Raw genomic sequence first — 112,245 nt, forward strand, 5'->3', positions numbered from 1 at the left:
GCGATGCGTGCCGCGCTCGAAAAGGCTGGCGTGGAGTTTATCCCCGCAGGTGCCGCGATTCGCGATAGCGGGGGTGCGGGCGGACCCGGCGTTCGCCTTCGAGGCTGATCCTCAGGCTGCGCTCATTGCTGGTCAGCGGGTGGCTCCGGCCGTCGCCACGGATTCGCGACATACCGCCGACCATCCATAACTCCGAACATCACCGGCACATTCAACAGGACGGCCCAAAAGATGAAGGTGCCTCCACGTTCGTCCTTGCTCACCTCGCGACCGTCGTCGGCGTATTGTTCGCAACCGCCGCGGAGCGGATCACTCTCCTCGCATGAAGGCCGGCCCGCCATCACCGCCGCGAATAACGCAATACCCAGCGACCATAGCATGCCATTTCTGAGCGCAATCCAACGTCCGCTTTTTTCAGCCGCTTCCCGCGCGGTTTTCCAAGCGAAAAGGACGACGCCCGCCAGGAGCAATATGCGCAATGCCTCGAATAGCTGATGCGAGTATGTCTCAGGCATCCCGGCCCCCTTTCATGAGCAGGATATTGCGGATGAGTGGTTAGCGATCGGTGATTGGCATTACCGTCGATCGATTATGGGGCGCAGGTACCGCATAGCTTCGTATCGGCCCTGCCCAACTTCTCCGCAACGGCCACGGCTGCCTGACGGTCGTCATAGGGGCCGTGCCATTGTCCATTCCGTCCAGAGTCCCCCGCCTGCGTGCCGCGGCCATCGTTGCAGTAGCCGCACGACCCGACATGCACCCGCGCGCGATCATGGGTCCAATTCTCATAGACGTAGAACGCCATTCCTCTCTCCCTTTGCACGTACCCGAGAGACTAGCCCTCCTTTCGGCAGCGCGCCATTCATCGCGAAGGCTGCTCGGATCCTAGCGCCGCGCAGATAACGCGCTCGCGCGCGAGGCAGCCTCCTGGGCCCATTGCTTGCCTGCCGTGAAAGCCCAGAAAACTGCGCTTTCCCCATCGCCGACACGCCTTATCGCTATGCGCGCCGGCGGCTCTATGGTATTCAGATACCCGTTCTATCCGTGGCGGAGGACTGACATTGGAACAGGTGCCGAGCGTATCCACGAATAATCACGACTCCGCATCCGAGCGGCGCGCGGTCCTGGCCTCCCTGTGCGACGAATTGATGGAAGCGGGCGCCTCTGGCAGTTTTCCGCAAGACGAGGCGATTTTCGCAGCCGTCGCATATGCCCGGTTGCTCGCATCGATCGGCGGGCCTGCCGAACGTTGCCGCCTGGGAAGCTATCATCTCCTTGTGGCTAATCGCCATGATACGCTGGGCAATCGTTCCCGCGCTGCCTTCGCGCGGGTCGAAGCGGCACAGGCGTTCCAGCTCGCCGCCGACAATGGCGACGCCAACGCCGTCGCGACCCTGAATGCGCTGGGTATGACCGTCCGCGAATCCCCCTCGGCGGAATTCGAGAGCCACGCGCGAGACTATGACGCTATGTGCCGAGACGCCGCGTTGGGCGACGTGAGCACGCTGATCGGCATGATCGAAGGCTCGTTGCTCGGCGATCAACATGCCGCGCAATATGAGGGGCTAGTGGTCGCGGAATGGTTAGCGCGGCTGGTCGTTCCGGTGAGTGCGCCTGAAACGTTGCCAAGGTTGGCGAGCATCTTGGCCGGGGTTCTGCTCGTCAGGATGGATTGGGAATTGCGCGAGGGCAGCGAGGTGATCGCCTGGCAAAAGCTCGAGCAAGCGTTTTCGATGCTCGCCGCGCTGAATCGCGCCGGCGAGCCAAGCGCGGCCGGTGCTCTTCACGGACTGATGAACGACACGGCTTTGCTGAGCCGCGCAGGTCTTAAGGCAGTCATCCAATCATTCCCCGATCTTCTCGCATTCGTCACGCCCGCAGGCATCGCGTGACGGTTCCTGCCTCATTCCAGAAAAGGTGCATTTAATGGCGGCTACCCTCTCCGCGCCGCGGGGCATGTTCGGTGCTCCGATGCTTTCCGACATGCGCCAACCGCCCTTTGTTCCGCTGAGTTTCAGCCAGCAACTTCTTGGCGCTCAATCTCCCGACCCTATGTCGGCGCCGCCCGTGCCACCGCAATCAGCGCTCTTGCCCTCCCCACAAGATACAGGGACCCAGCCGGACGAAGGGCCGCGCTCGGGTATGCCTTCGACTGCCCAGCGCCCGATCTTCGGGGCAGAAATGCTACGCGGGCCGAACGTGGATCAGATGACGGCGGCGCCAGATTCGCTGACTACGCCCAAGTTGCAGCCGGGCATGTTCGGCGCGTCATTTGACGTGAACAAGATTCCTATCCGCAAACCTAGCTTCTTCCAGAGCGGCGGCTTGGGCGAAAAGATTCTCGGTGGCATCGGTGAATTTGCGTTGCGGTATTCAGCCAGCCAGGGCGACCCATATGCGATGGCTGTCATCAACAGCCGACTCGCTCGACAGCGGGACAAACTCGAATGGCAGCGTGACCAGATGAAGCTGATGCAGCAGCATCAGTGGCATTTGGACGACCGCGACTTCGAGGCGAACAAGCCAGTGATCCGCAATACCTCGAACGAGATTGTAAGGGTCGACCCGCGCACGGGCTCTGCGCAGATGCTCTACAAGGGTTCGCTGCCAGCTGAAGATTATGCGCAGGGGCTAGGGTTCGAGGCGGGGTCGCCTGAGTATAATTCCGCGATGCAGGATTATGTGCTGCGCGCAAACGGCCCCACTGCCTTTCAGAACAATACCGACCTTGAAGGCGTCAAGCAGGATAACCGCGTGTCGCTGGAGAATACCCGCCAAGGCAACCGCGTTTCGTTAGAGGGGGTGCGGCAGCAAAATCGCATCGGCCTGCGCGGCGTTCCCACCTACGCGGACACCCATCCTCGACCAGGGGCAGGCGGCAACCCAACCTTGGGCGGAGTCGTTGCCCCGATCCTGGCGAAGATTAGGGATGGCAAGCCGCTAAGCCCCAGCGAGCAGTTGGCGTGGAATTCCTACAAATCGGGGCGTAGCCATCGAGGCGGCCTATCGATGCCGAACAATCCGCCGAGCATGGTCCCCGGCACGCCCCAACTGCCGGTCACCGTGGCAACGCCCGAACAGGCGCGAATGCTCCCTAAGGGAACTTATTTCAAAACCCCCGATGGTCAGGTGAAGGTGCGCTGATGGCCGATCCGTGGTCCGAATTTCACGATGCACCGACACCCCAGGGCGCGAGGCCAGCCGACAAATGGGCTGAGTTTAATGACGCGCCCGTCCGCCCTACCCCAGCTCCGGCTCCCAATTTGCACCCCACCGGATTGGCGCATGATGGCGACACCTTCCGTCTTAACGACGGGCGCAATGCGCGTCTGTTCGGTGTCGACGCTTTCGAGCTAAATCAGAACGGCTTCAGCCCGAACGGGGCGACGGTGCCTCTGGGGCAACAGGCGCGGTCGGCGCTGCTGCCCTATGCCACCCCCAATGCCTCGGTGTCGTTGACCGGTGACGTCACATATGGGCGTCCCGTAGCCTCGCTTAACAACGGAGGCGATGCTGGCGCGCAGCTCTTGCACGATGGCCTCGCGATCACGATCCCGAACTATCTGCGTTCCGACCCGCAGCGCTTTGTGGATTACACTCAGACGGAACGCCTTGCTCGTCTCAATCGCCGTGGCGCCTTCGGTCTTACCTATCAAACGCCCGCCTCCTTCCGTCACGGCGAGCCGCTGACCCGCGATACCAACGACGCGATCTTCTGGGATGAACCGACCCCATTCGCGGGCCTGCCGAAGCCGATCGAGCAGGGCTACATCTCGATCTGGATGGACCCAAAATCCAAGCCGGAGGATCTGATCGCATACGCGAACACCAACGGTTTCAAAGTCGACCCTGATCAGGTGCGCGAAAGGTATCGCCAGCGCGCCATTACCAAGCGGCCTGATCCCGCGATGAATTATGTACGGCCGCCGCGCGTACTCACCAATCTCGGCGATGGTGCTTTCGGCGCTGGCCTTCGCGGGTTCGCCGATCCGTTCAATTTGCTGGACGAGGCCGGCGCGGTGGCCGACACCTTGGTCCCCGGCAGGGAACGGGAGAACCTGTGGAATAGCAGCCGGCGTTTCGGTGACATCTACGGTAACAATCTTGAGCAAAATCGGGCGATCCTGGACTACGATGAGGAAAATCATCCGTGGGCGCGGTTCGGTGGGCAGCTTGCCGGCGGTCTTGTCGTGCCCGGCATGTCGATCGAGGGCGTGGGCGCCGCGGCTGCTCGGAAAGCCCTGGAAGCTGGGGCAACTCGGTTCGCCGCGGAGCAGGCCGCGCGCAATGCCGTGGTGTCCCGCCTCGGCTTGGCCGGTGCGATCGAAGGCGGCGTGGCCGGGGCTGGTCAAGGCGAAGATCTGCAGAGCCGGGCGACCGGGCTAGCGATCGGCATCCCCGTCGGGACCGCGTTGGGAATCGGAACGGGTATTGCCGCGCCGAAGGTCGCACAGATTTTTGGGGTGCCCTTCTCACGTCTCGTTGGTCGTGACGGTGAGCGTGCAGCGGAGGGATTCACGGATGGCGCGCTCGATACCGCACGCGCCAGCACCGAGAACAAATATGCAGGGCCGCAGCGGCCGACGCCGGTAATGGAACCGCGAGCGCCCGGCGGCGACTCTTCGCCCTCCCCTTCTCCCTGGGATGAGTTCGCGGACGCGCCTATGCCCATGCGCGCGGATCTGGATCCTCCGGCCATGTTCGGACCGGAGATGGCCGGCGCGCGAATCCCCGATCGCATTGACGTGAATGGCCGCCCTCGCCCGCTTCTCGATCCAGCGACTCACTCCGAGCGGATGGCCGCTGCGCAGCGGCTAGAACCGCGAGACATCATGCCTTTGCCGTCGAACGCGGTGGACGGGCTGCCCGAGGCGGATCGTATTACCGCTGGACGATATGAGCACGTGCGCGCGCCCAAAGAACGCGATACGCTCGATCCTCGCTCGGTTGCGAATGCGAACACGGGTGCGCCGATCGCCGCACGCGGCCCGCTGGACCTGGTATCATGGCTCCGTTCACAAGGCGGTATTCGCGCCGAAGGTGGTGAGCTGGAACATGCGGGCATCGGGAACGCGCCACGCGCAGGAATAGACTTCGCGGGTGGCGAGAACCGATACGGGCCACTCATCTCGAATTCGGGCATGAGCTATGACGATGCGGCATTCCGAGCGTGGGAAGCTGGATACTTCCCGAGCCATGCTGAGCGGCCGACCCCGACCGAATTTCTGCAGGCGCTGACCGATACGCATAGCGGTCGCAACCGTGCATTCCATCCAGACGATCTCCCGGAAGTCGACGCGTTCAACGCTGCCCGCCAGCAGCGCTGGGACGTGGAGGCCGCGCGCGAAGCCGGGGCGCCACTGTCTATCGATCGTGGTGCCCCGGCTGATCTCGCTGACCTTGATCGGAACGCAGCCCCTATCGAGGCCTATCAAGAGTGGGGCGAAAACGCGCCAAATCTTGCGGGCAATATCCGGCTCGACAAGCTAGACAGCCCGCAGGCGATCAAGCGGGCGCTATCGCAGGTCGATCGCATCTCAGGTGGCTTCGATGCTGCGCGGCGGGGCAGGATTACGCAGGCGGAAACTGAACGGCTCGCTGCGGAACTCAATATGTCGCCAGGCGACCTTCTGAAGCGTCGCGGCGGCCAAGCGTTCAACGCCGAGGAAGCCCTAGCCTCACGCCAAATCCTGGCGAAGTCGGGCAACGAGCTAGTCAACATGGCGAAGACGCTTCAACGCGGCGACGCCAGCGAAACCGACATGGTTCGTTTCCGCGAGGCGATCGTGCGCCACGCTGCTATCCAGGAGCAGGTATCGGGCGCCGCGGCAGAGGCTGGTCGCGCACTTCAGCAATATCGGATGGTCGCTAGTAGCCGGGCCGTCCGAGGCGACGTGCTGCGCCATTTGATCGATGAAGGTGGTGGGATCGATGGCCTTCGCGACGCCGCCGAGATGATCGTGGATCAGGCGGAAAACCCGGCCAAGCTCAACCGCATCGTAAAGCAGATGGCCACGCCAACATGGAAGGATAAGGCGCAGGAGGTCTGGTACAATACGATCCTATCGGGACCGAAAACCCACGCCGCCAATATCCTCTCCAACCTCTACACGACGGTAAGCCAGATTCCCGAATATGGCGTCGCGTCCGCAATTGGCCGCACGCGCACCGCTTTCTCGGGATCTGCGGAACGCATCACTGCGACGGAAGTCGGCGCCCGCGCGATCGGGCTTGTGGCTGGGGTCCGCGAGGCTGTGCCGGAGATGGCTCGAACAATGCGCACCGGCCTTACCCGAGATATGCGCAATGGAGTTGAAGCGCCCCGTCACGCGATTGGCGGCCGGCTCGGCACGGTGATTCGCACCCCCACTCGCGCGTTGGAAGCGGAGGACGAGTTCTTCAAGGCGCTGGCGCGCAAACAGGAACTCTATGGGCAGGCGGTGCGCCAAGCGGACGCGGAAGGCCTGAAGGGTAAGGCGGCGGTGGAACGAGCAACCGCCCTCGCGCAAAATCCCACCGATGACATGCTTCGGAAGGCCCGGGACTACGCGCTCTATCTGACCTTTCAGGAGCCGCTTCGGCAAAAGACGCTGCCGTCCAATATTTCGAAGCTGACCAACGATTCGCCCGCACTCAAGGCACTGATCCCCTTTGTCCGGACGCCTTGGAATATCCTGCGCTACGCGGTCGAGCGCACTCCGCTCGCGCCGGCATCGTCGCGCTGGCGGGCTGACTTTGCGGCCGGCGGCATCCGCCGCGATCTTGCGGTGGCCAAGGTATCGATCGGCACCGGCATTGGCGCATGGGCGCTAACCCAGGCGCTGGATGGCAAGGTAACAGGAGCCGGCCCCAGCGACCGCCGACAGCGGGATATGCTAATCGCGCAGGGGTGGCAGCCTTACTCACTCAAGATCGGCAATCGGTATTACAGCTATGCTCGTCTCGATCCGTTCGCGACCATCTTCGGTGGGGCGGCTGATATGGCGCAAGCGGCGAAGGATGGGCAAACAGGCGGCCTTCCCGATCAGGCGGCAAAGGTCGCGCTGTCGGCTGCCCACAACCTCGGCAATAAGACCTTCCTGCCGTCAATCGGCGCGCTCATGGATGCATTCGATAACCCCGATCGCGCCGGTGAGGCCTTTATTGGTCGTATGCTGGGTAGCGCCGTGCCATCCGTAGTCGCTCAGGGAACCCAAATAACCGACCCCTATCAACGGGACGCCGAATCCCTATCCGAGAGAATGACCGCACGCGTACCCGGATTATCGGATAGCCTTCCTGCCCGCGTCGATGTTCTCGGTCGGCCGATGGTACGCGACGGAGCTTTTGGGCCAGATTGGCTATCGCCGGTCGCTACGCGCGATGCCCGACCGGACCCAACCCTGGCCGCGCTATCCGACGCCGGGATCACCATTGGCCGCCCCGCGCGCAGTATCAGGATGCCCGGCGACTCGAAAAATACCAAGCTGCCCCGGGCAGAATACAACCACTATCAAACGGCGGTGGGCCAGCTTGCCAAGCCGGAACTTGATACGCTGGTGCGAGCAAACGACTGGATCCGCATGAGCCAGGAAGATCAGAAAGGCGCCGTTGACGACATCCTCCGCGGCGCTCGGAAAGATGCCCGCGACATGCTGTTCCCGAAAGGACTGCCCACTGCCCGGCAATCGATCAAGATGCCCGGCGGAATGTTCGGCAACCGTATGAACAAACCAAAGGCTGATTGGAGCGAATTTCGTGATGCCCGGTAATCGCTAGCGGTAATTTGCTAGGGCGCCCGCCCGCCGCAGGCAGACGGGCGCCTTCATTACGCCGCTATCCGCTGCATCGTAGCTGGGTCGTTATAGGCTTCGAGAATCGCCAATCGCATGGCCTGAGCGCGCACGTCTCCGCCTTTCACTCCTTGCACAAAGCTGCCCCAGCCCCTCATGTCGAACGCAGCGAGAGACCGAAGCAGGCGCTTCCGATCTAGGCCCTCTGGGGGCGAGGCCATGATCCGTGTCAGACCAAGGAAGACGGACGCGCCGTTGGTCAGGACCTGACCTTGGAACGCCTCCGCTATTGCCGACAATGCATCAATAACCAGTTCCTCGCCATTACGTCCCATCACTGCTGCGACACTGCTCGTGAACGCCACCTCACCCGGGCGCCACGCTTGCGATCCAGTCTGGCGAGCAACCCGCAACCCTGCAGTCTCGACAACACGATTGATCTCCAACGCGTCCTCATCGCCAGCGACCAATGCGGCGTGGAAGTCGTCCAACCGGTTGATTGCCCGCCGCGCGCGGTTTGCCGCGACGAACATGGCGGCCTCATCAGCCACCCCATCGTAGGTGCCGATCGAGCACGGGAGATGGATGATGTCCTTCCTCATCCTCGCGGCCGCAAGGCGGTGCTGACCGTCGATCACATACCGGCCATCCACCCGCCTCGACACTGCCAATGGCATGCAGAGTCGCCAGTCCCAATGAGCGGCGATCGAAGCCACCAGCCGGCGAGAGGGCTCGTTCTCGATCGAACGTTGATAGTCACCGTCGACCCGCAAGTCATCGACCGACACCCATTCGATGCTAGGCGGCACGCCGCGGACAGGGGGATAGGTTCGAGCTCGTTTGGTTTCCTGTTTTCCGCGTTGCCGCTTCCGGCTCGGAATCGCAGTCTTCAGGCTTTTGCCTGGTCCAACCATGTTCACGGGCTTCGACGCGGCGATCGACCGCTCTTTCATCTCAGCTACGCGCTCGTCGACCTCTTCTGCCGGCCACGCGTACACATCCCCGCACTGCTCCACGACCACATAACCGCGATGGACCCGCTGATGCCCCAACGGTGAAGCGATCAGAAAGGTACCGTTGGCTTCGATGCTGCCGAGAACCATCGGTCGGAGCCAATCGGGCAGTGACCCGCCATCATTCCTCCAGAGCTGAGTGCCGAGGGTGCTTGCGGCGGCGTTTTGCTGAGACATATTTTCCTCCAATCGAACCAGCCGGAGAATCGGCTGGCGATGGAAGGTCTCATCCCGCGGGCGGGCAATCTTCATGGTGGCGGTGGACCGTTACCGCGAAGACGCGAAGCGCCTAGATCGGCATCAGCGTTGCCCTCTCGAAGGGGCGCGAGAGAATCGGATCGCGAAGCGCCGTCCACCGTTGTTCAACGACGTATATAACCGGAATATTACCGAAGTTCCGCCTCCGCGACGCGTTGCACGCATCTAACCCATTGAAAAACAATGGTGACCCCTACGGGAATCGAACCCGTGTTTCAGCCGTGAAAGGGCCGCGTCCTAACCGCTAGACGAAGGGGCCGTTGGGCGAGAGGGCGGTTAGGCGAGCCGGGCCGCGCGGTCAAGGCGGCAAAGCAACAATCGTTCAATCATTCGCTCAATCGGCCCAGGCCGCATCGTCGAGATGGAGCTCGGCGGCGGGGCGCTGGCCCCAATCGTCGAGCTTCGCGCGCCCGGCGAGCCACAGCCGGCGGTGGGTCCCCGCGCCGAGCAGTGCCTGCCCCAGCGCATTATCCGCCGCGCGGAACGCCATCGCCTTGAAACTGCGCCCGTCGTCGCCGGCGACGATCGCGCGGACATGGCCGTTGCCGACGATATCGACACGCACCGGGCGCACCCGCCCCACCGCGACGCGCGGCGACGGCCAGCCGGTGCCATAAGGCCCGCCCGCTTCGAGCGCATTGACCAGCTCCGGGGTCACCCCGCCCGCCGCATGAATCGAATCGACCAGCAATGCACGGTCCGCCGCGGCGATCGCGACCTTTCCGGCGAGCTTGTCCTCAAGGAAATCGCCGAACGCCCCGACGTTTTCGGCGTCGATCGTCAACCCCGCGGCCATCGCATGTCCGCCGCCGGCGACGAGCAGTCCCGCCTCTTTCGCGGCGAGCACCGCCTGCCCCAGATCGACCCCGGTGATCGAACGCCCCGATCCCTTGCCGACCCCGGCTTCGTCGAGCGCGATGACGATCGCCGGGCGGCCGAGCTTTTCCTTGAGCCGCCCCGCGACGATCCCGATCACCCCGGGATGCCAGCCGGCCCCCGCCACCACGGTCACCGCGCGGTCGCTGCGCAGGATCGCCTCGGCGGCCTCCTGCACCGCGGCCTCGATCGCGCGGCGCTCCTCGTTGAGCCGGTCGAGCTCGGTCGCGATCGTGCGCGCTTCGGCCGCGTCGCGCGTGGTGAGCAAGCGCACGCCGAGGTCGGCGCGCCCTACCCGCCCGCCCGCGTTGATTCGCGGGCCCAGTGCGAAGCCGAGATCGCTCGCGGTCGGTGCGCGGGTCAGCCGCGCCGCATCCATCAGCGCGGCGAGCCCGACATTCTTCCGCCCCGCCATCACCTTCAGCCCCTGCGCGACGAAGGCGCGGTTGAGCCCGCGCAATTGCGCGACATCGGCGACGGTGCCGAGCGCGACGATATCGAGCAGGTCGATCAGCCGCGGCTCGACACGGTTCGCGAACCAGCCGCGCGCGCGCAATTCGCGCAGCAGCGCCGCGCCGAGCAGGAACGCCACCCCCACCGCGGCGAGATGGCCGTGCGCCCGCCCCTCGGTCTCATCGAGCCGGTTGGGATTGACCAGCGAATGCGCCACGGGGAGCGCGCTGGCGCATTGGTGATGATCGACGACGATCACATCGACCGGCGCCTCGCGCGCCGCGGCGAGCGCATCGAATGCCTGCGCGCCGCAATCGACGGTGACGATCAGCGTCGCCCCCTCCTGCGCCAAGCGCACCAGCGCCGGCCCCGACGGGCCATAGCCCTCCATCAGCCGATCGGGGATATACGGCCGCGCCTCGAGCCCGAGATCGCGCAGCAACAGGATCATCAGCGCGGCGGAGGTCGCGCCGTCAACATCGTAATCACCGAAGATCGCGACCTGCTCGCCCTGTGTCACCGCATCGGCGAGACGCGCCGCGGCGCGATCCATATCGTTGAAGATCGAGGGATCGGGCATGAAGCCGCGGATCGTCGGCACACGATGCAGGTCGAGCGCCTCGCGCGGGCAGCCGCGCGCCAGCAGGATCTGGGTAATGAGATCGTCGGGCGCGAAATCGTCGCGCTGGTCGGCAGCCAAGGCGCGCCAGCGCCACGGCTGGCCAAGGATCGAGCGTTCTACGCCAAGCACCGCGTTGGGAGTCATCGCCCCCTATTGCCACGTTTTGCGCAGATAGCGACAGCCCGGTCAGCGCTGGAGGCGCCGCCGGGCTGTCGGCTGAATAGTGCGGTAGAACGCGATCCCCCTCCATCGTTCGCCCTGAGCCTGTCGAAGGGCTTCTTGTCCCATCGAGGCGGGGACGCCCTTCGACAGGCTCAGGGCGAACGAATTAAAGGTTCGCGTTGGGCTCGATCAACGCGCGCTGGCGAGAACCGCCCGCGACGGCACCGCCGCCAGCAATGCCGCCCGCTGCGTATTGGCCGCGGCGAGCGTTTCGACACGGCAGCGCTGGACATTGGTCTGGCCCTCCGGATCGGCGCTCGACGCGGTCCCGCACACGCCGGTCACGGCATGGACGATACGGTAATCGAGCCGCTTCACGTCGCGCGGGTTCGACAGGTCGAGGTCGGCGTGGCGCACGCTGACCGAAGGAAGGGGGGCATCGCTCTGGGCAAACGCAGGCGCGCCGACGACAGCCGCGGCAAGCGCCGCGAGCGACAGGATCGTTTTCATCGATAGTCTCCGGGGTGAAGGTCAGTCGCGTCGGCGCCAACGCTTGCCTTCATATAGGCGCACCCGACCGCAAATGACGAACAACGATGTTGCCGACTCGTTCTGCAAAAGTGCAGAATAGCGACATGACGCCGGACTGGGACGACGTTCGCCATTTCCTTGCGGTTGCGGAAACGGGCAGCACGCTCGCCGCCGGGCGCGCACTGCGCGTCAGCCAGACCACCGCCGCGCGACGCGTCGCCGCGCTGGAGGAGGCGCTGGGGGTGATCCTGTTCGATCGCCGACAGGCGGGCTATCTGCTCACCCCGGCGGGCGAAGCGTTACTGACCCACGCGCGGAGCGCGCAGGACGCGCTACGCCGGCTGACCGACGAAGCCTCGCTGCTCGGGCGCAGCGCCGAGGGCGTGGTGCGCCTCACGCTGTCGCCGATCTTCGCCTTTACCTTCATGATGCCGATCATCGGCGATCTGCGCATCGCCCAGCCCTCGATCCATATCGAGATCGACACCACCGAGGACGTTCGCGATCTCGCCGGGGGCGAGGCGGATATCGCGCTGCGCGTCAGCAAGGAACGGCGCGGCGCCGGGCTCGTCTGGCGCCTGCTGACCGCCGATCCCTGGACGGTCTATTGCAGCCGCGCTTATGCCGAGCGACACGGCGTGCCGCGCCATATGTCCGAGCTGGTGAACCACCCTTTCATCGGCGGCGGCGAGCCTGGGGTGTGGGCGCATTATCAGGCGTGGCTGGCGGCGAGCGGGCTGGAGGAGAAGGTGATCATGCACCATAATTCCTCCACCGGGCTGCTCGCGGCGGTGCGCGCCGGCACCGGGCTCGCCGCGCTGCCGTGCCTCGCGGCGGACACCGACCCCGATCTGATCCGCTGCGTCCCGCCGCTCAAGAAAGTAATAACCCATTTGTGGCTGGTCTATCCCGAGCGGCTGCGCCACGAACCGCGGATCCGCGCGGTGCTCGATTTCCTGATCGCGCGGGTGCCGCGGTTTACGGGGTGAGAAGCCGGCAATGACGAGCGACCTGACGATCTGGACCTATGATTGGGTGCCGCAAGGCCCGCGCGGTTTCGTGCGCGATCTGCGGCTGAGATGGGCATGCGAGGAAGCCGGCCTCGACTATGAAATGCGGACGGTCGCCTTCGACGGCCGCGAGACGAACCACCTCGCGCAACAGCCGTTCGGCCAGGTGCCGTTCCTGCGTGACGGCGACCTCGAACTGTTCGAAAGCGGCGCGATGCTGCTGCATCTCGCGCGGAAGAGCGAGCGGCTGATGCCAAGCGATCCGGCCGGACAGGCGCAGGTGATGCAATGGACGATCGCCGCGCTCAATTCGATCGAGATGGTCTCGGTCCCGTGGTGGTTCCTCAATGTCTCCGGCGATGTCGACAACCAGCTGACCGGATGGTTGAGCGCACGGCTGGGCCAGCTCGAAAGGATATTCGGCGAGCGCGAATGGCTGGTCGCCGATCGCTTCACCGTCGCCGATCTGCTGATGGCGGACGTATTGCGGGTGGCGCTGGTGCGCGCGTTCGGCGACCGGCCGGCGACCGAAGCCTATATCGCCCGCACGATCGACCGGCCGGCGTTCAGGAAAGCCCAAGCCGATCAGATCGCTTTCTTCGCAGCGGCTGACAAGAAACGCTGATTTACCCCGCCGCCACCCAGGGCGCCTCGCGGAACCATTTGGTGACGATATACTTCACCCCCTCGGTTACCGCCGACCCCTCGTGGAGCGTCGCCGGATTGGGGCTGCCGTCCGCCGCCATATTGTTCCACGCGAGCAGCAATCCGCGCTGTGGTGCGACGCGCAGGCCCGCCTGCGGAAACCAGGTCGCCCCGCCCTCCCCGACATCGTTGAGGTAGATCATCGCGGTCCACGTCCGCTGCCCGCCGCTGGCCTTCATCACCGGCCAATAGCTTTCGTTCTCGTGGAAATAATCGTGATGCGGGCGGAAATGCTGGCCGACGGCGTAACGCTGGCCCTGCATCGTCTCGGCATTTTCTGGCGCGATGCCGAGCAGGCCGGCAATCCCCTCGTCGATCGCGCGCACCGCCGGCGCCCAGCGGTCCATGTCGCAGCTCTCGCTGGTGCGGAAGGCGGTATCGCCGCGATCGGACAGCAAGGTGGAGGGCCGGCGATCGGCATCGATCATCGCAACCAATTGCTTGCATTGCGCGGCATCGAGATAGTTGCGGCAGCGATAGACCACCGCGAGATCGGTCGGCAGCCGCTCCATCCGCGGATCGGCATCGAGCCGCGCCTGCACTTGCTCTCCGATAAAGCGCCGTACCGGCGAAGGATGGCCGGGAGGTCCGATTCTCGTCGTCATGGCGCCGCCAATTCGCGCGCCCGAAGCGCGAAGGCAAGCGGGCGCCGCACGAAACGACGCCCGCCTGCGCTGATTTACCAGAAGATGTCGTAGATCACATCGACCACTTCGCCGCTGTCGACGTCGACCAGCAAGGCGTCGTTGTAATAGCGCACCCAGCGATACGGGCCGTAGACTTCCGGCAGGCGATAGGTCCACGGATCGTCGATCCAATAATCCTCGACGAACAGCGGCGCCGACAGCATCACCCCGACCGAGAAACGGCGATAGCCGTAATCCCAGCCATAGGGCGCATAATAGCGCGGCAGGTGGAACACCGAGCGGTTGCGGTAGCGGTAATTGCTCCAATTGTACCGCGTGTCGCGCCGCCAGTCGCGGTTCCACGCGCGGCGGTCGTCATGGCCATAGCGATCGCGCACGAAATCCCGGCGGTCGTTCCAGCCCGAGCGGACATCGCGATTGTCGCGCCCGCGATTCTGCCAGCGCGCGCGATCGTCGTTCGACGGGCGGCCCTGCCACCCGCCGGGTTGACCCGGCTGGCGCTGACCGTCCCAACGACCGGGCTGCCCGGGCTGTCCCGGTTGACCCCGACCGTCCCAACGGCCCGGCTGCCCAGGCTGACCCTGACCGTCCCAACGACCCGGCTGTCCCGGTTGTCCCGGCTGGCGCTGGCCATCCCAACGGCCCGGCTGCCCGGGCTGGCGCTGGCCATCCCAGCGACCCGGCTGCCCGGGTTGCCCCGGCTGGCGCTGGCCATCCCAACGGCCCGACTGCCCGGGTTGCCCCGGCTGGCGCTGGCCATCCCAACGGCCCGACTGCCCGGGTTGCCCCGGCTGGCGCTGGCCATCCCAGCCACCCGGCTGCCGCTGGCCGTCCCAACGACCGGGCTGGGCCTGATCGCCGCGCGGCTGCCATTGCGGGCGCTGCGCCTGATCCCAGCGCTGTTGGGGCTGAGCCTGCGGTTGCGGCTGCGGGCGGGGCGCCTGTTGCTGCGGAGCTGCCTGGCGCGGCGCACCGCGATCGCCGCGATCGCCACGCTGCCAGCCCTCCTGTGCCGACGCGGCGAGCGGCAGCAGCGAGGCTGCTGCGGCCAGCGCGGCCAATATCTTCTTCGTCATTCCCGGACACTCCATCGCCGGCGCACGAGCCGGCCCCGATGATATTGCCGGTTATCGCCGAGTCGCAGCGAATGCGGGCTGAACCATGCTGTCAGCCGATTGAAAGATTCAAAAGTCTCAACGTCGTGCTGCGAGCGGGGCGTCTTCGTCCTCCGGCGCCTCGCCGGCGGGGACGCGGGTGCGCACCGCCTGGTAGCCGAGCGAGGCGCGTGCGCGCACCGGCCCGGCGATATCCGCGACGAGATAGAGCGGCCGCCGCTTCGATTCGATATAGAGCCGCCCGAGATATTCGCCGATCATCCCCAGCACGAACATCTGCACCGCGCTCAGCACCGTCACGACGAGCATCGTCGAGGTCCAGCCCTGCACCGGGCTGCCGCGGAAATAGCCCCAGGCGATGTAGAAGAGCAGCAGCAGCGATGCCCCCGCCAGCGCGACCGAGGCATGGCTGGCGAAACGCAGCGGCGCGGTGGAAAAGCCGGTTACGGCGTCGAACGCGAGCCGCAGCATTTTCGACAGCGGATAATTGGTCTCGCCGGCGTGACGCTCGGCGCGGTCATAAGGGAACGGGACCTGCCGGAACCCGACCCACGCCACCATCCCGCGGATGAACCGCGCCTGCTCGGGGAGCGAGAGGAAGGCATCGAGCGCGCGGCGCGTCATCAGCCGGAAATCGCCGGTATCGAGCGGGATCGGCGTATCGGTCACGCGATCGAGCACGCGGTAGAAGGCCGAGGCGGTGGCCTTTTTGAACAAGGTCTCGCCCTCGCGCTTGCGGCGCACGGCATAGACGACATCGGCCTCCTCGCGCGCCATCACCTCGCGCATCTCGCCGAGCAATTCGGGCGGGTCCTGCAGATCGGCATCGAGGATCAATATCTGCTCGCCGCAGCACAGATCGAGCCCCGCGGTCAGCGCGAGCTGGTGGCCGTGGTTGCGCGACAGGTTGATCGCCACCACGCGCGGGTCCGCCGCGGCGAGCTGTTGCATGATCCGCCAGCTGTCGTCGCGCGAGCCGTCGTTGATCAGCACGATCTCATGATCGTCGCCCACCACCGCATGCGCCGTGGCGGAGACGCGCTGGTGCAGCAGCGGCAGCGTTTCTGCCTCATTGTAACACGGCACGACGATCGAAAGCTGAAGACGATGCATGATCAGCCGCACTTATCGGCTGGATGGGGGAAAATCACGCAAATGTTGCGGTAGAGCCCCGTGCCACGAACCTCCCCCGTTCGACCTGAGCTTGTCGAACGGGGAGAGGTGGTCGTGGTTGACGCGAAGCGCGTTATGCCGCGGCGCGGGCGCGTTCCTCGACCATCCGTTCGAGGATCGTCAGCGGCATCGCGCCAGCGCCCAGGATGTCGTGGAAATTCTTCTCGTCGAATTTCGCGCCGAGGATCGCCTTCGCTTTCTCCCGCGCACGCACCCAGGCGGCATGGCCGACCTTGTAGCTGCACGCCTGCCCCGCCTGGGTGCAGTAACGCTCGATCTCGCGCTGCGAGCGCGGACGCGCGAAGCCGACGGTCTGCACCATATAATCGGTCGCTTTCTCGCGGCCCCAGCGCTTGGAATGGATCCCGGTGTCGATCACCAGCCGCGCCGCGCGGAACAGATAGCTCTGCAGGAAACCGGCGCGCTCCAGCGGCGAGGCATAGCCGCCCACCTCGTCCGCCAGCCCCTCGGCATAGAGCGCCCAGCCTTCCGAATAAGCACTGAAGAACGAAAGCTTGCGGAGCAGCGGCGTCTTGGCCTGCTGCGCGATGGTCAGCTGCAGATGATGCCCCGGCACGCCCTCGTGATAGGTGAGCGCAGGGAGCGAATATTTCGGCCAGTCGCCGACGCTCTTGAGGTTGATCCAGTAGATCGCCGGGCGCGAACCGTCGAGCGCGGCGAGGTAATAATAGCCGTTCGAGGCGCCATCCTGGATCTCCACCGGCACGCGGCGAATCTCGAGTGGGGCGTTGGGCCAGTGATTGACCAGCCGGTCGAGCTTGGCAGTCATCGCCGCGACCCCCGCATTGAGGTCGCGGATCAGTTGCTCGCGTCCCGCAGCGGTATCGGGATAGAGCTGGTCGGCACGCACGTTGAGCGCGTTGAGCCGCTCGGCAACGCTGCCCTGGGTCAGCCCCTGCCCCTTGAGGATCGTATCGAGCTCGGCGGTGATCGACGCGACCTGCTCCAGCCCCATGCGATGCACTTCGTCGGGGCTGAAATTGGTCGTCGTCGCCTCGGCGAGCGCGGCGGCGTAGATCTCGTCGCCCTTCGGCACCGCCCACAGCCCGTCGTCGGTGCGACCGTTCGCGCGCAGTTGCTTGACCAACGCGATCTGCCGGTCGAGCGCCGGATAGACCTGCTTCTCGACGATCGCGGACGCCTTGGCCTGCCAGTCGCCGGCGATATTGGCCTTGGCTGCGCGGGTCGCGAGCGACTGGGTAAGGCCGCTCTGCGCCGCTGCCGGCGATCGCAGCTTGGCCATCTGCGCCAGCGCGAGATCGAGCGACCAGCCCGGCGCGACATAGCCGCGCACCGCCTGTTCCTTCTGCTCGGCGGTTTCATTGTCGAGCGAGGTCGCCATCGCCGCAAGTCGATCGAGATAGGCGGCGCAATCCTCCGCGTTGACGATCGTATGCGAGGAATTGAGGAAATCGGGCGTCTCGAAATAGACGCCGGCCTGCTGGGTGATCAGATAGGGGCGCTGGACCGAATCGAGCCCGAACCGGTCGTTCGGCAGCGCCTGCGAATTGAGCGAATAGAGCACCACCTCGCGATCGAGCTTCGCCGCGGGCGACAGGCTGTCGGGGGAGATGGCGGTGATATCGGCAATCGCGCGCTTCAGCATGCGCTGCCCCTTGGCGCGCCCGGCAGCGGAATTATCCTCCAGCCGATGCTTGAGCGGGGCATTCGCCCCCTTGTCCATCCCGAGCACCGTCGCGAGCGTCGGCATCTCCGGAAGGATATCGGTCATGATCCGGTCGAAAGTGGCATTGAGCTTCGCATCGCCCGCTGCGGCGGCTTGTGCGCGCAGCGCGGCAGGCATCAGCGCGAGCGCCGACGCGGCGCCCGACGATGCCAGGAAAGAACGACGATCCATTTTTGGAAACCCCTTTTAATTTGGGAATGGTGCCAGCGTAACGCCGTGCGCAGGTGTGGCAACCCCATAATACACCCACTCAACCGTCATGCCGGACTTGATCCGGCATGACGACAAAAGACCCGACCTTATCTCGCCGCAGCCGACCCGCCCGTCGCCAGCGCACGATCGTACCAGGCGGAAAGGTCGCGCTTCATCGCGTGGAGCGCGTCGGGGTTGAGATAAGTCATGTGCCCCGCGGGATAATAAGTGAAGCTCAGGTTCTTCGCCTGCGCTGGCTCCAGCATCATATGGCCGAGATCATATTCGGTGCCGAAGAACGGCGTCGCCATATCGTACCAGCCGTTCATCGACAGCACCTGGAGATAGGGATTGTCGCGCATCGCCGCCGCGAGATCGACCGCGGTATTGGGGTTGTTCTGCTGCGTGCCGAACCCCGAGCCAGGCGCCTTGTGCTTCCAGTTCCAGTCGAACCCCGCCCCGTCGCGCGCCGACAGGCGATACGGCATGTCGGTCTTATACCCCAAGGTGTTCGAGACATAATCGTGGAAGGTGCCGATGAACGCACCCGAAATCGCCTCCGACGAGGCATCGGTTTCAGGGCGATCACCCGCCGCGTCGCTATCGACCCCGGTGTAGCGGGCGTCGAACCGGCCGATCGTTCGCCGCTGATCGCGCAGCAATTCCTTCTGGAAACGCGGCAGATCGATCCGCAGGTTGGCGCGCTTGATGAACTCGGGCGAGAGACCGATCAGCTGGCTCAACTGCGTCGCGATCTGGTCGCGCTCGGCGTCGCCTATCGACTGGCCCTTGGCCAGCGCCGAGGCATAGGGGCCAACCGCGAAGGCGCGCGCCTGTTCGACGATCGTCGCGACGTCCGCCGGGCGGTTGGGGATGCGGTTATGATACCAGGCGGTCGCGGCGAAGCTCGGCAGATAGTTGAGATAGACCTGATCGAGCCCCGGCTGGCGATAGCCGTAGTTCATGATCGAGGAAAGCAGCACGACGCCGTTCAACGCCATCCCGCGATCCTGTAGCTGATAGGCCAGCGCGCCCGAGCGCGTCGTGCCATAGCTTTCGCCGAAGATGAACTTGGGGCTGTTCCACCGCCCGTTCTTGGTCACGTAACGGATGATCGCGCGCGCGAAGGCGTCGACATCGCCATCGACGCTGTAGAACTGGCTGGGCTTCGTATCGCCCAGCGCACGCGAATAGCCCGCGCCCATCGCATCGAGGAACACGAGGTCCGTCTTGTCGAGCAGCGTATCGGGATTCGGCCCGAAATCATAAGGCGCGGGGCGGATCGATTCGGGATTGCCGGTGCGCAGCCGGACCGGGGCGAACGATCCCATATGCAGCCAGAAGGTCGGGCTGCCCGGGCCGCCGTTGTAGAAGAAGGTGATCGGGCGCTTTGTCCCGGGCCGCGTGCCATCCAGCGTATAGGCGGTGTAGAACATCGACCCGGTCGGCTTGCCCTCGGTATCGCGGATCGTCAGCGTGCCGGCGGTGGCGGTATAGCCAAGCGTGCGGCCGGCGACGGCGACGCTGCCCTTCGACTTCTCCTCGCGCTCCTGCACCGGGGCATTGGCATAGGCCGCCTCGGCCTCCTGCTTCATCAGTTCGGCATTGTTTTGCGGGGCGCCCTTCCCGCCCTTCTCCGCCGGCTTGGCTTCCTGCGCGGCGACAACCGCCGAGGTGGACAAGAGCAAAATAGCGATGGCGCGGGCGAACATGCGGAAGACTCTCCCTTTTTTACGATACGTAATATCGTTCCAATTGCGCGTTCATGCGCGCGGCGCAACACCCCATCGTCATTCCCGCGCAGGCGGGAATCCATTGCCGGCGTCGTCGCAACTCTATCGGCTAGGCCTGCGTGAATGGATTCCCGCCTGCGCGGGAATGACGGTGACTGAGGTCAAATTGCTCCACCCCGGCGCAGGATGGGGCCCAGCATCGAGCCGTTCGTAACTGGGGTCCGGCCTGCGCTGGGGTGGTAAAAGGGGTTCAACTCACACCCGCTCCGCCCCCGCCACCGCATCGGCGGCGCGCAGCGCGGCGAGCAGCCGCATCAGCTGGTGCGCATCATGCACCTCGACGTCGATCGTGTTGGTGTGGATGCCGGTATCGCGGCTGTCGAGGCGGAGGTTGATGATGTTCGCCTTATGCTGGCCGATGATCGTCGCGATCACCCCCAGCGCGCCGGGCTCGTTCTTTACCTCGACCGAGATGCGCGCGACCGCGCCCATCGTCTTGTCGCCCCATTGCACGTCGATCCAGTCGGTTTCCTCGTCGGACCGTTCGGCGAGATCGGCGAGCGTGCGGCAATCAATCGAGTGCACCTCGATCGACGCATCGGGCCGGCGCAGCCCGACGATGCGGTCGCCCGGCACCGGATGACAACAGGTCGCCAACTCATAGGCGACGCCCGGCGCGAGCCCCTCGATCGAGATCGCGCTGGATTGCGGCATATTATGCGCGACATCGGCGCCAGCCGACCCCGGCATCAACGCCTCCATCACCTGCGCGTCGGTCAGCGTGCGGCGCGCGATCGCGGTCATCAGCTGCACCTCATCGGCGAGCTTGAGGCGCTTGATCCCCTGTTCCAGCGCATCCGCCGCGAGCGGCGCGGGCAGACGCGTGACGATATCGTCGTAGAGCTTGCGCCCCAGCGCGACGGTCTGCTCGCGCTCGACCAGCCGCAAATGGCGGCGGATCGCGGCGAGCGCCTTGCCGGTGATCGCGAAGCTCAGCCAGCTCGGCTGCGGGGTCTGCGCCTTAGAGCGCAGCACCTGCACCTGATCGCCGTTGTGGATTTCGGTCCGCAGCGGCACGACGCGGCCGTTGATCTTCGCCCCCACCGCCTGATCGCCGAGATCGGTGTGGACCGCATAAGCGAAATCGATCGGGGTCGCGCCCTTGGGGAGCTGGATCAGCTCGCCCTTCGGGGTGAAGGCGAAGATGCGATCCTGATACATCGCCATCCGCGTATGCTCGAGCAGTTCCTCGGGCGTCGCGGCATTGTCGAGGATTTCGACCAGATCGGCGATCCAGTCCTGCTGCGTCTCGGGCCGGACCTTCATGTCCTGCTTGTACGCCCAATGCGCGGCGAGCCCGTATTCGGCCTCGGCGTGCATTTCCTCGGTACGGATCTGGATTTCGACGCGCTGGTTTTCCGCGTGCATGATCGTGGTGTGCAGCGAGCGATAGCCGTTGCGCTTGGGCGTCGAGATATAATCCTTGAACCGCCCCGGCACCGCGGGCCAGCGGCGGTGGATGTGCCCGAGCGCGGCGTAGCAATCCTCCACCGCCGGCACGATCGCGCGGAACGCCATGATGTCGGAAAGCTGCTCGAAGCTGATATGGCGCTCCTGCATCTTGCGCCAGATCGAATAGGGATGCTTCTCGCGCCCCGAAATATCCGCCTGGACGCCATGACGCGAGAGCAGCAATTTCAGCCCCGAGCCGATCTTGGCGATCTTGTCCCCGCCGCCCGACTTAAGCTGTTCGAGCCGCCGCGTGATCGATTCATACGCCTCGGGCTCGAGCTGCTGAAAGGCGAGCGTCTGCATCTCCTTCATGAACTCGTACATGCCGATCCGCTCGGCGAGCGGGGCGTAGATATCCATCGTCTCGCGGGCGATGCGGCGGCGCTTGTCGGGGTTCGCGATGTAATGCAGCGTGCGCATATTGTGCAGCCGGTCGGCCAGCTTGACCAGCAGCACGCGGATATCGCCCGACATGGCGAGCAGGAATTTGCGCAGGTTTTCCGCGGCGCGCTCGTTCTCGGTCTGCGCTTCGATCTTCGACAGCTTGGTCACGCCGTCGACCAGCCGCGCGACATTGTCGCCGAACAATTGCCCGATCTGTTCGGGGGTAGCGACGGTATCTTCCACCGTATCGTGGAGGATCGCGGTGGCGATCGTCTCGTCGTCGAGGTGCAACTCGGTCAGGATGCCGGCGACCTCGATCGGGTGGCTGAAATAAGGATCGCCCGACGCGCGCTTCTGGGTGCCGTGGGCATTGACCGAAAAGACATAGGCGCGGTTGAGCAGCGCCTCGTCGGCATCCGGGTCATAAGCGAGGACCCGATCGATCAACTCATATTGTCTCAGCACAAAGGCACGATGGCGCTTTCGCCTATTGCTTTGCAACAGAAATGGTCCGCCGGCCGCATACGGCGACCGGCGGACCCGATTTCATGCCTTGGGATAAGGCGGATCAGTTCGCGGGGGTCGGCGCCGGATCGGCCTTCGCAACCGCGACATGGCCGCCCTTCGCCTTGGTGTTGCACTCGCCGAGCGCGGCGGCGTCGAACGCCTTGCCGCCCGCGCTGAACGACGAGATCTCGCCGACGCCGCGTGCGATCAGCTGGCACGCGACCATATCGCGCACCGGCGCCTTGGCGGTGACATAGGCGCCGTCGCGCAGCGACCACGGCGTGTCACGCGTCATCACCGCGTCCTTGGTCGCCGGGGCGGCCGGGACGGCGACGAAATAGCCCGCCGGGGTCTGCGCGGACGCACCCGCCGAAGCGAGCAAAGCGGTGGAGGTGAGAACGGCTGCGATGAGGGAGCGAATCATTGTTGCCTCGCACAATAAGTTGCTAAATAATACCTACATATTGCATATGCGAGTTGCAAGAGAAAACCAATATTTTTGTTCGAAGCCGGCGCGGGGTCGGTTAGGATAGGCTTGAAAACAAAGGAGCTTTCGGTTGGGGAAATTACGCGAACCGCTCAACGAATGCAGTCTTCCGGCAGCGCTGGAGGCGATGGGCGAGCGGTGGGCGTTCCTGATTTTACGCGCCGCCTTCAATGGCTTGCACCATTTCGAGGAATTCCAGTCGGAACTCGGGATCGCGCGTAACATCCTCGCCAACCGGCTCGCGCGCTTCGTCGAGCACGGGATCATGGAGCGCCAGTCGCTGCCCGAGGATCGTCGCAAGATTCAATATTGCCTGACCGAGAAGGGCCACGCGCTGCTCCCGACGATGGTTGCACTGCGGCAATGGGGCGAGCGCTGGGAGACCGGGGTGCCGGCTTTTCCGATCCTCGTCGACTCGCGCGATCACCGCCCGATCCAGCCGATCGCGGTGCTCAGCCACGACGGCCGCGTGCTGACCAAGGGCGATCTGCACTGGGCGCTGCCCGGCGACGTGGCCGACGCAACCGACATCGCCAACGCGGCGGAATAGCCCCTCCCCCGTTCGGGCTCAGGGCGAACGGGTTAGATGCTTATTTCTTGATCAGCCCGATCTCGACCAGCCGCTCGTGCAGATAGTCATGCGCGGTGATCGGGGTCGGATAACGGTTGGGGTTTTCCGCGCTGATGCAGCCGGGCAAGGTCTCGATCAGGAAATCGGGCGCGGGGTGCAGGAAGAACGGCATCGAGTAACGCGAATGCCCGCGCCGCTCGGGCGGCGGATTGACGACGCGGTGCGTGGTCGATGGCAGGACATGATTGGTCAGCCGCTGCAGCATATCGCCGACATTGACGACCATCGCCCCCTCGGGCGGCTTGATCGCCAGCCAGCGCCCCGAATCGCGGTCGCGCAATTCGAGCCCGGCTTCCTCGGCGCCGAGCAGCAGGGTGATGAGGTTGATATCCTCATGCGCCCCCGCGCGGACCCCTTCGGCATCGGCCGGGATCGGCGGATAGTGGAGCAGCCGCAGCACGCTGTTGCCGTCAGTCACCGCGCGGTCGAACCAGTCCGGCACGAGCTTCAGGTGCCGCGCGATCGCCGACAGCAGCCGGTCGCCCGCACGATCGAAAGCAGTGAACAATTCGAGGAAGGTATCGCGGAACCCCTCGGGTCGCGCCGGCCAGATGTTGGGCGCCATATGGTCCGCGAAGCGATGCCCCTCGGGCAGATCGCGGCCGATATGCCAGAATTCCTTGAGATCGACGTGCTTCGCGTCCTTGGCGATCTCGGTCTTGAACGGCGTATAGCCGCGCGCGCCGCCGCCGCCGGCGACGAAATAGCCGCGCTTCTCGTCGTCGGGCAGCGCGAACAGCGCCGCGGTCTCGCGCCACGCGCGGTCGATCAGATCGTGGGGAATCCCGTGATCGGCGACGATCGCGAAGCCGAACCGCTCGAACGACCCGCCGAGCGCGGCGGCAAAGGCCACCGGATCGGCGTCCTGATCGTTGAGGCTGAGCGTCGGCACCTGCGCCAGCGGGGTATCAAGCATGATGATGAGGGGTCCATGAGGGGTAAACGGCGGTCATACGCCCTTCCCTGCCGGTCTGCTAGCCGGACGCCGCTCACCCCGCCGCGTCGTCACCCCGGCGAAAGCCGCGGTCTCGTGCTGCGAGGGCGACGCCTGCCGCCCGCGATCCCGGCTTTCGCTGGGATGACGGATCGGCTCAGAACGGCAGCTTGAACCCCGGCGGCAGCGGCAGGCCGCTGGTCATCTTCGCCATCTCCGCCGACGACGCCGCATCGGCCTTCGCCCGCGCATCGTTGAGCGCCGCGGCGACCAGATCCTCGACCATCTGCTTCTCGCTCGGCTGAAGCAACGACTCGTCGATCGTCACCGCAACGATCCGTCCCTTGGCCGATGCGCGCACCTTGACCAGACCGCCGGCGGCGGCGCCCTCCACCTCGATCGTGTCGAGGTTTTCCTGCGCCTTGCTCAGCTCGTTCTGCACGTTCTGCGCCATGGCAAGAATGTCGTTCAAATCCTTCACGATACGCTCCGTTTGGGCCAGTCTATCAATTCAGCGTCGGGGAAAGCGGCACGCGCCGCCGCGACGATCGGAGTGCCGAGGATCGCCTGACGCGCTGCCTCGTCGGCGGCATCGGCGGCTTCCTTCAGCGTCGGTTCGCCGGGCGCGTCGACCATTGCGATCTTCCACGCGCGCCCGGTTTCCGCCTTGAGCACCTGCGCGAGCTCGGTCAGCACATCGGCGGCGATCGGGCGCGAGCCGCTGAACGAGAGCTCGCCCGGCGCCGCGCTGACCAGCCGCGCATTGCTGTGCAGCCGGAAATAGAGCGCATGATGTCCGCGCTCCTCGAGCAAGGCCATCACCGCGGCGAATTCGTTGCTGCGCTGCGCGGGAGCGGGGGCCGCCGTCGACGGGCCGGAAACCGAGATCGACCCGTTCGCGATCTGCCGCGCCAACTCGCCCGGATCGGGCAGGGTCGAGGCGTGGACGATGCGCAGCAGCGCCATTTCCGCCGCCTCGATCGGCAGCGCGGCGCGCACCACTTCGTCATGTCCCTTGAGCAGGAGCTGCCACAGCCGGTGGAGCATCGCGAACGACAATTTGGCCGACCAGTCGCGGAAGGCGTCGCGCTCCTCCGCCGCCTGCGCTGCGTCCTCGGGCGCGCCGACCTTGACCAGGGTCACGCCGTGGACCGCTTCGAGCAACGCGCGGAACACCGCCTGCGGATCGACCCCGAGATCATATTGCCGGCGCAGCGCCGCCAGCGCCCCCGGCGCATCCGCCGCGAGCAGCAACGCGAGCAGATCGCGCACCGCGCCGCGATCCGAGAGGCCGAGCATCTCGCGCACCGCCGCCGCGCGCACCCCGCCGCCTTCGAGATCGGCGTGGGCGATCGCCTGATCCAGGATCGACAGCCCGTCGCGCGCCGAGCCCTCCGCCGCGCGCGCGATCAGCGCCAGCGCCTCGGTTTCGACCTCGACCTGCTCCTCGGCGCTGACCCAGGCGAAATGCTCGGCGAGCTTGTCCGCCGGGATGCGCCTGAGGTCGAACCGCTGGCAGCGCGACAGGACGGTGACGGGGACCTTGTTCACCTCGGTGGTGGCGAACAGGAATTTAACATGCGCCGGCGGCTCCTCCAGCGTCTTGAGCAGCCCGTTGAACGCCGCCTTGGACAGCATATGGACTTCGTCGATGATGTAGATCTTGTAGCGCGCCGAGACCGCGGCATAGCGCGAGGCCTCGATGATCTCGCGGATGTCGTCGATCCCGGTATGGCTCGCGGCATCCATCTCGATCACGTCGATATGGCGCCCCTCGGCGATCGCGCGGCACGGTTCGCATTGCCCGCACGGATCGATCGTCGGCCCGCCCTGCCCGTCGGGGCCGACGCAATTCAACGCCTTGGCGATCAGCCGCGCGGTGGAGGTCTTGCCCACCCCGCGCACCCCGGTGAGCAGAAAGGCGTGCGCGATGCGATCGCGGCGGATCGCATTCTCCAGCGTGCGCACCATCGCCTCCTGCCCGATCAGCGCGGCGAAGGTCTGCGGGCGATATTTGCGCGCGAGCACGCGATAGGCGTCGCCGCCGGCGCGATGCGGCTGGGGCGGTTCGTCGAGGCCGAGAGAATCGCTCATCGGCGCGCGAGGGAGAGGAATTGTGTCACGCCGAGCTAGATAGGCGCTGTGAGCGCGTTCGTCAGCGGGAAAGATTTGGATGGGGGCAGCGCCGCGGCGAAGCCGCGGCGTCGGACGGCGCTTCTGCGCTGCCGCCCGCGCTTGCCGATGTGGCACGATGCGATCGCGCGCTCATCGGCTGCGCGGGTGGGAGCCGGAACGACCCGTGGCGAAATCGTTGTGGCTGCTTCCGTCAGGATCTGACCAGGTTGGCGACGACCACGTCCGCCCGACTCCCGCGCGCCATATGGCGGAGCCGGGCGGAAGGTTCAAGGTGCCTGATGATCAGCCCCGCACGCGATAGCAGCGGCGCACCTTGCCGTAGTGCCCGTGGTGCCAGCGACACACCTGCCGCCAGCGCGGCCCGTGGTGCCAGCGCTGCGGATGATGATAGCGGTTGTCATGCCAGCGGCGCCCGTCGTCGCGACGATCCGCCGCGGCCGGCACGGGGGCGAGCGCGCTCGCCGCGACAACGCCGGCGAGGGTCAATGCGATCAGCTTCATCTCGCTTCTCCAACGACTTAGAGATTACCAGCCACGCACGCGGTAGCAGACCTGACGCGGGTTATAATAGCCGCGCCACTCGCACACGCGGCGCCAGCCGCGGCCACGATCCCAGCGCACGTCGCGATCCCAGCCGCGGTGCCAGCCACGGTCGCCGCGCCAGTCGCGACCCCGATCCCAGCCGCGATCCCAGCCGCGGTGGTGGCCCCGATCGTGACGATAATAGCCATCGTCCCACGGGCGCGCCTGCGCCGCGGCGGGAATGAAAAGCGTCGCCGCCATCAAGCCGGCGAATCCCAGACTCATGCGATTCATGTGGAATACTCCTTACTCATCTCCCCAGATGAGCCGAAGATTAGGTCATCGCCCCTGCATGTTCCGTGAACCCGTCGGTAATCTTACAGTCAGGCCGTCGAGCGCGTCGCTCAGCACGATCTGGCACGACAGCCGGCTGGTGCGCGTCACCGCATAAGCCAGATCGAGCATATCCTCCTCGTCGTCGCTCGCCGGGGGGAGCCGGTCGAAATCATCCGGCTCGACGATGACGTGGCAGGTGGCGCAGGCCATCTGGCCCTCGCACGTCCCCTCCAGCGGCTGCCCCTCGCGCTGGCCGACCTCGAGCAACGTCTCGCCCGGCGTCGCTTCGGCTTCCCGCACCGAGCCGTCGGTGGCGATGAAACGCACCTTCATGCCGCGATCCTCTGCGCATCGGCGGCGGCGGCGATTCGGGTAAGCGCGGTCGCCAATTCCACCTCGGTCGTATAGCGGCCGAAGCCGAGCCGGATCGAGCTGCGCGCCTGCCGGTCGTCGAGCCCGATCGCCTTGAGCACATGGCTCGGCCGCCCCGATCCGCTGGCGCAGGCCGATCCGGCCGAAAAGGCGATGTCGCGGCAATCGGACATCAACCGGTTCACGTCGAGCCCCTCGCGCCGCAGGTTGAGATTGCCGCGATAGCGCTGCGTCGTCGATCCGTTCACCGTCCAGCCCGTCACCCGGTCGATCGCCAGCGACCAGAGCCGCTCGACATGCGTTGCATCCTCGGCCGCGCGCGTTTTCATCAGCCGCGCCGCGACCCCGAACCCGACGCACAAGGCCGGGCTCAACGTCCCCGAGCGGCCGCCTTCCTGATCGCCGCCGTGGAGCAACGGATCGAGCGTCACCCCGTCGCGAATCCACAACGCGCCGACGCCCTTCGGCCCGTAAATCTTGTGCGCCGAAAGCGCGATCAGATCGCACCCCGCCGGGATCGGTACGCGGCCATAGCCCTGCACCGCATCGCACAGCATCAGCGCACCCGCCTCATGCGCCACCGCGGCGATCTCCGCGATCGGCTGGATCACGCCGATCTCGTTGTTGACCAGCATCGCCTCGACCAGCGCCGCGCCGGGCAGCGCCGCCGCCAGCGCGTCGCGATCGACCAGCCCCTCGCGATCGACCGGCACCACCCGCGCCGCGCCGCCGGCCCGCGCCGTATCGAGCACCGCGGCATGTTCGGTCGCGATCGTCACCACGGGGCCGGCGACACCCTTGATCGCCCAGTTCAACGCCTCGGTCGCGCCCGAGGTGAACACCACCCGGCCCCCTGGGGGCAGCAGCGCCGCGATCTCGCCGCGCGCCACCTCGATCGCCGCCTTCGCCTTGCGCCCGGCGGAATGCGCCGAATGCGGATTGGCGTGGCTGTCGCGGAGCCACGGCAGCATCGCCTCGAACGCCTCGGGCGCGAGCGGGGTGGTCGCCTGATAATCGAGGTAAATCATGCCGCGAGCCGCCGCGCCTGCCGCGCCACGTCGCGCCATGCAGAAATGAAGCGATCCACATCGCCGTCACCGGTCGTCCGCCCGAAGCTGACGCGGACCACTTCGCGCGTCTCCTCCTCGCGCCAGCCCATCGCGCGCAACACATGGCTCGGCTTCATGCTGCCGCTCGCGCAGGCGCTGCCGGCCGAGACCGCGATCCCGGCGATGTCGAAGCGAATCAGCTGCGCGGTCGCCGCCAGCCCAGGCAGACGATAGCTGCCGATCGCGGGATGACGCGGCGCGTTCTCGCCGACGACGATCCCGCCCGAGCGGCGGATCGCATCGTCGAGCCGCGCGCGCAACGCTTGATGATCCGGCTCCGGCTCGGCGAGCGCGGCGGCATAGCCCAGCGCGGCGGGCAGATTCTCGGTGCCGGGGCGGTAGCCGCGCTCCTGCCCGCCGGTCGGGCGAAGCGTCGCCAGATCGCGAACCAGCAACGCGCCGACGCCCGGCGGCCCGCCGCGCTTGTGCGCGGAGAGCGCGACGAAATCGGCATGATCGGCGAGTTCGGTCGACGCCGGCATCTGCGCCGCATCGACCAGCAGCAGCCCGCCCGCGGCACGCACGATCGCCGCCGCGGCCGCGATCGGCTGGCGCACCCCGGTTTCGCTGTTGCACCATTGCAGGCAGACCAAGGCGGGCGCCCCGCTCAGCAGCGCCGCCAGCGCGTCGAGATCGATCACCCCGTTCGCATCGACCGGCGCCACCACCACCGCGTCGCCGCCAGCCCGGATCGCCGCATCATGCTCGACCGCCGAGATGATCCGCCGCTCGATCAGCCCACGCCCCAGCGCCAGCCCAAGCGACTCGCTCGCCCCGCTGGTCAGCAAGGTCTCGCCGCGCCACCCATAAGCCGCCGCAACCGCCCCGCGCGCCTCCTCCAGCGCGGCGCGCGCGGCGCGGCCCTCGGCGTGCGGCGAGGAGGGATTTGCCCATATCGCCTGCCCGCGCGCCACCGCCGCGATCGCCCCCGCGGTCATCGGCGTGGTGGCGGCATGATCGAGATAAAGCCGCGGGAGCACGGCAGGTGTGGCTGATTCCGGCAAAACTCGTTCCAAATCCGGTGATCCGCCCTATATAGCGCGCATCGCCCGGTGCGACACTCGCGCCCATAACAAACGAGTAACGATGCCCGAAGTCATTTTCCCCGGCCCCGAAGGCCGCCTCGAGGGACGTTTCGTCCCCGCCCCCAAGCCACGCGCACCGGTTGCGATGATCCTGCATCCGCATCCCAATGCCGGCGGCACGATGAACAACCATATCGTGCAGGCGCTGTACAAGACCTTCCAGCGCCGCGGCTTCGCTACCCTGCGCTTCAACTTCCGCGGGGTCGGCAAGAGCCAGGGGACGTTCGACAACGGCGTCGGCGAGCTTTCCGACGCGGCGAGCGCGCTCGATTGGGTGCAGAGCTTCCACCCCGAAGCCTCGACCACCTGGATCGCGGGCTTTTCGTTCGGTGCGTGGATCGGGATGCAGCTGTTGATGCGCCGCCCGGAGATCCGCGGCTTCATCTCGATCGCACCGCCAGCCAATCTCTACGATTTCACCTTCCTCGCCCCCTGCCCCTCGTCGGGGATCATCATCCAGGGCGAGCAGGACGAAGTGGCGACCCCCGGCGCGACGCAGAAGCTGGTCGACAAATTGCGCACGCAAAAGCACATCACGATCCACCACGACGTGATCCCGCGCGCCAACCATTTCTTCGAGCATGAGATGGACGACCTGATGAAGTCGGTCGACAATTATCTCGACATGCGGCTGGCCCCGGATTCGCCGATCCGCTGAAACAATTCCACCGTCATCCCCGCGAAGGCGGGGATCCATTCGCGCGGGTCGGGGAAAGAGCCGCACCGCCAGCCAGAATGGATTCCCGCCTGCGCGGGAATGACGGAATGGCTAGGAAATTCCTGCCGATCAGCGCCCGGTCGGCAAGGTCCAGATCAGCACATTGCCGACCAGCACCGCGGTCATGATCAGCAGCAGCACGCCCTTGCGACGATCCTTGCCGGTCCGCACCAGATAAAGCCCGCCGATCAGGCAGGCGAACGCCGCGATCATCCCGATCGCCGGTGCCGCCTGCGCGATCCCGGTCAACGCATCGTTCACACCCGGCCCATCGCGAGGAACTTGGCACGACGCTCCTTGCGCAGCGCCTCTGGCGACAGCCCGACCAGTTCGCCCAGCGCATGATCGAGCGCATCACCCAATGCGGCGATCGCGCCCGTCGGCTGGCGGTGCGCGCCGCCGATCGGCTCGGGCACGATCGTGTCGATCACCCCCAGCGCCTTAAGATCCTGCGCGGTGACCTTCATCGCCTCCGCCGCCTCGGGCGCCTTGTCGGCGGTACGCCACAGGATCGAGGCGCAGCCCTCGGGCGAGATCACCGAATAGACCGCATGTTCGAACATCAGCACGCGATTGCCGCAGGCGAGCGCGACCGCGCCCCCCGAGCCGCCCTCGCCGACCACCGCCGCGACCATCGGCACGCCGAGCGCGAGGCTCGCCTCGGTCGAACGCGCGATCGCCTCGGCCTGACCACGCTCCTCGGCCTGCAGCCCGGGAAAGGCACCCGACGTATCGACCAGCGTCAGCACCGGCAGCCCCGAACGGTCCGCCAGCTCCATCAGCCGCACCGCCTTGCGATAGCCTTCGGGCTTGCCCATCCCGAAATTGTGGCGAAGCCGCGAGGCGGTATCGTCGCCCTTCTCATGCCCGATCACCATCACGCGATGGCCGCGGAAAGTGGCAAAACCACCGAGAATCGCCTGATCGTCAGCGAAACCGCGATCGCCCGCCAAGGGCACGAACTCGCTGAACAGCCCGGCGATATAATCCTTGAAATGAGGCCGCTCGGGATGACGCGCGATCTGCGTCTTCTGCCACGCGGTGAGCCTGGCGAAGGTGTCGCGGAGCAATTTGTCGGATTTCGCCTGGAGCTTGGCGATCTCCGCGGAAAGATCGACACCACCATCGGCGCCCGTCTCGCGCAATTCGGCGATCCGCGCCTCAAGCTCGGCGATCGGCTTCTCGAAATCGAGGAAAGTCGGCATCCGGCTGCGCTAGGATGCCCGCTTCGCCACGTCAACGAGCGGATGGCGTTCATTGACCAGCTCGACCAGCCGGCGGCTGTCGACATGGGTATAGATTTCGGTCGTCGCGATATCGGCATGCCCCAGCATCGACTGGAGCGCGCGCAAGTCCGCCCCGCCCTCCAGCAAATGCGTGGCGAAGGCGTGGCGAAGGACGTGCGGGCTGATGCGATCGGGCGGAATCCCCGCCGCCGCCGCCAGCGCGCGGATCAGTTGATAGAGCCGCACCCGCGACAGATGCCCCTTCCCCGACGGGAACAGGAACGCGCGGTCCGCCGCGACATGCTCGCGCCACAGCGCCACCGCGGCGCGCGCGCGATCGGACACCGGCACCAGCCGCTCGCGCCCGCCCTTGCCGCGCAGGATCAGGAACGGCCGGTCGGGCTGGATCGCATTGCGCGGCAGCGAAACCAATTCGGTCGCGCGCAGGCCCGAGCCGTAGAGCAGCTCCAACAGCGCCGCCATCCGGCGATCGTTGGGATCGGGCGGGTCGCGCGCGAGCCGCTCGGCAATCGTCGCGAACAGGCGGTCGATATCGGCATGCGACAGGGTTTTCGGCAACCCACGCTGAGTCCCCGGCCGGGGCAAAGCCTTGCCCGGATCGTCGCCGCGCAGCCCCTCGTCGACCAGAAAGGCGAAGAAGCGCCTCAGCGCCGCCGCCTTGCGCGCGACGCTGGCGCGCGACAGCGGCAGCCAGCTTTCGCCGAGCCGCGCCAGCGCCGCCTCGTCCGCGCTCGCCAGCGCACCGCCCAGTTCGCCGGACGCGAGCAGCAGATCGCTACGATAGGCCGCGATCGTGTTGCGCGCGGCGCCCGCCTGCGCCGCCATCATCTCGAGGAAGCGTTCGATCAGGGCGCGATCGCTCATTCTCCCCTCCTTGGAAGGGAGGGGCTCGGGGTGGGGCGGCATGGGGAGCACCGATCCGCCTCCTCGCGGGTCCACCCGCCCCCAGCCCCTCCCTTCCAGGGAGGGGAGCAAGAAGGGGACCGCGTCGAAACCATCGCCCTAAATGCGCGTCAGCGCCTCGACCGCGATCATCCGCGCCTCGGCATCGAGCCCGACGACGCGCAGCGCGGTGACGATGCGATAGAGCATGTCGGGCGGCACCCCGTGCCAGCTCGACGTCTGCATCCCGATCGCGGCGAGCAGCAGCACGGTCGCCGGCTGGCGATCGCGGGTCGCGCGGTCGAGCGCGCGGGTCCAGACATTGTCGGTGCCGATCTTCACGTCGAGCGCCTGCGCCCCGCGCTCGATATCGGCCGGCGACAGCCGCCCCAGCCCGGCGAGCCCGGCGAAGAACAATTGCTGCTTGCGCGCGCTGGCATAGCCCGAAACCTGCCCGTAACCGACCCGCGTCGTCGCATCGGGATCGGCGAGCGCCAGCATCGCCCAGCCGTCGCTGCCCTGCGCCACGGTATCGCGCCAGCGCATCGCGGTGCGATCCATCCCGGCGGAAAGCATCGAGGCGACGATGCGATCAGCCTCGTCCTTGCCGTCGCCGGGGCGGACGCGCGCCGCGGCGCGCGCGGTGAGGATCAGCCGGGCATATTTGCCGTCGGGCGTCGTCCCGCCCTCCCACAATTGCCGCAGCGCGCCGAGCCGCGTCGCGACATCCGCGCCGGCATAAGCGCTGCGCAGATCGGCGGCGGTGGCGGAAAGCGCCGCCGGCATATCCTCCGCCGCGTCGATCGCGCCGTAGAGGTCGACCAACGCGAGGTTGGAAAGCACCCCCAGCGCCGCGGCGCGCTCGGCCGGGGCGACGCGATCGGCGAGCGGGATCGCCGGGGCCAGCGCGCGCCAGCCGGTCACCTGCGGCCCCACCGTATCGTAAAGCGAATCGGGCACCGCAATCCCGGTCGCGGTCGCCAGCCCGAAGCGCCACACATTGAGCTGGACCACCGGGGTCCATTCGATCGTGATCGCCTGGCGGCTGTCCGCGCCGGCACCGACCACCTTCTGCGCGAGCTGCAAATCGATCCCGTCGGCGATATGCGCGCGGCGCGCCTGCGCGATCAGCGGCTGCGCCTCGCCCGGGTTGCCGACCAGCGCGGTGCACATCGCCTGCGCGAGCACCCAGCCGGGCTGGTTGTCGTCGCGCAGCGCCGCATCGGTCAGCGGGCACAATGCCCCCGGATCGGCGGTCGCCAGCGCCGCGTTCATCCACACGTCGCGCAATTTGGGGCTGACGTTGGCGGTATCGACCGACTGGACCAGCGCGCGCGCCGAAACCGATTCGCCCATCCGCAGCAACAGCCACGCGCGCTCGGCGGCGAAGTCCGCGCCGTTCAGCCCGTAAGGCGTGTCGACCTGCGACAGGAGCGCGCGGCGCAGCGCGATCGACAGCCAGCGCGATGGCAGCGGCGCCGACAGCCGCCGCATCAGAATCTCGAGATAGCGCCCGTCGGCATTGCCCCAGGCATTCGGTGCGAGGCCACCCTCGGTGGTGCCGGTCGGGCCGACCAGCGACAGCGAGCGGCGCGCGAACGGCGGCATCTCATATTGCGCGAGCTGCGCGGCATCGGGGGTCGGGGTGGCGCTCGGCGTAGGCGCAGGCTCGCTGCTGTTGCCGAGCGCGAGCGACGGCAACGGCTGCACCGTCGGCGCGGCGGGCGCGGTCGAATTCGCCGCGGGCGTCTTGCCCGGCGCAGCGGCCGGCGGTGCCGGCGGCTCGTCGAAGCCGGGCGGCAGCAGGGATTCGGGGTTCTTGTTGCTCTGGGCGACCGCGGCCGCGGCCAGCGAGGCGGCGACCAGCGCCGCCGCCGCAACCTTAGCTCGCGAGATTGCCAAGCTCGACCGCCTTTTCGATCCGCGTCACCGGCTTTTCAGTCGCGCGACCTGCAAAGAAAAACAGCGCACCGACTATGATCACCAGCAGCACCACCAGCGAGACGACCAAACGCGACATCACACCTATCCTGTCCGACGCCATCCCAGAGCCACATCCCTTGATACGCAAAGTTTATGGTCACGGCGTCGCTGCGCTGTATAGCCCGGCTGACGATGTTGCAAAGCCCCGAGCCCGCTTCTCCGATCTGGACCGGTCAGCCGATCGTGCTGATCGGGCTGATGGGCGCGGGCAAATCGACCGTGGGGCGGCGGCTGGCGACGCGGCTCGGCGTCCCCTTCGTCGATGCCGATACCGAGATCGAGCAGGCGGCGGGGATGACGATCGCCGAGATCTTCGCGGCCTATGGCGAACAATATTTCCGCGACGGCGAGCGGCGAGTGATCGCGCGGCTGATGGACGGATCGCCCAAGGTGATCGCAACCGGCGGCGGCGCGTTCGTCAACGAGGAGACGCGCGCATTGATCCTCGCCGAGGCGCTGGCGATCTGGCTCGATGCCTCGATCGACGTGCTGGTCGAGCGGGTGCGCAAGCGCGGCCACCGCCCATTGCTGGTCGGCAAGGACCCGGCGAAGGTGCTTCGCGAGCTGGCGGCGGTGCGCAACCCGCTCTACGCGCAGGCGCCGATTCGCGTGCCGAGCAACAACGTGCCGCACGACATGACGGTGAAGGCGATTTTGGAGGCGATCGGCAAGTGAGCGTGGTGAAGGTCGAGCTGGGCGCGCGCAGCTATCCGGTGATCATCGAATCCGGCCTGCTCGGCCGCGCCGGCGGGCATCTCGCGCCGCTCGCCCGCGGGCGGCCGATCGTGATCGTCGCCGATGCCAATGTCTCGGCCCATCTCGAAACGCTGCGCGCCGCGCTCGACGCGGCGGGGGTGGCGAGCGAGCCGATCGTGCTGCCGGCGGGCGAAGGGTCGAAAAGCTGGGCGACGCTCGAGGCGCTGACCGACCGGCTGCTCGATCTCGGCGTCGAGCGCGGCGATCATGTCGTGGCTTTGGGCGGCGGGGTGATCGGCGATCTGGTCGGCTTCGCCACCGCGATCCTCAAGCGCGGTTGCGGGTTCGTCCAGGTGCCGACGACCTTGCTCGCGCAGGTCGATTCGTCGGTCGGCGGCAAGACCGGGATCAACGCGCGCGCGGGCAAGAATCTCGTCGGTGCCTTCCACCAGCCCAAAATGGTGCTGATCGATCCCGACGTGCTCGATACGCTCCCGCCGCGCCAGCTCCGCGCCGGCTATGCCGAGGTGGTCAAATACGGACTGATCGACGACGCGGATTTCTTCGCCTGGTGCGAGGCGAACGGCGCCAAACTGCTCGCCGGCGACGCGGCGGCGCGGACGCACGCGATCGCTTATTCGGTCGCCGCCAAGGCGCGGATCGTCGGCGACGACGAATTCGAAACTTCGGGGCGGCGCGCGTTGCTCAATCTCGGTCACACCTTCGGCCACGCGCTCGAAGCCGAGGCGGGTTTCTCCGACCGGCTGCTCCACGGCGAGGCGGTGGCGGCGGGGTGCGCGCTGGCGTTCGGCTTCTCCGCCGCGCAGGGGCTGTGCGATGCGGCCGACGCGGCGCGGGTCGCGGCGCATTGGCGCGAGAGCGGGCTACCCGACGGGCTGGCGGCGGCGGGGATCGATGCCCCGGCGGCGCGGCTGGTCGAGCATATGCGCCACGACAAAAAGGCCAGCGCGGGGCGGATTCCCTTCCTCCTCGCGCGCGGGATCGGGCAGACGTATCTCGACCGCGATGTCGATCTGGGCGCGGTGGAGGCTTTTTTGGGGGCGGCGGGCTGAGGTTCGGCCTTCCGTCACCCGGTTTTCGCGAGGATGGCGGAATTACAAACGACTGCGACGCCGCTTCGGCGATCTTGGATAGTTAGCTGTCATTGCGCGGACGGGTCTGCAACCGCCATTTGAGCCATCCGAGCGCTAAACCGATCGGTATCGACACCACCACAAGCAGACCCAGCGATAACAGCGTCGACCACCCTTGCTCCTTCGCAATGCAAGAAACAGGAGGGTAAGTACAACTCCCAGCACGTTGAAGCCGTAGTCATAGCGATCGGGTCGGCGTCTCGACATCGGAGGCAGCCAACAGGCACTCCTACCCCCGCAGCCCACCCCAAGCGAACCACAGCCACCCCGCGATCAGCAGCGCCCCGCCGATCGGCGTCACCGCGCCCAGCCAGCGCGGTGCGCCCAATGCCATCAGGTAGAGCGTCAGCGCGAACACCGCGCCGCCCGCGATGAACAGCCACGCCGGCCCGCGCGCGTCGAAGCGCAGCGCGACCAGCGCCGCGATCGCGTGGATCAGCTGGTAATGCGCCCCGGTCTTGAGCCATTCGGCCGCCGCGCCGCTCGCGCCATGCGCGCCGAACGCCCCCGCCGCGACCGCCAGCGCGCCCGACACACCGGCAAACAGGATCAGCAGGTTCATATCGTCACCCATCTCCCCACGGCACTTGCTGCGCGGTGAGCGCGCGGGCGGCGCGGACATCGCCGGCCTCGATCTGGATGCGCAGCCGTTCCTTGTCGCGCGCGCGATACATATCCTCGGCGCGGTCGATATCGCTCTTGTCGACGCCGAGCCCGTCGAGCGCCAGCCGCGCCATCTTCACCGCGGATTCGAGCACCTCGCGCACGACGAACGACGCCGGCCCGTTCTTGAGCTTGACCAGCGCGCGCCGATCATAGGCGCGGACGTAGATGGCGGCATTGGGGAAGGCCTCGTGCACCCCTTCCAGGATATCCGGGGTGATCTGATCGCCGTCGATGCAGAACATGATCAGTTCCGCCTCCGCCGCGCCGGCCTGGCGCAGTACGTCGATGCGGGTGCCGTCGCCATAATAGACCTTCGCGCCGAATTCGCCCGCGACGTCGATCATCTCGATATCGGTGTCGATCAAGGTGACGGGAATATCGCTCGCCAGCAGGATCTGCCCCACCGTCTGCCCGAACCGGCCGTAGCCGACGACCAGCGCATTGGCGCCGTCGTCCTGCGGCCCGTCGCGCTCCTCCGCCTCGGTCACCGGCTGTTCGCGCAGCCGCCGCGTCGCCATCATCAGGAACGGCGTGGTCGCCATCGATAAAGTGACGATCGCGCCGAACAGCGAGGCCGCCTCGGGGGCGACGAGCTGGGCGTTGCTCGCCTGCGCGAACAATACGAAGCCGAATTCGCCCCCTTGGCTGAGCAGCACGCCAAGCCCCAAAGCCGAGCGCCACGTCATGCGGAAAGCGAGCCCGATCAGCGTGATCACCCCGGCCTTGGTGGCGATCAGCGCCAGCGCCATCACCGCGACGAACAATGGCCGCTCGGCGATCGCGTGAAGATTGAGCGTCATCCCGATCGTCAGGAAGAACAGCCCGAGCAGGATCGAGCGAAACGGCTCGACGTCCGCTTCCAATTCGTGGCGATACGGGCTGTCGGCGAGCATCACCCCCGCGACGAACGCGCCGAGCGCGGTCGACAGCCCCAGCGCCTGCATCAGCGCCGCGCTGGCGATGACGGTGAACAGCGCCGCGAACACGAACATCTCGCGCTCGCCCATATTGCCGATCCCGCGGAACAGCGGCCGCAGCACGAAGCGCCCCGCCGCGATCAGCCCGGCGATCGCCGCGACCGTATAGATCACCAGCAGCCACCCCGGCGGCCCCGCAGTATCGGCCGGGTTGCGGCTCATCGCGGCGATGATCGTGATCATCGGGATGATCGACAGATCCTGGAACAGCAGGATCGAGAAGGCGCGCTCGCCGAACGGGGTGCGCAGCCGCCCCGCCGATTGCAGCATCGGCAGCACCTGCGCGGTCGACGACAAAGCCAGCGGCAGCCCCAGCGCGAGCGCGGCCTGTAGCGAGAAACCCGCGAAGCCCCAGATGATCCCCGCGATCGCCAGCCCGCAGACGGTGACCTGGATCAGCCCGAGCCCGAAGATATCCTCTTTCAGCCGCCACAGCCGCGCCGGATTGAGCTCCAGCCCGACGACGAACAGCAGCAAGGTGATGCCGAGTTCGGCGACCCCCATCTTGCTGTCGGCATCGCCGACCAGCCCGAGCAATTGCGGCCCGACCACCGCCCCCGCGACGAGATAACCCAGCGTCGCGCCCAGCCGGAGCCGGCGGAACAGCAGGACGAAGGCGAGCCCCGCGCCGAGCAGGATGAACCCGTCGCGCAGCAGCGATGAGGCGGTGCCGGTATCATGCATCGGTCAGAGCCCTCCGCGCTTCGGCCGCCGCTTCGGCCGCCGCCTCGAACGCAAGGCGGATCGAGGGATGACGCGCCGGATGCGCCAGCGCCGGTGTGAACACGTCGATCCCGGGCCAGTCGGGCATCGGCCCCTCGCCCGCCAGCCACGCAGCGAGCGCATCGCGTGCGGCGGCGAGCGCGTCCGGCGTCCGCCCGACGACATGCGCCGCGAGCAAGGCCGCCGAGGCCTGCCCAAGCGCGCAGGCGCGGGCGAGCATGCCGATCTCGGCCACCCGTCCGTCCGCCGCGAGATTGACGTCCACCGTCACCCGGCTGCCGCAGATCGGCGAGCGTTTCTCGCGCGTCGCCATCGGCGCCGCGAGCCGACGATCGGGCACCTCGGTCGTCAGCCGCAGGATATGCTCATTGTAGAGCGGCGCGGTCATGACGTCGCGTCGCTATTGTTGTCGGCCGCGGGGAAATGCGATCCGAACACCGCCTGCCCGCGCCGTCGCCGGTCGACGAAATCGGCGATGCTCGCGCTCGTCGCATTGAGCAACGGATAGGTGCGCGCCTGCATCAGCCACGCCGGGCGCATCTTCGGCCCGCCGTCGATCGTATCGAGCACCAGCACGAGCAGCAGGAAGACGAGGCTCGACAGGATCAGCCCCTTGAGCGCGCCGAAGCCGAAGCCGAGCGCGCGATCGACCGGGCCGATCACCGAGGTGCGCACCCGCGTGCCGATCGCATTCGCCACCAGCCGGCCGAGGAAATAGGTGATGCCCCCAATTACCGCGAACGCCAGCACCGCGGCGCCGGAGGGGGTGCCGATCGTCCCCGTCAGGATCTTCGCCATCGGCAGATGGAACATCTTGAGCGCGAAGATCATCGCCACCCAGGCGAACAGCGCCAGCACCTCGGTGACGAAACCGCGCTTGATCCCAAGCAGGGCGCTTCCCCCCACCACCAGCAGGACCATGATGTCGATTCCGTTGAGGTTCATTGCGGTCCGCTTATGTGGGTGGCTGGCCAAAGACGCGCTACCCGCGCCCCAGCATATGGTCAACGAATTGGCCGAGCGTGCGGAATCCGGCGAGCCGCAACTCGCTGCGCTCCCCGGCAAGCGCCGCGGGCAGCAAGGCGCGTTCGAAGCCGAGCTTGGCCGCTTCCTTGAGGCGGAGCGCGGCGTGCGCGACCGGGCGCACCTCGCCCGACAGCGCGATCTCGCCGAACGCCACCGCACCCGCCGGCACCGGCCGCTCGCTGAGCGCCGAGACCAGCGCCGCCGCTACCGCGAGATCCGCCGCCGGGTCCTGCACGCGATAGCCGCCCGCGATGTTGAGATACACTTCGGCCGAGGAGAAGCTCAGCCCGCACCGCGCCTCGAGCACCGCGAGGATCATCGCCAGCCGCCCCGAATCCCAGCCGACCACCGCGCGCCGCGGGGTCGCCCCGCTCGCCAGCCGGACGACCAGCGCCTGTATCTCGACCAGCACCGGCCGCGTCCCCTCCAGCGCCGGGAAGACGGTGGTGCCGGTCACTCCCTCCTCGCGCTGCGTCAGGAACAGCGCCGAGGGGTTGGAGATTTCGGCCAGCCCCTCCGCCTGCATCGAGAAGACGCCGATCTCGTCGGTGCCGCCGAAGCGGTTCTTGATCGCGCGCAGGATGCGATATTGGTGGCTGCGCTCGCCCTCGAACGACAGCACGGTATCGACCATATGTTCGAGCACGCGCGGGCCGGCGATCGTGCCGTCCTTGGTGACATGCCCGACCAGCACCAGCGCGGTGCCGCGCTCCTTGGCGAAGCGGATCAACTCCTGCGCCGAGGCGCGGACCTGGCTCACCGTGCCCGGCGCGCCCTCGATCAGATCGGAATGCATCGTCTGGATCGAATCGATGATCAGCAGCGCCGGCGGGCGCCCCTGCCCCAGCGTGGTGAGGATATCGCGCACCGAGGTGGCCGAGGCGAGCTGCACCGGCGCCATTCCCAGCCCGAGCCGCTGCGCGCGCAGCCGCACCTGATCGGCCGCCTCCTCGCCCGAGACATAGGCGACGTCCGCCCCCGCCAGCGCGAGCTTGGCCGCTGCCTGAAGCAGCAGCGTCGATTTGCCGATCCCCGGATCACCGCCGATCAGCGTCGCCGACGCCTCGACGAAGCCGCCGCCCAAGGCGCGATCGAGCTCGGCGATCCCGCTCGCCAGCCGCGCGGGCAAGGCGACCTCGGTATCCAGCCCGACGAGGGTGATCGCGCGTCCGCCGCCCTGCAGATTATGCTTGGCCTGAAACGGCGTGACGACCGCCGGGGTCTCCTCGACGATCGTGTTCCATTCCGAGCAATCGACACATTGCCCCTGCCACCGCGACGAGACCGATCCGCACGATTGGCAGACAAAACGTTTCTGAAGCCGGGCCATGCCATCATCCTTAGCAGCACCGGAACGATAGGGGAACACGCTCACGGCGTGTTAACGGGTACGAAGCAACAGGTGTGACGATGTTTTCCCCCGATTCCCTGCCGCTCGAGTTTAGCTGGTCGCTGGCCGAACGCGACGCGCGTCTCGCATCCTGGCCGCGGGATAGCGGCGCGATCGGCGGGCGCTGGGCATTTGATCTCATCACCGGACGGATGATGTGGGAGCGCGGCGTCTACGACCTGTTCGGGTTCGAGCCCGAAACCCAGCTCACCCGGCGCAGCGCGGTCGAATGCTATGCCGGCGAATCGCGCATCGCGATGGAGCAGCTCCGCGCGCATGCGATCGCCAATCGGCGCGGCTTCACGCTCGATGTGGAGATCGCTCCCGCGAACGGCGCGCCGAACCGCTGGATGCGGCTGATCGCGGCGCCGCTATGCGCGCGCGGCCGCGCCGTGCGGCTGGAGGGGGTGAAGTTCGAGGTTAGCCCGCTGCACACGCCTTTACGTCCACCCCGCTGAACCCCTTCTCCCCTCCCTTCACCAGGGAAAAACAGGGTTTACCCCCGCGCCGGAATGTTCAGCCCACGCTGCACCGCCGGCCGCGCCAGTCCGCGCTCCAGCCACGCCGCGACATTGGCGTAACCGTCGAACTCGACCAGCTCGCGCGCTTCGTAAAAGGTGATCAGGTTGCGCACCCAGCCGATCATCGAGATGTCGGCGATCGAATATTCTTCGCCGACGAACCAGGTTCGCCCCGCGAGCGCTCGGTCCATCACGTTCAACAGCCGTTTCGCCTCATCGACGTAACGCTGGAGCGGGCGCTTATCCTCCCACTCACGGCCGGCGAATTTGTTGAAGAACCCGACCTGGCCGAACATCGGCCCGACGCCCCCCATCTGGAACATCAGCCATTGCACCGCATGCCATCGCCCGGCGGGATCGGCGGGGATGAATCGCCCGGTCTTGTCCGCCAGATAGAGCAGCATCGCACCACTTTCGAACAGCGCCAGCGGCGCCCCGCCCGGCCCGTTCGGATCGATCATCGCGGGTATCTTGCCATTGGGATTAAGCGACAGGAATTCAGGGCTTTTCTGGTCATCCTTGGCAAAGTCGACAAGGTGCGGCTCATAGTCCAGCCCGGTCTCCTCCAGCATGATCGAGGCTTTGACGCCGTTCGGCGTCGGCAAGGAATAGAGCTGGATGCGATCGGGGTGTTTCGCCGGCCAGCGCCGGGTAATCGGGAAGGCGTTGAGATCGCTCATCATGAGGTCCGTTCTATTGCAATGCGGCCATGCTACGGCCCAATCCTGGCCGCAACAATGCCGTGATTATTAATCGCCGCTTCATCGACTTTGTGGTCCGTTCCGCCGCACCGCGCTTGCGGAACCCTGCCTCGGCGGGGTGGTTTCTTTCCTGGAATCATCCGAGGAGTAATCATGTTCAATAAAGTGTATCTGCTTATCGCGGGTGCGATGGTTGCCGCCCCGGCACTCGCGCAGACCAATGCCCCTGCTGCTGCCCCCGCCGCCAGCGCATCGACCGCGGTGAAGGCCGGCGCGACCGTCTATGACGCGCAGGGCGGCGTGGTCGGCACGATCGCCTCGACCGACGGCACCAATGCGGTGGTCGATACCGGCTCGGTAAAGGCCGCGATCGCGCTCAGCTCGTTCGGGTCGAGCCCCAAGGGGCCGACGCTGGGCATGACCAAGGCCGAGCTCGAAGCCGCTGCCGGCCAGCAGGCGCAGACCTCATCCGAGGATTTCAAGGCGAAACTGGTCCCCGGCGCCCCCGTCTACGGCAGCGCCGGCACCGAGCTCGGCACGATCAAGGCGGTCGATTCGCAGTTCGTGACGCTGACCACGCCGAAGGGCGACGCGCGGCTGCCGATCACCGGCTTCGGCCCCGGCACGAAGGGCGTGACGATCGGCCTGACCGCCGAGCAGCTCGCCGCCGCGATGAGCGGCGCGCCCAAGCCGTAAGGCGCGCCTTTGCCGTCATGCCGGACTTGATCCGGCATCCAGCGCCGCGAGCGATGATCTTGGGGCTCTGGATGCCGGGTCGAGGCCGGTATGACGATGCAGATAGAAAACAGGACTTCTGAGCCCGTTCGCCCTGAGCTTGTCGAAGGGCTGCGCTTCTTTCTTCGGAAGAAAGCGCAGGCTCAGCCCGAACGGTCACGCGTTAACGAAAACGGCAATCACGCCGCCGCGCGCGTTTCCTCCAGTGCGGCGCGCACCGCGGCGAGCGCATCGGGCGCCTTGCCCGCATCCGGCCCGCCGCCCTGCGCCATGTCGGGGCGCCCGCCGCCGCCCTGCCCGCCGAGCACCGCGACCGCGCGCTTGACCAGATCGACCGCGCTGAGCGTCCCGACCAGATCGTCGGTCACCCCGACCGCGACCGAGGCGCGCCCGTCGTTGATCGCGACCAGCGCCGCGACGCCCGAGCCGATCCGCTGCTTGGCCTCGTCGACCGCGCCGCGCAGCCCCTTGGCCTCGAACCCGTCGAGCACCTGCCCGACGAACGCCACGCCGCCGGCCTGCTCGGCCGCCGCGGGTGCCGCCGCACCGCCGCCGCCCAGCGCGAGCGCCTTTTTCGCCTCGGCCAGTTCGCGCTCGAGCCGCTTGCGCTCCTCGAGCAGCGAGACGACGCGCGCGGGCACTTCGTCGGGGGTGGTCTTGAGCGCGGTGGCGGCCTCGCGCAATTTCTCGTCGCGCTGCGCGAACCAGGTCCGCGCCGCCTCGCCGGTCAGCGCCTCGATGCGCCGTACCCCGGAGGAGACTGCGCCCTCGCTCACCACCTTGAACAGCCCGATATCGCCCAGCGCCTTGACGTGGGTGCCGCCGCACAATTCGAGCGAATAGACCTTGTCGCCATCCTCGCTGCCCATCGAAACGACGCGCACCTCGTCGCCGTACTTCTCGCCGAACAGCGCCATCGCGCCGGCGGCGATCGCATCGTCGGGGGTCATCAGCCGGGTGGTGACCGGGCCGTTCTGGCGGATCATCGCATTGACCGCGGCCTCGGCATCGGCAAGCTCGGGGGCAGTCATCGCCACCGGGTGCGACACGTCGAAGCGCAAGCGATCGGGCGCGACCAGCGAGCCCTTCTGCGCGACGTGATTGCCGAGCCGCTGGCGCAGCGCCTCGTGCAGCAAATGGGTCGCCGAGTGATTGGCGCGAATTGCGTCGCGCCGCGCGACATCGATCGCGAGCTTGACCGGATCGCCGACCTTCACTTCGCCGGCATCGACCTTGGCGTGGTGGACGAACAATTTGCCGAGCGGCTTCGAGGTATCCGAAACGCTCGCGGCAAAGCCGTGGTCGCCGGTGATCGTGCCGCTGTCGCCGACCTGCCCGCCGCTCTCGCCGTAGAAAGGCGTCTGGTTGACGATGATCTCCACCGCATCCCCCGCCCCGGCGCGGTCGACCCGCGCGCCGTCCTTGACCAGCGCGAGCACGACGCCCTCGCCGGTCTCGTTGGCGTAACCGGTGAATTCGGTCGCCCCGAGTTCCTCGGCGAGATCGAACCACAATTCGTCCGAGGCCTTGGCGCCCGAGCCCTTCCAGGCGGCGCGCGCGGCGCGCTTCTGCTCGGCCATCGCCGCATCGAACCCGGCGCGGTCGACCGCCAGATCCTGCGCGCGCAGCGCGTCCTCGGTCAGATCGTAGGGGAAGCCATAGGTATCGTAGAGCCGGAACGCAGTCTCGCCCGGCAGCACGTCGCCCGCCTTCATCCCGACGGTGGCTTCGTCGAGCAATTTCAGGCCCTTGTCGAGCGTCTGGCGGAAGCGAGTTTCCTCCTGCGCCAGCGTCGCCTCGATCAGCGGCTGTGCGCGGACCAGTTCGGGATAGGCCGCGCCCATCTCCGCCACCAAAGCCGGCACCAGCCGGTGCATCAACGGCTCCTTCGCGCCGAGCAGATGCGCATGCCGCATCGCGCGGCGCATGATGCGGCGCAACACATAGCCGCGCCCCTCGTTGGCCGGCAACACGCCGTCGGCGACGAGGAAGCCCGAGCAGCGCAAATGATCGGCGATCACGCGGTGGCTGGCCTTCATCTCGCCGTCGGTCGCGGTGTGGGTCAGCGCGCCGGACGCGGCGATCAGCGCCTTGAACGTGTCGGTATCATAATTGTCGTGGACGCCCTGCATCACCGCGGCGATCCGCTCGAGCCCCATGCCGGTGTCGATCGACTGGCGCGGCAGATCGCCGACGATCTGATCGGCTTCCTGCATATATTGCATGAAGACGAGGTTCCAGATCTCGACGAAGCGGTCGCCATCCTCGTCGGGCGATCCCGGCGGGCCGCCCGGAATATGGTCGCCGTGGTCGTAGAAGATCTCCGAGCACGGCCCGCACGGCCCGTCGGAGCCCATCGACCAGAAATTGTCCTTGGTCGCGATGCGCACGATGCGGTCGTCGGGCAGCCCGGCGATCTTCTTCCACAGATCGAACGCCTGATCGTCGGTGTGATAGACGGTGACCATCAGCCGATCCGCCGGCAGCCCGAAATCGCGGGTCAGCAAGGTCCAGGCATGGGTGATCGCCTGTTCCTTGAAATAGTCGCCGAACGAGAAATTCCCCAGCATTTCGAAGAAGGTATGATGTCGCGCCGTATAGCCGACATTATCCAGATCGTTATGCTTGCCGCCGGCGCGGACGCATTTCTGCGACGAGGTCGCGGTCGAATAAGGCCGCGTTTCCAGCCCGGTGAACACGTTCTTGAACGGCACCATTCCGGCGTTGACGAACATCAACGTCGGGTCGTTCTGCGGCACGAGCGGCGCGGAGGGCACGATCTGGTGCCCGTTGCTGCCGAAATAGTCGAGGAACCCGCGGCGGATATCGTTGGTCGATGTCATGCCCGCGACTTAGGCGAGCATGAAGCGCGGCTCAAGGGAGTGTCAGGCGCGAAAATTATGCAAATCGTAACTCCGGCCGCAAGTCGGAAGCCTCAGGCGGCCGCCTTGCGCGCCTTGTCGAGCTTCTTGAGCAGCATCTGCCGCTTGAGGCGCGAGATGTGATCGATGAACAGCACGCCGTTGAGATGATCGATCTCATGCTGGACGCAGGTCGCCATCAGCCCGTGGAATTCCTCCTCGTGCGGCTGGCCGTTCTCGTCGAGCCACTTCACGCGGCAACGCGCGGGGCGCTCGACCTCGGCATATTGCTCGGGGATCGAGAGGCAGCCCTCGTTATAGGTCGACAGCTCGTCGCTCGCCCAGACGATCTCCGGGTTGACGAAGGCATGCGGATCGCGCCGCGCCTCGGGCTTGGCGTCTTCCTCCTCGGTCTCGCGTTCCTGCAGGTCGACCACCATTACCCGGCGGATCACCCCGACCTGGCTCGCCGCCAGCCCGATGCCGCGCGCCGCGTACATCGTCTCGAACATGTCGGCGATCAGCGTGCGCACCTCATCATCGACCGCCGCGACGGGCTCGCAGACGAGGCGCAGACGGGGATCAGGAACTTCGACGATCGATAACACAGTCATAAGGCTGAGCTAGGAGCGCCGGCGCCACGCGTCAAGCGACCGGGCGCCGCGCGCGCAGCGCCTGCGCCAACGTCCCCTCGTCGAGATAGTCGAGTTCGCCCCCCACCGGCAGCCCGTGCGCGAGCTGAGTCACCCGCACCGGGAAGCGCTCGATTCGCTCGGCGAGATAATGCGCGGTGGTCTGCCCCTCCAAAGTGGCGTTCATCGCCAGCACCACCTCGTCGATGCCGCCCGCCTCGATCCGGCGGACGAGCGACTCGATCGCCAGATCCTCGGGCCGCACCCCTTCGAGCGCCGAAAGCCGCCCGCCGAGCACATGGAACCGCCCCGGAAACAGCCGCGACCGTTCGAGCGCCCACAGATCGGCGACCTCCTCCACCACGCACAACGACCGCGCATCCCGGCGCGGGTCGGCGCACACCGCGCACGGATCGCTGGTATCGACATTGCCGCAGATCGAGCAGGTCGAGAGTCGGTCCTCGACCTCCGCCAGCGCGGCGAGCAGCGGAACCAGCGCCGTCTCGCGTTTCTTGACGAGGTGCAGCACCGCACGACGCGCCGAGCGCGGCCCCAATCCGGGAAGCCGCGCCAGCGCGCTCGTCAGCGCCTCGATCTCCTGCGATGCCATAAGCGGAACAGATAGGGGGTTGCGTCGCGCGCCGCCAGCGTGTCGAGAACATGGGCATGCGGATCATCTTCATGGGAACGCCCGCCTTTGCGGTGCCGACGCTCGATGCGCTGGCCGATGCCGGGCACACGATCGCCGCCGCCTACAGCCAGCCCCCCCGCCCCGGCGGGCGGCGCGGGCGCGAGCTCGTCCCCTCGCCGGTGCAAAAACGCGCGGAAGAACGCGGGATTCCGGTGCGCACCCCCGTCAGCCTCAAATCGCCCGAGGAACAGGCGGCCTTCGCGGCGCTCGATGCGGATGTCGCGGTGGTCGCGGCTTATGGGCTGATCCTGCCGCGCGCGGTCCTCGACGCGCCGCGGCTCGGATGCCTCAACGTCCACGGCTCGCTCCTGCCGCGGTGGCGCGGCGCGGCGCCGATCCAGCGCGCGATCCTCGCCGGGGATGCCGAAACCGGTGTGGGCATCATGCAGATGGAAGCCGGGCTCGATATCGGCCCGGTGCGACTCGAAGGTCGCACCCCGATCGACGGCAAGACCGCGGGCGACCTGACCGACGAACTCGCCGCGCTCGGCGCACGATTGATGGTCGAGGTGCTGGCGGATTTCCATGCTTATCCGGCGGTCGTCCAGCTGGAAGAGGGCGTCACCTATGCCGCGAAGATCGCCAAGGAGGAAACCCGGCTCGATTTCGCGCAGGATGCGGCGGCGGTCGAACGGCAGATCCGCGCCTTCAACCCGCCCGGCGCGTGGTTCGAGGCGAATGGCGAGCGGGTGCGGGTGCTGGCGGCAACCGTGGTGCCAGATTCCGTTCGAGCTGAGCTTGTCGAAGCCCTGCCCTTTCTTCCGCAGAAGAAAGACGGCCCTTCGCCAAGCTCAGGGCGAACGGGAGAGGTGCTGGATGACCAACTGACGATCGCCTGCGCGAGCGGTGCAATCCGCCCCACCCTCGTCCAGCGTGCCGGTCGCGGGGTGATGCCCGCGCAGGAATTGCTCCGCGGCTTCGCCGTCCCGCCCGGGACGTTCCTGTGACTCGATTCGCGCTGACGATCGAATTCGACGGCCGCCCGTTCATGGGGTGGCAGCGCCAGTCGCACGGCCCGAGCGTCCAGCAGGCGCTGGAAGAGGCGGTCTTCGCGATCACCGGCGAGGCGGCCGCGGTCCAGGCCGCCGGGCGCACCGACGCCGGGGTCCATGCCACCGCGATGCGCGCGCATGTCGATGTCGCGCGCCCGATCACCGCCTTCCGGCTGATGGAGGCGCTCAACGCGCGCGTCCGCCCCGCGCCGGTCGCGGTGCTCGCCGCCGAGGAAGTCCCCGACGACTGGCACGCGCGTTTCTCCTGTGTCGGGCGGCATTACCGCTACAGCATCGTCCAGCGCCGTGCCCCGCTGACCTTCGACCGCGGGCTGGCGTGGCGCGTTACCACCCCGCTCGATATCGCGGCGATGCGCGAGGGCGCGGCGCGGCTGATCGGGCGGCACGATTTCACCACCTTCCGCTCGGTCCATTGTCAGGCCGACAGCCCGCTCAGGACGCTCGACCGGCTCGATGTGACCGCCGAGGGTGCGGATATCGACATCTTCGCCTCGGCGCGGTCGTTCCTCCATCATCAGGTGCGGTCGATGGTCGGCTGCCTCGTGCTGGTCGGCCAGGGCAAATGGACCCCGGACGACGTATCCGCCGCGCTCGACGCGCGCGACCGCGCCGCGCTCGGCCACAATGCGCCACCCGACGGGCTGTATTTTATCGGGGCTGACTATCCGCGCGGGTGAAGCGCGCCGCCAGTTCGACATGCGTCGACCAGCGGAACTGCCCCACCGGCTGCACCCATTCGAGGACGTAACCGCCGTCGACCAGCATCTTCGCATCGCGTGCGAAGCTGCTGGGGTTGCATGAGACATAGCCGATCACCGGCACCTTGCTCTCCGCCAGCGCCTGCGCCTGCTCGCGCGCGCCGGCCCGCGGCGGATCGAGCACCACCGCGGCGAAGCGATCGAGCTCGGTCGTCGTGAGCGGCCGGCGATAAAGGTCGCGATGCTCGGTGAACACCGGCCGCTGCGCGCGCGCCGCGCCGGCCTTGAGCGACAGGATCGCGTCGCGCGCGCCTTCCGCGGCATAGACTTTCGCGGGCAAGGTCAGCGCGAACGTGCCGAGCCCGGCGAACAGATCGGCGACGGTCGGCGCACCCGCCACCGCCTCCCGCGTCGCCGCGACCAGCGCCGCCTCGCCCTCGCGCGTCGCCTGCAGGAAGGCGGCGGGGGGCAAGGGCACCGGGACATCGCCGAGCGTCACCGTCACCGCATCGGGTTCCCAGCGCACTTCGGCGCCGTACCCCTCGTCAAACGCCACCCGCGCGAGCGCGTGGCGCTGCGCGAAATCGGTGACCGCCTCCGCCGCCTCGAGTCCCTCGGGAAGCGCGCCGATGATCAGCACGTCCACCCCCTGATCGGCGAGCGTCAGGTGCAGATCGAGCCGTCGCTTCAAGCGCAACCGCCCGAGCAGCCGCTTGAGCGGCGCGACCAGCGCGAACAATTCGGGCGCAAGGACATGGCATTCGGCGAGATCGACGATCGCGTGGCTTTTCTCGCCGGTGAAGCCGAGCCGCCCGGCGGGCTCCCAATGCAAGGTGGCGCGGCGCCGGGTATGCGGCGGCGAAAGCGCGGGCGCGCGAATCTCCGCCTCCAGGCCCTGTGCGGCGAGCGCCGAGGCGACGCGATCGACGATGAAATCGCCCCAGGTCGCATCGTCGAGATGCTGGAGCTGGCATCCGCCACACGCCGGGAAATGCCGGCACGGCGGGGTCGCGTGATGCGGCCCGGGGGTCAGCGTGCCGTCGTCGGCCAGCATGTCCCCCGGCGCGGCGAAGGGCGCGTGGCGGCCATCGGCGGTCACCCCGTCGCCCCGCGCCGCGACCCGGATGATTTCGGTCTCGGTCACAGACATGCGGCGATCGCCTCCGGCAGATACCGCGCGAGATCGTCGGCGATGAAAGCGGGGCCGGCGCGGCGCGCCGCCTCGCCGTGAAGCCACACCGCCTCCGCGGCGGCTGCTAGAGGATCAGGCATCGCATTTGATCCGTTGACCGCCAGCCGCGCGGCAACCAGTCCGGCGAGCACATCCCCTGTCCCCGCGGTCGACAGCCAAGAGGAAGCGGCCGGTGCGACCACCACCCCTCCGTCGGGAGCGGCGATCACCGTATCCGGGCCCTTGAAGACGATCGTCGCGCCGCTCGCCGCGGCGGCGTGTCGCGCACGGTCGATCTTGCTCCCCGCGTCCGCGCCGAACAGCGCGTCGAACTCACCGGCATGGGGGGTGAGGATCATCGGCCCCTTGCGTGCAGCGAGCTTTTGCGGGGTCAGTAAACGCAACGCGTCGCCGTCGATCACCAGCGGCCGGTCGGTGGCGAGCGCTGCCTCGAGCCGTTCGCGCGCGCGTTCATCGCGGCCAAGACCGGGACCGACCAGCAGCGCGCCGATGCGTTTGTCGGCGATCACCGCCGCATCGAACCGTCGCCGCACGATCGCATGCGCCACGCGGTCGCTCGCGCCGCCGAGCAGCAGGACATAACCGGCACCACCCCGCGCCGCAGCGGTCGCCGCAAGCACCGACGCGCCGGGCATCGCTCCCGCGACCACCGCGACCATCCCGCGGCTATATTTGTGCGCATCGACAACAGGAGCCGGCAGACGCGGCCGGGCCAGGACCGACGCCTCGCTCGCCACCGGCACCGCGATATCGAGCACGATCACGCGCTGCGACCGAGCGGCGGCTGGCTGAAGGAGGTGCGACGGCTTGAGCGCTCCCAGCGCCAGCGTCAGATCGTAATCCGGCACCGGTGAAAGCAGCCGTCCGTCGTCGGTCGCCGCGCCGCTCGGCAGATCGACCGCGATCGTCAGCGCCGCCGCCGCGGCAAGCCGCGCCAGCGCGCCCGCGACATCCGTGCCCAGTCCGCGCGACAGCCCGGTGCCGAACAGGGCATCGACCAGCACCGGCGCCGGCGCGGCCGCACCGAGCGCCTCGACATCCCTGCCCCACGCGTGCCGCGCGGCGATCGCCGCGTCGCTGCGCGGGGCGCCGGTCGCCGCCACGCGCACGCGTTGCCCCGCCGCCGCCAGCAATCGCGCGGCGACATAGCCGTCGCCGCCGTTGTTGCCGGGACCACACAGGATCAGCACCTCCTGATCGCCGGCAAGGCGACGCACCTGCGCCGCGACCGCCGCCCCGGCGCGTTCCATCAGCGCGGAGACGCTGGTGCCGGTCGCGATGATCTGCTCCTCCGCCGCGCGCATCGCGGCAGCGGTGAGGATCGGGCGACCGTCGAGCGGCATCACGGCCGCGCACCGAGCGTCGCCGGCAGGCGATAGCGGTTCGTGCCGAGCGCAACCTCGATCATGCCTTTGTCGAGCTTGGTGACTTTCGCCGGCTCGGCGCCGTCGGCCGCGACCAGCCCGTCCTTGCTCGCCAGCAGGCGGCGGAACCCACCGTCGGGGTGACGCAGCACGAGCACCGTCCCGCGCGCCGTCGGCATACGATCCAGCCCGCAGTCCGGGGCAAAGTTCGCCGCGCCGCCGGGGGCGCAGGCGATGCCGGTGACCTCGCTCGTCGTCGCGACGGGCTGCGCCTTGCAGCCGGCGAGCAGCGTCGTCGTGAGCAATATCGGGATGATCGGCTTCATCGCGCTCGCGCTACGGCTGCGTCGCCCCGGGCGCAAGCCTTGCGCGTCAGCCGCCGAGTTCGCCGAGCGCGCGCGCCACGTCGTCGATCGTGAACGGCTTCATCAGCCGCGGCCGATCGCGATAAGGATCGGCGATCGCCTCGTCGCCCCCGCCGGTCGCGAAGACGAACGGGATGCCGGCCCCGGCCAGCGCATCGGCGATCGCCCAGCTCTTTTCGCCGTTGCGCAAATTGACGTCGACGATCGCGCAATCGATCTCGCCCGCCGCGATCAGCGGCAGCGCGTCGGCCGCACAATCGGCCATGCCGCCGCCGGCATAGCCGAGCGCATCAAGAAAATCCTCCAACATCATGGCGATAAGAGGTTCGTCCTCGACGATCAGGACCCGGTTACGCATAGCTCAGCCATAGCGAGCGCGGGGCGCCGCGCAAGCCGCTTCACGCCTGGCTCAACGCATCGCGCGCGGCTTCGCCCAGTTGCTGCACCGAAAAAGGCTTAGGCAGGAAGGCGACATTGTCGAGGTCGATCGACTTGCGCAATTGCTCCTCGGCATAGCCTGACATGAACAGGATCGGCAGATGCGGGTAACGCTCGCGCACGTGGCGCGCCATCGTCGGCCCGTCCATCTGCGGCATCACCACGTCGGAGATCAGCAGATCGGGCGCCTGGCAGGTTTCGAGCAATTCGAGCGCCGCTTCGCCATTTTCCGCGCTCAGCACGGTATAGCCCTGCCGCGAGAGCGCGCGTTCGGCGACCGCGCGGACCATCGCCTCGTCCTCGACCAGCAGCACCGTGCCGGTGCCCCACATCTCGGCCTGCCGGGTGCGCACCGGCGCGCGCGGCACGGCGACCGCGCCGGCGGCGTGGACGGGGAGGTAGATGGTGAAGGTCGCGCCCTGCCCCGGCTTCGAATCGGCAAAGATATAGCCGCCCGATTGCTTGACGATGCCATAGACCGTCGACAGCCCGAGCCCGGTGCCCTTCCCCACCTCCTTGGTGGTGAAGAACGGCTCGAAGATCTTCGGCAGCACCTCCTGCGGAATGCCGGTGCCGGTGTCGGAGATTTCCAGCGCGGTATAATCCGCCGGGGGCATGATGTCCGACCCGCGCTCGCGCACCTCGGCCGGGCCGACCGCGCGGGTGCGGATCGTCAGCGTGCCGCCGCCGTGCGGGTTCTTGGCCTGCATCGCATCGCGCGCATTGACCGCGAGATTGACCACCACCTGCTCCAGTTGCCCCGGATCGGCGCGCACCGGCCCGAGATCGCGGCCGTGGCTGACGTTGAGCGTCACCGTCTCGCCGAGCAGCCGCTTGAGCAGGTTCGACACTTCGGACACCACGTCGGGCAATTGCAGCACCTGCGGCCGCAACGTCTGCTGGCGCGAGAAAGCAAGCAACTGCCGCGTCAGCCCGGCGGCGCGGTTCGAATTGCTGCGAATCTGCTGGATGTCGTCATAATCGCTGTCGCCGGGGGAGTGGCGCATCAGCATCAGATCGCAATGGCCGAGGATCGCGGTCAGGATATTGTTGAAATCATGCGCAACGCCGCCGGCGAGCTGCCCCACCGCCTGCATCTTGGTCGCCTGCGCCACCTGACGCTTGAGCCGCGATTCCTCGCTATTGTCCTTGAGGCTCAGCACCACCGCCGCCGCGCCCATCCCGCGTGCGCCAGCGATCGTCAGCACCACCGGCTCCTCGGGGTGATCGCGTAGCCGCACCGCCATGTCGCTCGGCGCGGCCGCGCCATTGGCGAAGCGCCGCACCGCATCGGCCACCGCGGCCTTGTCCTCGCGCACCACCAGATCGCCCGGATAGAGCGGGGGCACCGCGGGATCGATCCCGGCGGCGCGGGTGAAGACCTCGTTCATCTGGACGAACCGCCCCTCGCGATCGACCAAGGCGATCCCGACCGGCATCAGCGAGACGAGCGTGCTGATATGGTTCGCCGCGGTCGGCCCGTCGGCGACCGGCGCATCCTCTTCGTCGAGCAGCGCGATCAGGATCGGCCCGCCCTCGCTTTCATTCTCGGCGAACGGCACCTGCACCGGGCGCAGCGGATTGCCGTCGAGCCCCTCGCGTTCGAACCGCACCAGCCCGCGGCTGTCGGTGATCAGGAAACGCGCGAAATCCTGCCCCTCGATCGTCCCGCCCGGTTGCCCGAGCGCACGATGCGACAGCACCGGATTGGCGCTGAGGACGCGGCCATCGGGGGCGATCAGCGCGGCCATGATCCCCGCCTCGCCCAGCCGGTTGCCGAGATCGCCGGCCAGCGCGTCGGTGAGCCGGTCGACGCGCGTCGCATCGGCGGCGGGCTCGAAGCGCCAGATCAGCATGTCCTGCTGCTCGCCGGCGCGGGTCACCTCAGCGGTGATCGTCTGGCGGTCGAGCCGCAGCGGCCCGCTCGGCGCGCGCCCGTCGCGCCACGCCGCGCGCCCCGCGGTGGCGAGCGCCGCCGCCCCGCCCTCGCCCAGCGGCAGATCGGGCGGCGCGGGAAAGCCGCCGAACAATGCCTCGTAGCGATCGTTGGCGCAGACCAGCCGCCCCGCCCGGTCGGTGATCGCGATCGCATCAGCGGCGGTCTGCGCGATCGCGCGCGCCAGCCCCCAATCGACCTCGACCGCGGCCGCCTCATCCGCGCCCGCGAGCGAGCGCCATGTCACCGCCGCTCCCGCCAACACCACCGCCGCGCCGAGGAACCCGCCGGCGAACACCGCGCTGCCGGTCAGCCACAGCACGATCAGCGCGGCGATCCCCCCGGCGAGCAGCGAGGCGAGCAGCGCGCTGCGCTGGGTCAAGTGGATCGGAGGAGCGATCGGTCGGGAAGCCATGACTCCTGCGTGATCCTTCGCCGCCCGTCACGCGTCAAGCGCAACGGGCGGCGAATACGCTCACCAGATGCGAACGCGGGCTTCAGGCGCGAGATACAGCGCATCCCCCGCCTTCACATTATAGGCGCCGTACCACGGATCGAGATTGCGCACGGTCAACACGCGCTGGTGCCCCGGCGCGTGCGGATCGGTGAGCAGGCTCTGGCGCAGCATCGGCTCGCGCATCTTGACCCGCCACACCTGCGCCCAGCCGAGATAGAAGCGCTGGTCGCCGGTCGTGCCGTCGAGCACCGGTGCCGGCTTGCCGCCGAGCGAGGCGTGATAGGCATCGATCGACACGGTCAGCCCGGCGAGGTCGGCGATATTCTCGCCCAGCGTCAGCGCACCCTGGACATGCTGGCCCGGCAGCGGCTCGTAAGCGTCATATTGCGCGACGAGCTTGTCGGTGAAGCCCTTGAACCGCTCGACATCCTGCGCGGTCCACCAGTCGGTCAGCTTGCCGTGGGCATCATATTTGCGGCCCTGATCGTCGAAGCCGTGGCTGATCTCATGCCCGATCACCGCGCCGATCCCGCCGTAGTTGATCGCCGGATCCGCCTTCGGATCGAAGAACGGCGCCTGCAGGATCGCCGCCGGGAAGACGATCTCGTTCATCGGCGGGTTGTAATAAGCGTTGATCTCCATCGGCGTCATGAACCACTCGTCGCGGTCCACCGGCTTGCCGAGCTTGTTCAGATCGCGCTGGAAATCGAATTCGTTGGCGCGCGCGACATTGCCGACCAGATCGTCGCGCTTCACCTCCAGCGCCGAATAATCGCGCCATTTCACCGGATAGCCGATCTTCGGGCGGAAGGTCGCGAGCTTGGCCAGCGCCTTCTGCTTGGTCTCGGGCGCCATCCATTCGAGCTTGCGCAGCCGCTCGCCCATCGCGGTGATGACGTTCTTGACGAGGTCATCGGCCGCCGCCTTCGCCTCGGGCGGGAAATATTTGGCGACATAGGCGCGGCCGATATCCTCGCCCAGTTCGTTCTTCACCAGATCGCTGCCGCGCTTCCACCGCGCCTGCTGCTCGGGCGTGCCGGAGAGCGTGGTGCCGTAGAAGGCGAAGCGGGTCTTGTCGAAATCGCTCGACAGGAAGCGGGCATAGCTGCCGATGACGTGCAGCATCAGATGATCCTTGAGCACGGCAAGCGGGGTTTCGGCCCACAATTTCGCCTCGCCGGTCAGCGCGCTCGGCTGCGCGACGAGATAATCGCCGGTCACCGGCATCCCCGCCGCCTTGGCAAAATCGCTCCAGTCGAACCCCGGCGCGCGCTGCGCGAGATCGGCGAAGGCGAATTTATTGTAGGTCTTGTCGGCGTCGCGGCTCTCGATCCGGGTCCAATGCACGCCGGCAAGCGCCTTTTCGAACGCGAACACCGCCGCCGCGCGCTTCGCCGCATCGGGCTCGCCCGCCAGTTCGAGCATCCGCGTCAGATAGGCCTGATAGGCGGTGCGGGTCTCGGCCAGCTTGGCATCGTCTTTCAAATAATAATCGCGATCGGGGAGCCCGAGCCCGCCCTGCGAGAGCCCGACGATATAGGCATCGGGGTTCTTGTCGTCCTGCCCGACCCCGGCGCTGAACAGCCCCGACACGCCATAGCGCTGCATCTTCGCGGCCTCGATCGCGAGCGCGCGGCGATCCTTGGTCGCCTTGATCGCGGCGAGCCACGGCTTGATCGGCGTGGCACCTTTGGCGTTGATCGCGGCTTCGTCCATGAAGCTGGTGTAGAAGTCGCCCGACTTGTTGCCAGGCTGCTTCGCCACTTCCTCGAGCAGCGAACGGAGCCGCTGCTGCGACAGATCCTGCAACCGGTGGAACATGCCATAGGCCGAGCGATCCGCCGGGATCTGCGTCACCTTCTGCCAGTCGCCATTGGCGTAATCGTAGAAATCCTTGCCCGGCGCGACGCTGGTGTCACGCCCCGCGAGATCGAAGCCGAAATCGCCAATTTCGGGCCGATCGGCGCTCGCCGCCGCCGGTTGCTGCTGCGGCGCGGTCTGCGCGACGGCGCCTGTCGCGGCGCCCGCGAGCAGGGTAATGAGAACAATCGCACGCATCTGGGAAAGCCCCTTTTCGATCTTTCGAATGCGTGTGATTTACCTCGATAAGACGCCTCGTCAATCTTGGTTACGAGTGCGACGATTGCGCCATTTGCGCGCGATCCACAACCGCCAGCCGAACATCGCCAGGAAATAGCCGCCGATCGCAAAGGCGCCGGTGACGATCAGCAGCCCGACCGCGGTCGCCGGCGCGGCGTCCGAGAGCAGCCATTGCGCCCAGCCGGCATTGGCTGCCTCACGTACCGGATCGCCGGGCAGCGCCGCATCGATGCGCAACGCCCATTTCCCGATCCAATAAGCCGCCACCCACAAGGGCGGCGTGGTGAAGGGATTGGTGATGAAAGTGGTCAGCGCCGCCGCGGGAATATTGGCGCGCAGCGGCAATGCGAGCATCGCGGAGAAGGGAATCTGCGCCACCGGGAAGAGGATACCGGTCACCATCCCCAGCGCAACCCCGCGCGGCACCGAGCGGCGGGTGAACCGCCACAGATGCGGCGCGAGCACGCGATGCGCCACCGGGCGCAGCAGCCGGCTGTTCTCCATCGATTCGCGGGTCGGCAGGTTGCGCGCGCACCAGCCGGCGAATCGCTGCCACAGCCCCGGCGCGGCGGAGGCCATCAGCCGCGGTCGCGCATCAGCCGCCCGGCCTCACGCTTCCATTCGCGCTCCTTGATCGCCTCGCGCTTGTCGTGCGCCTTGCGGCCCTTGGCGAGCGCCAGTTCGACCTTCGCGCGCCCCTGCGCGTTGAAATAGACCGACAGCGGGACGAGCGTCATCCCCTCGCGCGCGACCGCGCCGTGGAGCCGGTTGATCTCGCGCTCGTGGAGCAGCAATTTGCGCGGTCGGCGCGGCTCGTGGTTGTAGCGATTGCCGTGGCTGAATTCGGGGACGTTGGAATTGATCAGCCACACCGCCCCATCGCTGACCTCGGCATAGCTTTCCGCGATCGAGCCTTCGCCGAAGCGCAAGGATTTCACCTCGGTCCCGGTAAGCACGATCCCGGCCTCGAATTTGTCTTCGATCGAATAGTCGAAGCGGGCGCGCCGGTTCTCGGCGACGATCTTCTTCTTGTCGAATGTGGCTGGCTTGGGACGCGGCATAAGGCGCGCGATGTAGGGTCCAAACGCGACGAGGGCAACGTGGGCGTGCGAGGCATTCGGAAACCCGACATCGCCTCCGTCCAGAGCCGGACGGCAAAATGACGCTAAAACGGGACCTTCAGCCTCACCATCGCGCGATTGCTCGAAACCCCGCCGACCGAGCCCTGATCGGTCTCGATACCGAGCCTGGCATTGCCGAGCACCGTCGTCTCGGCTTTGGGCAACGCGCTCTCGTCATAGCGCTCGGGCAGCCGCTTCAGCCGGAACGGCTCCTCGCGCCGCCCGCACACGGTAACCTCGCCCTCACGCGCCGGCGCGCAGGTCCGCTCGGCGGGACGCGGCCGCGCCTCCGCCAGCACCGGTCCGGCGACAGCCTGCAACGCGAGCAGCAGCAACTCCATCCCGGCGAGGCTGCGCCGCGATTGTGGCGCAGCCGTGTCCGGCGCGCGTCACAATCCGGCGCGCGCCAATCCCGCGTCGACCGCCTTGCGCGCGGCTTCGCCCGGCCAGGTCATCGGCAGCCGCAACCCCTCGGGGAACCCGGGGCGCACCTTGGTCATCGCGTATTTCACCGGCCCCGGCGAGGCATCGGTGAACAATGCGACATGCAGCGCGAACAGCCGGTCGTTGAGCTCAAGCGCCTTGGCATAATCGCCCGCGGCGCACGCCGCCTGGAAATCGGCGCACAATCGCGGCGCGACATTGGCGGTGACCGAGATGCACCCCACCCCGCCGGTGGCGTTATAGCCGAGCGCGAGATCGTCATTGCCCGAAAGCTGGCAGAAACCGTCGCCGAGCGCCGCGCGGTGCTGCGACACGCGCTGGAGCACGCCGGAGGCATCCTTCACCGCAACGAACAGCTCGGGAAAGTCGCTGACGATGCGGATCAGCGTCTCGGGCTGGATATCGGTCACGGTGCGCGCGGGGACGTTGTACAGCACGATTGGCAGCGGCGATTGCGGCGCGAGCGCGGCGAAATGCTGGTAGATCCCCTCCTGCGACGGGCGGTTGTAATAAGGCGGCACCATCAGCGCCGCATCCGCCCCGGCTTCCTTCGCGGCGATCAGATTGGCCGCGGCGACCCGCGTGTCGTTCGATCCCGCCCCGGCGATCACCGGCACGCGCCCCTTGGCCTGATCGACGCACACTTTGACGATCGCGAATTGCTCGTCCTTGGTCAGCGTCGCCGCCTCGCCGGTGGTGCCGCACGGCACCAGCGCCGCGGAGCCTTCGGCGATCTGCCACTCGACGAGATCGCGATACGCCGATTCGATGAACTCGCCATGCGCGTCGAACGGCGTGACGAGCGCCGGAATTGAGCCGGAAAACATGATTTTACGCCCCCGAAATGGCGATAAGTTAAGGTTCGTTCAGGACAGATACGGGTTGAACCGCTAGTCTGTCCATAACGGTGGCTCGAATTGAAGGCAGGTGCTTTGATCGGATTGACTCTAATGGCCGGCGCGGCCCTGGCGCTCGCGCAGGATCAGGACGATTCTTACGCGACGCGGATGGCCAATATGCGCGCCGAACAACAGGGTGGGCAGACCAATGCGTCGCCGAGCGCACCGACCACCCCGGCGGTGCCGTTCGCGCCCAATGCCGCCGCGATCGCCGGGCCGATCGCGCAATGGACCGCGCTGCGCCAGACCGATTCCCTGCCGTTCGACAGCTATGCCAGCTTCCTGATCGCGCATCCCGGCTGGCCGGGCGAAGCGGCCAACCGCCGCGCGGCGGAACGCAAGGCCGACACCGCCTCGCCCAGCGCGGCGGTAGCCTATTTCCGCCGCTATCCGCCGCAGTCCGCGACCGGCGGGCTCGCTTATGCCCGCGCGCTCGCCGCGACCGGCCGCAGCAGCGAGGCCAATGAGGCAGCGCGCGCGGCGTGGCGGCGCGGCGCGCTCGCCGCCAACGACGAGGCCGCGCTCCAGCAGCAATTCGGCAATGCGCTCCGCGCCGAAGACCAGGATGCGCGGATGGACGCGCTTCTGTGGCAGGGCGCGACGAGCATCGCGGCGCGGCAGATCGCGCTCGTTTCCTCCTCCCGCCTGCCGCTGTTCACCGCGCGGCTCGCGTTCCGCAGCGGATCGGCCAATGCCGCCGAGCTCGCCGCGACGACCGACGCGGTGGGCGAGCGCGACGCCGGCTATATCGCCGACAAGGCGATCTGGCTCGGCCGCACCAACCCCGCCGCGGCGCGCCAGTGGCTCGCGCGGACCCGCGCGCCGGGGATGAACCCGCCGGGCAACCCGGAAAAATTCTACGCGACGCTCTATTCCAACGCCAAGAGCGCGGCGACCGACGGCCAGTGGCAGACCGCTTACGATATCGCGCGGCAAATCGATGACGCTTATCCCGCGGGGACCGACGTCTCGACCAAATCCTATGGCGAACGCGATCAATATACCAACCTCGCCTGGCTCGCCGGGCAGGTCGCGCTCAACAAATTGGGCCGCCCGGCGGATGCGATGCCGATGTTCGAGCGCTACGGCCGCGGCACGATCGCGCCGCAGGTCCGCGCCAAGGGCTTTTACTGGGCGGCGCGCGCCGCCGAGGCTGCCGGGCGCGCGAGCGAGGCGGCGTCCTTCTACGAACGCGCCGCGGGGTTCCGCGATCAATATTATGGCCAGCTCGCCAACGAGCATCTCGGCCGCGCGCTGGTCGCGCCACCGCCGGTCGGCACCCCCGCGATCGACCCCGCGACCCGCGCCGCTTTCTACAACCGCGAGGTGGTGCGCGCCGCGCAATATCTCGGCGCGACCGGCAATTGGCAGGACCAGACCGCCTTTGTGAAGGAAATCGCGCTCGATGCGGACAGCGACAGCGATCACCTGCTCGCCGACGAACTCTCGCGCGCGATCGGCCGCCCCGATCTCGGGGTGCTGGTCGGGCGGCGCGCGATGCTCAACGGGCTCACCGAATATCGCGCCAGCGGCTTCCCCACCGTATCGGTGCCGAGCGGGTTCGAGAGCGACTGGACGATGATCCACGCGATCGCCCGGCAGGAGAGCAATTTCGATCGTATGGCGATCTCGGGCGCGGGCGCGCGCGGCCTGATGCAGCTGATGCCGGGCACCGCGCGCGAACAGGCCGCGAAGCTTGGCCTCGCCTATAACGCCGGCGCGCTGACCACCGACACGAGCTACAACATCCAGCTCGGCGCCAATTATTTCCAGCGCATCTTCAATATGTTCGGCAGCTACCCGCTAGCGATCGCGGCGTATAACGCCGGGCCGGGCAATGTGAACAAATGGCTCAACGCGAACGGCGATCCGCGTACCGGCTCGGTCGACATGCTCGACTGGATCGAGGCGATCCCGTTCACCGAGACACGCAATTACGTCCAGCGTGTGCTCGAAAATGCCGTGGTCTATGATCTGATGAACCCGGCGCGCGCGCGCAGCCGCGGACCGGCCAATCTGAGCTGGTATCTCGGCCGGTCGAAGCGAGGCTGAGCCAGGAATGGATCGCCCCAATTACATTACCCCGGCGGGCTATGCCGCGTTGCGCAGCGAATATGACCAATTGTTCGCGCGCGAGCGCCCCGCGCTGGTCGATACGATCGCCTGGGCGGCGGGCAATGGCGACCGCTCCGAGAACGGCGATTATATCTACGGCCGCAAAAGGCTGCGCGAGATCGACCGCCGGCTCGGCTGGCTCTCCAAGCGGATGAAGGCGGCGAAGGTGGTTGATCCGGCGCAGGCGCCCGATCGCGCGCGCGTCTTCTTCGGCGCGACGGTGACGATCGCCGACGAGGACGACAATCACCGCACCCTCACCCTCGTCGGCGACGACGAGGCGGATGCCGGCAAGGGGCTGATCGGGTGGAACGCCCCGCTCGCCCGCGCGCTGCGCGGCGCCGCGATCGGTGATCTGCGCCGCGTCTCGCTGCCCGCCGGCGAACGCGAATATGAAGTGACGGCAATCGCCTATCCCGCCGGTTGACCTTCCCGCCCGCGCTATCGTTTAGATAGCATCACCCCTCCCCTCCCGTTCGCCCGCTCAGCTTGTCGAAGGGCTGCCCTTCTTCCTCGGAAAGAAAGGACAAGCTCAGCCCGAACGGGGATCAAAGGACCGCCAATGCGTAACGCTCTCCTCGCCCTTGCCCTTACCACCGCGCTCGCCGCCCCCGCGGCGGCGCAGACCGATCCCCAGCAACTGTCGGAGATCGTCCGCACGCTCGCCTCGCCTGAATTCGGCGGCCGCGCACCGGGCACCGCGGGCGAGAAGACGACGACCGCCTGGCTCGTCGCGCGGTTCAAATCGCTCGGGCTCGAACCCGGCGGTGCGGACGGCGCGTGGATCCAGCCGGTGCCGCTGGTCCACACCCGCCTCGGCGAGGGCAAGGCCAGCATCGGCGGCACCGCGCTGGCGCAGGGCACCGATGTCGCGCTCACCACCGTCCGCGCCGACCCGCATATCGCGATCAACGACGCGCCGATCGTCTTCGTCGGCTACGGTGTTTCCGCCCCCGAGGCGAAATGGGACGATTTCAAGGGCGTGGACGTACGCGGCAAGGTCGTCGTGTTCCTCGTCAACGATCCCGATTTCGTCGCCCGGCCGGGCGAGGACGCGATCGGCCGGTTCGGCGGCAAGCGCATGACCTATTACGGCCGCTGGACCTATAAATATGAAGAAGCCGCGCGCCGCGGCGCGGTCGCGGCGCTGATCGTCCATGATACTGATGCGGCGGGCTATCCCTGGTCGACCGCCAACGCCTCGAACGGCGAGAATTACGATATCGTCCGCGGCGCAGACGATCAGCGCATCCCGCTGCAAGGCTGGCTCTCGCACGAAGCAGCCGAGCGGCTGTTCGCCGCCGCCGGGCAGGATCTCGCCAAGCTGCGCGTCGCGGCACGCTCGGCGAGCTTCCGCCCGGTTGCGCTCAACACGCGCTTCTCGGCGGATTTTCCGGTGACCGCGGAGCGGATCGAAAGCGCCAATGTCCTCGCCAAGATCCCCGGCGCCAAGCGGCCCGACGAGACGGTGATGTTCGGCGCGCATTGGGATGCTTATGGCGAAGGCCCCGCCGACGCGACCGGGCGGACCTTGCGCCCCGGCGCCAATGACGATGCGCTCGGCACCGCCGGAGTGATCGAGCTGGCGCGGCAGTTCAAGGCCGGGCCGAAGCCCGACCGCACCCTGGTGTTCGCGTTGTGGACCGGCGAGGAGCGCGGGCTGCTCGGCTCGGAATATTATGCCGCGCATCCGGTCTATCCGCTGGCGAAGACCGCCGCGAACCTGACGCTCGATATCCTCCAGACCGCGGGGCCGGCGAAGGACGTGACATTGGTCGGCGCGGGCGCCTCGTCGCTCGACGCGCTGCTCGCCGATGCGGCGAAGGCGCAGGGGCGCACGATCACCCCGGAAACCGCGAGCGAACGCGGGCTGTTCTACCGCGCCGACCATTTCTCGGTGGTGCGCCGCGGGGTGCCGTCGCTGCTCCTGATGGCCTTGGGCGGCGCGCCCGATCTCAAGGCCGGCGGGCGCGAGGCGGGGCAGAAGTGGCTCGACGCTTATATGGCCTGCTATCACAAGACCTGCGACACCTGGTCGGCCGACTGGAACCTCAAGGGCGCGGCCGAGGATGTCGATCTGTTCCACGCAATGGGCGAGCGGCTGTCGAAGGCGGGCGCGTGGCCGACGTGGAGCGCCGGCAGCGAATTCCTCGCGCTGCGCAACAAGAGCGCCGGCGAGCGGGAGTAGTCCACGACCACCCCGGCATAACCTTGTGCTCCCGCGAAGGCGGGAACCCAGACTGGGTCCCCGCCTTCGCGGGGACACAAGGAGAGGTTCGTGGCCCCTACCCCCTAGGGGCAAGGGTGAGCAGCGCGGCAGCTACCGCGTCAGCTTCTTATACGCCAACCGCGTCGGGCGGTCGGCGGCATCGCCCATGCGGCGGCGCTTGTCTTCCTCGTAGCTTTCGAAATTGCCCTCGAACCATTCGACATGGCTGTCGCCTTCGAAGGCGAGGATGTGGGTGCACAGGCGATCGAGGAAGAAGCGATCGTGGCTGATCACCACCGCGCAACCCGCGAAGCTCTCGAGCGCCTCCTCCAACGCACGCAGCGTCTCGACGTCGAGGTCGTTGGTCGGTTCGTCGAGCAGCAGGACGTTGCCGCCCTCCTTGAGCATCTTCGCCATGTGAACGCGGTTGCGTTCGCCGCCCGAAAGCTGGCCGACCTTCTTCTGTTGGTCCGGCCCCTTGAAGTTGAACGCGCCGACATAGGCGCGCGTCCCCAGCTCCTGCTTGCCGAAGCGGAAGATATCGAGCCCGTCGGAGATTTCCTCCCACACATTCTTGTTGGGATCGAGATCGTCGCGGCTCTGGTCGACATAGCCGAGCTTGACGGTCGAGCCGACCTCGATCGTCCCCGCGTCGGGCTGCTCCTGCCCGGTGATCAGCTTGAACAGCGTCGACTTGCCCGCGCCGTTCGGCCCGATCACCCCGACGATGCCGCCCGGCGGCAAGGTGAAGGACAGATCCTCGAATAGCAGTTTGTCGCCATAGGCCTTGCTCAGCCCCTTGGCCTCGATCACCTTGCCGCCGAGCCGCTCGGGAATCTGGATCAGGATCTGCGCCTTGCCGATCGCGCGGTTTTCCTGCGCCGCCATCAGCTCGTCGAACGCGCGGATACGCGCCTTGGACTTGGTCTGGCGCGCCTTGGGGGTCTGGCGCATCCACGCCAGCTCGTCGGCGATCGCCTTCTGGCGCCCGGCCTCCTCGCGCTCTTCCTGTTCAAGCCTTTTGGCCTTCTTCTCCAGATAGCCGGAGTAGTTCGCCTCATAGGTGTAATAGCGGCCGCGATCGAGCTCGAGCACCCAGTTGACCACATTGTCGAGGAAGTAGCGGTCGTGGGTGACGAGGATGACGTTACCCGTATATTCCTTGAGGAAATTCTCCAGCCACGCGACGCTCTCGGCGTCGAGGTGGTTGGTCGGCTCGTCGAGCAGCAGGATATCGGGCTTTTCGAGCAGCAGCCGGCAGAGCGCGACGCGGCGCCGCTCGCCGCCCGACAAATTGGTCACCGGATTGTCGGACGGCGGGCAGCGCAGCGCTTCCATCGCCTGTTCGAGCTGGCTGTCGAGGCTCCAGCCGTCGGCGGCGTCGATCTCCGACTGCAGCTCGCCCATTTCGGTCATCAGCGCGTCAAAATCGGTATCGTCCTTGGGATCCCCCATTTCGGCGGAGATCGCATTGAAGCGCTCGATCTTCGCGACGATCGGGCCGGCGCCCATGCGGACGTTCTCGATCACCGTCTTGGTCGGATCGAGCTGCGGCTCCTGCGGCAGATAGCCGACGCGGATGCCATCGGCGGCCCAGGCCTCGCCCTGGAAATCCTTGTCGATCCCGCCCATGATCTTCATCAGCGTGGACTTGCCCGCGCCGTTGGGGCCGATGATCGCGATCTTCGCGCTCGGCAGGAACTGCAGGTGGATATTGTTGAGCACCGGCTTGTTGGCGCCGGGGAAGGTCTTGGTCAGACCCTTCATGACATAGGTATATTGCACGGCCATGGCGGTTCGGTCGCTCCGTCGAAGATCACATCTGCTGGGTTTGGGCGCCATTTAGGGGGGCGCGGCGCTCTTGGCAATTCGCGGGTTGGCAGGAAGGCGACGATCGGTGTCCCTGCTCCGTTCGGGCTGAGCTTGTCGAAGCCCTGCCCTTTTCTTCCAAGGAAGAAGGACAGTCCTTCGACAAGCTCAGGGCGAACGGTGGTGGGCTGTTACCGCCCGCGCACGATCTCGCACCCCACCGCCGCATCGGGGTAGACGTCGGGCTTCATCGACCGCACCCGCACCCGCCGCACCCGCTTGTCCTCCAGGCACAAGGCCGCGACCGCCTCGACCAACGTTTCCTGCAACGCGAAACCCCGCGCCTCGGCCAATGCGCGGATCCCGGTGCGGATGAAATCATAGTCGAGCACCTCGTCGATCGCATCGTGGTGCGGCGCGGCGGGATAGTCGACCGTCATCTCGACGGTGAGGCGGACGCGCTGCGGCACCGCCTCGTGCGGGTGGATGCCGAGCTGCATCTGCACCTCGAGCCCCTCCAATATCGTGGTGAATTCAGCCATTGCGCCCTTCGAACATCACATCGGAATCGCGCTTGAGAAAGCGCTGTCCGCAATCGACGAACAGATTCTGCCCGGTCACGCTGCGCGCATCGAGCAGATAGACCACCGCCCGCGCCACCTCCGCCGCATCGACCGGCCGCCGGAGCAGGTTGGCGCTCGCCACCGCGGCGAATTCGGCCGCGCTCTGGTCGCCGCTCGGCAGCGTCAGCCCGGGGGAAACCGCATTGACCCGCACCCGCGGCGCCAGCGCCAGCGCCAGCATCTCGGTCGCCCCCGCCAGCGCATATTTGGTCAGGCTGTACGAGAAGAAGTCGGGGTTGGTATTGGCGAGCTTCTGGTCGAGCAGATTGACCACCGCCCCGTCCGCCAGCCCCGGCTGCGCCGCGAGCGCCTGCGCGAGGACCGACGGCGCGAGCGCGTTGATCGCGTGGAGCCGAAGCGCGAGCCGGTGGTCGATCGCCTCGGGCCGGTCGTAGACGAAGGTCGACGCGCTGTTGACCAGCCCGTCGATCACCCCGCCCGCCGCCTCCACCGCGCGCGCGAATATCGCCGGCAGCGCCGCGGTGTCGGCGAGGTCGCCCTGCACCAACGCCGCGCCGGTCTCGGCCGCGAGCGCCGTCGCTTCCGATTCGGAGCCGCCATAATGAATGACAGGCCGATGCCCGGCGGCTGCGACCGCGCGGACGATCGCCGCGCCCAGCCGCTTCGCCCCGCCCGTCACCAGCACGCGCCGCGGCGTCACTCCTTGAGGCCCATCAGCGCCAGCACCTCCTTGCGGCTGCGGTCATCCTCGCGGAACACCCCCATCATCCGGCTGGTGACCATCGCGACCCCGGGGGTGCGCACGCCGCGCGCAGTCATGCAGGCGTGGCTCGCCTCGATCACCACCGCGACGCCCTGCGGCTTCAGCCCGTTCCAGATGCAGTCGGCGACCTCCGCGGTCAGCCGCTCCTGCACCTGCAACCGCCGCGCGAAGGCGTGAAGCACGCGGGCGAGCTTGGAGATGCCGACGACATGGTTGCGCGGCAGGTAAGCGATATGCGCCTTGCCGATGATCGGCGCCATATGATGCTCGCAATGCGACTGGAACGGAATGTCCTTAAGCAGCACGATCTCGTCATAGCCGCCCACTTCTTCGAAGATCCGCGACAGGTGATGCGCCGGGTCGTCGCCATAGCCGGAACAATATTCGCGCCACGCCCGCGCGACGCGCTTCGGCGTATCGAGCAGCCCTTCGCGGCTGGGATCGTCCCCGGCCCAGCGGATCAGCGTGCGCACTGCTTCCGCTACGTCATCCGGCACTTCGAGCTTGCCGTCCGGCCCCAAGATCGCGGCGGGGGGGGATTTCTTCACGGGCTTCTCCTCGTCGATCATACCGCATTTGCGAAAAATTCCCGCGACGCGTCATGAACAGGTTCCAAAATGCAACTGTTTCCTTTCGGACACAGCCTGTAAAACTCCTTTACGCGCGCAGGCCGATTTCGTTTGACTGCGCAAAAATTCGAACGTTACTCTCCATACCGCAACATCAAACCGCAACCGGCAAAGACCGGTGCGACCCAATGGAGGGGGATGCCGATGACAAAATCCACTTTGCTCGCCGCTTCTGCTTTGACGATGGCATTTGCCGTTCCGGCATGGGCTCAGCAAGCCCCGACCGAAACGGCAGCGACCGGCGTCCAGGATATCGTCGTCACCGCGCAGCGCCAGTCGCAGCGGCTGCAGGACGTGCCGATCGCCGTCTCCGCCTTCACCTCGGAGAATCTGGAAAAGCAGCAGATCGTCAATCCGAGCGCGCTGCAGCAGACGCTGCCCAACGTCACCTTCACCAAGACGAACTTCACCTCGTCGAGCTTCACGATCCGCGGCATCGGCGATCTGTGCGTCGGCACGACCTGCGACAGCGCGACCGCGATCCACATCAACGACATGCCGCTGCTCAACTCGCGCCTGTTCGAAAGCGAGTTCTTCGATCTCGAGCGCGTCGAGGTGCTGCGCGGGCCGCAGGGCACGCTGTTCGGCCGCAATGCGACCTCGGGCGTGGTCAATTTCATCACCGCCAAGCCGGATCTCTCGGGCATCCACGCCGCGGGTGAATTCGAATATGGCAATTATGATTCGAAGCGGCTGAAGGGCATGTTCAACCTGCCGCTCAGCGACACGCTGGGGATTCGCGTCGCGGGCACCTGGCTCAACCGCGACGGCTATACCAAGAACCTCTACACCAACAGCAACATCGACGGGCGCGACCTCTATTCGGTGCGCGGCACCTTGTCGTGGGAACCCTCGGCCGACACCCGCGTCGATTTGATCGGCTATTATTTCCACGAGCGCGACAACCGCAGCCGCATCCAGAAACAGCTCTGCCACCGCGACCCGACCGGGGTGCTGGGCTGCTTGCCCGACAAGCTGACCAACCAGACGCTCAACGGCAATTCAACGCTGGCGACGATCCTCACCAGCCGCGAATTCCTCTCGCTGGCGGTTTCGCCGGCACTGGCCGGGCTCGGCCTCGGCAGCGTCTATCAGGCGCGCGACAGCTTCGCCGGGGTGGTCAACCCCGCCGACGTCCGCACGGTGAACATCGATTACCAGCCGACCTATTTCGCCGAAGAACAGCAATATATGGCGAAGATCTATCATAATTTCGGCCAGGTGAGCCTCAACATCACCGGCGGCTATATGAAGAATACCGTCGACTCGACCTCCGATTACAACCTCGCGGTCGAAAATTCCTATGCCACAAATGTCGGGCTCAACACGCTCTATGCCGCAGCCGGCCCGGGCGGCCCGCTGAGCGGATTGTTCGGCAAGATGCGCAACGCGCTCGTCCCCAACGGGCCGGGCTCATTGTGCCAATCGCTGGCGGATCCGAACGGCGTGGGCGTCTATGGCGGCAACGGCGTCTGCGCGCCGACCAGCCTCGACTTCGATCGCTCGCGCGCGACGATCCGGCAATATTCGGCCGAAGCGCATATCGACAGCTCGTTCGACGGGATGTTCAACTTCCTGCTCGGCGGCATCTATTTCGACAGCAAGGCGACCAATACCGATTATTACGTCAACAGCTTCGGGCTGGATTATGCCGCCGGCCTGCTGGGCGGTGCGCAGAGCGGCGGTGCGGCCTTCGCCGCGACGCCCTTCTATCGCAACAACACCCCGAATTTCCGCCTGAAATCCTATGGCTTGTTCGGCGAAACCTATTTCAAGTTCAACGACAAGCTCAAGCTGACGCTCGGGCTGCGCTACAATCATGACGACAAGGAAGTGTCGGCGCGCACCACGTTGATCTCCGACACCAAGAGCGCCGTGGTCCCCAACGCCGCCGGAACCGGCCCGCTGCTCAATGCAGAGGGCAATCCGATCGTCGCCAGCGCCTCGTCGAGCGTGCTGGTGCCTTACGGCTCGACCAACGCCAATCCGTTCCTGAGCAACGGCAGCTACGACTTCGACTCGTCGACGGCGGGCAACCAACCGTTTGCCACCACCTCGGTCAGCTTCGGGCGGCTCACCGGCCGCGCGGTGCTCGATTACAAGATCAGCGACAACAACCTGATCTACGCCTCCTATTCGCGCGGCTACAAATCGGGCGGCATCAATCCGCCGCTGTCGCCGGTGTTCTCGGTGCCCACCACCTTCGCGCCGGAAAAGGTCGATTCGTTCGAAATCGGCTCGAAAAACACCTGGGATCACGGCCGCTTCCGGCTGAACGTCACGGGCTTCTACTATAAGTACAAGGGACTGCAGCTCAGCCGCATCGTCGCCCGCACCTCGGTCAACGACAATATCAACGCCGATATCTACGGCGTCGAGGCGGAAGCGATCATCAGCCCGATCCCGGCCTTCGTGGTCAACGCCAACTTCAGCTATATGAAGTCGAAGGTGACGGGCGACACCTATCTCGCCAATCCGCGCGACCCGTCGGGCGGCCGTTCGGACGCGGTGATCATCAAGGACCTCACCAACGCGTCGAACTGCGCGATCCGCCCGGCCAAGGGCTCGGCCGCTACCGCGGCGCAGGTCAATGCCTTCGTCAACGGGTTCAACTCAGCGGTGGGCCTACAGCCGACCACCCCGATCCCGGGCACCAACACGACCGGCGCCTTCTCGATCTGCTCGCAATTGGCGATCACCGCCGCGCGCAGCGGGCTGCCGTTCGTCGTCGATCCCAGCGGGGTGGAAACCAACGTCCGCGGCAACAGCCTGCCCAACGCCCCGTCGTACAAATGGGCGGTCGGCGCGCAATATACGATCAACGCCGGCGAATGGTCGATCGTGCCGCGCGCGGACCTCAACTATACCGGCAACAGCTGGGGGACGATCTTCAACAAGAACCCGATCGATCGCATCCCGGGCTATGCGGTGGTCAACGCACAGCTGCAGATCAACGGGCCGAACGACCGCTTCTACATCCGCGGCTTCGTTCAGAACCTGACCAACAACAGCGCCACGACCGGCATGTACGTGACCGATCAGTCGTCCGGCCTGTTCACCAATATCTTCACGCTCGAACCGCGCCGCTACGGCGTCGCCGCCGGGTTCAAATTCTGACCCTCTCCGCCGGCCCCGGATCGCGCCGGGGCCGGAATTTCTGCCTCAACCGCCTAGTCTCTGAGACGAAAGCCTATCATTTCCCCTCTGAGGGAGGTGACAACGGGAAAAAGGCGGCGCACAAGCATCGCGCGCTCAAGAAGGCGTGATTCCGAAAGAGGCCGGTCAACCGGCGCAACAGGAAGGAATACAATGGCTACGACTACCAAGAGCGGCGGCATCCATGCTCCCGTCCAGCCCTCGGCGGAGCTGGGCGCCATCGTCGGCAACGACAAGCTGCCGCGCAGCCAGGTGATCAGCAAGGTGTGGGACTATATCAAGTCGCACAAGCTGCAGAATCCCGAGAACAAGCGTGAAATCCTCGCCGACGACAAGCTCAAGAAGGTCTTCGGCAAGGACAAGGTGACGATGTTCGAGATGAACAAGTACATCTCGCAGCACGTCAAGGCCTGACACTCAGCATTCGGCGCCGGTCGGTTTCGATCGGCGCCGTTTTTTATGGGCGTGATTGCCTCAGGCAATCGTCACCCCGGCCTTGAGCCGCCCCCCTTCTCACCGTTCGGGCTGAGCTTGTCGAAGTCCTGTACTTTTCTTCGGAAGGAAGAAGTGCAGCCCTTCGACAAGCTCAGGGCGAACGGAGGGGGGCCCGCGACGGGCACCCCTCAGGCCGCCTGCGGCGCCTGCGTCACCTTGACGATCGACAGCGCGCGGCGATGCCCTTCGCGATCGGGCCACAGGATCGATTGCCCTTCGCGCAGCCCGATCAGCCCCGCCCCCACCGGGGTGAGAATCGAAACGCGCCCGGCCGAGATATCGGCCTCCTTCGGATAGACCAGTTGCACGGTGCGCGCCGTGCCGTTCGCCTCGTCGATGAATTCGACGCTGGCGTGCATCGTCACCACGTCGCTGGGGATGCGCGCGGCGCGATGGATATGCGCGCGGCCGATTTCCTCCAGCAGCATCTCGCTCACCTCGGGCAGCCGATCCTCGGCGCCGATCGCGAGATTGGTCAATTTGTCGGCTTCTTCGTCGATCATATGGATCGGCGGACGCTTGGTCGCCTTGCTGCTCGTCATGTCGCTTGCTTTCCGCGGGGGTAGAATGAGGCGCGCGCGCCGGTTGATCGGGTGCCCCGGGTTCGGGGCATGTCGCGCCGGAACCCGGGGCTAAATGCCCGCGAGAAGCTGCCCCCCGTGGTGGCGAAAGCGAAAAAGGCAGCGTTCGATCTGCATCGCGCGATGATGTCCCCCGCGCGCGCTCAAGTCAAACCTCATGCATGACGGTGGCTGCGCATGGCGAAGCTCGAGGTGATCCGCGTCACCCCCGGCAGCCGCGACAGCACGTCGCGGTGGAAGGCGGCATATTCCTCCATTCCCGCGATCTGCACCCGCAGCACATAATCCCCCGCCCCGGTCATCAGATACCATTCGCGCACCTCGGGATGCTGGCGCAGCGCGCGTTCGAAGCGGAGCAGATATTCCTCAGTCTGCCGTTCGAGCTCGACCTGGACGATCGCCACCGTCCCCTCGTCGGGCGCACCGCCGGCGACGATCGCGGTATAGCCGCGGATCACCCCCGATTGTTCGAGCAACTTCACCCGGCGCAGGCAGGCCGAAGGCGAGAGCCCCACCGCCTCCGCCAGCGCGCTGTTGGTGATCCGCGCATTGAGGCGAAGCTGGGTGAGGATACGGCGGTCGGCCTCGTCGAGGGTAGACATGCAGAATATGCCATTTGATCGAAGATTATTCTGTCATGTCGTATCCCACGCAACAATGCACGACAAATCGGCGGAGAATTCGAACGGGTCGCTGGCATTCCCGCACTCGGAGGATGCTCATGGCGAAACATCTTTGCCCCACCAGTTCGAGCCGGCTGACGATCGATCTGGGGGCGATCCGAGATAACTACCGGCTGATCGCCGCGCGCATCGCTCCCGCGATGTGCAGCGCGGTGGTCAAGGCCGATGCGTATGGGCTCGGCGCGGCGCGGGTCGCGCCGATGCTGCGCGACGCCGGGTGCGGCATCTTCTTCGTCGCGCAGCTCGGCGAAGCGATCGCGCTGCGCGAAGCGCTCGGCGCCGGCAGCGAGATCCTCATCCTCAACGGCGTCGACCCCGGCGGCGAGCGGCTTTGCGCCGATCACGGCCTCATCCCGGTGCTGAATTCGCTGAGCCAGGTCGAGCGCTGGCGCACACTGGCGCGCGAGCGCGGTACGGCGCTGCCCGCGGCACTGCAGGTCGATAGCGGCATGTCGCGGCTCGGCCTCGACGCCAGGTCGGTGGCGACGCTCGCCGACGACGCCGCCTTCCCCCGCGAGGTCTCGCTGCGGCTGCTGATGACCCACCTCGCCTGCGCCGACGCGCCCGGCAATTCCGCTAACGAAGCCCAGCTCGCACGGTTCGCGTTGGCGCGCGCGCGTTTCCCCGGCGTTCCCGCCTCGATCGCCAACAGCGGCGGCTCATTCCTCCCCGAAGAATTCCATTGCGACGTCGCGCGCCCCGGCATCGCGCTCTACGGCGTCGCGCCGAGCGCGCTGGCCGAGGGGCTGCGCCCGGTCGCGACGCTCGCCGCGCGCGTGATCCAGATCCGCGAGATCGAGGCCGGCACCGGGGTCGGCTACGGCCTCGATTACATCGCGTCCGAGCGGCGCCGGCTGGCGACGGTCGGCATCGGCTATGCCGACGGCTGGCCCCGCCACCTCAGCAATGTCGGCGCGGTCTGGCATCAGGGCACACGGCTGCCGATCACCGGGCGGGTGTCGATGGACAGCCTGACGGTCGACATCTCGGCGCTCCCCGACGAGGCGCTGGCCGAAGGCGATTTCGTCGAACTGCTCGGGCCCTCGCAAACGCTCGACGACGTCGCCGGCGAGGCCGGGACGATCGCTTATGAAATCCTCACCCAGCTCGGCCGGCGCCACGAACGCCGCTATGTCGACGGAGCACAGATATGCGCGTGATCGTTCTCGGCGCCGGCGTGGTCGGCGTGACCTCGGCTTATTATCTCCGGCAGGCCGGGCATGAGGTGGTGGTGATCGATCGCCAGCCCGGCCCCGCGCTCGAAACCAGCTTCGCCAACGCCGGGGAGGTTTCGCCCGGCTATGCCTCGCCCTGGGCCGCGCCGGGCATCCCGCAAAAGGCGGTGCGCTGGCTGATGATGAAGCACGCGCCGCTGATCCTGCGCCCCAAGCCCGATGCGGCGATGCTGCGCTGGCTGGCGATGATGCTGCGCAACTGCACCGAGGTGCGCTATGCGCTCAACAAGAGCCGGATGGTCGGCCTCGCCGAATTCAGCCGCGACGAATTGAAGGTGCTGCGCGAGAAGCTCGGCATCGCCTATGACGAGCGCGCGCAGGGCACGCTCCAGCTGTTCCGCACCGAAAAGCAGCTCGCCGGCGCGGCCAAGGACATGGCGGTGCTCGACGATTTCGGGGTCGAGTATGAATTGCTCGACCGCGCCGGCTGCATAGGCGCCGAGCCGGGGCTCGCCGCGACGAGCGACAAGTTCGTCGGGGGCTTGCGGCTGCCCGGCGACGAGACCGGCGATTGCCAGATGTTCACCCGCCAGCTCGCCGACTGGCTGGCGGCAAATGGTGTCGACTTCCGCTACAACACCAATATCGAGGCGCTGGAACGCGACGCCGGCCGCGTGTCGGGGGTCAGGACCAATGCCGGATTGGTGCGCGGCGACGCCTATCTCGTCGCGCTCGCGAGCTTTTCCCCCGCGCTGCTCAAGCCGTTCGGGCTCGGCCTGCCGGTCTATCCGGTGAAGGGCTATTCGATCACCGTGCCGGTGGCGGACCCGGATCGCGCGCCCGTCTCGACCTTGCTCGACGAGACCTACAAGATCGCGATCACCCGACTGGGCAGCCGCGTCCGCGTCGGCGGGATGGCGGAGATTTCGGGGTTCGACAACAGCCTCCCGGCGCGGCGGCAGGCGACCTTGCTCCACTCGCTCACCGATCTGTTCCCCGGCGGCGCGATCGTCGACGGCGAGACCAATTACTGGAGCGGCCTGCGCCCGATGACCCCCGACGGGCCGCCGGTGATCGGCGCGACCCCGGTCGACAATCTGTTCCTCAACACCGGGCACGGCACGCTCGGCTGGACGATGGGCTGCGGCTCGGGGCATCTGATCGCCAGCCTGATCGGCGGGACCAAGCCGGCGGTCGACCCGGCAGGATTGGCGATCGACCGCTATCGTTGAACCCCCACCTCCGCTGCTCCTCCCCACGTCACCCCAGCGAAAGCTGGGGTCTCGTGCCCCTAGTGGTGAGAACACAACAGATGAGTCCCGGAATCCTTTCCCGGCATGACGGCTGAGAGACGCGGGAACCATCCGTCTGAATCAATCCACCAGCGATCCGCGTGTGGAGGGAGATGCCAGCTTTCGCTGGCATGACGATGTGGGGTGCCGGATTTGCTTAGCCCCCTAGCAAAAAACCCAAGCATCACTTAGCGATAATCCGGTGAACGGGGTCATCGATAGTTCGTCCCGCCGGCGTCGGCAGTTGTCGCGGTTTGCGCTGGGAATAGCGGCGGCCGGCCTCCTCGCCGCCCCCGCGCTCGCGGCGGAAAGCGATCTGACGCTCTACGCCGATGCCATCGTGATCGACGGCACCGGCGCCCCGGCGCATCCGCATCAGGATATCCTCGTCCGCGGCGAGCGGATCGTCTCGATCGCGCCGCACGGGACGATCGCGGAGGGCGCGACCGCGCGACAGGTCGATCTCGCCGGGCGTTATGTCATCCCCGGGCTGATCGACAGCCACGTCCATCTCGCCACCCCGCCCAACAATGTCCGCGCCAAGGCGCTGCTCCGCCGCAACCTGTTCGGCGGGGTCACCGCGGTGCGCGACATGGCCGACGACCTGCGCCCGGTCGGCGAGTTGAGCCGCGAGGCGCTGACCGGGGAGATTCCCGCGCCCGATATCTATTATGCCGCCCTGATGGCCGGGCCGCCGTTCTTCCAGGACAAGCGCGTGCTCGCGGTATCGGTCGGCGCCAGGCCCGGAACCGCGCCGTGGATGCAGTCGATCGACGACGCCACCGATCTGCCCGCCGCGGTGACGCTGGCGCGCGGCACCTCGGCCACCGCGATCAAGATCTACGCCGATCTTCCGCCACGGCTGGTCAAGGCGATCACCGCGGAGGCGCATCGCCAGAATATCCGGGTGTGGGCGCATAGCGCGGTCTTCCCCACCCGCCCCGCCGACGTGATCGCCGCCGGCCCCGACAGCGTAAGCCACGTCTGCTATCTCGCCTATCAGGCCGCGCCGGTGATGCTCGCCGCTTATGAGGATCACACCCCGGTCAACGAGGCGTTGCTGGCGAAGAAGGGCGACGATCCGGTGATCGCGGGCCTCTATCGCGAGATGCTGAGGCGCGGCACGATCCTCGATGCGACCGGCAGCCTGTTCGTGCGCCCCGGCAAGGGGCACCGCTGCACCGGGCCGGCCACCATTCGGCTGACACAACAGGCGTGGCGCGCGGGCGTGCCGATCTCGACCGGCACCGATTTTTCGCTTGGCGCCGACCAGCAATGGCCCGAGGTGCACGAGGAACTGCTGTTCCTCGCGCGCGACGTGGGGATGCCCGCGCTCCAGGTGATCCGGTCGGCGACGCTGATCGGCGCCGAGGCGGCGGGGCAGGCGCGCGACATGGGGTCGATCGAGCCGGGCAAACTCGCCAATTTCGTCGTGCTGACGCGCGACCCGCTCGCGGATATCGCCAATATCCGCGCGATCGAGATGACGGTGAAACGCGGCCGCGCCTATCCGCGCGCCGATTACCGGCCGATCACAAAAACTGAACTGGGGGATGAGGATGGCGATTGATCGACGCGATTTCGTGACGCGCGCAAGCGCGCTCGCGGCAATGGGCATGGTCTCGGCGCCGGTGCTGGCGGCGGCTGAGGCAGGCGGCGATCCGATCGCCGACTGGATCGTCGTCAATGCGCTCGGCGGGCTCGGCGACCCCAATAGCCCGCCCGACGGCACGCGCAGCGCGATCAGCCAGCGCGTGCTGGCGGACGCGCACGCCTCCGGGGTGACCGCGATCAACATCACGCTCGGCTATGTCGCCGGCCCCGAGGAGCCGTTCGAGGACACCGTGCGCGATATCGCGACGACCGACCGGATGATCCGCGACAATCCGCGCGACCTGATCAAGATTCTCTCCGCCGCCGATATCCGCCGCGCCAAGGCGGAGAAGAAGGTCGGGCTGCTCTACGGCTTCCAGAATTGCGCGATGCTCGGCAAGGATGCGACGCGGGTCGATGTCTTCGCCGACCTCGGCGTGCGGGTGTTCCAGCTTACCTACAACCCCGCCAATCTGCTCGGCGACGGATCGATGGCGCCCGAAAATCGTGGGCTCACCCCGTTCGGCCGCGAGGTGATCGCGCGATTGAACGACCGGCGGGTGATGGTCGATCTGTCGCATAGCGGCGAGCGCACCTGTCTCGACGCCGCGCGCGCCTCGCGCACGCCGATCTCGATCAACCACACCGGCTGCCGCGCGCTGACCGATCTGCCGCGCAACAAGACCGATGCGGAATTGCGGCTGGTCGCCGAGCGCGGCGGGTTCGTCGGGATTTATTTCATGCCGTTCCTCAACCAGAGCGGGCATGCCAGTGCCGAGGACGTCGTGGCGCATATCGATCATGCGGTGAGCGTGTGCGGCGAGGATCATGTCGGGATCGGCACCGACGGCACGGTGACCCAGATCGACGATCTCAAGGTCTATGAGGCCAAGCTCGCCAAGGAGATCGCCGATCGCCGCGCCGCCGGGATCAGCGCCACCGGCGAGCGCCCCGATACCTATCCCTTCGTCGTCGACCTGCGCGGCCCCGATCAGTTCCGCAAGCTCGCGCGGTTGCTCGAAGCCAAGGGCTATTCCCCGCGCCGCGTGGAGAAGATCCTCGGGCTGAACTTCCTGCGCTACGCCGAGACGATATGGGACGGCTGACGCGATGATCGTGATCGGCGCGGACAAGGTCGCACGCGCGCTCGACCATTCCGGCTGCATCGCGCTGATGCGCGAGGCGATGATCGCCCTGTCCGAAGGGCGCTCGCAGCAATTGCTGCGCGGGATCATCGATCTCGGCGGCGGCGATGCCTTCGGGGTGATGCCCGGCGCGCTGGAGGGCGCGGGGTTCGGCGCGAAAGTGGTGAGCGTCTTCCCGGCCGCTGCCGCGAAGGGGCGGTCGCATCAGGGCGCGATCCTGCTGTTCGACCGCGACAGCGGCGCGCCGGTCTGCGTCGTCGATGCCGGCGAGGTCACCGCGATCCGCACCGCCTGCGCCTCCGCCGCCGCGACCGATGCGCTGGCGCGCGCCGATGCGACGCGGCTCGCGATCCTCGGCACCGGCGAACAGGCGTGGCAACATGCGCTGGCGATCCGCCACATCCGGCCGCTCGACCGCATCATCTTGTGGGGCCGCGACATGGAGAAGGCCGCCGGGCTCGCCGGGCGGATCGCCGAAACGCTCCCGCTGCCGGTCGAGGTCGCGCGCGATCCCGCGGAGGCGGTGCGCGACGCCGATATCGTCTGCACCACCACCGCCGCCGCCGAACCGATCCTTACCGGCGACGATATCGCGCCGGGCACCCATCTCAACCTGGTCGGATCGAGCCGCGCCGGCCCGGCGGAGATCGACGGCGCGCTCGTCCGCCGCGCGCGCTTCTTCCCCGATCATCGCGAGGGCGTGCTGGCGCAGGGCGCGGAGTTCCTGCGCGCGAAACAGGCCGGGCTGGTTGCCGACGATCATGTCCTGCCGGAAATCGGCGCAGTCTATGCCGGCGCGGTGCAAGGCCGACGCGACGCGCGCGAGATCACGATCTACAAGTCGCTCGGCTCGATCGTGCAGGATCTGGCCTGCGCGGCCTATCTCTATCGCAAGCTGGCATAGGGCGGCCGACACTCAATTTATCTCGTCATGCCGGACCTGATCCGGCATCCAGCGCCACACGCGGCCGTGTTTGTGGCTCCGGAGGACGGCAAGAGCGACGACCTGCCCCAGCGGCGCTATTTCACGGGAGACCCACTTGTTCACGATCGAGGAATTGGAGCGCGCGCATCGGCTCGTCCGCAGCATGCTCCCCGAAACGTTGCATTATGCCTGGCCGACGCTCGCCGCGCGGGTCGGCACGACCACCTGGATCAAGCACGAAAACCATTTGCCGACCGGCGCGTTCAAGGTGCGCGGCGGGCTCGTCCATGTCGAGCGCCTCGCGCGCGAAGGCCTCGCGCCCAACGGGCTGATCTCGGCGACGCGCGGCAACCACGGCCAGTCGCTCGCGCTCGCCGGGCGGCATTTCGGGGTGCCGGTGACGATCGTCGTCCCACGCGGCAACAGCGTCGAGAAGAATGACGCGATGCGCGCATTCGGCGCGACGCTGATCGAGCATGGCAATGATTTCGACGCCGCCAAGGTCGAGGCGGTCCGGCTCGCCGACGAACAGGATCTGTGGTTCGCCCCCTCGTTCCACCGCGATCTGGTCACCGGGGTCGCGACCTGGGCCTATGAGCTGCTCAGCGCCGCGCCCGATATCGATATCCTCTATGTCCCGATCGGGCTGGGTTCGAGCATCTGCGGCGCGATCCGCGTACGCGATCTGCTCGGCCGCAAGACCGAGATCGTCGGGGTGCAGAGCACCCACGCCCCCGCTTACGCTCGGTCGCTGGAGGCCGGCGAGCCGGTCGAGATCCCCTCGGCCGACACCCGCGCCGACGGGCTGGCGGTGCGGATTCCCGACCCAGCCGCGCTCGATATCATCCGCGCCGGGGTGTCGCGGATCGTTACCGTCAACGATGCCGAGATCGCCGATGCGGTGCGCGCTTACTGGGCCGACACCCACAATCTCGCCGAGGGCGCCGGCGCCGCCGCGCTCGCCGCGGTAGTGCAGGAGCGCGACCAGCTCGCCGGTCGCTGCGTCGGGCTCCCGCTGAGCGGCGGGAATATCGATCTCGCGCTGTTCAGCCGCTGGATTCTGGCGGGGGACTGAGTCGCTATTCCTTAATTTCCGTCATTCCCGCGAAGGCGGGAATCCATTGACGCTGAGGGTGCGATTCTAACGCCAGACCTGCGTGAATGGATTCCCGCCTTCGCGGGAATGACGAGAAGGGATCACTCCACCGTCACCGATTTCGCCAGGTTGCGCGGCTGATCGACATCGGTGCCCTTGGCCACCGCGACGTGATAGGCGAGCAATTGCACCGGCACGGCATAGACCAAAGGCGCGATCAGCGGGTGGACCTTGGGCATCGTGATCGTCGCGAGGCACCCCTCGCCCGCCGCCTCGACCCCGTCATAGTCGCTGATCAGCACCACCTTGCCGCCGCGCGCCTGCACTTCCTGCATGTTGCTGACGGTCTTGTCGAACAGCGGCCCGCTCGGCGCGATGACGATCACCGGGACATTCTCGTCGATCAGCGCGATCGGGCCGTGCTTCATCTCCCCCGCCGCATAACCTTCGGCGTGGATATAGCTGATTTCCTTGAGCTTTAACGCGCCCTCCAGCGCCAGCGGATAGTCCGTCCCGCGGCCAAGATAAAGCACGTCGCGCGCCCCCGCGACCGCGCCCGCCATCGCCTCGATCGCCTCGTCATAAGCGAGCGCGGCGTTGAGCGCCGCCGGCGCCTGCGCCAGATGCTTGACGATCGCCTTCTCGTCCGCCGGGGTCAATCTGCCCTTGGCGCGCGCGAGATTGGCGGCAAGCGCGGCGAGCACCGCGAGCTGACAGGTGAACGCCTTGGTCGAGGCGACCCCGATCTCCGGCCCGGCGTGGGTGGGGAGCAGCAGGTCTGCCTCGCGCGCCATCGTGCTCGTCGGGACATTGACCACCGCGGCGATCGTCTGCCCCTCGCTGCGCGCGTGGCGCAGCGCGGCGAGCGTATCCGCGGTCTCGCCCGATTGGCTGATGACGATCATCAGCCCGCCCGGCTCCATTACCGGCGTGCGATAGCGGAATTCGGATGCGACATCGAGGTCGACCGGCACCCGCGCGAATTGCTCGAACCAATATTTGGCGACCATCCCGGCGTAGAAGCTCGTGCCGCAGGCGACGATCGTCACGCGCTTGATCGACGACAGATCGTAATCGGGGATCGGCAGCGTGACGCGATCCTCCATCCGCTGGAGATAGGCGCGCAGCGTCTGGGCGACGACGATCGGCTGCTCGTAAATCTCCTTCTGCATGAAATGACGGTGGTTGCCCTTGTCGATCAGCGCCCCGGTCACCCCGGAGATCGTCACCGCGCGCTCGACGGGGGTATTGTCGCGATCGAACACCTCGGCGCTGTCCCGGGTGCAGATGACCCAATCGCCCTCCTCGAGATAGGCGATCCGCTGGGTCAGCGGCGCCAGCGCCAGCGCGTCGGAGCCAAGATAGGTCTCGCCGTCGCCATAGCCCACCACCAACGGCGAGCCGAGCCGCGCGCCGATCAGCATGTCGGGGTAATCGCGGAACAGGATCGCCAGCGCAAAGGCGCCGTGGAGCCGCGGCAGGATTTCGCGCACCGCCTCGGCCGGGGCGAGCCCGGCCTCGACCTTCTCGCTCACCAGATGCGCAACCACCTCGGTATCGGTCTCACTGGTGAAGACCCGACCGCGCGCGATAAGTTCCTCGCGCAACGACTTGAAATTCTCGATAATTCCATTGTGGACCACTGCGACGTGATCGGTCGCGTGCGGGTGCGCATTGTTGGTCGTCGGGCCGCCGTGGGTCGCCCAGCGGGTATGCGCGATCCCGACCGTGCCGGGCAGCGGATTGGCGGCAAGCTCGCGCGCCAGATTGACCAGTTTCCCCGAGGCGCGGCGACGATCGATCACCCCGTCGTGAACGGTGGCGACCCCGGCGGAATCATAGCCGCGATATTCCAGCCGCCGCAGCCCGTCGAGCAATCGCTCCGCCACGTCTTCCTTGCCCAGAATGCCTACGATGCCGCACATGAAACGCCTCGATCATCTAGAGTGTGTAGGGAATGCGGACCCCCGGCATCGTCGCCGGAAAGTCTTTGGTATTACGCGTTACCAGGATCGCCCCATTAACCTGCGCCGTCGCCAGGATGAAGGCATCGAGCAAGGTCATCCGCATCCGCTGGCGGATGTCCGCCGCCAATCTGGCGATGCGCTGGTCGATTTCCACCACCTCGAACGGCTGGAGCAGCGCCTGGATCTCGCTGCGCGTCTCCGGCGGCTCGCCGGCGAGCAATTCGGTCCAGACGATGCGGCTGATGCGATGCCGCGAATAGCGCCCGAGCTCGCCGATCGCCTCGGCGCGGCCGAACAGCCAGTCGACCAGGATATTGGTGTCGAAGAACGGGTCGGACACGCCGGTCAGCCGCGATCGTCACGCATCGCGCGCTGATAGTCGACCGCATCGCCGATATCGCGCCGCGCACGCCAATAGCCCGCGCCGCGCGCGATCCAATCGCCCCCGACCTCGGCACGAAACGCGGCCACCGCCTCGCGCACCAGCGCAGCGCGCGACTTGCCCTGCTCGGCCGCACGGCGATCGAGCCATTCGATATCCTCATCAGGAATGTCGACTAAAGTGCGCATGATTACCGTAACTTATCGACTCAATCTCCGTTCGCTCTGAGCTTGTCGAAGGGCTGCACCTCTTCATCGGAAGGAAATGCAGGGCTTCGACAAGCCCAGCCCGAACGGGGCAGATATGATATCTAGATATCATATCGCGATATCATTTCAACCTTTCTTCCGCGCGATCATCTTCTCGCGGAAGCGCGCGGCCCAGCCCGGCTTTTCTTCCTGCGCCGGGCGGACGAGCGCGAGCGCGTCGGCGCTCACCTCCCGCGTCACTACCGAGCCGGCGCCGACGATCGCGCCGTCCCCGATCGTCACCGGGGCGACCAGCGCCGAATTGGAGCCGATGAACGCCCCCGCGCCGATCTTGGTCTTATATTTGAAGAAACCGTCGTAATTGCATGTAATCGTGCCCGCACCGATATTGGCACCGGCGCCGATCTCGGCATCGCCGAGATAGGTCAGATGGTTGGCCTTGGCGCCCTCGCCGAGCACCGCTTTCTTCATCTCGACGAAATTGCCGACCCGCGATTTGGCCTCCATCACCGCGCCGGGGCGGAGCCGCGCATAGGGGCCGACCGAACAGCCCGGGCCGACGCTGGCGCCCTCGAGATGGCTGAAGGCGTGGATGATCGCGCCGTCGGCGATCGTCACCCCGGGGCCGAACACCACATTGGGTTCGATCGTCACATCGCGGCCGACCTTGGTATCGTAAGCGAACCACACCGTCTCGGGCGCGATCAGTGTCGCGCCGTCGGCCATCGCCTCGGCGCGGCGGCGATCCTGCCACGCCCGCTCCACCGTCGCGAGTTCGGCGCGGCTGTTGACCCCGGCGACCTCGGCCTCGCCCGTCTCGATCACCGCCGACGCGCGCCCGTCGGCAGCGGCGAGCATCACGATATCGGGAAGATAGAATTCGCCCGCCGCATTGTCGTTGCCGACTCGCGCGAGCAGCGCGAACAGATCCTCGCCGCGCACCGCCATCAGGCCCGAGTTACAAAGATTTACAGCGCGTTCTTCAGGCGTCGCATCCTTATATTCGACCATCTTGACGATCCGCCCGTCGGGGCCGGCGACGATCCGGCCATAAGCCGCGGGATCGAGCGGCCGGAAGCCGAGTACGACCGCGGCGGGGCGGTCGGCGGCGTGGAGCCGATCGAGCATCTCGCGCATCGTCGCCGTCCCGATCAGCGGCACATCGCCATAGAGAACAAGCACATCGCCCGCGAACCCGCCCAGCGCCGTCTCCGCCTGGCGCACCGCATGCGCGGTGCCGAGCTGTTCCGTCTGATGCACCACCTCCGCGCCGAGCGGGGCAACCGCCGCCTCGACCTGCGCCCGCCCGGCACCGACCACCACCACGGTGCGTGCCGGCGCCAGTGCCGCAACATTGTCCAGCAGATGCAGCAGCATCGGCCGCCCGGCGAGCGGATGGAGCACTTTGTGCAGATCGGACTTCATCCGCGTGCCCTTGCCCGCGGCGAGGACGATGGCGGCGATCGGAGCGGCAGACGGTTTGTCGTTCATAAAAGACGCTTTCGCATTGGATGCTTGCCATTTCCAGAGCGCTGCTGTCTGGCGCATGACCGATGCATGTTTTTCCGTTCACGATCGTCGGGTTCGATCTCGACGGCACGTTGCTCGATACCAGCGCCGACCTGACCGCGGCGGTCAACCACGCCCTCGCGGCGGACGGGCGCGCGCCGCTGGCGTTCGACGACCTGCGGTCGATGATCGGCGGGGGCGGGCGGCGGATGATGTCGCTGGCGCTGGCGGCGACCGGCGGATATGACGAGGCGCTGCTCGACCGGCTCAATGCGGTGATGATCGACTTTTACGCGGCGCATATCGCGGACCATACGACTCCTTTTCCCGGCGCGGTGGCGATGCTCGACGAATTGGCGGCGCGCGACGTGAAGATCGCGATGGTCACCAACAAGGCGGAGGCGCTGACCCGCCCGCTGCTCGATACGCTCGGCCTCACCGCGCGCTTCACGACGATCATCGGCGGCGCGGGCAAGCCCTCCCCGCTGCCGATCGAGACAATGATCGCGCAATGCGGGGGTCTGGACGACGGCGGCCGCGCGGCGTTCGTCGGCGATTCGCATTTCGACGTCGACGCCGCGCAGGCCGCGGGGATACCCGCCGTGGCCTGTGCGTTCGGGTTCCTCACCAAGCCGGTCGACCAACTCGGCGCCGACGCCGTGATCGACCATTTCGACGAACTGATCCCGACCCTCGAGACATTATGACTTACCAGGAACGCCTGACGATCTGGCGACTGTTGCTTGCGGTCGCATTGTCCTTCGCCATCACGATGGCGCTGCTGCCGCACCCGCCAACGCTGGTGAACGTCAGCGACAAATGGCAGCATATGGCTGCCTTCGCGACGATCACGATGTTCGCGGTGCTCGGTTACCCGCACACCCCGCTGCTGCGCATCGCCGAGCGGCTGTCGTTCGTCGGCGCGCTGATCGAGGTGGCGCAGTCGATCCCCGCGCTGCACCGCGATTGCGATATCTTCGACTGGGTCGCCGATACCGCGGCGATCCTTGCGGTGATCATCGTCGTGGCGATCATCCGGCATGTCTGGAACGACGCCACATTTTGATCCACAGATGCCGCGCGAGCATCGCCGGCGGCATCCGCAGCCAATGTGACCTGACGTAAAAGGCGAGCCGCGTCGCCGGCCGCGTCCCGCGCCCCCAGCCGTCGCGCGCCAGCAGGCGGCGGCGCGCGGCGGCGTCGAACAGCGGCTCGGCGGGTTGCGGCGGGATTGGCGTATCGAACAGCGCCGCCGCCAGCCGCAACGCGCGCGCCACCGCCCGCGACGCCTGATGCTCGGCCGCACGGGAGACGAGCCGCGCAGGGTAATCGGCATCGCGCGCGGCGAATTCGCGCACCAGCCGGTCGATATCCCACAGGTTGCGCAGGCCCCCCGAAAGATCGCCGTCGGCGAACAGATGGATCGCGGCATGGATCACCACATCCTCGGGCGACAGCATCGCGACGCCATCGGCCAGCGGCACCGCGTCGGCGATCAGCTTCGCCGGATCGGGGGTGGAACGCGCGGTCGGCGGGAGGATCGTATGGTGGACGTCGATCATGCGATCGCGCTCGCGGTGGATCAGCGGTGGCAGCTCGTGCATCCAGCGCCGGTAATAGGCATCGTCATAGGGATCGGATTTCACCCATTCCCACCCGGCATCGAGCAATGCCGCCTCCGCCCGTGCCAGCATGTCCGCCGGGACGAGGATGTCGAGATCGCCGATATGCCGCCCCTGCCCCGCATCGAGCCCGGCGGCGACGAACGCCGTCCCTTTGAGCAGGATCACCGGGCAATCGAGCGCGGCAAGCGCGCGCCGCGCCATCACCGCCTCCCACAAGGCCTGCCGCCGCCCTTCCTCCGCCGACAGGATTGCCGCCGCGAGGATCGCCTCGACCGGGGCCGGCAGCGGCAACCCGCGCAACCGGAATGCGAGCGTGCCGATCAGCAGCTCGGCGCGCGCGATCGCGATCACCGCATTCCATTGCGCCGCATCGAGCGCGCGCGCCTCGCCCGGCGCGGCGAGCAGGCGGCACAGCAGCCGCGCGCTCATCCTTCGGCCTCGATCGCGGCGATCGCGGCGTCGGCGTCGGGATAGTCGAGCGCCATCGCCGGGGTTTCACGGACGAAGCGGGTCATCGCCGCAAAACCGCGCTCGCCCAACGCGACATAATTGGTCGAGGCCTGGGTCAACCGCACGAACGCCTCGCCGGCCCCCACCGTGCGGCGCTCGGCCGCGAAGCCGAAGCGCGGGAACACCAGCCGCACCGCGCGCGCCGGCACCTGCATCGCCGCGACCGCCGTATCGTCGGGGACGAGGTGACGGATATCGCCCTTCGGCGTCCCCGCCATCAGCGGCCCGAACCGCGCCGCCGGCAACGCCGCGCGGACGACCGCAATCGCCGCGTTCTTCAGGCTGACGAGCCGCGGAAAGGCGTGAACCAGCCCGGTCTCGGGGTCGACCAGCGCGAATTCGTCCCCCATCAGCCGCCAGCCGCGCGCGGCGAGCAGCGCCGCCAGCGTCGATTTCCCCGCCCCCGATTCGCCGGTCAGCACGATCGCTTCCCCGCCGCGCTCGACCGTCGCGGCGTGGAGCAGCAGGAAGCGCCGCTCGCCCAGCGCGAGTTGCAGGTTCATCGCCATTTCGGCGGCGAGCAGCCCGTGCGCCAGCGGCAGCGGCGCGGCATCGGGGAGCATATAATCCCCCGCGATCGCCACCGAGGGGCGGATGAACCGCCGCCACGGCCGCGTCGCCGAGAGCCGGACATTGTAATCGGCGATCCCGTCGTCCGGCGTCGGATAGCCCGCGTAAAGCGTGCGCAGCGCCGCCACCGGCGCGCGCCAGTCGCTCCCGACGCGAAACCCCACCGGGCCGATGCGGACCGAAAAGACGTGTCTCATCGCGCCTCGACCAGCCCCGCGGCGACCAGTTCGTCGAGCCGCTCGATCAGCGCCGCATGTTCGTCATCGGCAAGCCCGAACGCCGCCGCCAGCGCCTCGATCGAGCGCCACTCCCCCGCCATCGCCGCGAGCAGCTCGGGCACCGGCGCGACGACGATATGGGTCAGCCCCGACGCGCGATGATAGATCGCGACGAGATCGTCGAGCGGCGCAACGCATAGCCCCTCGGCAACCGGCGCGCGATAGCGCGTCGCGGCCACCGCTTTTTACTTCCGCAGCATCTGGAGCGAGGCGAAGCAGGTGAAGCCGGCGGTGCCGCGCTGCAGCCGGCCGACATATTTGAGATAGGCCCGGCTGCGTTCATAATCCACGCCGGGCAGATTGCCCCCGCTCGCCAGCGCTCGCTTCACATCCTCGCCCTTCAGCGGGCGCGGCGGCGGGGCGAAGGCATTCTTGGTGCCGGCGGGGACGACATTGCCGTTGCTGTCGATAAACCCGCCCGCGCGGCTCGGATCGGGCACCGGGATGTCGCAGGCGAGCACTGAGCCGGCGGTCTGCGCCAGCGCCGGGCGGATCGAGACGACCGCCGCCGCCCCGGCCGCGCCGAGCATCAGCGCACGCCGCCGCGTCGCGCCCTCCGCTGTCGTGTCGCCCTCGTCGCTCATCGCCGTGTCAGTCCCATAATCGGCCCCGGCAGACAAGCCGGGCAAAGAAAGCGTATCGCAACGGGACGTTACGATATGATTTGCGTTCTCTGCGCATGCTTTCCCCCTCCCCTGTGTCCCCGCGAAGGCGGGGACCCAGGCTGGCCTCCCGCCTTCGCGGGAGCACAATGCGGGTTGCCGTACGCTAAAAAGATCAGGAAATGCCGAGTTCCGCCGGGCACCGATCCGCCCTAAACGCGGGGCTGTGCTGGACGGAATCACCCCTCGCGGCTGGCTGGCGGCCGGGATCGTCGCCGTGACGGCGATGACGGCTTATGCCCTGTCCGGCGACTGGCAGGTCGCGACCGTATCGCTGGCGGGCGGGCTCGTCGCGTTGCTCGCCGCGTCGCAGATGCGCGAGGAGCGCGAGGCGGAAGCCGCCGCGCTGGCGCGCGAGACGGCGGTGCCCGGCCCGGCGATCGAGGTCGCGATCGACGCGATCATCGAGCCGGTGCTGCTGATCGAGGGCACCCGCGTCGCGCTCGCCAACCGCGCGGCACGCACCTTGCTCGGCGATCATGTCGCGGGCGAGGACGTGCGCACCGCGATCCGGCATCCCGCGGCGGTCGCCTATCTCGCCGAACTGGCCAACGGCAAGGCGCAGCCGCCGATCGAGCTGGTCGGGCTCGGCGGGCTGAGCCAGCGCTGGGAAATGCGCGCCAGCGCGCTCGACGGCCACCGCCGGCTGGTCCAGCTGATCGACCGCACCGACAGCCACGCCGCCGAGAAGATGCGTGTCGATTTCGTCGCCAACGCCAGCCACGAGCTGCGCACCCCGCTCGCCTCGATCATCGGCTATGTCGAAACGCTTGCCGACGAGGCCGGCGAAGACCCCGACATCCGCGCGCGCTTCCTGCGCATCGTGCTCGACGAGGCGAAGCGGATCGAGCGGCTGGTCGAGGATCTGATGAGCCTGTCGCGGATCGAGGCGGACAAATTCCGCCCGCCCAGCGATACGGTCGATCTCGGCGAGCTGATCGACGATGTCGCCGCCGCGCTGGCCGGCGCGCACAACGGGCGCGGGCGCGACATCACGCTTCACGTCACCCCCGGGCTGCCGATGCTGACCGGCGATGCGGTGCAATTGTCGCAATTGCTCCACAATCTCATCGGCAATGCGATGAAATATGGGCGGCCGGGCACCCCGATCCGGGTCGAGGCCGCCCCCGCCGCCGCCGGGATGGTCCGGCTGGTGGTCGCCGATCAGGGCGACGGCATCGCGGCGGATCACCTGCCGCGGCTCACCGAGCGTTTCTATCGCGTCGATGCGGGGCGCAGCCGGTCGCTCGGCGGGACCGGGCTCGGACTCGCGATCGTCAAGCACGTCGTCGAGCGGCATCGCGGCCGGCTCGACATCGCCAGCATCGTCGGGGAAGGCACGCGGGTAACGGTGATGCTGCGCGCCGCCGATCCGGCTGTCATATTATCGTAACAAGAATGTCACACGGGCGCAGAGGGAACCGGCTGCGCCTCCGCGTGGCCGATGGGGACAGAATGATTTGCCGCCTCGCGCTGCTTGCCGCCATCGCGTTGCTGCCCGCCTGTCGAGATCAGGCGGCGGGCGGCGGCGGCGGCGCGCGCGGCCAGATCAAGGTGGTGGGTTCGTCGACCGTCTATCCCTTCACCGCGATCGTCGCCGAACGTTTCCTTGCCGACACGCCGGGCGCGAGACCGCCGGTGATCGAATCCACCGGCACCGGCGGCGGGATGCGGTTGTTCTGCAGCGGGATCGGCGCGGCCTATGCCGATATCGCCGATGCCTCGCGGCGGATGAAGCGCAGCGAATATGAATTGTGCGCGCGCAACGGCGCCGGCGACCTGCTCGAAATCCAGATCGGCGTCGACGGCGTCGCCTTCGCCGAATCGCGCGAGGGGCCGGGCATGAAGCTGACCCCGGCCGACCTCTATCGCGCGCTCGCCGCGGCGCCGGGCGGGAAGCCGAACCGGGCGAGCGTGTGGCGCGACGTCAACCCGGCGCTGCCCGACGTGCCGATCCGCGTCTACGGCCCGCCCGCGACCAGCGGCACCCGCGATACGCTCGCCGGGCTGATCCTCGCGCGCGGCTGCGAACAGGTCGATCCGACCGCCGCCGCACTGCACCGGCGCGACCCCGATGCCTTCGCGGTCCGCTGCGAGCGGATGCGCGACGACGGCGCCTATGTCGATGCGGGGGAAAACGACAATCTCATCGTCCAGAAGCTCGCCGCCAATCCCACCGCGATCGGGGTGTTCGGCTACAGCTATCTCCAGGAAAACACCGCCACCGTCAGAGGGTTGCCGATCGCCGGGGTGGCGCCGAGCCGCGCCACGATCGCCGACGGCAGTTATCCCGGCGCGCGCGCGCTCTACATTTACGTCAAGAAAGCGCATCTCGGCGCGGTGCCGGGGCTGCGGCAATTCCTCGCGCATTATGCCGCGGCCTGGGGCGTCAACGGGCCGCTCGCCCGGCGCGGGCTGATTGCGGCGCCGGATGCGGTACAGGCGCGCTCGGCGGCGATCATCCGCAACGAAACGCCGCTCGATCCGCGGGAGCTGCAATGATGCTGGCGCATCGCTCTCCCCTTTGTGTCCCTGCGAAGGCGGGGACCCAGTCTGGGCTCCCGCCTTCGCGGGAGCACAAGCGGTGGCTGGGCACTACGCTCTCCATTTACCTGCGGGCGGACAGCGCATGTCCCCGCTGACGCTCATCTTCCTCATCTTCGCGCTCGGCATGATCGGGTGGTTCACCGCGCGCGCTCGCGCGGTGCGCTTCCGGCTCGCGAGCCCCGGCCGGTTCGGGTCGCTCCCCGGCCACCACGCCGCCTATGTCGCCTTGTGGACGATCCTCCCCCCGCTCGCCTTCCTGCTGATCTGGCGCTTCGTCTCGCCCGCTTTGGTCACCGACGCGGTGCTGGCGACCCCGGCGGCGAGCACCCTGCCGCCGTCCGGCTTCGAGCGCGCCGCGATCCTCTCCGAGGCGCGCCACCTCGCCCACGGGCGCGGCACCGGCGCGTTCCATACGCTGTCGACCGCGCTCGCCCCGGCCTATGCCGCCGCGCAATCGCGCTACGACGTGATCGCCGCGGCGATCGCGCTGCTGCTCGCTTTGGGCGGTGGGATGCTCGCCTTCCTCCGCGTCGCCCCGGCGCTCACCGCGCGGACGCGGGTCGAGCGGCTGGTGATGGGGCTGCTGCTCGCCGCCTCGCTGATCGCGATCCTCACCACCCTCGGGATCGTCGCCAGCCTGCTGATCGAAAGCGCCCGCTTCTTCGCGATCGTCCCGATCGGCGATTTCCTGTTCGGCACGCACTGGTCGCCGCAGGTGATCGACCCCGCCGATCCCGGCGCGGCGCTCGGCGCGGTGCCGCTGTTCTGGGGCACTTTCTTCATCGGTGCGGTGATCGCGATGCTCGTCGCGATCCCGTTCGGGCTGATGAGCGCGATCTACCTCACCCAATATGCGCATCCCGCGACGCGCCGCCGGGTCAAGCCGATGCTCGAGATCCTCGCCGGGGTGCCGACGATCGTTTACGGCTATTTTGCCGCGCTGACCGTCGCCCCCGCGGTCCGCGATCTCGGGGCGACGCTCGGCATCGCCTCCGCCTCCTCCGAAAGTGCGCTCGCCGCGGGGCTGGTGATGGGCATCATGATCATCCCCTTCGTCTCCTCGACCGCCGACGATTCGCTCGCCGCCGTCCCCGCCGAGATGCGCGACGGCAGCCTCGCGCTCGGCGCAACGCCTTCGGAAACGATCCGCCGCGTCCTGCTTCCCGCCGCGCTGCCGGGCGTCGCGGGGGGCGTGCTGCTCGCGATCAGCCGCGCGATCGGCGAGACGATGATCGTCGTGATGGCCGCTTCCGGGGTGGCGTCGCTGACGCTCAACCCCTTCGCCCCGACCACCACCGTCACCAAGCAGATCGTCGACCTGCTGACCGGCGAAGCCGCGTTCGACAGCGCCAAGACGCTCGCTGCCTTCGCGCTCGGGCTTACCCTGTTCGTCATCACCTTGTTGTTCAACGTCGTCGCGCTGGTGATCGTGAAACGATATCGCGAGGCGTATGAATAGCCGCCCGCCCGCCACCCCGACCGATTGGTCCGGCGCGCCGATGCAGCGCCGCATCGCGAAGCGCTATCGCGCCGAGCGGCGCTTCCGCCTGCTCGGGCTGGCCGCGGTCGGCCTGTCGGCGGCGTTCCTCGCGATGCTGATCGGGGTGATGCTGTTGCGCGGCGTCGGCGGCTTCACCGAGACGCGGATCGCGCTGCCGCTCGATCTTGCGGGAACCAAGATCGCCGGGCTCGAACAAGCGGTCGATGCCGCCGCCGACCGCGCCTATCCGCGCCTCGGCGGTGCCGCATTGCTGTCGGACGGCGCCTGGCTGCGCGTGCGCGACGCGGTGAAGGCCGATCCGGGCCTCCTCACCCGCCCCGCGACGCTCGACGTGCCCGCGGCGAGCGCGATCGACCTCGCTTTCAAGGGCAAGGGCACGCCTTCGGCCGAAGCCGCGGTGGCGGCGCTGGGCGATCGGCTGTCGCGCGCGCCCAATATGACCTTCCTCACCGGCGCGGATTCGACCGATCCGACGCGCGTCGGGATCTGGGGGGCGCTCAAGGGGTCGTTGCTGACGATCATCGCCACGATCGCGATCGCTTTCCCGGTCGGGCTCCTCGCGGCGCTCTATCTCGAGGAATATGCGCCCAAGAACCGCTGGACCGATCTGATCGAGGTCTCGATCAACAATCTCGCCGCGGTGCCCTCGATCATCTTCGGGCTGCTCGGGCTGGCGGTCTTTCTCGGCACTTTCGGTCTCACCCGCTCCGCATCAATAGTCGGCGCCCTGACGCTGGCGTTGATGACGATGCCGGTGATCGTCATTACCGCGCGCAATGCGATCAAGGCGGTGTCGCCGTCGATCCGCGATGCGGCGCTCAGTGTCGGCGCCTCGCCGGTGCAGGTGGTGTTCCACCACGTCCTGCCGCTGGCGATGCCGGGCATCCTGACGGGAACGATCATCGGCACCGCGCGCGCATTGGGCGAGACCGCGCCGCTGCTGCTGATCGGGATGCGCGCCTTCATCGCCGCGCCGCCGACCAAGCTCAGCGATCCGGCGACGGTGCTCCCGGTGCAGGCGTTCCTGTGGTCCGACGAGGTCAACCGCGGCTTCGTCGAGAAGACCTCCGCGGCGATCGTCGTGCTGCTTGCGCTGCTGCTCGCACTCAACGGCCTCGCCATCTATCTCCGCAACCGTTTCGAGACCCGCCGGTGACCCGCGACGACACCCTTCCCAAGATGACCGCCCGGCACGTCAACGTCTTCTATGGCGCGAACCAGGCGATCGCCGACGTGTCGATCGACGTGCGCCGCGACGAGGTGACCGCGTTCATCGGCCCCTCGGGCTGCGGCAAATCGACCTTCCTGCGCACGCTCAACCGGATGAACGATACCGTCGCCGCGGCGCGGGTGGAGGGCGAGATCCGTCTCGACGGCGCCGATATCTATGCTCGCGACATGGACGTGGTGCAGCTGCGCGCGCGGGTCGGGATGGTGTTCCAGAAGCCCAACCCCTTCCCCAAGTCGATCTACGAGAATGTCGCTTACGGTCCGCGTATCCACGGGCTGGCCAAGGGCAAGGCCGATCTCGACCGGATCGTCGAGGAGGCGCTGTCGCGCGCCGGGCTGTGGAGCGAAATCAAGGACCGGCTCGGCACATCGGGCACCGCGCTTTCCGGCGGGCAGCAGCAGCGGCTGTGCATCGCGCGCGCGATCGCGGTCGAGCCCGAGGTGATTCTGATGGACGAGCCGTGCAGCGCGCTCGATCCGATCGCCACCGCGCGGATCGAGGAGCTGATCCACGAATTGCGCGGCCGCTACGCGATCGTCATCGTCACCCACAATATGCAGCAGGCTGCGCGCGTCAGCCAGAAGACCGCATTCTTCCACCTCGGCCGGCTGATCGAATATGCCGACACGTCGGACATCTTCACCAACCCGCGCGAAGAGCGCACCAAAGATTATATCACCGGCCGCTACGGCTGAGAGGAACCGCGATGGCAATCGGGCAGGAACATACGGTCAAGGCGTTCGATCTGGATATCGGTGAGCTTCGCGGGCTGATCGGCCAGATGGGCGGCGTCGCGGAGCAGGCGATCGCCGACGCGATCGCCGCGCTGCAGCACGGCGACCTCGATCTCGCCCAACGCGTGCGTGAGGGCGACAAGGCGCTCGACGCGCTCGAGCTGGAGGTGGAGCGCAATGCGGTGCGCATCATCGCGCTGCGCGCGCCGCTCGCCAACGACCTGCGCGAGGTGGTCGCCGCGCTCAAGATCGCCGGGGTGGTCGAGCGGATCGGCGATTATGCCAAGAATATCGCCAAGCGCGTGCCGATGATCGAGGGCGAAGGCGCCGACCGGATCGAGCCGGTCTCGGTGATCGCGGCGATGGCACGGATGGCCTCCGGCATGGTCCATGACGTGCTCGACGCCTTCGCCGCGCGCGACACCGAAAAGGCGCTCGCCGTCTATGAGCGCGACGATGCGCTCGACGATTTCTATGACAGCATCTTCCGTACCCTCGTGACCTATATGGTCGAGAACCCGCGCACGATCAGCCAGGTCGCGCACCTGCTGTTCGTGGCGAAGAATCTGGAACGTATCGGCGACCATGCAACGAATGTCGCCGAAATGGTGTATTTTGCCGCCACCGGCACCCGGTTGGCTGATCGAGAAAGGGTAACCCACTGATGCCCCGAGCCCGCATGCTTCTGGTCGAGGACGACGCCAGCCTCGCCGAATTGCTGATCTGGCATTTCAAGCGCGAGGATTTCGACGTCGCGCATACCATCGACGGCGAGGAAGCATTGCTGCTCGCCAAGGAGAAGGTGCCCGATATCGTCCTGCTCGACTGGATGGTCGAGGGCATTTCGGGGATCGAGGTGTGCCGCCGCCTGCGCCGCGCCGCCGATACCCAGAACGTGCCGATCATCATGCTCACCGCGCGCGGCGAGGAAGAGGATCGCGTGCGCGGGCTGGAGACGGGCGCGGACGATTATGTCACCAAGCCCTTCTCCCCGCGCGAGCTGGTCGCGCGGGTCGGCGCGGTGCTGCGCCGCGTGCGTCCGGCGCTCGCCGGCGAGGCGCTGAGCTATGCTGATCTGGAGATGGATACGGTGGGGCATAAGGTGCGCCGCGGCGGGCAGATCATCCCGCTCGGCCCGACCGAATTCCGCCTGCTCAAGCATTTCCTGGAGCATCCCGGCCACGTCTTTTCGCGCGAGCGGCTGCTCGACAGCGTGTGGGGCCACGACAGCGATATCGAGAGCCGCACCGTCGACGTTCATATCCGCCGGCTGCGCAAGGCGATCAACGAAGGCGGCCGCCAGGATATCATCCGCACCGTCCGTTCGGCCGGCTATGCGCTGGACGCCGGCGGGTAAAAAATTGTGCCGTTGTCGAATCGCTACCGAAACGACGGAGCCAACCGGCGGGTCGTGCGTTGGGCTGTGGCGTGCGTTCGACGCACGGAGCGTTTCCTGACAGGAGATTTTCGCATGAAGTTCGTTCTTCTGGCGGCCGCGGCGCTGATCGCCGCCCCCGCTATGGCACAAGACCAGGCGCCCGCCCCCGCTCCGAACCCGGGCGGCTATCAGCCGAACGCGCCGGCGCTTCAGGGCACCCCGGCGCCGGGCTCGACCGTGCGTTTCCAGCAGGCGCCCGATCCCAACACCGCCTTCCCGCCGCCGCCGGCGAAAGAAAGCTATCCGGTCTGCAAGAAGGGCCAGTTCGACGGCTGCCGTCAGGTCGGCAACGGCGACGGCTTCTCCGAGGGCGCCGCTGCCGGCAAGCATGCCAAGAAGCACGCGCGTCATCACGGCAAGAAAGCGGTCCACAAGACCACGGTGACGACCACCACGACCAAGACCACCACGCCCGCGAAATAAGCGGCGGGTTCGACGGGCGGTTGCGCCCGTTTGAATGATGAGTATGGAAAGGCGCTTCAATCGTATCGATAGGAGCGCCTTTTCCATGTCCATCCGTTTCGACGACAAGGTCGCGATCGTCACCGGCGCCGGCGGCGGCCTGGGGCGCGAATATGCGCTTGAGCTCGCCCGGCGCGGCGCGAAGGTGGTGGTCAACGATCTCGGCGGCGATCGCACCGGCACCGGCGCGTCGGACGCCGCGCAGAAGGTTGTCGCTGAGATCGAGGCCGCCGGCGGCACCGCGATGGCCAATGGCGCCAGCGTCACCGATTATGAGCAGATGGCCGAAATGGTCGCCCGCGCGAAGGAGAAATGGGGCGGCGTCCACGTCCTGATCAACAATGCCGGCGTGCTGCGCGACAAGACCTTCGCCAAGATGGAGCCGGCCGATTTCGAATTCGTGGTCAAGGTCCATCTGATCGGCTCGGCCTTCGCCACCAAGGCATGCTGGGAAACCTTCCGCGAGCAGAATTACGGCCGCATCCTGATGACCGCCTCGTCGACCGGGCTGTTCGGCAATTTCGGCCAGGCCAATTACGGCGCCGCCAAGCTCGGGCTCGCCGGGCTCACCAAGACGCTCTACCTCGAAGGCGCGAAGAACAACATCAAGGTCAACACGATCGCGCCGGTCGCCGGCACGCGGATGACCGAGGACCTGTTCCCGGCCGAGGCGTTCAAGGCCTTCTCGCCGGAAAAGGTGGTGCCCGCGGCTTTGTTCCTGGTCAGCGAGGATGCCCCGACCAACCAGATCGTCGGCGCCGGCGCCGGGGTGTTCCAGGCGAGCTATGTCACGCTGACCGAAGGTAAATTGCTGACCGGCGAGGATCTGTCGCCGGAGGGCGTGCAGAAATATTGGGCCGAGATCACCAACCGCACCGGCGAGATCGTCCCGGAATCGGGCGCCGCGCAATCGATGCTGATCGGCAAGAAGCTCGCTGGGGGCTGATCTTCGCCCGCCCGCGCGCCCCTCCCTTGAACAAGGGAGGGCCCGGGGGTGGGTGGTTTCTCTAGGAAAATTAGGAGGCGTCCGCGCTGCTACGATGGCGCCTCGGCAGACGCGCTTAGGGCTGAAACTGTCTCCACAATATCCAGATTCAGACAGCAAATGCGACAAAACTTTAATAATAATCATGTCGCGAGAGTAGTCGCGATATTCCTGGTGGCAGCGCAGGCGGCTATCGCTTTTCTTGGTGTATTGTCCGGAATAGCGATGTGGCCGCTTCCGCTATATGCCACATATCCACATCTAGGATTATTGCTGTTATTCTGCACGTACCCAATGATCGGGTTTTATTTAATAAGAAAAAAGATGTACGTTTCTGTGTTTGCCACGCTCCCGCCTGTTTTCATTATGTTTTATTTGTTCTAGTTTTTATTAGAGGGTTGCCGGCCCGCTTCTCGTAAGCCAAACCCAGCACCGTCCCCTTGAACAAGGGAGGGGAAAGTTTTCACTCAACCAATTTGAGCAACCGCCGCTCGACCGGCGCCAGCACCGGGCCGAGCTCATGCCCGCGTTTCAGCACCATCCCGGCCTCGTTGACCAAGGCCCACATCCCCTGGCGGTTGCGCAGATCGGGGCGTTTCTCGATGCGGAATTCGGGGCGTTCGGCGGCGCGGCGGAACGCGGCGAAGATCGCCGCATCACGCCCCAGCTCGATCGCATAATCGCGCCAATGCCCGGCGGCGACCATCCGCCCGTAAAGATCGAGGATCCGCGTCAATTCGAGCCGGTCGAAGCCGATCTGGCTCGGGCGGCCGCCGGCAGCCGGAAACGGGGTGACGACCCCCATCAGGCGCGGGTCGCCGCGCGATCAGACCCCGCCTGTTCCCCCTGCTCCGCGATCAGCGCGTCGAGCCGGCGGCGCATCGTCTCGAGTTCGCAGCGCAGCAGTTCAACCTTCTGCGTCGCCGGGTCGAAGACCTCGCTGCACGGCGTGCCGTAAGGGACGAACTTGGGCTCGGGCGCGTGCCCGCCCTCCACCATCGTCGGGCGCGCCGGGATGCCGACCATCACCGCGCCCTCCGCCACGTCCTTGGTCACCACCGCATTGGCACCGACCCGCGAGCCGCGCCCGATCGTGATCGGCCCGAGCACCTGCGCACCCGATCCGATGATCGCGCCGTCGAGGATCGTCGGATGGCGCTTGCCGGCGACGCCATTGTCGGGGCTCGTCCCGCCCAAGGTGACGCATTGATAGATCGTCACATTGTCGCCGATCTCGGCGGTTTCGCCGATCACCACGAAGCCGTGGTCGATGAAGAAATTGCGCCCGATCTTGGCGCCGGGGTGGATGTCGATCGCGGTCAGGAAGCGCGACATATGGTTGACCATCCGCGCGAGCAGGAACAGCCGCGCGCGGTAAAGCCGGTGCGCGACGCGATGCCATGCCAGCGCCCAGACGCCCGGATAGAGCAGGATTTCCGCCCGCGAATGCGGTGCGGGATCGCGTGCCCGGATCGAATCGAGATAATCCGCCAATCGCGCCATTACGTGAGATCCCCTAGAAGCTCCGTAATCTAAGTCTTTCCCCACGCGATTTCCAGCATCGTGCCGATCATGCAACCTGCCGCCACGTTTCTATGTTATCCCTATCAAAATGGGAGAGATTAGTTTGGAGCTATCCATTGTCGGCGCGGAAGCGTTGCTGCCCTTCATCCTCGTCGGTTTCGCGGCACAGCTTGTCGACGGCGCGCTCGGCATGGCGTTCGGCATTATTTGCAACACCTTGCTCGTCGCGGTGGTCGGGATGGCGCCGGCACGGGCGTCGGCCAACATCCATATCGTCGAGACCTTCACCACCGCGGTGTCGGGGATCAGCCACCTGATCCACGGCAATATCGATCGCGTGCTGTTCCTGCGGCTGCTGATCCCGGGGATCATCGGCGGGGTGAGCGGCGCCTATCTGCTCACCAATATCGACGCCGCGGTGGTGAAGCCGTTCGTGCTCGGTTATCTCGTGCTGACCGGGGTTTACCTGCTCGTGCGCGGGGTGATGTATCCACCGCGGCAGCGGCCGGCCAGGGTGGTCGCGCCGCTCGGGCTGATCGGCGGCTTCCTCGACGCGGCGGGCGGCGGCGGCTGGGGGCCGGTGGTCACCTCCAACCTGCTCGTCCAGGGCGTCGAGCCGCGTCGCGTGATCGGCACGGTCAATTCGGTCGAATTCTTCCTGACGCTCACCGTCTCGGCGACCTTCATCTCGCAGCTCGGGCTGAAGGATTTCGCGGTGGCGAGCATCGGGCTGCTGATCGGCGGCATCGCGGCCGCCCCGCTCGGCGCGGTGATGGCGAAACGCATCCCGCCGCGGACGATGTTCATCCTGGTCGGGACCGTGCTGTCGCTCACCAGCGCTTACGGGGTGATGCACGCGCTGGGGCTGTAATCACAATTCGTCATTCCCGCGTAGGCGGGAATCCATTCCGGCTGGCGGAGCGGTTCTTTCCCCGACCTGCGCGAATGGATTCCCGCCTTCGCGGGAATGACGGGCGCTCTTTACGCACTCACCGCATGAACCGTGGCGACCGCCTGCATCACCGAGGCGATGCGCACCGCGGTCTGGATGATCTCGGCGGTGACGCCGGCATTCTTGAGCACCTGCTCATGCGCGTCGATGCAGCGGCCGCAGCCGTTCATCGCGCTGACCGCGAGGCTGAACAGCTCGAAATCGATCTTGTCGATCCCCGGCGAGCCGATCACGTTCATCCGCAGCTTGGCGGGCATCTTCGAATATTCTTCGTTCCCGGCGAGGTGCGTGAAGCGATAATAGACATTGTTCATCGCCATCACCGCCGCCGCCGCACGCGCCGCATTGGCCGCCTCGGGCGAGAGCTTGTCGACGACTTCCGCCTCAGTCGCCTCGACCAAGGGCTTGTGCCCCGAGCCGTGCGCGCAGGCCAGCAACGTGCCGTATTTGCGCTGATCGTTGAGCACCGTCTCGTTGAGCAGCGACCCGACGTTGAGCCGGATATCCTTGGCATAATCGGGCAAGGTGCCCGCGAAATCCTTGAGCGCCATTTTCATTCTCCAACAGCAGGCATGAAAAGGGCGCGAAACCGAGGCCGGTCCCGCGCCCTCTCACTTTTTCTGCGCATTTCCGGGCGGAAAAGCGGTTCCCGCTTTTCCTGAAAATGCTCTAGAAACTAGAAGATCGCGCGGCTTAGGCGGCGACCTTCAGGACCTCGTCGCCCTTGTTCCAGTTGCACGGGCAGAGCTCGTCGGTTTGCAGCGCGTCGAGCACGCGCAGCGTCTCCGCCGGGTTGCGGCCGACGTTGAGGCCGTTGACCTGCACCGCCTGGATCACATTGTCCGGATCGATGATGAAGGTCGCGCGGAATGCGACATGCTCGTTCTTGTCGAGAATGCCCAGCGCGTCGGCCAGCTTCGCGCCATTGTCGGCGATCCACGGGAAATCGGCCGCCGCAAGGTCAGCGTCGGACTTGCGCCACGCGAGGTGGACGTGCGCGGTGTCGGTCGAGGCGCCGATCAGCACCGCGTCGCGATCCGCGAAATCGCCCTTGAGCTGGCTGTAGCCGACGATCTCGGTCGGGCAGACGAAGGTGAAATCCTTCGGCCAGTAGAACAGCACCTTCCACTTGCCGGGGAAAGCGGTGGTGAGGTCCAGCGTCTCACCGGCGGGCAGCGCATCGGTGCCCTGCTGGACGGGAACGGAAATGGCGGGGAAAGTATCGCCGATGGTCAGCATCTTATTGGGCCTCCTGGTGGTAAAATTCGGGCCTCATCGCATCCTTGCTCCTCGTTTTCGTCCGCGGGACGATTCGCTCGCCTTCCACGTACCGGGCGATATAGGGCGTTCTCCTGATCGGACAAATAGGCTATTCCATTATAATAGATCGATAGAGGCGATTAATGGCGCAGACCTATCTCCCGACGCTTAAGCAGCTGCAATATCTCACCGCGCTCAAGGACCACGGCCATTTCGGCCGCGCCGCGGAAAGCTGCTTCGTCACGCAATCGACGCTCTCGGCGGGGATTCGCGAGCTCGAGATGCTGATCGGGGTCACACTGGTCGAACGCACGCGCCGCGTGGTTCGTTTCACCCCGCTGGGCGAGCGGATCGCGATCAAGGCGCGCAAGGTGCTGCGCGAGGCGGAGGAACTGGGCGATATGGCGCGCGCCGCCGGCCGGCCGCTGTCGGGCGAGATGCGGATGAGCGTGATCCCGACGATCGCGCCCTTCCTGCTGCCGCGCATCCTGCCGCGGCTGCGCACCGATTATCCCGACTTGAAGCTGTTCCTGCGCGAAGAGCCGAGCGCCGCGGCATGCGATTCGCTCCACAACGGGCGCGCCGATTGCGTGCTGCTCGCGTTGCCCTATGCCTGCGGCGAGGTGTCGACGCAGATGCTGTTCGACGACCGGCTGTTCGTCGCCTTCCCCGAAGGCGAGATGCCCACCACCCCGGCCCCGGTCGCTGCCTCGGAGATCGACGAGACGCGGCTGTTGCTGCTCGAGGACGGGCATTGCCTCAAGGATCACGCGCTCGCCGCCTGCAACCGCCCCGAGTTGCGCGCCGAGGCGCAGATGCTCGGCACCTCGCTCCACACGATCGTCCAGATGGTCGACAACGGGCTAGGGGTGACGATGCTGCCCGAAATGGCGCTGAAGGCCGGCATCCTCGAGCACACCCAAATCCGCGCGCGGCCGCTCGCGGGGGAGCATCCGCTGCGCACGATCGCGCTGGCCTGGCGCCGCGCTTCGCCGCGCGAGCGGGACTTCAAATTGCTGGCGGATGTGCTGGCCGAAGCGGGGTGACCTTCTTCTTCTCCCCTCCCTGGTGAAGGGAGGGCCTGGGGTGGGTGGGTATGGGGGCATCGGTCCGCTTCCTCGCAGGCCCCCCCTTCCTTTGTTCAAGGGAGGAAGAGGAAGCCTATCCGGCCTTCCACCGCGCCGCCGCGGCATGATCGCCGTCGCGCTGTTCCACCCAGCGCGCATCATCCCCTCGCCGCTCGCGCTTCCAGAACGGCGCGTCGGTCTTGAGCCGGTCGATCAGGAACGCGCAGGCCTCCAGCGCCGCCGCGCGATGCGCTGCCGCCGTCCCCACGAACACGATCCGCTCGCCGGGGGTCATCGCCCCGACCCGGTGGACGATGCTCGCCGCGGTCAGCGACCAGCGCGCGCAGGCTTCCTCCGCCAGCCGGGTGAGCGCCGCCTCGGTCGCGCCGGGATAATGTTCGAGCGCCAGTTCTTCCACGCCGTCATCGGCGCGGACCAGCCCGGTGAAGGTGGCGACCGCCCCGTCCTGCTCGACGCGCGCCTGTTCGGCGGCGATGTCGATCGGCGCGGGCGAGACGCGGATATGGATCATCCGCCAGTCACCGGCGGAAACAGCGCCACTTCGCGCGCGCCCGCGATCGCCGCATCGAGCCCGACGAATTGCTGGTCGACCGCCGCGCGCAACCGCGTGCGATCGGCAAAGGCGGCGGCGTGGCCGGGGCTGCGCACCGCGAGCCAGTCGACCAATGCATCGACCGTCGCGACCGTGGCGGGCGGCTCGACCTCTTCCGCGGGCACCCCGATCCGCTCGCGCACCCAGGCGAAATAGACCAGCCGCATCAGTCCATATGCCTCAGCCCGACGCGCAGATAATCCCAGCCGGTGATCACCGTCAGCGCCGCCGCGCCCCATAGCGAGACGAGCCCGACCAGCTTGACCCAAGGGACCAGCGGCACCGCTCCGGCAAGGATCAGCGCGCCGAGCGCGACGAGTTGCAACGTCGTCTTCCACTTCGCCAGCCGCGAGACGGGAACCGAGACCTGCAATTGCGCGAGGAATTCGCGCAGCCCGGAAACCGCGATCTCGCGCAACAGGATGATGATCGCCGCGATCAGATGGACCCCGACGATGTCCTGCGTCGCGACCAGCATCACGATCACCGCCGCGACCATGATCTTGTCCGCAATCGGATCGAGGAAGATGCCGAGCTTCGACACCGTGCCCTGCGCGCGGGCGAGATAGCCATCGAAATAATCGGTGATGCCCATCAGACAATAAAGCGCGAAGGCGAGCCAATACCCCGGGGTCCACGCCGGCCACCACAGGCACGCGACAAGCAGCGGCACCGCGACGATCCGCGACAGGGTGAGCAGGTTCGGCACGGTCAACATCGGGAGAAGACTTAGGGGCGCCGCCCCGCGCTCGCAACGATCCTTTGGGTTTTGCGCTCCGAGCCACATGCGTCCGCCGGCCGTCTGTCCCACGACCGTCATCCCGACTTTGAGCCGGGATCCATTGTGCCGCGAATTCCGCGACAAGAAGCTCTTACGCTGCGCATGCCTCCCGATGGATCCCGGCTCAAGGCCGGGATGACGGTCGTGGGAATATCGTGCGCGCTCTACGCAGTCCCGCTGAAGGCCGGGGCGCAGCATCAGGCGGTCGTGACCGGACGCCATTCTTACCAGTTGGCGTCCGCCGGGCCGCTGGGCTATGCCCTGCCACGATCTCGCCATATCCAGGGCTCTTTCCCATCATGATCAATGCCCTAGGGCTTCTGAAGCGCCGACGGTTCCTGCCGCTTTTCTCCACGCAGTTCCTCGGCGCGTTCAACGACAATCTGTTCAAGACCTCGATGGTGCTGTTCGCCACCTATGAGATCTTCGCCGATCCCAAGCAGGAAAGCTTCTTCAACGCGCTGGCGGCGGGGCTGTTCATCATCCCCTTTTTCCTGCTCTCCGCGCTCGCCGGGCAGATCGCCGACACCACCGACAAGGCGCGGATCATCCGCTACGTGAAGCTCGCCGAGTTCGCGATCATGGCGGTCGGCAGCACCGGTCTGCTGCTCGCGCGCGCCGGGGTGCCGACGCTGCCGGTGATCCTGATGCTCGCCGCGGTCACCGGGCTCGGGGTCCATTCGACCTTCTTCGGCCCGATCAAATATGCCATCCTGCCGCAGCATCTCGACGAGGACGACGTGCTCGGCGGCACCGGGCTGGTCGAGGCGGGCACCTATCTCTCGATCCTGCTCGGGACGATCCTCGCCGGGTTCATCTATCATTCGGTGATCGCGGTCGCGGCGCTCACCTTTGCGGTAGCGCTCGCCGGCTATATCACCGCGCGACAGGTGCCGCCCGCGCCGCGGCTCGGCCCGCCGCTGACGCTCGATCTCAACCCGCTGCGCGCCTCGTGGCGGCTGGTCAACGGGACGATGCACATTCCTCGGCTATTCCTCGCCATCTGCGCAATCAGCTTCTTCTGGGCGATCGGATCGGTGCTGATCGTGATCTTTCCCCCGCTGGTGAAGAACGTGCTGACCGCCGACGCCAGCGTCGCGAGCCTCGTCCTCGCGATCTTCTCGGTCGGGGTGGCGATCGGGTCGGTCGTGATCAACCTGATGCTGCGCGGGCATATTTCGGCGAAATTCTCGCCCGCCTCGGTGATCGCAATGGGCGGCGCGGTGCTGGCCTTCTGGCTCGCGGTCAAATCCTGGACCCCGGCGCCCGCCGGGACGCTCTACGGCATCGGCGAGTTCGTCCATCAGCCCGGCGCGGCGTTCGTCGGGTTGTCGCTGGTCGGCGTCGCGGTGTTCGGCGGGATGTTCGTCGTGCCGCTGTACGCCTTCCTCACCACCACCGTTCCCAAGGACCAGACCGCGCGGACGGTGGCGGCGAACAATGTGGTCAATTCGGGCGCGATGACGATCGGGTCGCTGGTCGTCGCGGGGCTGACCTGGTTCGGGGTGACCCCCAACGATCTGCTGCTCGCGGTAGTGGCGATGTGTTTCGTCTCCGCCTGGCTGGCGCAGAAGCTCCACCTCGCCTGCGACTGAGCGTTGTCTGGAAATGCCCCTTCGGTCATTTCGCGGGGAAGCGGGCCGGTGCCGTCACATCAGCAGCGTCCAGATGCAGATGAAGAACGCCGTGAAGCTCAACACGAACAGCTTGAGGTCATTGTCTTCGCTGCGCGCCGCCGGAGCGGCGATCGCGACGGGCGGCAGCGAGCGGCGCATCGGATGCCGGGCAGCCTCGTTGGTGGTGACGAGCGGGCGTTTCATAGCGGTGAGTTAACGCCTCATTTACGATTTGGGCCATGCCTAAAGAGCGTTAACGCGCGGCTGTCCCACCGTGGCACGAAAAAGCAGGAGGAAGGTTCATGGCGCTCTACGAATTCCGCGGAAAACGGCCGACCGCCGACGCCTCCGCCTGGGTCGCCCCCAGCGCCGACGTGATCGGCGATGTCGTACTCGCGGCGGAAACCAGCGTGTGGTTCGGCGCGGTGATCCGCGCGGACAACACGACGATCGCGGTCGGCGCACGCAGCAATGTGCAGGACGGCGCGATGGTCCACTCCGACCCCGGCGCTCCGACCACGATCGGCGAGGATTGCACGATCGGCCACCACGCGATCCTTCACGGCTGCACCGTCGGCAACCGCGCATTGATCGGGATGGGTGCGATCATCCTCAACAATGCGGTGATCCCCGAGGATTGCATCGTCGGCGCCGGCGCGCTGGTCACCGAGGGCAAAACCTTCGCCCCCGGCAGCCTGATCGTCGGCTCCCCGGCCAAGGCCGTGCGCCAGCTCGACGACCAGACGATCGCCTTCCTCAAGCTTTCCGCGCAGGGCTATGTCGGGCGGTCGCGAGAGGTAATGACCGATCTCAAGCGGATCGATCCGCAATAAACGCGAGGCGACCAGTGGACAGATGATAACGGCGTTGACATAACCTCGGTTATGACGACGCCAGCGCTTCTTTCCCGCCTGCGGTTGCCGGTCATCGGCTCGCCGCTGTTCATCATCTCCGGCCCCGATCTGGTGATCGCGCAATGCAAGGCGGGGATCGTCGGCTCCTTCCCTGCGCTCAACGCGCGGCCGCAGGGGCTGCTCGACGAATGGCTGCACCGCATCACCGAGGAACTGGCGGCGCACAATCGCGCGCACCCCGATCGGCCGGCGGCGCCGTTCGCGGTCAATCAGATCGTCCACCGCTCGAACGATCGGCTCGAGGCGGATCTCGCGACCTGCGAGAAATGGCAGGTGCCGATCACGATCACCTCGCTCGGCGCGCGCGAGGAGCTCAATCAGGCGGTCCACAATTGGGGCGGCATCACCTTCCACGACGTGATCGACGACCGCTTCGCGCGCAAGGCGATCGAGAAAGGCGCCGACGGGCTGATTCCGGTCGCGGCGGGCGCGGGCGGACATGCCGGGCGGCTCTCGCCTTTCGCGATCGTCGCGGAGATCCGCCAGTGGTTCGACGGGCCGGTCGCGCTGTCCGGGTCGATCGCGACCGGCGACGCGGTGCTCGCGGCGCAGGCGATGGGGGCCGATTTCGCCTATATCGGCTCGCCCTTCATCGCCACCGTCGAGGCCAATGCCGACGAACGCTACAAACAGGGCATCGTCGAGGGGCGTGCGGCGGATATCGTCTATTCGAACCTGTTCACCGGGGTACACGGCAATTACCTGCGCGGGTCGATCACCGCGGCGGGGCTCGATCCGGACAATCTGCCCGAGGGCGATTTCAAGACGATGGATTTCGGCCAGGGCAACAACGCCAAGGCCAAGGCGTGGCGCGACATCTGGGGATCGGGCCAGGGGATCGGCGCGGTCGAGCGCATCGAGCATGTCGCCGATCGCGTCGACCGGCTGGAGCAGCAATATCGCGCGGCGCGCGCGCGGCTGGGGTTGGGCTAGGCTCTACCGGGATCGGAACACCAAGCCCCGTTCGGGCTGAGCTTGTCGAAGCCTGCACTTCTCTTCGCGATGAAGAGGAGGCAGCCATTCGCCAGGCTCAGGGCGAACGGGCCTCGGGCCGCTCAGAAAACCAGCGACAGCCGGTCCTGCATCCGTCGTGCCGGGCTGACTTGCGGCACCTCGCCCACCTGCGCCGCATCGAGCCGCGCGACGCGGCGATAAAGGTCGATGCTGGAGGCGATCATCTGCCGCGCCTGTTCGGGCAGGTTGCTGAGCACATCGGGCTCGGTCACCGGCGCCTCGCCCAGCCGGCGCGAGGGATCGAGCGCGTCGCGCGCCGCCAGTTCCCCCTGCTGCACCGCGCGCTGGGTCAGGAGCCAGGCGATGACATGCATCAGCCGCGTCGTCACCTTGAGCGATTCGCATGAAAAGCCGACCCGCATCACCGGCGGCAGCGCCTCGCGCTCGATCCGCCCGCCTTCGTCGAAATAGCCGCGCGCCTCATCGGCGAGCAGCATCGCCTCGGTATAAAGTCCATCGACCAGCCGGCGGTAGACCGCCGAATCGTAATGCGCCGCACCCATCTCGCTTGGGTGACAGGATTTGCGATTCGGCGCCATCATCGCCCCTGCATCCGCCTGTGGATCACGTCCCAAACGGATACAGCGCGTATGTTAAGCAATGATATCCGGGATCAGCTGGTCCTCGAGCATCGTGATCTCGTCGCGCAGCCTGAGCTTGCGCTTCTTGAGCCGGGCGAGCTGGAGCTGGTCGACGACGCTCGCGCTACCCAGCGCGACGATCGCCGAGTCGAGATCGCGATGCTCGATCCTGAGCGCGCTCAGCCGTGCCGTGATTTCACTGTCGTTCACCCGCCGCGTCCTCCGGCCTTGCCCCTAGCAGAAGTGAACGATCCTGTCGGGCGGAATTTGTCGTGTCGGGAACGTAACGGCGGGGCGCCTCCGCATCCCGCCGAAGCGGCGCAAATTGGGTGGCGACTTTTCGCGCACAGCGTGATTTACTCCTCCTCCCTTCAACTCAACCAAGGAGGTTCCCCGCCATGCAGACTGCGCATCTTTCGGCTCTTGAGGCCAAACATGCGGTGCTCGATCGGCGTATCGCCGAGGAGGAGCATCGCCCGATGCCTGACACCTTTGTGCTGACGGACCTCAAGAGGCAGAAATTGCGCGTAAAAGAGGAAATCGCCTCCGCGCATTGACCGTGGAAAAAGGGGGCGCCCCGGCAAGGAGGCGCCCCTTCTTGCATTATCCCCCGATCTGCCGCGCCACCGTTTTCCGAGTCGCGGCGCCATAAGGCGGCTTCAACCCCGCGAGCTTCGCCACATCGAGTCGCGATTGTTTGAACACGCTCTTGGCGTGGCTGAACGTCACGAAGCCGTCGCGGCCGTGATACGCCCCCATTCCCGACGGCCCGACCCCGCCGAACGGCAGATCCTCCATCGAGACGTGGAACACCACGTCGTCCAGCGTCACCCCGCCCGAGATGGTGCGATCGAGCACGCGGCGGCGCTCGCCCTCGTCGCGGCCGAAATAATAGAGGCCGAGCGGGCGATCGCGCCGGTTGACCTCGGCGATCGCATTGTCGATCCCGTCATAGCGGCGCACCGGCAGGACCGGCCCGAAAATCTCCTCCTGCATCACGATCATGTCGTCGGTCGCATCGCGGACGATATGCAGCGGCATCTTGCGCGAATTGGTCGCGGCGAAATCCTCGCCGGCCGGATTGACCACCTCGATCCGCGCACCCTTCGCGCGGGCATCGTCGATCCAGGCGTTGAGCCGCTGATAATGCCGGTCGTTGACCACGCTGGTATAATCGGGGTTGCCGAGCAGCGTCGGATACATCGCGCTCGCCGCCGCCTTGAGGCTGTCGACCAGCCCCTCCTCCTTCGCGGAGGGGACCAGCACATAATCCGGCGCGAGGCAGATCTGCCCGGCGTTGAGCATCTTGCCCATCGCCACGCGCTGCCCGACCTGCGCCAGATCGGCGCTGTCACCGACGATCACCGGCGATTTGCCGCCCAGTTCGAGCGTCACCGGTGTGAGATTGTCCGCCGCGGCGTGGAGGATATGCCGCCCGATCCCAGTCGCGCCGGTGAACAGCAGATGATCGAACGGCAGTTCGGCGAAGGCCTTGCCCACCTCCGGCCCGCCCGAGACGAAGACGAGTTCGGCCGGGTCGAAATATTTGCCGACGATCTCCTCGAACAAGGCGGCGGTGGCGGGGGTGAATTCGCTGGTCTTGACCATCGCGCGATTGCCCGCGGCGAATATGCCGGCAAGCGGCGCCATCACCAGATTGACCGGGAAATTCCACGGCGCGATCACGCCGACCACGCCCTTGGGCTGATATTCCACCCATGCCCGCGCGCCGAGCAGCCCGAGCGGGAATTGCACCCCGCGCCGGTCGCGCCGCGCCCAGCGGTCGACATGTTTCAACGCATGCTGGAGCGGACCGATCGACCCGGCGATATCGGTGACCATCGTCTGCTCGGGGCTGCGATGGCCGAAATCCTCCGACAGGGCGTCGCAGAACCGCGTCGCCGAATCGCGCACCATCGCGATCGCGCGCTTCAGCCGGTCCTTGCGCAGCGCAAGCGGCTCGGGCAGCGCCGCCATGAAACTGTCGCGCTGCGCCGCCAATAGCTCGTGCATCCTCGCCTCCCTGTCATCCGGGCATGATGTGCAAGGCATAAACCGTTCGCCCCGAGCTTGTCGAACGGGGGCGAGCGACCGCGGTTCAGCCCGACGCGCCCTCTTTCGCGCAGCCGATCAGCCCGGCGAGCGGAAGCACGATCCCGTCCTTGCCCGTGCGATCGATACGCAGCGTCGCGCTGGGGACGAGCGCGCCGTCGGTCACATCGGCGCGGCGCACCACCGTCATGTCGAGCGACAGCGTCACCTCGCCCAATTGGTAGTCGGTGACGCTGGCAAAGCCGTAATCGCCGGTGCCGCGCTGCGCGACGCGCGGATAATCCGCCACCTTGCCGTCGAGCGCGATCCGCAATGCGGCGGGATCGCTCGCCACGACGACCGCGAGCGCGCGGGTCTGCCCCGCGCTGAACAGATAGGCCGAACAGCCGCGCGCCGGCAGCGCCTGCGGCGCGAGCCCGGCGATCGGCAGCCCGTCGATCGCCGCCGGCGGCGGGGGTGGCGGCGGCGCGCGCCGCTCGGCCGCGGCCGCCAGCGCAAGGAAAAGCGCGATCATGCCCCCAGCCCTATCATCATCAGCCACGCCGGATAAGCCGCGATCGCCAGAAACGCCCCGAACGGAAGCTTGGCGTCGGCGGCCACCTCGCGCCCCGTCAGTCGCGCCGCCAGCACCGCGCCGAGCCCGACCAGCGCGGCGAGCAGCATCACCCCGGGCAGCAGCCGCCAGCCCAGCCACAGCCCGATCGCGCCGAACAATTTCGGATCGCCCCCGCCCAGCCCGTCGCGCCCGCGCATCAGCCGATAGCCGCGCGCGATCGCCCACAAGCTGGCGAATCCTATCGCACCGCCGATCAACCGATCCTCGATCGCGGGGATCACCCCCAATGCGCCCGTCGCCACCCCCGCCAGCGCCAGCGCCCCGGTCAGCGCATCGGGCAGCCACAGCGCCGCCATGTCGAGCGCCGCCAGCGTCAGCAATAGCCAGCCGAACATTGCCCCCGCCGCGCCGACCGGGCCGGGCGCGACATAGCCCGCGGCCGCGCCGATCAGCGTACAGCCGAGCTCGATCCACATATGCCGCGGATCGATCCGCGCGTCGCAGCGCCGGCACCGCCCGCGCTGGACGATCGCGCTCGCCAGCGGCACCAGCTCGGTGGCGCGCAACGTCGCGCCGCATGCGTCGCACGCCGATCGCCCGTCGCGCACCCGCCGCCCCTCGGGCCAGCGCACGACGATCGTCGCGAGGAAACTCCCCACGATCGCGCCCAGCACGGCGAGCAGCAGCGGCCATATCATCGGCTTGCCGTACTGCCTTTCTCCCCTCCCTTGAACAAGGAAGCGCGAGAGAAACTGAGCAGGTGCAACATTGCCCTCCCCGCCTTCGCCCCCTAGATCGCCGACAAACTCCAGGAGCAGCACAATGGCTACCGATCCCGTCGTGATTCTTTCCTACGCCCGCACCCCGATGGGGTCGTTCCAGGGCAGCCTCGCCGGCGCCAGCGCGACCGAGCTCGGCGCGACCGCGGTGAAGGCGGCGGTCGAGCGCGCCGGGGTCGCCGGCGGCGATGTCGAGCGCATCTATATGGGCTGCGTGCTCCCCGCCGGTCTCGGCCAGGCGCCGGCGCGCCAGGCGGCGCTCAAGGCCGGGCTGCCGCAGTCGGTCGAGGCGACCACGGTCAACAAGATGTGCGGTTCGGGGATGCAGGCCGCGATCATGGGCGCCGAGGCGCTCGCCGCCGGCAGCGTCGACGTGATCATCGCCGGCGGGATGGAGAGCATGACCAACGCGCCCTACCTGCTCCAGAAGCATCGTTCGGGCGCACGGCTCGGCCACGATCGCGTGATGGACCATATGTTCCTCGACGGGCTCGAAGATGCCTATGAGCCGGGCAAGGCGATGGGCGTGTTCGCCGAGGAGACCGCGGGCGAATATCAGTTCACCCGCGCCGCGCAGGACGATTATGCGATCGCCTCGCTCACCCGCGCGCAGGCCGCGCAGCAGAGCGGTGCGTTCGATCGCGAGATCGTCGCGGTCGAGGTGAAGGGGCGCAAGGGCGTCGAGACGATCGACAAGGACGAGCAGCCGCTGAAGGGCGACGCGAGCAAGATCCCCACCCTCAAGCCCGCCTTCGTCAAGGACGGCACGATCACCGCCGCCAACGCCTCGTCGATCTCCGACGGCGCCGCCGCGCTGGTGATGACGCGCGAGAGCGTCGCCGCGGCGAAGGGATTGAAGCCCGTCGCGCGGATCATCGCCACCGCGGCACATGCCCACGCCCCCGCGCGCTTCACCACCGCCCCGGTCAATGCGATCGAAAAGGCGCTGGCAAAGGCCGGGTGGAAGGCGAGCGAGGTCGATCTGTTCGAGGTCAACGAGGCGTTCGCCTGCGTCTCGATGATCGCGATGCACGATCTCGGGATCGATCACGCCAAGGTCAACGTCAACGGCGGCGCGACCGCGCTGGGCCACCCGATCGGCGCCTCGGGCGCGCGGATCATCGCCACGCTGATCGCGGCGCTGCAGAACCGCGGCGGCAAGAAGGGCGTCGCCTCGCTGTGCATCGGCGGCGGCGAAGCGACCGCGGTCGCGCTCGAACTGATCGACTGAACGGATGCGGGCCGGGGACGACCCGGCCCGTTTTTCAGGCTGCCCTCTCAACCGTTCGCCCTGAGCTTGTCGAAGGGCTGCCCTTCTTCATCGGAAGAAAGTGCAGGGCTTCGACAAGCTCAGCCCGAACGGATCGAGGCTAAAGTTCAAACCTTCGCCCGGAACGGCGTGAAATCGGTATGGCGGTCGAACACATCGACCCCCTCGCGTCGCTTGAGGAAGCCGACCACCGCATAAGTGAACGGGGTCAGCAGCACCTCCCACGATACCTTGAGCACGAACTGGCTCAGCATCACCATCAGCATCGCCTGCACCGGCCAGTCGGGCGCACCGAAGAAAGCGAGCGGGTAGAAGATCAGGCTGTCGACCCCCTGCCCCACCACCGTGCTGCCGATCGTGCGGGTCCAGAGGTGCTTGCCCTCGGTCCAGATCTTCATCTTGGCGAGGACGAAGCTGTTGGCGAATTCCCCCGCCCAGAAGGCGCAGATCGACGCGGCGACGATCCGCGGCACCTGCCCGAACACGCTCTCATAGGCGGCCTGCCCGGTCCAGCCGACATCGGGGGGCAATTTCACCACCACCCACGACATGAAGACCATGAACAGCATCGCGCCGAACCCGGCCCAGATGCAGCGCCGCGCGCGGGCATAGCCATAGACCTCGGTCAGCACGTCGCCGAGCACATAGCTCACCGGAAAGAACAGGATGCCCGCGCCGAACGGCCACGGCCCGATCCACGGCAGATCGATCACCGCGCGCTTGCCCGCGCCGATCACGTTCGACAGCAGCAGGATCGTGACGAACGCCGCCATCACGAAATCGAAATAGCG

114 protein-coding genes, 1 tRNA gene and 1 other RNA gene (2 of these 116 only partly in view) are annotated in these 112,245 nt (G+C 67.1%); 43 read left to right on the forward strand and 73 right to left on the reverse strand.

The genetic code is table 11. The features are described 5' to 3' along the window. Positions 1-108 carry the 3' end of a helix-turn-helix domain-containing protein gene (locus NED98_RS05680; protein WP_265312194.1) on the forward strand. It extends 174 nt beyond the left edge of the window, so only the last 108 of its 282 coding nucleotides appear in the window; its start codon lies beyond the left edge, outside the window; the stop codon is at positions 106-108. Between the two features lie 14 nt (positions 109-122). On the opposite strand, the gene NED98_RS05685 is transcribed toward NED98_RS05680, so the two are convergent. Beyond that, entirely contained in the window at positions 123-515 is a 393-nt protein-coding gene (locus NED98_RS05685) for a hypothetical protein (RefSeq protein WP_265312195.1), read from the reverse strand. A 546-nt stretch (positions 516-1,061) separates the two neighbouring features. On the opposite strand from NED98_RS05685, the gene NED98_RS05690 reads away from it, so the two are divergent. From NED98_RS05690 to NED98_RS05700, 3 genes are read left to right on the forward strand one after another with little or no spacing between them, the layout of a single operon-like run. Beyond that, entirely contained in the window at positions 1,062-1,892 is an 831-nt protein-coding gene (locus NED98_RS05690) for a hypothetical protein (RefSeq protein WP_265312196.1), read from the forward strand. A gap of 34 nt (positions 1,893-1,926) precedes the next feature. Continuing rightward, complete coding sequence (locus NED98_RS05695; RefSeq protein WP_265312197.1) at positions 1,927-3,144, forward strand: hypothetical protein; 1,218 nt, start codon at positions 1,927-1,929, stop codon at positions 3,142-3,144. Then, positions 3,144-7,751 carry a thermonuclease family protein gene (locus NED98_RS05700; protein WP_265312198.1) on the forward strand — a complete coding sequence of 1,536 codons (4,608 nt, stop codon included), beginning with the start codon at positions 3,144-3,146 and terminating at the stop codon, positions 7,749-7,751. The genes NED98_RS05695 and NED98_RS05700 overlap by 1 nt, the downstream gene beginning before the upstream one ends. Before the next feature lie 56 nt (positions 7,752-7,807). On the opposite strand, the gene NED98_RS05705 is transcribed toward NED98_RS05700, so the two are convergent. The 4 genes from NED98_RS05705 to NED98_RS05720 all read right to left on the reverse strand — a co-directional run bounded on the left by NED98_RS05705 (position 7,808) and on the right by NED98_RS05720 (position 11,666). Beyond that, complete coding sequence (locus NED98_RS05705; RefSeq protein ID WP_265312199.1) at positions 7,808-9,037, reverse strand: DUF6551 family protein; 1,230 nt, start codon at positions 9,035-9,037, stop codon at positions 7,808-7,810. Positions 9,038-9,227: 190 nt separating this feature from the next. Continuing rightward, a tRNA-Glu gene (locus tag NED98_RS05710) sits at positions 9,228-9,302 on the reverse strand. 75 nt (positions 9,303-9,377) lie between these two features. Continuing rightward, on the reverse strand, positions 9,378-11,138 hold the full coding sequence (recJ, locus tag NED98_RS05715) for a single-stranded-DNA-specific exonuclease RecJ (RefSeq protein WP_265312200.1): 1,761 nt from the start codon (positions 11,136-11,138) through the stop codon (positions 9,378-9,380). A 207-nt stretch (positions 11,139-11,345) separates the two neighbouring features. Continuing rightward, positions 11,346-11,666, reverse strand: coding sequence for a UrcA family protein (locus NED98_RS05720; protein WP_179511846.1), 321 nt, complete (start codon positions 11,664-11,666; stop codon positions 11,346-11,348). A gap of 86 nt (positions 11,667-11,752) precedes the next feature. Here NED98_RS05720 and NED98_RS05725 point away from each other — a divergent pair, with 86 nt between their 5' ends. Continuing rightward, a complete protein-coding gene (locus NED98_RS05725; protein ID WP_265312201.1) occupies positions 11,753-12,676 on the forward strand; it encodes a LysR family transcriptional regulator in 924 nt (307 codons plus the stop codon). Between the two features lie 10 nt (positions 12,677-12,686). Further along, positions 12,687-13,322 carry a glutathione S-transferase family protein gene (locus tag NED98_RS05730; RefSeq protein WP_265312202.1) on the forward strand — a complete coding sequence of 212 codons (636 nt, stop codon included), beginning with the start codon at positions 12,687-12,689 and terminating at the stop codon, positions 13,320-13,322. A gap of 1 nt (position 13,323) precedes the next feature. On the opposite strand, the gene NED98_RS05735 is transcribed toward NED98_RS05730, so the two are convergent. From NED98_RS05735 to NED98_RS05765, 7 genes are all read right to left on the reverse strand, one after another. Further along, on the reverse strand, positions 13,324-14,007 hold the full coding sequence (locus NED98_RS05735; protein ID WP_265312203.1) for a prolyl hydroxylase family protein: 684 nt from the start codon (positions 14,005-14,007) through the stop codon (positions 13,324-13,326). Between the two features lie 74 nt (positions 14,008-14,081). Continuing rightward, on the reverse strand, positions 14,082-15,125 hold the full coding sequence (locus NED98_RS05740; RefSeq protein ID WP_265312204.1) for an RcnB family protein: 1,044 nt from the start codon (positions 15,123-15,125) through the stop codon (positions 14,082-14,084). 117 nt (positions 15,126-15,242) lie between these two features. Beyond that, a complete protein-coding gene (locus NED98_RS05745) occupies positions 15,243-16,277 on the reverse strand; it encodes a glycosyltransferase family 2 protein (RefSeq protein WP_179511849.1) in 1,035 nt (344 codons plus the stop codon). 133 nt (positions 16,278-16,410) lie between these two features. After that, complete coding sequence (locus NED98_RS05750) at positions 16,411-18,216, reverse strand: DUF885 domain-containing protein (RefSeq protein WP_265312205.1); 1,806 nt, start codon at positions 18,214-18,216, stop codon at positions 16,411-16,413. A gap of 128 nt (positions 18,217-18,344) precedes the next feature. Then, on the reverse strand, positions 18,345-19,949 hold the full coding sequence (locus NED98_RS05755) for a S10 family peptidase (protein ID WP_265312206.1): 1,605 nt from the start codon (positions 19,947-19,949) through the stop codon (positions 18,345-18,347). Positions 19,950-20,225: 276 nt separating this feature from the next. Next, positions 20,226-22,331, reverse strand: coding sequence for a RelA/SpoT family protein (locus NED98_RS05760; protein ID WP_265268278.1), 2,106 nt, complete (start codon positions 22,329-22,331; stop codon positions 20,226-20,228). Positions 22,332-22,434: 103 nt separating this feature from the next. Next, a complete protein-coding gene (locus tag NED98_RS05765; protein ID WP_179511853.1) occupies positions 22,435-22,797 on the reverse strand; it encodes a CC_3452 family protein in 363 nt (120 codons plus the stop codon). Between the two features lie 190 nt (positions 22,798-22,987). Here NED98_RS05765 and NED98_RS05770 point away from each other — a divergent pair, with 190 nt between their 5' ends. After that, positions 22,988-23,410, forward strand: a complete 423-nt coding sequence (locus NED98_RS05770; RefSeq protein ID WP_265268483.1) for a winged helix-turn-helix transcriptional regulator — start codon at positions 22,988-22,990, stop codon at positions 23,408-23,410. A 40-nt stretch (positions 23,411-23,450) separates the two neighbouring features. Here NED98_RS05770 and NED98_RS05775 read toward each other — a convergent pair whose 3' ends face one another. From NED98_RS05775 to NED98_RS05815, 9 genes are all read right to left on the reverse strand, one after another. Then, on the reverse strand, positions 23,451-24,407 hold the full coding sequence (locus NED98_RS05775) for an isopenicillin N synthase family dioxygenase (protein WP_265268277.1): 957 nt from the start codon (positions 24,405-24,407) through the stop codon (positions 23,451-23,453). A 175-nt stretch (positions 24,408-24,582) separates the two neighbouring features. Beyond that, on the reverse strand, positions 24,583-24,906 hold the full coding sequence (locus NED98_RS05780; protein WP_265312207.1) for a YbaB/EbfC family nucleoid-associated protein: 324 nt from the start codon (positions 24,904-24,906) through the stop codon (positions 24,583-24,585). After that, complete coding sequence (locus NED98_RS05785) at positions 24,903-26,519, reverse strand: DNA polymerase III subunit gamma/tau (RefSeq protein ID WP_265312208.1); 1,617 nt, start codon at positions 26,517-26,519, stop codon at positions 24,903-24,905. Before NED98_RS05785 ends, NED98_RS05780 begins: the two co-directional genes overlap by 4 nt. 182 nt (positions 26,520-26,701) lie before the next feature. Continuing rightward, positions 26,702-26,799: signal recognition particle sRNA small type (ffs, locus tag NED98_RS05790), an RNA gene on the reverse strand. Positions 26,800-26,843: 44 nt separating this feature from the next. Next, entirely contained in the window at positions 26,844-27,062 is a 219-nt protein-coding gene (locus tag NED98_RS05795) for a hypothetical protein (protein ID WP_179511857.1), read from the reverse strand. Positions 27,063-27,086: 24 nt separating this feature from the next. Beyond that, the gene (locus NED98_RS05800; protein ID WP_179511858.1) at positions 27,087-27,377 is read right to left on the reverse strand and encodes a hypothetical protein; all 291 of its coding nucleotides are present in this window, start codon (positions 27,375-27,377) and stop codon (positions 27,087-27,089) included. Positions 27,378-27,422: 45 nt separating this feature from the next. Continuing rightward, positions 27,423-27,752 carry a 2Fe-2S iron-sulfur cluster-binding protein gene (locus tag NED98_RS05805; RefSeq protein ID WP_265312209.1) on the reverse strand — a complete coding sequence of 110 codons (330 nt, stop codon included), beginning with the start codon at positions 27,750-27,752 and terminating at the stop codon, positions 27,423-27,425. Beyond that, positions 27,749-28,819, reverse strand: coding sequence for a cysteine desulfurase family protein (locus NED98_RS05810; protein ID WP_265312210.1), 1,071 nt, complete (start codon positions 28,817-28,819; stop codon positions 27,749-27,751). Before NED98_RS05810 ends, NED98_RS05805 begins: the two co-directional genes overlap by 4 nt. After that, positions 28,816-29,880: a cysteine desulfurase family protein gene (locus tag NED98_RS05815; protein WP_265312311.1), complete on the reverse strand. Its 1,065-nt coding sequence runs from the start codon at positions 29,878-29,880 to the stop codon at positions 28,816-28,818. Before NED98_RS05815 ends, NED98_RS05810 begins: the two co-directional genes overlap by 4 nt. 106 nt (positions 29,881-29,986) lie before the next feature. Between NED98_RS05815 and NED98_RS05820 the strand changes: the two genes are divergently transcribed. Continuing rightward, complete coding sequence (locus NED98_RS05820) at positions 29,987-30,643, forward strand: alpha/beta hydrolase (RefSeq protein ID WP_179511861.1); 657 nt, start codon at positions 29,987-29,989, stop codon at positions 30,641-30,643. 129 nt (positions 30,644-30,772) lie between these two features. Here the strand turns inward: NED98_RS05820 and NED98_RS05825 are convergent, their stop codons facing one another. The 5 genes from NED98_RS05825 to NED98_RS05845 form a co-directional block, all read right to left on the reverse strand. Next, positions 30,773-30,964, reverse strand: coding sequence for a hypothetical protein (locus tag NED98_RS05825; RefSeq protein ID WP_265312211.1), 192 nt, complete (start codon positions 30,962-30,964; stop codon positions 30,773-30,775). Next, positions 30,961-31,908, reverse strand: coding sequence for an acetyl-CoA carboxylase carboxyltransferase subunit alpha (locus tag NED98_RS05830; protein WP_265268272.1), 948 nt, complete (start codon positions 31,906-31,908; stop codon positions 30,961-30,963). The genes NED98_RS05825 and NED98_RS05830 overlap by 4 nt, the downstream gene beginning before the upstream one ends. A gap of 9 nt (positions 31,909-31,917) precedes the next feature. Continuing rightward, complete coding sequence (locus NED98_RS05835; protein WP_265312212.1) at positions 31,918-32,814, reverse strand: tyrosine-type recombinase/integrase; 897 nt, start codon at positions 32,812-32,814, stop codon at positions 31,918-31,920. Between the two features lie 138 nt (positions 32,815-32,952). Continuing rightward, positions 32,953-34,734: a hypothetical protein gene (locus NED98_RS05840; RefSeq protein WP_265312213.1), complete on the reverse strand. Its 1,782-nt coding sequence runs from the start codon at positions 34,732-34,734 to the stop codon at positions 32,953-32,955. Beyond that, on the reverse strand, positions 34,715-34,852 hold the full coding sequence (locus NED98_RS05845) for a hypothetical protein (protein WP_179511865.1): 138 nt from the start codon (positions 34,850-34,852) through the stop codon (positions 34,715-34,717). The genes NED98_RS05840 and NED98_RS05845 overlap by 20 nt, the downstream gene beginning before the upstream one ends. A 95-nt stretch (positions 34,853-34,947) precedes the next feature. Here NED98_RS05845 and NED98_RS05850 point away from each other — a divergent pair, with 95 nt between their 5' ends. Together NED98_RS05850 and aroB are read left to right on the forward strand one after the other, a co-directional pair. After that, on the forward strand, positions 34,948-35,490 hold the full coding sequence (locus NED98_RS05850) for a shikimate kinase (protein ID WP_265268269.1): 543 nt from the start codon (positions 34,948-34,950) through the stop codon (positions 35,488-35,490). Further along, positions 35,487-36,584, forward strand: coding sequence for a 3-dehydroquinate synthase (aroB, locus tag NED98_RS05855; RefSeq protein ID WP_265312214.1), 1,098 nt, complete (start codon positions 35,487-35,489; stop codon positions 36,582-36,584). The genes NED98_RS05850 and aroB overlap by 4 nt, the downstream gene beginning before the upstream one ends. A gap of 310 nt (positions 36,585-36,894) precedes the next feature. Here aroB and NED98_RS05860 read toward each other — a convergent pair whose 3' ends face one another. The 5 genes from NED98_RS05860 to radA are packed head-to-tail and all read right to left on the reverse strand — an operon-like array spanning position 36,895 to position 41,387. Beyond that, a complete protein-coding gene (locus tag NED98_RS05860; protein ID WP_179511868.1) occupies positions 36,895-37,227 on the reverse strand; it encodes a DUF423 domain-containing protein in 333 nt (110 codons plus the stop codon). A gap of 4 nt (positions 37,228-37,231) precedes the next feature. Then, entirely contained in the window at positions 37,232-38,992 is a 1,761-nt protein-coding gene (locus tag NED98_RS05865; RefSeq protein WP_265268265.1) for a cation:proton antiporter domain-containing protein, read from the reverse strand. Next, positions 38,985-39,419 (reverse strand): iron-sulfur cluster assembly scaffold protein, encoded by a 435-nt coding sequence (locus NED98_RS05870; protein ID WP_265268264.1) that lies wholly within the window; start codon positions 39,417-39,419, stop codon positions 38,985-38,987. The genes NED98_RS05865 and NED98_RS05870 overlap by 8 nt, the downstream gene beginning before the upstream one ends. Continuing rightward, positions 39,416-39,976, reverse strand: a complete 561-nt coding sequence (locus NED98_RS05875) for a CvpA family protein (RefSeq protein ID WP_265268263.1) — start codon at positions 39,974-39,976, stop codon at positions 39,416-39,418. The genes NED98_RS05870 and NED98_RS05875 overlap by 4 nt, the downstream gene beginning before the upstream one ends. A 37-nt stretch (positions 39,977-40,013) precedes the next feature. Further along, positions 40,014-41,387: a DNA repair protein RadA gene (gene radA / locus NED98_RS05880; protein ID WP_265268262.1), complete on the reverse strand. Its 1,374-nt coding sequence runs from the start codon at positions 41,385-41,387 to the stop codon at positions 40,014-40,016. An 80-nt stretch (positions 41,388-41,467) separates the two neighbouring features. Between radA and NED98_RS05885 the strand changes: the two genes are divergently transcribed. Then, entirely contained in the window at positions 41,468-41,905 is a 438-nt protein-coding gene (locus NED98_RS05885) for a hypothetical protein (RefSeq protein ID WP_265312312.1), read from the forward strand. Positions 41,906-41,943: 38 nt separating this feature from the next. Here NED98_RS05885 and NED98_RS05890 read toward each other — a convergent pair whose 3' ends face one another. Beyond that, positions 41,944-42,648 (reverse strand): glutathione S-transferase C-terminal domain-containing protein, encoded by a 705-nt coding sequence (locus NED98_RS05890; protein ID WP_265312215.1) that lies wholly within the window; start codon positions 42,646-42,648, stop codon positions 41,944-41,946. Positions 42,649-42,822: 174 nt separating this feature from the next. Between NED98_RS05890 and NED98_RS05895 the strand changes: the two genes are divergently transcribed. After that, positions 42,823-43,365, forward strand: a complete 543-nt coding sequence (locus NED98_RS05895; RefSeq protein WP_265312216.1) for a hypothetical protein — start codon at positions 42,823-42,825, stop codon at positions 43,363-43,365. A gap of 218 nt (positions 43,366-43,583) precedes the next feature. Here NED98_RS05895 and alaS read toward each other — a convergent pair whose 3' ends face one another. From alaS to recR, 3 genes are all read right to left on the reverse strand, one after another. Continuing rightward, positions 43,584-46,247: an alanine--tRNA ligase gene (gene alaS, locus NED98_RS05900; protein ID WP_265312217.1), complete on the reverse strand. Its 2,664-nt coding sequence runs from the start codon at positions 46,245-46,247 to the stop codon at positions 43,584-43,586. Between the two features lie 92 nt (positions 46,248-46,339). Then, positions 46,340-46,879 carry a peptide deformylase gene (def, locus tag NED98_RS05905; protein ID WP_265268258.1) on the reverse strand — a complete coding sequence of 180 codons (540 nt, stop codon included), beginning with the start codon at positions 46,877-46,879 and terminating at the stop codon, positions 46,340-46,342. Between the two features lie 31 nt (positions 46,880-46,910). Continuing rightward, on the reverse strand, positions 46,911-47,507 hold the full coding sequence (recR, locus tag NED98_RS05910) for a recombination mediator RecR (RefSeq protein ID WP_265312218.1): 597 nt from the start codon (positions 47,505-47,507) through the stop codon (positions 46,911-46,913). A gap of 56 nt (positions 47,508-47,563) precedes the next feature. On the opposite strand from recR, the gene fmt reads away from it, so the two are divergent. Both fmt and truA read left to right on the forward strand, forming a co-directional pair. Next, positions 47,564-48,535, forward strand: coding sequence for a methionyl-tRNA formyltransferase (gene fmt / locus NED98_RS05915; RefSeq protein ID WP_265312219.1), 972 nt, complete (start codon positions 47,564-47,566; stop codon positions 48,533-48,535). Then, complete coding sequence (gene truA / locus NED98_RS05920; protein ID WP_265268255.1) at positions 48,532-49,278, forward strand: tRNA pseudouridine(38-40) synthase TruA; 747 nt, start codon at positions 48,532-48,534, stop codon at positions 49,276-49,278. Before fmt ends, truA begins: the two co-directional genes overlap by 4 nt. On the opposite strand, the gene NED98_RS05925 is transcribed toward truA, so the two are convergent. From NED98_RS05925 to dapA, 10 genes are all read right to left on the reverse strand, one after another. Further along, positions 49,250-50,449 (reverse strand): class I SAM-dependent RNA methyltransferase, encoded by a 1,200-nt coding sequence (locus tag NED98_RS05925; RefSeq protein ID WP_265312220.1) that lies wholly within the window; start codon positions 50,447-50,449, stop codon positions 49,250-49,252. The genes truA and NED98_RS05925 overlap by 29 nt on opposite strands. Continuing rightward, positions 50,440-51,837 (reverse strand): NAD(P)H-hydrate dehydratase, encoded by a 1,398-nt coding sequence (locus NED98_RS05930; protein ID WP_265312221.1) that lies wholly within the window; start codon positions 51,835-51,837, stop codon positions 50,440-50,442. Before NED98_RS05930 ends, NED98_RS05925 begins: the two co-directional genes overlap by 10 nt. Beyond that, entirely contained in the window at positions 51,834-52,181 is a 348-nt protein-coding gene (locus NED98_RS05935) for a hypothetical protein (RefSeq protein ID WP_265268252.1), read from the reverse strand. Before NED98_RS05935 ends, NED98_RS05930 begins: the two co-directional genes overlap by 4 nt. Positions 52,182-52,227: 46 nt before the next feature. Then, positions 52,228-52,578 carry a response regulator gene (locus NED98_RS05940; protein WP_265312222.1) on the reverse strand — a complete coding sequence of 117 codons (351 nt, stop codon included), beginning with the start codon at positions 52,576-52,578 and terminating at the stop codon, positions 52,228-52,230. A 40-nt stretch (positions 52,579-52,618) separates the two neighbouring features. Beyond that, on the reverse strand, positions 52,619-55,009 hold the full coding sequence (locus NED98_RS05945) for a response regulator (RefSeq protein WP_265312223.1): 2,391 nt from the start codon (positions 55,007-55,009) through the stop codon (positions 52,619-52,621). Between the two features lie 60 nt (positions 55,010-55,069). Then, entirely contained in the window at positions 55,070-57,109 is a 2,040-nt protein-coding gene (locus NED98_RS05950; protein WP_265312224.1) for a M13 family metallopeptidase, read from the reverse strand. 60 nt (positions 57,110-57,169) lie between these two features. Continuing rightward, on the reverse strand, positions 57,170-57,730 hold the full coding sequence (locus NED98_RS05955) for a DUF2062 domain-containing protein (protein ID WP_265312225.1): 561 nt from the start codon (positions 57,728-57,730) through the stop codon (positions 57,170-57,172). Further along, positions 57,730-58,212 (reverse strand): SsrA-binding protein SmpB, encoded by a 483-nt coding sequence (gene smpB, locus NED98_RS05960; protein ID WP_179511887.1) that lies wholly within the window; start codon positions 58,210-58,212, stop codon positions 57,730-57,732. Before smpB ends, NED98_RS05955 begins: the two co-directional genes overlap by 1 nt. A gap of 104 nt (positions 58,213-58,316) precedes the next feature. After that, on the reverse strand, positions 58,317-58,613 hold the full coding sequence (locus tag NED98_RS05965; RefSeq protein ID WP_265312226.1) for a 5'-nucleotidase: 297 nt from the start codon (positions 58,611-58,613) through the stop codon (positions 58,317-58,319). A 48-nt stretch (positions 58,614-58,661) separates the two neighbouring features. Beyond that, on the reverse strand, positions 58,662-59,543 hold the full coding sequence (gene dapA, locus NED98_RS05970) for a 4-hydroxy-tetrahydrodipicolinate synthase (protein WP_265268246.1): 882 nt from the start codon (positions 59,541-59,543) through the stop codon (positions 58,662-58,664). Positions 59,544-59,666: 123 nt separating this feature from the next. Here dapA and NED98_RS05975 point away from each other — a divergent pair, with 123 nt between their 5' ends. The 3 genes from NED98_RS05975 to NED98_RS05985 all read left to right on the forward strand — a co-directional run bounded on the left by NED98_RS05975 (position 59,667) and on the right by NED98_RS05985 (position 63,918). Further along, on the forward strand, positions 59,667-61,667 hold the full coding sequence (locus tag NED98_RS05975) for a lytic transglycosylase domain-containing protein (protein WP_265312227.1): 2,001 nt from the start codon (positions 59,667-59,669) through the stop codon (positions 61,665-61,667). A 7-nt stretch (positions 61,668-61,674) separates the two neighbouring features. Next, complete coding sequence (gene greB, locus NED98_RS05980; protein ID WP_265312228.1) at positions 61,675-62,157, forward strand: transcription elongation factor GreB; 483 nt, start codon at positions 61,675-61,677, stop codon at positions 62,155-62,157. A 135-nt stretch (positions 62,158-62,292) separates the two neighbouring features. After that, a complete protein-coding gene (locus NED98_RS05985) occupies positions 62,293-63,918 on the forward strand; it encodes a M28 family metallopeptidase (protein WP_265312229.1) in 1,626 nt (541 codons plus the stop codon). Between the two features lie 132 nt (positions 63,919-64,050). On the opposite strand, the gene ettA is transcribed toward NED98_RS05985, so the two are convergent. The 4 genes from ettA to folE all read right to left on the reverse strand — a co-directional run bounded on the left by ettA (position 64,051) and on the right by folE (position 67,643). Continuing rightward, positions 64,051-65,730 carry an energy-dependent translational throttle protein EttA gene (ettA, locus tag NED98_RS05990; protein WP_265268243.1) on the reverse strand — a complete coding sequence of 560 codons (1,680 nt, stop codon included), beginning with the start codon at positions 65,728-65,730 and terminating at the stop codon, positions 64,051-64,053. 209 nt (positions 65,731-65,939) lie between these two features. Further along, the gene (locus NED98_RS05995) at positions 65,940-66,290 is read right to left on the reverse strand and encodes a dihydroneopterin aldolase (protein ID WP_179511894.1); all 351 of its coding nucleotides are present in this window, start codon (positions 66,288-66,290) and stop codon (positions 65,940-65,942) included. Then, the gene (locus tag NED98_RS06000; protein WP_265312230.1) at positions 66,283-67,032 is read right to left on the reverse strand and encodes an SDR family oxidoreductase; all 750 of its coding nucleotides are present in this window, start codon (positions 67,030-67,032) and stop codon (positions 66,283-66,285) included. Before NED98_RS06000 ends, NED98_RS05995 begins: the two co-directional genes overlap by 8 nt. After that, a complete protein-coding gene (folE, locus tag NED98_RS06005) occupies positions 67,029-67,643 on the reverse strand; it encodes a GTP cyclohydrolase I FolE (RefSeq protein WP_265268241.1) in 615 nt (204 codons plus the stop codon). The genes NED98_RS06000 and folE overlap by 4 nt, the downstream gene beginning before the upstream one ends. Before the next feature lie 225 nt (positions 67,644-67,868). On the opposite strand from folE, the gene NED98_RS06010 reads away from it, so the two are divergent. After that, positions 67,869-70,841: a TonB-dependent receptor gene (locus tag NED98_RS06010; RefSeq protein WP_265312231.1), complete on the forward strand. Its 2,973-nt coding sequence runs from the start codon at positions 67,869-67,871 to the stop codon at positions 70,839-70,841. Positions 70,842-71,033: 192 nt separating this feature from the next. Then, positions 71,034-71,294, forward strand: coding sequence for an SWIB/MDM2 domain-containing protein (locus NED98_RS06015; RefSeq protein WP_174837569.1), 261 nt, complete (start codon positions 71,034-71,036; stop codon positions 71,292-71,294). Positions 71,295-71,503: 209 nt separating this feature from the next. On the opposite strand, the gene rnk is transcribed toward NED98_RS06015, so the two are convergent. Both rnk and NED98_RS06025 read right to left on the reverse strand, forming a co-directional pair. After that, positions 71,504-71,917 carry a nucleoside diphosphate kinase regulator gene (gene rnk, locus NED98_RS06020; RefSeq protein WP_265268239.1) on the reverse strand — a complete coding sequence of 138 codons (414 nt, stop codon included), beginning with the start codon at positions 71,915-71,917 and terminating at the stop codon, positions 71,504-71,506. Between the two features lie 194 nt (positions 71,918-72,111). Continuing rightward, positions 72,112-72,558, reverse strand: a complete 447-nt coding sequence (locus NED98_RS06025; RefSeq protein WP_265312232.1) for an Lrp/AsnC family transcriptional regulator — start codon at positions 72,556-72,558, stop codon at positions 72,112-72,114. Positions 72,559-72,677: 119 nt separating this feature from the next. Here NED98_RS06025 and alr point away from each other — a divergent pair, with 119 nt between their 5' ends. From alr to NED98_RS06055, 6 genes are all read left to right on the forward strand, one after another. Then, positions 72,678-73,799, forward strand: coding sequence for an alanine racemase (gene alr / locus NED98_RS06030; RefSeq protein ID WP_265312233.1), 1,122 nt, complete (start codon positions 72,678-72,680; stop codon positions 73,797-73,799). Further along, positions 73,790-75,046 carry a D-amino acid dehydrogenase gene (locus NED98_RS06035; protein ID WP_265312234.1) on the forward strand — a complete coding sequence of 419 codons (1,257 nt, stop codon included), beginning with the start codon at positions 73,790-73,792 and terminating at the stop codon, positions 75,044-75,046. The genes alr and NED98_RS06035 overlap by 10 nt, the downstream gene beginning before the upstream one ends. A gap of 304 nt (positions 75,047-75,350) precedes the next feature. After that, positions 75,351-76,676 carry an amidohydrolase family protein gene (locus tag NED98_RS06040; RefSeq protein ID WP_265312235.1) on the forward strand — a complete coding sequence of 442 codons (1,326 nt, stop codon included), beginning with the start codon at positions 75,351-75,353 and terminating at the stop codon, positions 76,674-76,676. After that, positions 76,666-77,805, forward strand: coding sequence for a dipeptidase (locus NED98_RS06045; protein ID WP_265312236.1), 1,140 nt, complete (start codon positions 76,666-76,668; stop codon positions 77,803-77,805). Before NED98_RS06040 ends, NED98_RS06045 begins: the two co-directional genes overlap by 11 nt. 4 nt (positions 77,806-77,809) lie before the next feature. Then, entirely contained in the window at positions 77,810-78,748 is a 939-nt protein-coding gene (locus NED98_RS06050) for an ornithine cyclodeaminase family protein (RefSeq protein ID WP_265312237.1), read from the forward strand. Positions 78,749-78,884: 136 nt separating this feature from the next. Further along, entirely contained in the window at positions 78,885-79,844 is a 960-nt protein-coding gene (locus NED98_RS06055; RefSeq protein ID WP_265312238.1) for a threonine dehydratase, read from the forward strand. Positions 79,845-79,966: 122 nt separating this feature from the next. Here NED98_RS06055 and glmS read toward each other — a convergent pair whose 3' ends face one another. From glmS to glmU, 4 genes are all read right to left on the reverse strand, one after another. Beyond that, a complete protein-coding gene (gene glmS, locus NED98_RS06060) occupies positions 79,967-81,790 on the reverse strand; it encodes a glutamine--fructose-6-phosphate transaminase (isomerizing) (protein WP_265312239.1) in 1,824 nt (607 codons plus the stop codon). Positions 81,791-81,806: 16 nt separating this feature from the next. Next, positions 81,807-82,172 carry a type II toxin-antitoxin system VapC family toxin gene (locus NED98_RS06065; protein ID WP_179511906.1) on the reverse strand — a complete coding sequence of 122 codons (366 nt, stop codon included), beginning with the start codon at positions 82,170-82,172 and terminating at the stop codon, positions 81,807-81,809. Between the two features lie 5 nt (positions 82,173-82,177). Next, positions 82,178-82,402, reverse strand: a complete 225-nt coding sequence (locus NED98_RS06070; protein ID WP_218850069.1) for a ribbon-helix-helix protein, CopG family — start codon at positions 82,400-82,402, stop codon at positions 82,178-82,180. Between the two features lie 147 nt (positions 82,403-82,549). Continuing rightward, entirely contained in the window at positions 82,550-83,914 is a 1,365-nt protein-coding gene (glmU, locus tag NED98_RS06075) for a bifunctional UDP-N-acetylglucosamine diphosphorylase/glucosamine-1-phosphate N-acetyltransferase GlmU (protein ID WP_265312240.1), read from the reverse strand. A gap of 62 nt (positions 83,915-83,976) precedes the next feature. Here glmU and NED98_RS06080 point away from each other — a divergent pair, with 62 nt between their 5' ends. Beyond that, the gene (locus tag NED98_RS06080) at positions 83,977-84,639 is read left to right on the forward strand and encodes an HAD hydrolase-like protein (RefSeq protein ID WP_265312241.1); all 663 of its coding nucleotides are present in this window, start codon (positions 83,977-83,979) and stop codon (positions 84,637-84,639) included. After that, positions 84,636-84,998: a VanZ family protein gene (locus NED98_RS06085; protein WP_265312242.1), complete on the forward strand. Its 363-nt coding sequence runs from the start codon at positions 84,636-84,638 to the stop codon at positions 84,996-84,998. The genes NED98_RS06080 and NED98_RS06085 overlap by 4 nt, the downstream gene beginning before the upstream one ends. Here the strand turns inward: NED98_RS06085 and NED98_RS06090 are convergent. Genes NED98_RS06090 through NED98_RS06105 form a run of 4 tightly spaced genes read right to left on the reverse strand, consistent with a single transcriptional unit; the run spans position 84,964 to position 87,499 of the window. Continuing rightward, positions 84,964-85,986, reverse strand: coding sequence for a nucleotidyltransferase domain-containing protein (locus NED98_RS06090; protein ID WP_265312243.1), 1,023 nt, complete (start codon positions 85,984-85,986; stop codon positions 84,964-84,966). The genes NED98_RS06085 and NED98_RS06090 overlap by 35 nt on opposite strands. Further along, complete coding sequence (locus NED98_RS06095; protein ID WP_265312244.1) at positions 85,983-86,834, reverse strand: HprK-related kinase A; 852 nt, start codon at positions 86,832-86,834, stop codon at positions 85,983-85,985. The genes NED98_RS06090 and NED98_RS06095 overlap by 4 nt, the downstream gene beginning before the upstream one ends. Continuing rightward, complete coding sequence (locus NED98_RS23270; protein WP_265268991.1) at positions 86,831-87,094, reverse strand: HPr-rel-A system PqqD family peptide chaperone; 264 nt, start codon at positions 87,092-87,094, stop codon at positions 86,831-86,833. The genes NED98_RS06095 and NED98_RS23270 overlap by 4 nt, the downstream gene beginning before the upstream one ends. A 6-nt stretch (positions 87,095-87,100) precedes the next feature. Then, positions 87,101-87,499 (reverse strand): hypothetical protein, encoded by a 399-nt coding sequence (locus tag NED98_RS06105; RefSeq protein ID WP_179511913.1) that lies wholly within the window; start codon positions 87,497-87,499, stop codon positions 87,101-87,103. Positions 87,500-87,743: 244 nt separating this feature from the next. On the opposite strand from NED98_RS06105, the gene NED98_RS06110 reads away from it, so the two are divergent. The 9 genes from NED98_RS06110 to NED98_RS06150 all read left to right on the forward strand — a co-directional run bounded on the left by NED98_RS06110 (position 87,744) and on the right by NED98_RS06150 (position 96,436). Next, positions 87,744-88,970, forward strand: coding sequence for an ATP-binding protein (locus NED98_RS06110; protein WP_265268990.1), 1,227 nt, complete (start codon positions 87,744-87,746; stop codon positions 88,968-88,970). A 62-nt stretch (positions 88,971-89,032) separates the two neighbouring features. After that, entirely contained in the window at positions 89,033-90,079 is a 1,047-nt protein-coding gene (locus NED98_RS06115; protein WP_265312245.1) for a substrate-binding domain-containing protein, read from the forward strand. 127 nt (positions 90,080-90,206) lie between these two features. Next, on the forward strand, positions 90,207-91,583 hold the full coding sequence (gene pstC / locus NED98_RS06120) for a phosphate ABC transporter permease subunit PstC (protein ID WP_265312246.1): 1,377 nt from the start codon (positions 90,207-90,209) through the stop codon (positions 91,581-91,583). Further along, positions 91,576-92,781, forward strand: coding sequence for a phosphate ABC transporter permease PstA (gene pstA, locus NED98_RS06125; protein ID WP_265312247.1), 1,206 nt, complete (start codon positions 91,576-91,578; stop codon positions 92,779-92,781). The genes pstC and pstA overlap by 8 nt, the downstream gene beginning before the upstream one ends. 23 nt (positions 92,782-92,804) lie before the next feature. Next, entirely contained in the window at positions 92,805-93,551 is a 747-nt protein-coding gene (gene pstB / locus NED98_RS06130; RefSeq protein ID WP_265312313.1) for a phosphate ABC transporter ATP-binding protein PstB, read from the forward strand. A gap of 11 nt (positions 93,552-93,562) precedes the next feature. After that, the gene (phoU, locus tag NED98_RS06135) at positions 93,563-94,255 is read left to right on the forward strand and encodes a phosphate signaling complex protein PhoU (protein WP_179511916.1); all 693 of its coding nucleotides are present in this window, start codon (positions 93,563-93,565) and stop codon (positions 94,253-94,255) included. Then, a complete protein-coding gene (gene phoB / locus NED98_RS06140) occupies positions 94,255-94,947 on the forward strand; it encodes a phosphate regulon transcriptional regulator PhoB (protein WP_179511917.1) in 693 nt (230 codons plus the stop codon). The genes phoU and phoB overlap by 1 nt, the downstream gene beginning before the upstream one ends. Positions 94,948-95,061: 114 nt before the next feature. Then, a complete protein-coding gene (locus NED98_RS06145) occupies positions 95,062-95,451 on the forward strand; it encodes a hypothetical protein (protein WP_179511918.1) in 390 nt (129 codons plus the stop codon). An 85-nt stretch (positions 95,452-95,536) separates the two neighbouring features. Beyond that, entirely contained in the window at positions 95,537-96,436 is a 900-nt protein-coding gene (locus NED98_RS06150; RefSeq protein WP_265312248.1) for an SDR family NAD(P)-dependent oxidoreductase, read from the forward strand. 502 nt (positions 96,437-96,938) lie between these two features. Here the strand turns inward: NED98_RS06150 and NED98_RS06155 are convergent. Both NED98_RS06155 and epsC read right to left on the reverse strand, forming a co-directional pair. Next, entirely contained in the window at positions 96,939-97,280 is a 342-nt protein-coding gene (locus tag NED98_RS06155; RefSeq protein WP_179511920.1) for a DUF2794 domain-containing protein, read from the reverse strand. Then, on the reverse strand, positions 97,280-97,978 hold the full coding sequence (epsC, locus tag NED98_RS06160) for a serine O-acetyltransferase EpsC (protein WP_179511921.1): 699 nt from the start codon (positions 97,976-97,978) through the stop codon (positions 97,280-97,282). Before epsC ends, NED98_RS06155 begins: the two co-directional genes overlap by 1 nt. A 124-nt stretch (positions 97,979-98,102) precedes the next feature. Between epsC and NED98_RS06165 the strand changes: the two genes are divergently transcribed. Further along, entirely contained in the window at positions 98,103-98,870 is a 768-nt protein-coding gene (locus tag NED98_RS06165) for a sulfite exporter TauE/SafE family protein (protein WP_432423295.1), read from the forward strand. Positions 98,871-98,980: 110 nt separating this feature from the next. Here the strand turns inward: NED98_RS06165 and ahpD are convergent, their stop codons facing one another. Both ahpD and NED98_RS06175 read right to left on the reverse strand, forming a co-directional pair. Beyond that, positions 98,981-99,502: an alkylhydroperoxidase, AhpD family gene (gene ahpD, locus NED98_RS06170; protein WP_265312249.1), complete on the reverse strand. Its 522-nt coding sequence runs from the start codon at positions 99,500-99,502 to the stop codon at positions 98,981-98,983. 142 nt (positions 99,503-99,644) lie between these two features. After that, on the reverse strand, positions 99,645-100,190 hold the full coding sequence (locus tag NED98_RS06175) for a peroxiredoxin (RefSeq protein WP_265312250.1): 546 nt from the start codon (positions 100,188-100,190) through the stop codon (positions 99,645-99,647). A gap of 164 nt (positions 100,191-100,354) precedes the next feature. Between NED98_RS06175 and NED98_RS06180 the strand changes: the two genes are divergently transcribed. Then, positions 100,355-101,257: a hydrogen peroxide-inducible genes activator gene (locus NED98_RS06180; protein WP_179511925.1), complete on the forward strand. Its 903-nt coding sequence runs from the start codon at positions 100,355-100,357 to the stop codon at positions 101,255-101,257. A 115-nt stretch (positions 101,258-101,372) separates the two neighbouring features. Here NED98_RS06180 and NED98_RS06185 read toward each other — a convergent pair whose 3' ends face one another. Genes NED98_RS06185 through pgsA form a run of 3 tightly spaced genes read right to left on the reverse strand, consistent with a single transcriptional unit; the run spans position 101,373 to position 102,609 of the window. Then, on the reverse strand, positions 101,373-101,810 hold the full coding sequence (locus NED98_RS06185) for a molybdenum cofactor biosynthesis protein MoaE (protein ID WP_179511926.1): 438 nt from the start codon (positions 101,808-101,810) through the stop codon (positions 101,373-101,375). Next, complete coding sequence (gene moaD, locus NED98_RS06190; RefSeq protein WP_179511927.1) at positions 101,807-102,058, reverse strand: molybdopterin converting factor subunit 1; 252 nt, start codon at positions 102,056-102,058, stop codon at positions 101,807-101,809. The genes NED98_RS06185 and moaD overlap by 4 nt, the downstream gene beginning before the upstream one ends. Beyond that, positions 102,058-102,609 carry a CDP-diacylglycerol--glycerol-3-phosphate 3-phosphatidyltransferase gene (gene pgsA, locus NED98_RS06195; protein WP_179511928.1) on the reverse strand — a complete coding sequence of 184 codons (552 nt, stop codon included), beginning with the start codon at positions 102,607-102,609 and terminating at the stop codon, positions 102,058-102,060. The genes moaD and pgsA overlap by 1 nt, the downstream gene beginning before the upstream one ends. Positions 102,610-102,971: 362 nt before the next feature. On the opposite strand from pgsA, the gene NED98_RS06200 reads away from it, so the two are divergent. Then, on the forward strand, positions 102,972-104,267 hold the full coding sequence (locus tag NED98_RS06200) for an MFS transporter (RefSeq protein ID WP_179511929.1): 1,296 nt from the start codon (positions 102,972-102,974) through the stop codon (positions 104,265-104,267). Positions 104,268-104,321: 54 nt separating this feature from the next. Here the strand turns inward: NED98_RS06200 and NED98_RS06205 are convergent, their stop codons facing one another. Further along, complete coding sequence (locus NED98_RS06205; protein ID WP_179511930.1) at positions 104,322-104,492, reverse strand: hypothetical protein; 171 nt, start codon at positions 104,490-104,492, stop codon at positions 104,322-104,324. 98 nt (positions 104,493-104,590) lie between these two features. Here NED98_RS06205 and NED98_RS06210 point away from each other — a divergent pair, with 98 nt between their 5' ends. Next, positions 104,591-105,121 (forward strand): gamma carbonic anhydrase family protein, encoded by a 531-nt coding sequence (locus NED98_RS06210; RefSeq protein ID WP_265312251.1) that lies wholly within the window; start codon positions 104,591-104,593, stop codon positions 105,119-105,121. A 51-nt stretch (positions 105,122-105,172) separates the two neighbouring features. Continuing rightward, positions 105,173-106,135 carry an NAD(P)H-dependent flavin oxidoreductase gene (locus NED98_RS06215; protein WP_179511932.1) on the forward strand — a complete coding sequence of 321 codons (963 nt, stop codon included), beginning with the start codon at positions 105,173-105,175 and terminating at the stop codon, positions 106,133-106,135. Between the two features lie 122 nt (positions 106,136-106,257). On the opposite strand, the gene NED98_RS06220 is transcribed toward NED98_RS06215, so the two are convergent. Together NED98_RS06220 and NED98_RS06225 are read right to left on the reverse strand one after the other, a co-directional pair. Then, on the reverse strand, positions 106,258-106,755 hold the full coding sequence (locus NED98_RS06220; protein WP_432423296.1) for a DUF1465 family protein: 498 nt from the start codon (positions 106,753-106,755) through the stop codon (positions 106,258-106,260). Positions 106,756-106,809: 54 nt separating this feature from the next. Continuing rightward, the gene (locus tag NED98_RS06225) at positions 106,810-107,007 is read right to left on the reverse strand and encodes a YdcH family protein (RefSeq protein WP_179511933.1); all 198 of its coding nucleotides are present in this window, start codon (positions 107,005-107,007) and stop codon (positions 106,810-106,812) included. Between the two features lie 188 nt (positions 107,008-107,195). On the opposite strand from NED98_RS06225, the gene NED98_RS06230 reads away from it, so the two are divergent. Beyond that, the gene (locus NED98_RS06230) at positions 107,196-107,354 is read left to right on the forward strand and encodes a YdcH family protein (RefSeq protein WP_179511934.1); all 159 of its coding nucleotides are present in this window, start codon (positions 107,196-107,198) and stop codon (positions 107,352-107,354) included. Positions 107,355-107,400: 46 nt separating this feature from the next. On the opposite strand, the gene NED98_RS06235 is transcribed toward NED98_RS06230, so the two are convergent. The 3 genes from NED98_RS06235 to NED98_RS06245 are packed head-to-tail and all read right to left on the reverse strand — an operon-like array spanning position 107,401 to position 110,103. Continuing rightward, entirely contained in the window at positions 107,401-108,849 is a 1,449-nt protein-coding gene (locus NED98_RS06235; protein WP_179511935.1) for a coniferyl aldehyde dehydrogenase, read from the reverse strand. Positions 108,850-108,895: 46 nt separating this feature from the next. Next, positions 108,896-109,363 (reverse strand): hypothetical protein, encoded by a 468-nt coding sequence (locus tag NED98_RS06240; RefSeq protein WP_179511936.1) that lies wholly within the window; start codon positions 109,361-109,363, stop codon positions 108,896-108,898. Further along, complete coding sequence (locus NED98_RS06245; RefSeq protein WP_265312252.1) at positions 109,360-110,103, reverse strand: prepilin peptidase; 744 nt, start codon at positions 110,101-110,103, stop codon at positions 109,360-109,362. The genes NED98_RS06240 and NED98_RS06245 overlap by 4 nt, the downstream gene beginning before the upstream one ends. A 124-nt stretch (positions 110,104-110,227) precedes the next feature. Between NED98_RS06245 and NED98_RS06250 the strand changes: the two genes are divergently transcribed. Beyond that, the gene (locus NED98_RS06250) at positions 110,228-111,415 is read left to right on the forward strand and encodes a thiolase family protein (protein ID WP_179511938.1); all 1,188 of its coding nucleotides are present in this window, start codon (positions 110,228-110,230) and stop codon (positions 111,413-111,415) included. 146 nt (positions 111,416-111,561) lie between these two features. Here the strand turns inward: NED98_RS06250 and NED98_RS06255 are convergent, their stop codons facing one another. Next, on the reverse strand, positions 111,562-112,245 hold the 3' portion of the coding sequence (locus NED98_RS06255; protein WP_265268979.1) for a queuosine precursor transporter. Its footprint extends 66 nt past the window's final position; the window shows 684 of its 750 coding nt (coding positions 67-750); its start codon lies beyond the right edge, outside the window; it ends in the stop codon at positions 111,562-111,564.

Origin of the sequence: Sphingomonas lycopersici, from assembly GCF_026130605.1 — a bacterium.
GTDB classification, from domain to species: domain Bacteria; phylum Pseudomonadota; class Alphaproteobacteria; order Sphingomonadales; family Sphingomonadaceae; genus Sphingomonas; species Sphingomonas lycopersici.

Bases quoted from the DNA above. Each gene is read 5' to 3' on its own strand.
- NED98_RS05845 (WP_179511865.1), bottom strand. From the start codon at position 34,852: ATGTCGCGTTTGGTCGTCTCGCTGGTGGTGCTGCTGGTGATCATAGTC.
- NED98_RS06105 (WP_179511913.1), bottom strand. From the start codon at position 87,499: ATGAGCGACGAGGGCGACACGACAGCGGAGGGCGCGACGCGGCGGCGT.
- NED98_RS05995 (WP_179511894.1), bottom strand. From the start codon at position 66,290: ATGGCTGAATTCACCACGATATTGGAGGGGCTCGAGGTGCAGATGCAG.
- NED98_RS05965 (WP_265312226.1), bottom strand. From the start codon at position 58,613: ATGGAGTTGCTGCTGCTCGCGTTGCAGGCTGTCGCCGGACCGGTGCTG.
- NED98_RS06205 (WP_179511930.1), bottom strand. From the start codon at position 104,492: ATGAAACGCCCGCTCGTCACCACCAACGAGGCTGCCCGGCATCCGATG.
- NED98_RS06200 (WP_179511929.1), top strand. From the start codon at position 102,972: ATGATCAATGCCCTAGGGCTTCTGAAGCGCCGACGGTTCCTGCCGCTT.
- NED98_RS06230 (WP_179511934.1), top strand. From the start codon at position 107,196: ATGCAGACTGCGCATCTTTCGGCTCTTGAGGCCAAACATGCGGTGCTC.
- phoB (WP_179511917.1), top strand. From the start codon at position 94,255: ATGCCCCGAGCCCGCATGCTTCTGGTCGAGGACGACGCCAGCCTCGCC.
- NED98_RS06185 (WP_179511926.1), bottom strand. From the start codon at position 101,810: ATGATCCATATCCGCGTCTCGCCCGCGCCGATCGACATCGCCGCCGAA.
- epsC (WP_179511921.1), bottom strand. From the start codon at position 97,978: ATGGCGCGATTGGCGGATTATCTCGATTCGATCCGGGCACGCGATCCC.
- NED98_RS06215 (WP_179511932.1), top strand. From the start codon at position 105,173: ATGACGACGCCAGCGCTTCTTTCCCGCCTGCGGTTGCCGGTCATCGGC.
- NED98_RS05820 (WP_179511861.1), top strand. From the start codon at position 29,987: ATGCCCGAAGTCATTTTCCCCGGCCCCGAAGGCCGCCTCGAGGGACGT.
- pstA (WP_265312247.1), top strand. From the start codon at position 91,576: ATGAATAGCCGCCCGCCCGCCACCCCGACCGATTGGTCCGGCGCGCCG.
- NED98_RS05770 (WP_265268483.1), top strand. From the start codon at position 22,988: ATGGGCGAGCGGTGGGCGTTCCTGATTTTACGCGCCGCCTTCAATGGC.
- NED98_RS06010 (WP_265312231.1), top strand. From the start codon at position 67,869: ATGACAAAATCCACTTTGCTCGCCGCTTCTGCTTTGACGATGGCATTT.
- NED98_RS05730 (WP_265312202.1), top strand. From the start codon at position 12,687: ATGACGAGCGACCTGACGATCTGGACCTATGATTGGGTGCCGCAAGGC.
- NED98_RS06240 (WP_179511936.1), bottom strand. From the start codon at position 109,363: ATGATCGCGCTTTTCCTTGCGCTGGCGGCCGCGGCCGAGCGGCGCGCG.
- NED98_RS05945 (WP_265312223.1), bottom strand. From the start codon at position 55,009: ATGGCTTCCCGACCGATCGCTCCTCCGATCCACTTGACCCAGCGCAGC.
- NED98_RS05800 (WP_179511858.1), bottom strand. From the start codon at position 27,377: ATGAATCGCATGAGTCTGGGATTCGCCGGCTTGATGGCGGCGACGCTT.
- glmU (WP_265312240.1), bottom strand. From the start codon at position 83,914: ATGAACGACAAACCGTCTGCCGCTCCGATCGCCGCCATCGTCCTCGCC.
- NED98_RS05895 (WP_265312216.1), top strand. From the start codon at position 42,823: ATGTTCAATAAAGTGTATCTGCTTATCGCGGGTGCGATGGTTGCCGCC.
- NED98_RS06050 (WP_265312237.1), top strand. From the start codon at position 77,810: ATGATCGTGATCGGCGCGGACAAGGTCGCACGCGCGCTCGACCATTCC.
- NED98_RS06015 (WP_174837569.1), top strand. From the start codon at position 71,034: ATGGCTACGACTACCAAGAGCGGCGGCATCCATGCTCCCGTCCAGCCC.
- NED98_RS06210 (WP_265312251.1), top strand. From the start codon at position 104,591: ATGGCGCTCTACGAATTCCGCGGAAAACGGCCGACCGCCGACGCCTCC.
- phoU (WP_179511916.1), top strand. From the start codon at position 93,563: ATGGCAATCGGGCAGGAACATACGGTCAAGGCGTTCGATCTGGATATC.
- NED98_RS05720 (WP_179511846.1), bottom strand. From the start codon at position 11,666: ATGAAAACGATCCTGTCGCTCGCGGCGCTTGCCGCGGCTGTCGTCGGC.
- glmS (WP_265312239.1), bottom strand. From the start codon at position 81,790: ATGTGCGGCATCGTAGGCATTCTGGGCAAGGAAGACGTGGCGGAGCGA.
- NED98_RS06080 (WP_265312241.1), top strand. From the start codon at position 83,977: ATGCATGTTTTTCCGTTCACGATCGTCGGGTTCGATCTCGACGGCACG.
- NED98_RS06235 (WP_179511935.1), bottom strand. From the start codon at position 108,849: ATGCCTTGCACATCATGCCCGGATGACAGGGAGGCGAGGATGCACGAG.
- NED98_RS06220 (WP_432423296.1), bottom strand. From the start codon at position 106,755: ATGGCGCCGAATCGCAAATCCTGTCACCCAAGCGAGATGGGTGCGGCG.
- NED98_RS06175 (WP_265312250.1), bottom strand. From the start codon at position 100,190: ATGCTGACCATCGGCGATACTTTCCCCGCCATTTCCGTTCCCGTCCAG.
- NED98_RS05700 (WP_265312198.1), top strand. From the start codon at position 3,144: ATGGCCGATCCGTGGTCCGAATTTCACGATGCACCGACACCCCAGGGC.
- NED98_RS05755 (WP_265312206.1), bottom strand. From the start codon at position 19,949: ATGTTCGCCCGCGCCATCGCTATTTTGCTCTTGTCCACCTCGGCGGTT.
- NED98_RS05870 (WP_265268264.1), bottom strand. From the start codon at position 39,419: ATGACCGCGCCGCTCTACAATGAGCATATCCTGCGGCTGACGACCGAG.
- moaD (WP_179511927.1), bottom strand. From the start codon at position 102,058: ATGCGGCTGGTCTATTTCGCCTGGGTGCGCGAGCGGATCGGGGTGCCC.
- NED98_RS05740 (WP_265312204.1), bottom strand. From the start codon at position 15,125: ATGACGAAGAAGATATTGGCCGCGCTGGCCGCAGCAGCCTCGCTGCTG.
- NED98_RS05725 (WP_265312201.1), top strand. From the start codon at position 11,753: ATGTTGCCGACTCGTTCTGCAAAAGTGCAGAATAGCGACATGACGCCG.
- NED98_RS06180 (WP_179511925.1), top strand. From the start codon at position 100,355: ATGGCGCAGACCTATCTCCCGACGCTTAAGCAGCTGCAATATCTCACC.
- NED98_RS05735 (WP_265312203.1), bottom strand. From the start codon at position 14,007: ATGACGACGAGAATCGGACCTCCCGGCCATCCTTCGCCGGTACGGCGC.
- NED98_RS06115 (WP_265312245.1), top strand. From the start codon at position 89,033: ATGATTTGCCGCCTCGCGCTGCTTGCCGCCATCGCGTTGCTGCCCGCC.
- pgsA (WP_179511928.1), bottom strand. From the start codon at position 102,609: ATGTTGACCGTGCCGAACCTGCTCACCCTGTCGCGGATCGTCGCGGTG.
- NED98_RS05935 (WP_265268252.1), bottom strand. From the start codon at position 52,181: ATGAAGCCGATCATCCCGATATTGCTCACGACGACGCTGCTCGCCGGC.
- NED98_RS05765 (WP_179511853.1), bottom strand. From the start codon at position 22,797: ATGATTCGCTCCCTCATCGCAGCCGTTCTCACCTCCACCGCTTTGCTC.
- NED98_RS05950 (WP_265312224.1), bottom strand. From the start codon at position 57,109: ATGCGTGCGATTGTTCTCATTACCCTGCTCGCGGGCGCCGCGACAGGC.
- NED98_RS06090 (WP_265312243.1), bottom strand. From the start codon at position 85,986: ATGAGCGCGCGGCTGCTGTGCCGCCTGCTCGCCGCGCCGGGCGAGGCG.
- NED98_RS06070 (WP_218850069.1), bottom strand. From the start codon at position 82,402: ATGCGCACTTTAGTCGACATTCCTGATGAGGATATCGAATGGCTCGAT.
- NED98_RS05775 (WP_265268277.1), bottom strand. From the start codon at position 24,407: ATGCTTGATACCCCGCTGGCGCAGGTGCCGACGCTCAGCCTCAACGAT.
- pstB (WP_265312313.1), top strand. From the start codon at position 92,805: ATGACCGCCCGGCACGTCAACGTCTTCTATGGCGCGAACCAGGCGATC.
- NED98_RS05850 (WP_265268269.1), top strand. From the start codon at position 34,948: ATGTTGCAAAGCCCCGAGCCCGCTTCTCCGATCTGGACCGGTCAGCCG.
- NED98_RS05685 (WP_265312195.1), bottom strand. From the start codon at position 515: ATGCCTGAGACATACTCGCATCAGCTATTCGAGGCATTGCGCATATTG.
- NED98_RS05975 (WP_265312227.1), top strand. From the start codon at position 59,667: ATGGCCGGCGCGGCCCTGGCGCTCGCGCAGGATCAGGACGATTCTTAC.
- pstC (WP_265312246.1), top strand. From the start codon at position 90,207: ATGTCCCCGCTGACGCTCATCTTCCTCATCTTCGCGCTCGGCATGATC.
- NED98_RS05865 (WP_265268265.1), bottom strand. From the start codon at position 38,992: ATGCATGATACCGGCACCGCCTCATCGCTGCTGCGCGACGGGTTCATC.
- NED98_RS06035 (WP_265312234.1), top strand. From the start codon at position 73,790: ATGCGCGTGATCGTTCTCGGCGCCGGCGTGGTCGGCGTGACCTCGGCT.
- recJ (WP_265312200.1), bottom strand. From the start codon at position 11,138: ATGACTCCCAACGCGGTGCTTGGCGTAGAACGCTCGATCCTTGGCCAG.
- NED98_RS05810 (WP_265312210.1), bottom strand. From the start codon at position 28,819: ATGATTTACCTCGATTATCAGGCGACCACCCCGCTCGCGCCCGAGGCG.
- fmt (WP_265312219.1), top strand. From the start codon at position 47,564: ATGCGGATCATCTTCATGGGAACGCCCGCCTTTGCGGTGCCGACGCTC.
- smpB (WP_179511887.1), bottom strand. From the start codon at position 58,212: ATGCCGCGTCCCAAGCCAGCCACATTCGACAAGAAGAAGATCGTCGCC.
- NED98_RS05745 (WP_179511849.1), bottom strand. From the start codon at position 16,277: ATGCATCGTCTTCAGCTTTCGATCGTCGTGCCGTGTTACAATGAGGCA.
- NED98_RS05925 (WP_265312220.1), bottom strand. From the start codon at position 50,449: ATGTCTGTGACCGAGACCGAAATCATCCGGGTCGCGGCGCGGGGCGAC.
- NED98_RS05695 (WP_265312197.1), top strand. From the start codon at position 1,927: ATGGCGGCTACCCTCTCCGCGCCGCGGGGCATGTTCGGTGCTCCGATG.
- alaS (WP_265312217.1), bottom strand. From the start codon at position 46,247: ATGACATCGACCAACGATATCCGCCGCGGGTTCCTCGACTATTTCGGC.
- ahpD (WP_265312249.1), bottom strand. From the start codon at position 99,502: ATGGCGCTCAAGGATTTCGCGGGCACCTTGCCCGATTATGCCAAGGAT.
- recR (WP_265312218.1), bottom strand. From the start codon at position 47,507: ATGGCATCGCAGGAGATCGAGGCGCTGACGAGCGCGCTGGCGCGGCTT.
- NED98_RS05890 (WP_265312215.1), bottom strand. From the start codon at position 42,648: ATGAGCGATCTCAACGCCTTCCCGATTACCCGGCGCTGGCCGGCGAAA.
- NED98_RS06085 (WP_265312242.1), top strand. From the start codon at position 84,636: ATGACTTACCAGGAACGCCTGACGATCTGGCGACTGTTGCTTGCGGTC.
- rnk (WP_265268239.1), bottom strand. From the start codon at position 71,917: ATGACGAGCAGCAAGGCGACCAAGCGTCCGCCGATCCATATGATCGAC.
- NED98_RS06150 (WP_265312248.1), top strand. From the start codon at position 95,537: ATGTCCATCCGTTTCGACGACAAGGTCGCGATCGTCACCGGCGCCGGC.
- NED98_RS06025 (WP_265312232.1), bottom strand. From the start codon at position 72,558: ATGTCTACCCTCGACGAGGCCGACCGCCGTATCCTCACCCAGCTTCGC.
- NED98_RS05785 (WP_265312208.1), bottom strand. From the start codon at position 26,519: ATGAGCGATTCTCTCGGCCTCGACGAACCGCCCCAGCCGCATCGCGCC.
- NED98_RS05955 (WP_265312225.1), bottom strand. From the start codon at position 57,730: ATGGCCTCCGCCGCGCCGGGGCTGTGGCAGCGATTCGCCGGCTGGTGC.
- NED98_RS05985 (WP_265312229.1), top strand. From the start codon at position 62,293: ATGCGTAACGCTCTCCTCGCCCTTGCCCTTACCACCGCGCTCGCCGCC.
- NED98_RS05860 (WP_179511868.1), bottom strand. From the start codon at position 37,227: ATGAACCTGCTGATCCTGTTTGCCGGTGTGTCGGGCGCGCTGGCGGTC.
- NED98_RS05805 (WP_265312209.1), bottom strand. From the start codon at position 27,752: ATGAAGGTGCGTTTCATCGCCACCGACGGCTCGGTGCGGGAAGCCGAA.
- NED98_RS05830 (WP_265268272.1), bottom strand. From the start codon at position 31,908: ATGCCGACTTTCCTCGATTTCGAGAAGCCGATCGCCGAGCTTGAGGCG.
- NED98_RS06145 (WP_179511918.1), top strand. From the start codon at position 95,062: ATGAAGTTCGTTCTTCTGGCGGCCGCGGCGCTGATCGCCGCCCCCGCT.
- def (WP_265268258.1), bottom strand. From the start codon at position 46,879: ATGACTGTGTTATCGATCGTCGAAGTTCCTGATCCCCGTCTGCGCCTC.
- NED98_RS05750 (WP_265312205.1), bottom strand. From the start codon at position 18,216: ATGGATCGTCGTTCTTTCCTGGCATCGTCGGGCGCCGCGTCGGCGCTC.
- NED98_RS05705 (WP_265312199.1), bottom strand. From the start codon at position 9,037: ATGAAGATTGCCCGCCCGCGGGATGAGACCTTCCATCGCCAGCCGATT.
- alr (WP_265312233.1), top strand. From the start codon at position 72,678: ATGGCGAAACATCTTTGCCCCACCAGTTCGAGCCGGCTGACGATCGAT.
- NED98_RS06045 (WP_265312236.1), top strand. From the start codon at position 76,666: ATGGCGATTGATCGACGCGATTTCGTGACGCGCGCAAGCGCGCTCGCG.
- NED98_RS05940 (WP_265312222.1), bottom strand. From the start codon at position 52,578: ATGCGTAACCGGGTCCTGATCGTCGAGGACGAACCTCTTATCGCCATG.
- NED98_RS05875 (WP_265268263.1), bottom strand. From the start codon at position 39,976: ATGAACCTCAACGGAATCGACATCATGGTCCTGCTGGTGGTGGGGGGA.
- ettA (WP_265268243.1), bottom strand. From the start codon at position 65,730: ATGGCCGTGCAATATACCTATGTCATGAAGGGTCTGACCAAGACCTTC.
- NED98_RS05885 (WP_265312312.1), top strand. From the start codon at position 41,468: ATGTTTTCCCCCGATTCCCTGCCGCTCGAGTTTAGCTGGTCGCTGGCC.
- greB (WP_265312228.1), top strand. From the start codon at position 61,675: ATGGATCGCCCCAATTACATTACCCCGGCGGGCTATGCCGCGTTGCGC.
- NED98_RS05835 (WP_265312212.1), bottom strand. From the start codon at position 32,814: ATGAGCGATCGCGCCCTGATCGAACGCTTCCTCGAGATGATGGCGGCG.
- NED98_RS05795 (WP_179511857.1), bottom strand. From the start codon at position 27,062: ATGAAGCTGATCGCATTGACCCTCGCCGGCGTTGTCGCGGCGAGCGCG.
- NED98_RS06155 (WP_179511920.1), bottom strand. From the start codon at position 97,280: ATGGGGGTCGTCACCCCGTTTCCGGCTGCCGGCGGCCGCCCGAGCCAG.
- NED98_RS06250 (WP_179511938.1), top strand. From the start codon at position 110,228: ATGGCTACCGATCCCGTCGTGATTCTTTCCTACGCCCGCACCCCGATG.
- NED98_RS06245 (WP_265312252.1), bottom strand. From the start codon at position 110,103: ATGATATGGCCGCTGCTGCTCGCCGTGCTGGGCGCGATCGTGGGGAGT.
- dapA (WP_265268246.1), bottom strand. From the start codon at position 59,543: ATGTTTTCCGGCTCAATTCCGGCGCTCGTCACGCCGTTCGACGCGCAT.
- NED98_RS06095 (WP_265312244.1), bottom strand. From the start codon at position 86,834: ATGAGACACGTCTTTTCGGTCCGCATCGGCCCGGTGGGGTTTCGCGTC.
- radA (WP_265268262.1), bottom strand. From the start codon at position 41,387: ATGGCCCGGCTTCAGAAACGTTTTGTCTGCCAATCGTGCGGATCGGTC.